The sequence below is a fragment of the Rhodococcus cerastii genome (genome assembly GCF_033042195.1).
In the GTDB taxonomy this organism is placed as follows: Bacteria; Actinomycetota; Actinomycetes; order Mycobacteriales; family Mycobacteriaceae; genus Rhodococcoides.
In genome coordinates this window covers 1-115,343 of the sequence record NZ_JAWLKF010000015.1, presented here as the reverse complement: position 1 = coordinate 115,343, position 115,343 = coordinate 1, and the positions used below count along the sequence as shown (strand labels likewise).

Annotated in this window: 100 protein-coding genes and 1 riboswitch (1 of these 101 running past the window's edge); of the genes, 46 read left to right on the top strand and 54 right to left on the bottom strand. The window is 64.6% G+C overall.

What is annotated here, in order from left to right; translation table 11 throughout:
• The 4 genes in view from R3P93_RS21250 to R3P93_RS21235 are tightly spaced (at most 25 nt apart) and all read right to left on the bottom strand, a layout consistent with a single transcriptional unit that may run on beyond the window.
• Window positions 1-5,408, bottom strand: partial view of a non-ribosomal peptide synthetase gene (locus R3P93_RS21250; protein WP_317534005.1) — the 5' portion only. It extends 1,396 nt beyond the left edge of the window; the window shows 5,408 of its 6,804 coding nt (coding positions 1-5,408); it begins with the start codon at window positions 5,406-5,408; the stop codon falls past the left edge of the window.
• 25 nt (window positions 5,409-5,433) lie between these two features.
• Complete coding sequence (locus R3P93_RS21245) at window positions 5,434-7,194, bottom strand: ABC transporter ATP-binding protein (RefSeq protein WP_317534004.1); 1,761 nt, start codon at window positions 7,192-7,194, stop codon at window positions 5,434-5,436.
• Window positions 7,191-8,903, bottom strand: a complete 1,713-nt coding sequence (locus R3P93_RS21240; protein WP_394855341.1) for an ABC transporter ATP-binding protein — start codon at window positions 8,901-8,903, stop codon at window positions 7,191-7,193. The genes R3P93_RS21245 and R3P93_RS21240 overlap by 4 nt, the downstream gene beginning before the upstream one ends.
• Window positions 8,900-9,844 (bottom strand): methionyl-tRNA formyltransferase, encoded by a 945-nt coding sequence (locus R3P93_RS21235; protein WP_269594028.1) that lies wholly within the window; start codon window positions 9,842-9,844, stop codon window positions 8,900-8,902. Before R3P93_RS21235 ends, R3P93_RS21240 begins: the two co-directional genes overlap by 4 nt.
• Before the next feature lie 274 nt (window positions 9,845-10,118).
• Here R3P93_RS21235 and R3P93_RS21230 point away from each other — a divergent pair, with 274 nt between their 5' ends.
• A complete protein-coding gene (locus R3P93_RS21230; RefSeq protein ID WP_068047344.1) occupies window positions 10,119-10,583 on the top strand; it encodes an SRPBCC family protein in 465 nt (154 codons plus the stop codon).
• 295 nt (window positions 10,584-10,878) lie between these two features.
• Here R3P93_RS21230 and R3P93_RS21225 read toward each other — a convergent pair whose 3' ends face one another.
• The 4 genes from R3P93_RS21225 to R3P93_RS21210 all read right to left on the bottom strand — a co-directional run bounded on the left by R3P93_RS21225 (window position 10,879) and on the right by R3P93_RS21210 (window position 13,729).
• Window positions 10,879-11,697, bottom strand: coding sequence for an Fpg/Nei family DNA glycosylase (locus R3P93_RS21225; RefSeq protein ID WP_317534002.1), 819 nt, complete (start codon window positions 11,695-11,697; stop codon window positions 10,879-10,881).
• Between the two features lie 49 nt (window positions 11,698-11,746).
• Window positions 11,747-12,193, bottom strand: a complete 447-nt coding sequence (locus R3P93_RS21220; protein ID WP_317534001.1) for a carboxymuconolactone decarboxylase family protein — start codon at window positions 12,191-12,193, stop codon at window positions 11,747-11,749.
• A gap of 79 nt (window positions 12,194-12,272) precedes the next feature.
• On the bottom strand, window positions 12,273-12,500 hold the full coding sequence (locus R3P93_RS21215) for a hypothetical protein (RefSeq protein WP_317534000.1): 228 nt from the start codon (window positions 12,498-12,500) through the stop codon (window positions 12,273-12,275).
• A gap of 401 nt (window positions 12,501-12,901) precedes the next feature.
• A complete protein-coding gene (locus R3P93_RS21210) occupies window positions 12,902-13,729 on the bottom strand; it encodes a helix-turn-helix domain-containing protein (RefSeq protein WP_317533999.1) in 828 nt (275 codons plus the stop codon).
• Between the two features lie 135 nt (window positions 13,730-13,864).
• Here R3P93_RS21210 and R3P93_RS21205 point away from each other — a divergent pair, with 135 nt between their 5' ends.
• Window positions 13,865-14,794 carry an SDR family NAD(P)-dependent oxidoreductase gene (locus R3P93_RS21205; protein WP_317533998.1) on the top strand — a complete coding sequence of 310 codons (930 nt, stop codon included), beginning with the start codon at window positions 13,865-13,867 and terminating at the stop codon, window positions 14,792-14,794.
• Between the two features lie 3 nt (window positions 14,795-14,797).
• Here R3P93_RS21205 and R3P93_RS21200 read toward each other — a convergent pair whose 3' ends face one another.
• The 5 genes from R3P93_RS21200 to R3P93_RS21180 all read right to left on the bottom strand — a co-directional run bounded on the left by R3P93_RS21200 (window position 14,798) and on the right by R3P93_RS21180 (window position 23,056).
• Window positions 14,798-16,861: an AMP-binding protein gene (locus R3P93_RS21200; RefSeq protein ID WP_317533997.1), complete on the bottom strand. Its 2,064-nt coding sequence runs from the start codon at window positions 16,859-16,861 to the stop codon at window positions 14,798-14,800.
• Between the two features lie 186 nt (window positions 16,862-17,047).
• Window positions 17,048-18,652, bottom strand: coding sequence for an SLC13 family permease (locus R3P93_RS21195; RefSeq protein ID WP_317533996.1), 1,605 nt, complete (start codon window positions 18,650-18,652; stop codon window positions 17,048-17,050).
• An 87-nt stretch (window positions 18,653-18,739) separates the two neighbouring features.
• Entirely contained in the window at window positions 18,740-20,206 is a 1,467-nt protein-coding gene (locus tag R3P93_RS21190; protein ID WP_094688591.1) for an alanine/glycine:cation symporter family protein, read from the bottom strand.
• Window positions 20,207-20,317: 111 nt separating this feature from the next.
• Window positions 20,318-21,652, bottom strand: a complete 1,335-nt coding sequence (locus R3P93_RS21185) for a flavin monoamine oxidase family protein (protein ID WP_317533995.1) — start codon at window positions 21,650-21,652, stop codon at window positions 20,318-20,320.
• 30 nt (window positions 21,653-21,682) lie between these two features.
• Window positions 21,683-23,056, bottom strand: coding sequence for a serine/threonine-protein kinase (locus R3P93_RS21180; RefSeq protein WP_317533994.1), 1,374 nt, complete (start codon window positions 23,054-23,056; stop codon window positions 21,683-21,685).
• A gap of 179 nt (window positions 23,057-23,235) precedes the next feature.
• On the opposite strand from R3P93_RS21180, the gene R3P93_RS21175 reads away from it, so the two are divergent.
• Entirely contained in the window at window positions 23,236-24,453 is a 1,218-nt protein-coding gene (locus tag R3P93_RS21175) for an EAL domain-containing protein (RefSeq protein ID WP_255183152.1), read from the top strand.
• 92 nt (window positions 24,454-24,545) lie between these two features.
• On the top strand, window positions 24,546-26,090 hold the full coding sequence (locus R3P93_RS21170; RefSeq protein WP_094668742.1) for an alanine/glycine:cation symporter family protein: 1,545 nt from the start codon (window positions 24,546-24,548) through the stop codon (window positions 26,088-26,090).
• A gap of 18 nt (window positions 26,091-26,108) precedes the next feature.
• Here R3P93_RS21170 and R3P93_RS21165 read toward each other — a convergent pair whose 3' ends face one another.
• On the bottom strand, window positions 26,109-27,617 hold the full coding sequence (locus R3P93_RS21165; RefSeq protein ID WP_317533993.1) for a PucR family transcriptional regulator: 1,509 nt from the start codon (window positions 27,615-27,617) through the stop codon (window positions 26,109-26,111).
• 128 nt (window positions 27,618-27,745) lie between these two features.
• On the opposite strand from R3P93_RS21165, the gene R3P93_RS21160 reads away from it, so the two are divergent.
• Genes R3P93_RS21160 through R3P93_RS21145 form a run of 4 tightly spaced genes read left to right on the top strand, consistent with a single transcriptional unit; the run spans window position 27,746 to window position 32,705 of the window.
• Window positions 27,746-29,203: a purine-cytosine permease family protein gene (locus tag R3P93_RS21160; protein ID WP_317533992.1), complete on the top strand. Its 1,458-nt coding sequence runs from the start codon at window positions 27,746-27,748 to the stop codon at window positions 29,201-29,203.
• A gap of 40 nt (window positions 29,204-29,243) precedes the next feature.
• A complete protein-coding gene (locus tag R3P93_RS21155) occupies window positions 29,244-30,764 on the top strand; it encodes an amidohydrolase family protein (protein WP_317533991.1) in 1,521 nt (506 codons plus the stop codon).
• Window positions 30,765-30,787: 23 nt separating this feature from the next.
• Complete coding sequence (locus R3P93_RS21150; RefSeq protein ID WP_094642342.1) at window positions 30,788-31,420, top strand: GyrI-like domain-containing protein; 633 nt, start codon at window positions 30,788-30,790, stop codon at window positions 31,418-31,420.
• Window positions 31,421-31,433: 13 nt separating this feature from the next.
• Window positions 31,434-32,705 (top strand): MFS transporter, encoded by a 1,272-nt coding sequence (locus tag R3P93_RS21145; protein ID WP_317533990.1) that lies wholly within the window; start codon window positions 31,434-31,436, stop codon window positions 32,703-32,705.
• Window positions 32,706-32,723: 18 nt separating this feature from the next.
• Here R3P93_RS21145 and R3P93_RS21140 read toward each other — a convergent pair whose 3' ends face one another.
• The 5 genes from R3P93_RS21140 to R3P93_RS21120 all read right to left on the bottom strand — a co-directional run bounded on the left by R3P93_RS21140 (window position 32,724) and on the right by R3P93_RS21120 (window position 35,469).
• Window positions 32,724-33,146 (bottom strand): VOC family protein, encoded by a 423-nt coding sequence (locus R3P93_RS21140; protein ID WP_317534010.1) that lies wholly within the window; start codon window positions 33,144-33,146, stop codon window positions 32,724-32,726.
• A 98-nt stretch (window positions 33,147-33,244) separates the two neighbouring features.
• On the bottom strand, window positions 33,245-33,541 hold the full coding sequence (locus R3P93_RS21135; protein ID WP_068282462.1) for a transcriptional regulator: 297 nt from the start codon (window positions 33,539-33,541) through the stop codon (window positions 33,245-33,247).
• A complete protein-coding gene (locus R3P93_RS21130; RefSeq protein ID WP_317533989.1) occupies window positions 33,538-33,957 on the bottom strand; it encodes a hypothetical protein in 420 nt (139 codons plus the stop codon). Before R3P93_RS21130 ends, R3P93_RS21135 begins: the two co-directional genes overlap by 4 nt.
• 50 nt (window positions 33,958-34,007) lie before the next feature.
• Window positions 34,008-34,298 carry a hypothetical protein gene (locus tag R3P93_RS21125; RefSeq protein WP_317533988.1) on the bottom strand — a complete coding sequence of 97 codons (291 nt, stop codon included), beginning with the start codon at window positions 34,296-34,298 and terminating at the stop codon, window positions 34,008-34,010.
• Between the two features lie 19 nt (window positions 34,299-34,317).
• Window positions 34,318-35,469 (bottom strand): NAD(P)/FAD-dependent oxidoreductase, encoded by a 1,152-nt coding sequence (locus R3P93_RS21120; RefSeq protein WP_317533987.1) that lies wholly within the window; start codon window positions 35,467-35,469, stop codon window positions 34,318-34,320.
• An 81-nt stretch (window positions 35,470-35,550) separates the two neighbouring features.
• On the opposite strand from R3P93_RS21120, the gene R3P93_RS21115 reads away from it, so the two are divergent.
• Window positions 35,551-36,114: a dihydrofolate reductase family protein gene (locus tag R3P93_RS21115; RefSeq protein ID WP_068047455.1), complete on the top strand. Its 564-nt coding sequence runs from the start codon at window positions 35,551-35,553 to the stop codon at window positions 36,112-36,114.
• Window positions 36,115-36,130: 16 nt separating this feature from the next.
• On the opposite strand, the gene R3P93_RS21110 is transcribed toward R3P93_RS21115, so the two are convergent.
• The gene (locus R3P93_RS21110) at window positions 36,131-36,427 is read right to left on the bottom strand and encodes a DUF503 domain-containing protein (protein ID WP_068047452.1); all 297 of its coding nucleotides are present in this window, start codon (window positions 36,425-36,427) and stop codon (window positions 36,131-36,133) included.
• Window positions 36,428-36,530: 103 nt separating this feature from the next.
• On the opposite strand from R3P93_RS21110, the gene R3P93_RS21105 reads away from it, so the two are divergent.
• The 4 genes from R3P93_RS21105 to R3P93_RS21090 are packed head-to-tail and all read left to right on the top strand — an operon-like array spanning window position 36,531 to window position 41,395.
• A complete protein-coding gene (locus R3P93_RS21105) occupies window positions 36,531-37,205 on the top strand; it encodes a GntR family transcriptional regulator (RefSeq protein WP_068047468.1) in 675 nt (224 codons plus the stop codon).
• 57 nt (window positions 37,206-37,262) lie between these two features.
• A complete protein-coding gene (atzF, locus tag R3P93_RS21100; protein WP_317533986.1) occupies window positions 37,263-39,095 on the top strand; it encodes an allophanate hydrolase in 1,833 nt (610 codons plus the stop codon).
• Window positions 39,092-39,805 (top strand): cysteine hydrolase family protein, encoded by a 714-nt coding sequence (locus R3P93_RS21095; RefSeq protein WP_317533985.1) that lies wholly within the window; start codon window positions 39,092-39,094, stop codon window positions 39,803-39,805. Before atzF ends, R3P93_RS21095 begins: the two co-directional genes overlap by 4 nt.
• Before the next feature lie 9 nt (window positions 39,806-39,814).
• Entirely contained in the window at window positions 39,815-41,395 is a 1,581-nt protein-coding gene (locus R3P93_RS21090; RefSeq protein WP_068047443.1) for a regulator, read from the top strand.
• 42 nt (window positions 41,396-41,437) lie between these two features.
• On the opposite strand, the gene car is transcribed toward R3P93_RS21090, so the two are convergent.
• Window positions 41,438-44,965: a carboxylic acid reductase gene (car, locus tag R3P93_RS21085; RefSeq protein WP_317533984.1), complete on the bottom strand. Its 3,528-nt coding sequence runs from the start codon at window positions 44,963-44,965 to the stop codon at window positions 41,438-41,440.
• A 313-nt stretch (window positions 44,966-45,278) separates the two neighbouring features.
• Here car and R3P93_RS21080 point away from each other — a divergent pair, with 313 nt between their 5' ends.
• Window positions 45,279-47,075: an acyl-CoA dehydrogenase gene (locus tag R3P93_RS21080; RefSeq protein WP_317533983.1), complete on the top strand. Its 1,797-nt coding sequence runs from the start codon at window positions 45,279-45,281 to the stop codon at window positions 47,073-47,075.
• A gap of 26 nt (window positions 47,076-47,101) precedes the next feature.
• On the top strand, window positions 47,102-47,863 hold the full coding sequence (locus R3P93_RS21075) for an SDR family NAD(P)-dependent oxidoreductase (RefSeq protein ID WP_068047438.1): 762 nt from the start codon (window positions 47,102-47,104) through the stop codon (window positions 47,861-47,863).
• A gap of 3 nt (window positions 47,864-47,866) precedes the next feature.
• On the opposite strand, the gene R3P93_RS21070 is transcribed toward R3P93_RS21075, so the two are convergent.
• The 3 genes from R3P93_RS21070 to R3P93_RS21060 all read right to left on the bottom strand — a co-directional run bounded on the left by R3P93_RS21070 (window position 47,867) and on the right by R3P93_RS21060 (window position 49,645).
• Window positions 47,867-49,129, bottom strand: coding sequence for a cupin domain-containing protein (locus tag R3P93_RS21070; RefSeq protein WP_317533982.1), 1,263 nt, complete (start codon window positions 49,127-49,129; stop codon window positions 47,867-47,869).
• Window positions 49,126-49,383, bottom strand: a complete 258-nt coding sequence (locus R3P93_RS21065; RefSeq protein ID WP_032398144.1) for a hypothetical protein — start codon at window positions 49,381-49,383, stop codon at window positions 49,126-49,128. The genes R3P93_RS21070 and R3P93_RS21065 overlap by 4 nt, the downstream gene beginning before the upstream one ends.
• Window positions 49,384-49,486: 103 nt before the next feature.
• Entirely contained in the window at window positions 49,487-49,645 is a 159-nt protein-coding gene (locus R3P93_RS21060; protein ID WP_176460520.1) for a hypothetical protein, read from the bottom strand.
• 44 nt (window positions 49,646-49,689) lie between these two features.
• Between R3P93_RS21060 and idi the strand changes: the two genes are divergently transcribed.
• The 12 genes from idi to gcvP all read left to right on the top strand — a co-directional run bounded on the left by idi (window position 49,690) and on the right by gcvP (window position 60,246).
• Complete coding sequence (idi, locus tag R3P93_RS21055) at window positions 49,690-50,298, top strand: isopentenyl-diphosphate Delta-isomerase (RefSeq protein ID WP_317533981.1); 609 nt, start codon at window positions 49,690-49,692, stop codon at window positions 50,296-50,298.
• 26 nt (window positions 50,299-50,324) lie between these two features.
• The gene (locus tag R3P93_RS21050) at window positions 50,325-50,960 is read left to right on the top strand and encodes an NUDIX hydrolase (protein WP_394855340.1); all 636 of its coding nucleotides are present in this window, start codon (window positions 50,325-50,327) and stop codon (window positions 50,958-50,960) included.
• Window positions 50,961-51,021: 61 nt separating this feature from the next.
• Entirely contained in the window at window positions 51,022-51,624 is a 603-nt protein-coding gene (locus tag R3P93_RS21045; protein ID WP_317533980.1) for a CDP-alcohol phosphatidyltransferase family protein, read from the top strand.
• Window positions 51,625-51,695: 71 nt separating this feature from the next.
• The gene (locus tag R3P93_RS21040) at window positions 51,696-52,493 is read left to right on the top strand and encodes a DUF881 domain-containing protein (RefSeq protein ID WP_230596205.1); all 798 of its coding nucleotides are present in this window, start codon (window positions 51,696-51,698) and stop codon (window positions 52,491-52,493) included.
• Window positions 52,490-52,918 (top strand): small basic family protein, encoded by a 429-nt coding sequence (locus R3P93_RS21035; protein ID WP_252342135.1) that lies wholly within the window; start codon window positions 52,490-52,492, stop codon window positions 52,916-52,918. The genes R3P93_RS21040 and R3P93_RS21035 overlap by 4 nt, the downstream gene beginning before the upstream one ends.
• 3 nt (window positions 52,919-52,921) lie before the next feature.
• Complete coding sequence (locus R3P93_RS21030) at window positions 52,922-53,671, top strand: DUF881 domain-containing protein (RefSeq protein WP_037189243.1); 750 nt, start codon at window positions 52,922-52,924, stop codon at window positions 53,669-53,671.
• Between the two features lie 41 nt (window positions 53,672-53,712).
• Window positions 53,713-54,117 carry a glycine cleavage system protein GcvH gene (gene gcvH, locus R3P93_RS21025; protein WP_094614226.1) on the top strand — a complete coding sequence of 135 codons (405 nt, stop codon included), beginning with the start codon at window positions 53,713-53,715 and terminating at the stop codon, window positions 54,115-54,117.
• Window positions 54,118-54,330: 213 nt separating this feature from the next.
• On the top strand, window positions 54,331-54,828 hold the full coding sequence (odhI, locus tag R3P93_RS21020; RefSeq protein WP_032377955.1) for an oxoglutarate dehydrogenase inhibitor Odhl: 498 nt from the start codon (window positions 54,331-54,333) through the stop codon (window positions 54,826-54,828).
• Window positions 54,825-55,562 (top strand): transcriptional regulator FtsR, encoded by a 738-nt coding sequence (ftsR, locus tag R3P93_RS21015; protein ID WP_037189245.1) that lies wholly within the window; start codon window positions 54,825-54,827, stop codon window positions 55,560-55,562. Before odhI ends, ftsR begins: the two co-directional genes overlap by 4 nt.
• Window positions 55,563-55,661: 99 nt before the next feature.
• The gene (locus tag R3P93_RS21010) at window positions 55,662-56,135 is read left to right on the top strand and encodes a bifunctional nuclease family protein (protein WP_037189246.1); all 474 of its coding nucleotides are present in this window, start codon (window positions 55,662-55,664) and stop codon (window positions 56,133-56,135) included.
• 398 nt (window positions 56,136-56,533) lie between these two features.
• Window positions 56,534-57,091: a MerR family transcriptional regulator gene (locus tag R3P93_RS21005; protein WP_052047548.1), complete on the top strand. Its 558-nt coding sequence runs from the start codon at window positions 56,534-56,536 to the stop codon at window positions 57,089-57,091.
• A gap of 11 nt (window positions 57,092-57,102) precedes the next feature.
• Window positions 57,103-57,200, top strand: a riboswitch (glycine riboswitch).
• A 193-nt stretch (window positions 57,201-57,393) separates the two neighbouring features.
• Entirely contained in the window at window positions 57,394-60,246 is a 2,853-nt protein-coding gene (gene gcvP / locus R3P93_RS21000) for an aminomethyl-transferring glycine dehydrogenase (protein ID WP_317533979.1), read from the top strand.
• A 60-nt stretch (window positions 60,247-60,306) separates the two neighbouring features.
• On the opposite strand, the gene R3P93_RS20995 is transcribed toward gcvP, so the two are convergent.
• The 9 genes from R3P93_RS20995 to R3P93_RS20955 form a co-directional block, all read right to left on the bottom strand.
• Complete coding sequence (locus R3P93_RS20995; protein ID WP_317533978.1) at window positions 60,307-61,446, bottom strand: metallophosphoesterase; 1,140 nt, start codon at window positions 61,444-61,446, stop codon at window positions 60,307-60,309.
• Between the two features lie 3 nt (window positions 61,447-61,449).
• Complete coding sequence (locus R3P93_RS20990) at window positions 61,450-63,108, bottom strand: substrate-binding and VWA domain-containing protein (RefSeq protein ID WP_255183150.1); 1,659 nt, start codon at window positions 63,106-63,108, stop codon at window positions 61,450-61,452.
• A 67-nt stretch (window positions 63,109-63,175) separates the two neighbouring features.
• Window positions 63,176-65,350: a malate synthase G gene (locus tag R3P93_RS20985; protein WP_317533977.1), complete on the bottom strand. Its 2,175-nt coding sequence runs from the start codon at window positions 65,348-65,350 to the stop codon at window positions 63,176-63,178.
• Between the two features lie 65 nt (window positions 65,351-65,415).
• The gene (locus tag R3P93_RS20980) at window positions 65,416-66,330 is read right to left on the bottom strand and encodes a 3-methyladenine DNA glycosylase (protein ID WP_068047392.1); all 915 of its coding nucleotides are present in this window, start codon (window positions 66,328-66,330) and stop codon (window positions 65,416-65,418) included.
• Entirely contained in the window at window positions 66,331-67,467 is a 1,137-nt protein-coding gene (locus R3P93_RS20975) for a hemolysin family protein (RefSeq protein ID WP_317533976.1), read from the bottom strand.
• Window positions 67,460-68,839, bottom strand: coding sequence for a hemolysin family protein (locus tag R3P93_RS20970; RefSeq protein ID WP_317533975.1), 1,380 nt, complete (start codon window positions 68,837-68,839; stop codon window positions 67,460-67,462). The genes R3P93_RS20975 and R3P93_RS20970 overlap by 8 nt, the downstream gene beginning before the upstream one ends.
• Before the next feature lie 347 nt (window positions 68,840-69,186).
• On the bottom strand, window positions 69,187-70,623 hold the full coding sequence (locus R3P93_RS20965) for a GuaB1 family IMP dehydrogenase-related protein (protein ID WP_068047388.1): 1,437 nt from the start codon (window positions 70,621-70,623) through the stop codon (window positions 69,187-69,189).
• Between the two features lie 11 nt (window positions 70,624-70,634).
• A complete protein-coding gene (locus tag R3P93_RS20960) occupies window positions 70,635-71,534 on the bottom strand; it encodes a DMT family transporter (protein WP_068047387.1) in 900 nt (299 codons plus the stop codon).
• On the bottom strand, window positions 71,531-72,835 hold the full coding sequence (locus R3P93_RS20955; RefSeq protein WP_317533974.1) for a DEAD/DEAH box helicase: 1,305 nt from the start codon (window positions 72,833-72,835) through the stop codon (window positions 71,531-71,533). Before R3P93_RS20955 ends, R3P93_RS20960 begins: the two co-directional genes overlap by 4 nt.
• Window positions 72,836-72,980: 145 nt before the next feature.
• Here R3P93_RS20955 and R3P93_RS20950 point away from each other — a divergent pair, with 145 nt between their 5' ends.
• A complete protein-coding gene (locus tag R3P93_RS20950) occupies window positions 72,981-73,451 on the top strand; it encodes a DUF4262 domain-containing protein (protein WP_317533973.1) in 471 nt (156 codons plus the stop codon).
• 64 nt (window positions 73,452-73,515) lie between these two features.
• Here R3P93_RS20950 and gndA read toward each other — a convergent pair whose 3' ends face one another.
• From gndA to R3P93_RS20930, 4 genes are all read right to left on the bottom strand, one after another.
• Complete coding sequence (gndA, locus tag R3P93_RS20945) at window positions 73,516-74,967, bottom strand: NADP-dependent phosphogluconate dehydrogenase (RefSeq protein WP_094615060.1); 1,452 nt, start codon at window positions 74,965-74,967, stop codon at window positions 73,516-73,518.
• A gap of 169 nt (window positions 74,968-75,136) precedes the next feature.
• Window positions 75,137-76,864, bottom strand: a complete 1,728-nt coding sequence (locus R3P93_RS20940) for a DEAD/DEAH box helicase (protein WP_394855339.1) — start codon at window positions 76,862-76,864, stop codon at window positions 75,137-75,139.
• Between the two features lie 276 nt (window positions 76,865-77,140).
• Window positions 77,141-78,097, bottom strand: coding sequence for a M56 family metallopeptidase (locus R3P93_RS20935; RefSeq protein WP_094641731.1), 957 nt, complete (start codon window positions 78,095-78,097; stop codon window positions 77,141-77,143).
• 23 nt (window positions 78,098-78,120) lie between these two features.
• Window positions 78,121-78,537, bottom strand: coding sequence for a BlaI/MecI/CopY family transcriptional regulator (locus tag R3P93_RS20930; RefSeq protein WP_094641733.1), 417 nt, complete (start codon window positions 78,535-78,537; stop codon window positions 78,121-78,123).
• Window positions 78,538-78,736: 199 nt separating this feature from the next.
• Here R3P93_RS20930 and R3P93_RS20925 point away from each other — a divergent pair, with 199 nt between their 5' ends.
• A complete protein-coding gene (locus tag R3P93_RS20925; protein WP_317533972.1) occupies window positions 78,737-80,038 on the top strand; it encodes an alpha/beta hydrolase in 1,302 nt (433 codons plus the stop codon).
• Between the two features lie 68 nt (window positions 80,039-80,106).
• Window positions 80,107-82,674 (top strand): bifunctional lysylphosphatidylglycerol flippase/synthetase MprF, encoded by a 2,568-nt coding sequence (locus R3P93_RS20920; RefSeq protein WP_394855342.1) that lies wholly within the window; start codon window positions 80,107-80,109, stop codon window positions 82,672-82,674.
• Between the two features lie 9 nt (window positions 82,675-82,683).
• On the opposite strand, the gene R3P93_RS20915 is transcribed toward R3P93_RS20920, so the two are convergent.
• From R3P93_RS20915 to R3P93_RS20905, 3 genes are all read right to left on the bottom strand, one after another.
• On the bottom strand, window positions 82,684-83,553 hold the full coding sequence (locus R3P93_RS20915) for an ABC transporter ATP-binding protein (RefSeq protein ID WP_269594070.1): 870 nt from the start codon (window positions 83,551-83,553) through the stop codon (window positions 82,684-82,686).
• Complete coding sequence (locus tag R3P93_RS20910; protein WP_231893713.1) at window positions 83,550-84,563, bottom strand: FecCD family ABC transporter permease; 1,014 nt, start codon at window positions 84,561-84,563, stop codon at window positions 83,550-83,552. The genes R3P93_RS20915 and R3P93_RS20910 overlap by 4 nt, the downstream gene beginning before the upstream one ends.
• Before the next feature lie 83 nt (window positions 84,564-84,646).
• The gene (locus R3P93_RS20905) at window positions 84,647-86,122 is read right to left on the bottom strand and encodes a FecCD family ABC transporter permease (protein ID WP_317533971.1); all 1,476 of its coding nucleotides are present in this window, start codon (window positions 86,120-86,122) and stop codon (window positions 84,647-84,649) included.
• Between the two features lie 181 nt (window positions 86,123-86,303).
• Here R3P93_RS20905 and R3P93_RS20900 point away from each other — a divergent pair, with 181 nt between their 5' ends.
• From R3P93_RS20900 to R3P93_RS20865, 8 genes are all read left to right on the top strand, one after another.
• The gene (locus tag R3P93_RS20900; RefSeq protein ID WP_317533970.1) at window positions 86,304-87,065 is read left to right on the top strand and encodes a hypothetical protein; all 762 of its coding nucleotides are present in this window, start codon (window positions 86,304-86,306) and stop codon (window positions 87,063-87,065) included.
• A 267-nt stretch (window positions 87,066-87,332) separates the two neighbouring features.
• Complete coding sequence (locus R3P93_RS20895) at window positions 87,333-87,749, top strand: PaaI family thioesterase (RefSeq protein ID WP_255183164.1); 417 nt, start codon at window positions 87,333-87,335, stop codon at window positions 87,747-87,749.
• A 5-nt stretch (window positions 87,750-87,754) separates the two neighbouring features.
• Window positions 87,755-89,035 carry a DUF6986 family protein gene (locus R3P93_RS20890; RefSeq protein ID WP_317533969.1) on the top strand — a complete coding sequence of 427 codons (1,281 nt, stop codon included), beginning with the start codon at window positions 87,755-87,757 and terminating at the stop codon, window positions 89,033-89,035.
• Window positions 89,036-89,120: 85 nt separating this feature from the next.
• Window positions 89,121-89,753, top strand: coding sequence for an urease subunit gamma (locus R3P93_RS20885; RefSeq protein ID WP_149405738.1), 633 nt, complete (start codon window positions 89,121-89,123; stop codon window positions 89,751-89,753).
• A complete protein-coding gene (locus R3P93_RS20880; RefSeq protein WP_317533968.1) occupies window positions 89,753-91,474 on the top strand; it encodes an urease subunit alpha in 1,722 nt (573 codons plus the stop codon). Before R3P93_RS20885 ends, R3P93_RS20880 begins: the two co-directional genes overlap by 1 nt.
• A complete protein-coding gene (locus R3P93_RS20875; protein WP_317533967.1) occupies window positions 91,474-92,130 on the top strand; it encodes an urease accessory protein UreF in 657 nt (218 codons plus the stop codon). Before R3P93_RS20880 ends, R3P93_RS20875 begins: the two co-directional genes overlap by 1 nt.
• 39 nt (window positions 92,131-92,169) lie before the next feature.
• Window positions 92,170-92,874 (top strand): urease accessory protein UreG, encoded by a 705-nt coding sequence (gene ureG / locus R3P93_RS20870; RefSeq protein WP_317533966.1) that lies wholly within the window; start codon window positions 92,170-92,172, stop codon window positions 92,872-92,874.
• Window positions 92,875-92,880: 6 nt separating this feature from the next.
• Complete coding sequence (locus R3P93_RS20865) at window positions 92,881-93,549, top strand: urease accessory protein UreD (RefSeq protein ID WP_317533965.1); 669 nt, start codon at window positions 92,881-92,883, stop codon at window positions 93,547-93,549.
• Window positions 93,550-93,637: 88 nt separating this feature from the next.
• Here the strand turns inward: R3P93_RS20865 and R3P93_RS20860 are convergent, their stop codons facing one another.
• The 5 genes from R3P93_RS20860 to dapA form a co-directional block, all read right to left on the bottom strand.
• The gene (locus R3P93_RS20860) at window positions 93,638-95,041 is read right to left on the bottom strand and encodes an NAD(P)/FAD-dependent oxidoreductase (RefSeq protein WP_269594078.1); all 1,404 of its coding nucleotides are present in this window, start codon (window positions 95,039-95,041) and stop codon (window positions 93,638-93,640) included.
• Window positions 95,042-95,138: 97 nt separating this feature from the next.
• Entirely contained in the window at window positions 95,139-95,939 is an 801-nt protein-coding gene (locus R3P93_RS20855; protein WP_269594079.1) for a HugZ family pyridoxamine 5'-phosphate oxidase, read from the bottom strand.
• A 23-nt stretch (window positions 95,940-95,962) separates the two neighbouring features.
• Window positions 95,963-96,640: a GAP family protein gene (locus tag R3P93_RS20850; RefSeq protein WP_094641753.1), complete on the bottom strand. Its 678-nt coding sequence runs from the start codon at window positions 96,638-96,640 to the stop codon at window positions 95,963-95,965.
• 83 nt (window positions 96,641-96,723) lie between these two features.
• Entirely contained in the window at window positions 96,724-99,108 is a 2,385-nt protein-coding gene (locus tag R3P93_RS20845) for an excinuclease ABC subunit UvrA (RefSeq protein WP_317533964.1), read from the bottom strand.
• A 6-nt stretch (window positions 99,109-99,114) separates the two neighbouring features.
• The gene (dapA, locus tag R3P93_RS20840) at window positions 99,115-100,059 is read right to left on the bottom strand and encodes a 4-hydroxy-tetrahydrodipicolinate synthase (RefSeq protein ID WP_317533963.1); all 945 of its coding nucleotides are present in this window, start codon (window positions 100,057-100,059) and stop codon (window positions 99,115-99,117) included.
• 72 nt (window positions 100,060-100,131) lie between these two features.
• Here dapA and R3P93_RS20835 point away from each other — a divergent pair, with 72 nt between their 5' ends.
• Window positions 100,132-101,031 carry a LysR family transcriptional regulator gene (locus R3P93_RS20835; RefSeq protein ID WP_317533962.1) on the top strand — a complete coding sequence of 300 codons (900 nt, stop codon included), beginning with the start codon at window positions 100,132-100,134 and terminating at the stop codon, window positions 101,029-101,031.
• Here R3P93_RS20835 and helR read toward each other — a convergent pair.
• Together helR and R3P93_RS20825 are read right to left on the bottom strand one after the other, a co-directional pair.
• Window positions 100,992-103,169 carry an RNA polymerase recycling motor ATPase HelR gene (helR, locus tag R3P93_RS20830; RefSeq protein ID WP_317533961.1) on the bottom strand — a complete coding sequence of 726 codons (2,178 nt, stop codon included), beginning with the start codon at window positions 103,167-103,169 and terminating at the stop codon, window positions 100,992-100,994. The two genes, R3P93_RS20835 and helR, sit on opposite strands and share 40 nt — an antisense overlap.
• Before the next feature lie 231 nt (window positions 103,170-103,400).
• Window positions 103,401-105,596, bottom strand: a complete 2,196-nt coding sequence (locus R3P93_RS20825; protein ID WP_317533960.1) for a sensor domain-containing protein — start codon at window positions 105,594-105,596, stop codon at window positions 103,401-103,403.
• A 126-nt stretch (window positions 105,597-105,722) separates the two neighbouring features.
• Here R3P93_RS20825 and R3P93_RS20820 point away from each other — a divergent pair, with 126 nt between their 5' ends.
• Window positions 105,723-106,067, top strand: coding sequence for a hypothetical protein (locus R3P93_RS20820; protein ID WP_317533959.1), 345 nt, complete (start codon window positions 105,723-105,725; stop codon window positions 106,065-106,067).
• 133 nt (window positions 106,068-106,200) lie between these two features.
• Here R3P93_RS20820 and R3P93_RS20815 read toward each other — a convergent pair whose 3' ends face one another.
• Both R3P93_RS20815 and R3P93_RS20810 read right to left on the bottom strand, forming a co-directional pair.
• Window positions 106,201-106,590 carry a transcriptional regulator gene (locus R3P93_RS20815; protein ID WP_317533958.1) on the bottom strand — a complete coding sequence of 130 codons (390 nt, stop codon included), beginning with the start codon at window positions 106,588-106,590 and terminating at the stop codon, window positions 106,201-106,203.
• A 2-nt stretch (window positions 106,591-106,592) separates the two neighbouring features.
• Entirely contained in the window at window positions 106,593-107,081 is a 489-nt protein-coding gene (locus R3P93_RS20810; protein WP_317533957.1) for a hypothetical protein, read from the bottom strand.
• Window positions 107,082-107,161: 80 nt separating this feature from the next.
• Here R3P93_RS20810 and R3P93_RS20805 point away from each other — a divergent pair, with 80 nt between their 5' ends.
• From R3P93_RS20805 to R3P93_RS20785, 5 genes are all read left to right on the top strand, one after another.
• A complete protein-coding gene (locus R3P93_RS20805) occupies window positions 107,162-107,635 on the top strand; it encodes a hypothetical protein (protein WP_068047269.1) in 474 nt (157 codons plus the stop codon).
• A gap of 185 nt (window positions 107,636-107,820) precedes the next feature.
• Window positions 107,821-108,405 (top strand): hypothetical protein, encoded by a 585-nt coding sequence (locus R3P93_RS20800; RefSeq protein ID WP_317533956.1) that lies wholly within the window; start codon window positions 107,821-107,823, stop codon window positions 108,403-108,405.
• A 47-nt stretch (window positions 108,406-108,452) separates the two neighbouring features.
• A complete protein-coding gene (locus R3P93_RS20795; RefSeq protein ID WP_317533955.1) occupies window positions 108,453-109,604 on the top strand; it encodes a GNAT family N-acetyltransferase in 1,152 nt (383 codons plus the stop codon).
• A 75-nt stretch (window positions 109,605-109,679) separates the two neighbouring features.
• Complete coding sequence (locus tag R3P93_RS20790) at window positions 109,680-110,024, top strand: nuclear transport factor 2 family protein (RefSeq protein ID WP_317533954.1); 345 nt, start codon at window positions 109,680-109,682, stop codon at window positions 110,022-110,024.
• Window positions 110,021-110,860: an SDR family NAD(P)-dependent oxidoreductase gene (locus tag R3P93_RS20785; RefSeq protein WP_317533953.1), complete on the top strand. Its 840-nt coding sequence runs from the start codon at window positions 110,021-110,023 to the stop codon at window positions 110,858-110,860. Before R3P93_RS20790 ends, R3P93_RS20785 begins: the two co-directional genes overlap by 4 nt.
• Before the next feature lie 1,160 nt (window positions 110,861-112,020).
• On the opposite strand, the gene R3P93_RS20780 is transcribed toward R3P93_RS20785, so the two are convergent.
• From R3P93_RS20780 to R3P93_RS20770, 3 genes are all read right to left on the bottom strand, one after another.
• Window positions 112,021-112,551: a Clp protease N-terminal domain-containing protein gene (locus tag R3P93_RS20780; RefSeq protein ID WP_317533952.1), complete on the bottom strand. Its 531-nt coding sequence runs from the start codon at window positions 112,549-112,551 to the stop codon at window positions 112,021-112,023.
• The gene (locus tag R3P93_RS20775) at window positions 112,552-112,767 is read right to left on the bottom strand and encodes a hypothetical protein (RefSeq protein WP_068051821.1); all 216 of its coding nucleotides are present in this window, start codon (window positions 112,765-112,767) and stop codon (window positions 112,552-112,554) included.
• A gap of 254 nt (window positions 112,768-113,021) precedes the next feature.
• Entirely contained in the window at window positions 113,022-113,786 is a 765-nt protein-coding gene (locus R3P93_RS20770) for a hypothetical protein (protein ID WP_156516282.1), read from the bottom strand.
• Window positions 113,787-113,804: 18 nt separating this feature from the next.
• On the opposite strand from R3P93_RS20770, the gene R3P93_RS20765 reads away from it, so the two are divergent.
• A complete protein-coding gene (locus R3P93_RS20765; RefSeq protein ID WP_156516283.1) occupies window positions 113,805-113,999 on the top strand; it encodes a hypothetical protein in 195 nt (64 codons plus the stop codon).
• Window positions 114,000-114,495: 496 nt separating this feature from the next.
• Here the strand turns inward: R3P93_RS20765 and R3P93_RS20760 are convergent, their stop codons facing one another.
• Window positions 114,496-114,795 (bottom strand): helix-turn-helix domain-containing protein, encoded by a 300-nt coding sequence (locus R3P93_RS20760; protein ID WP_374222424.1) that lies wholly within the window; start codon window positions 114,793-114,795, stop codon window positions 114,496-114,498.
• A gap of 31 nt (window positions 114,796-114,826) precedes the next feature.
• Window positions 114,827-115,343, bottom strand: a 517-nt coding sequence (locus tag R3P93_RS20755; RefSeq protein ID WP_317533951.1) for a tyrosine-type recombinase/integrase, incomplete at its 5' end; no start/stop codon positions are given.

The window sequence follows — 115,343 nt, the reverse complement described above, 5'->3', positions numbered from 1 at the left end:
CCGTAGAGGTTCAGCAGGGTCGCTCGCGGGAAGACCGTGGCCACCGACTGGGCGTGCTGGGATGTCAACGGCTCGCCGCTGCAGACGATCAGCCGCAGCGCACTGGCGTCGAGGACAGGGCTCGCAGGTTCGGACGTCGCCGTGGTGAGGAATTCGCCGAGCATCGAGGGAACGAAGTGGACGATGCTCACTCCGTGCGTCGCGATGAGGTCGGCCAGCCGGCGTGGATCGCGGTGGCCGCCTTCTTCCACCACGACGACCGACGTTCCGGTGACGAACGGCAGAAAGATCTCCCAGCCCGAGACGTCGAACGACGCGGGGGTCTTCTGCAGGAACACGTCCGTATCGGTGATCTCGTGATGTTCTGCGGCCCAGAGGACGCGGTTCACGATGGCCGAATGGGACACCGCGACGCCCTTCGGTCGTCCGGTCGAACCCGAGGTGTAGAGAACGTACGCCGGATGATCACCGCGCAGCGGGCGTCGGCGTTCGTTGTCGACGACCGGATGCGTGGGAAGTTCGGCCAGACGAGTGGCCACCGCTGGGTCGGCGAGATCGATCAGGGGCACATCCGAATCGGAAAAACGTGCCGCGATATCGGCGGTGGTGACGATCGTGGCGGCACCGGAGTCTTCGAGCAGGTAGCGAAGCCGTGCTTGGGGCAGTGCTGGATCGAGTGGCACGTAGGCGGCTCCCGAGAAGGTCACGGCGAGGATCGTGACGATCAGCTCGGGTGACCGATCGAGTGCGACCGCCACGACGTCCTCGGGTCCATGACCGGAGTCGATGATCAACCGTGCCAAGGCGGACGCCTCGCCGAGAACGGATTTCAGGTCTCGACGACGATTTTCGAATATCAGCGCCGCGCCGTCCACCGGGGATGCGCGAGTGATGATTCGGTCGAGCGTCAGGCCGGGTTCGATGTCTCGTCGAGCGCCGGAGAGTCGCGACAGCGTGGCGCGGTCCTGAGCGTCGAGCAGATCCACCGCGTCGACCTGCAGGTCCAGCGACGCAGGCATACGCTGCAACACCGTTTCGAGTCGCCGCAGCAGTGCGTCGGCGGCGTCGGTGTCGACGACGTCGGTTGCGTACTCGACAGCAAGACCGACGGCCGAATCGTTCTCGTACAGAGTGACACTCACGTCGTACTTGGCCGTACCGGTGTCGACGGGCAGCCGTTCGGTGACCAGATCGCCGAGAGGGAGAGTGCCCCCGCCGTCCCGGTGTGGTTGGTGGACCACCATCACGCGCACCGGAGGCTGCTCGCGCAGCGCCGGCACCGCAGCCACGACCTCCTCGTACGGCGCCCTCGAATGCGCGAGCGCGTGCAGCGTCTGGTCCCGGGTACGCGCGAACACTTCTCGTACCGTGGGGTTTCCGCGTAGATCTGCTCGCAGCAGCACGGTGTTCAGGTGGAAACCCACTTCGTCGCTCGCGTCGTCGTGGCCTGTTTCCGGGGACCTGATCGACATCGGCGACGCCGTGAGGAACTGCTCACCCGATCCGCACGCGCGCAATGCGATCGCCGTCGCAACCTGAGTGGCCATGTACATGCTCGCCCCGCGCGCGCGCGCCGTGGACCGCACAGCCGCTGCGACGTCGTCGGCAACGACGCGTCTGATCGTCCGCCCGGTCCGTGCACCGGTATGGCGGGCAGCGCGCCAGCCCGGTACGTCCAGGACCGGCGGTAGTGGAGTCAGATGTGCTCGCCACGAGGCGATCTCGGACTCGTGATCCTCCTCGAACACCGCCGTCGGGGGCGGTGCTGTGCCCAGGTCGCGTGGTGTTCGGCCGGCACCGCGCGCAGCGTAGGCGCGCGAGAGGGTACGCAGCAAAGCCGGCTCCGACCATTCGTCCGTTGCGATGTGATGCACGGCGAGAACGAGTGTCGCGCAGTCCTGCTCGTCGTCGTGAACGAACACGCCGGCGCGCAGCGCAATCGACTCCGAGGGATCGAATCGTTCCTGCAGGAACTGCTCGATCGCCTGCGCCACCGTCGAAGACTGCAAGGCGTGACGTCGCAGGGCAGGGGCCGAACGTTCGTCACTCGGGTCGAGGATCTCGACCGTCAGTGCTCCGTCGTTCTCGACGTACAACGACCGCAGAGAGCGATGACGTGCGGTGACGTCGGCGAGTGCCTGTTCGAGAGCGGAGAGGTCGAGGGGACCGGCGACCCTGAACACCAGCGGTACCGTGTAGGTTCCGCCGTGTCCACTGAGTCTGTCCGCCAACCACATTCGTCGCTCTCCGGCGTTCATCGGCCGGGTGCGCGTGTCGATGTTGACCGTCTCGTCGATATTCGTTTCACTGTTGGCGCACGGCGGCTGTTCCGCTGCGTCGATGTAGTCAGACAGATTCGCGACCGTCGGGTGATCGAACACCGCTCGCACCGATATCCGTAGGTTCAGATCCCGATTGACCCGGGTCACCAGACGCATCGCGGCCAGCGAATCTCCGCCGAGGGCGAAGAAGTCGCTGTCGGGTCCGATGGAATCCAAGAGCGCCTGCGAGCCGGCTTCGCGACCGAGCAAGGCCGCGATGTGTTCGGCCAATCGCCGTTGACCGTCGGTCAGCGGGCCCGCCGGCGCACCTCCGACATCCGGGACGGGCAGGGCGCGGCGGTCGACCTTGCCGTTGACGGTCGTGGGAAACGCCTCGAGCACCATCAGATGTGCGGGAATCATGTGCTGGGGCAGCAGCGTCGTCAGATGGGCGAGAACACTGCGAGAAAGGTTGTCCGAGTTCGGGTTCGCGTCGTCCGTGGGGATCACATAGCCGAACAGAACGGGTGTTGCCGTTGCGTGAACGAGCACGACGGCAGCGCGAACCTGGGGATGAGTGGCTGCGGCGGCTTCGATCTCTTCGAGTTCGACCCGCATGCCGCGGATCTTGACCTGGTTGTCCGCTCGGCCGAGGAAGTCGAGTGTTCCGCCTTCCGTCCAGCGAGCGCGGTCACCCGTTCGATAGGCGCGGGCGCCGACCTCGAGGGCGAAGGGGTCTGCGACGAATCTCGCGGCAGTCATGTCCGATGCGCCGACGTAGCCGCGTCCGAGCAGGTCACCCGCCGCGTAGAGCTCGCCGCCCATGCCCACGGGGAGTGGTCGCAGGCGGTCGTCGAGCACATACAACCGGCAACCCGGATTCGGTTGTCCGATCGAGGTGGAGATTCGGTCCGATGCGGTCCCGTCGTACACCACGTGCGAGACTCCGATCGTCGCCTCGGCCGGCCCGTACCCGTGGTACAGGGTCCCGGTCATGCGAGATCGGAACCGCGAGAACAACTCCGGCATGAGAACTTCGCCGCCGCACCAGACGTGACGAACCCCAGCCATCGCGTCGGTCCCGGCGCTGGTCTCGAGGAGCACGTCGAGCATGGAGGCGACGAGATACACGAAGGTCACGCGCTCACGGGATATCAACTCCAGCAATCGCTGCGGGTCCCGATCCTCGCCGGGTCCCGCTACGACGACGGTTCCTCCCGAGCACAGCGGGAGCAGTAGCTCGTTGATCGAAATATCGAATGCGAGTGGTGCTTTGAAGAGGCTGGCATCGCCCGGGCCCACCTTCAGGATGTGCTCGATCTGCCATTTCATCCGGCTGGCTATGGCCTCGTGCCGGATCATGGCACCTTTCGGCCGACCCGTCGAGCCCGAGGTGAAGATGACGTACGCCAGGCCGGCTCCGTGACGGACCACTCCCGACGGCGGGGTGACCGGTCGGCTCTCGTGCTCCCATCGGTCGAGGGCCACCGCTATCGACAGCACCTCCGTGTGCTCGTTCGACTCCGAGCTTCCTGGGCCGCGCAATGCCACGCCGATGTTCGCGTCACGGACCACCGCAGCCCTGCGGGCCTGGGGCCATTGCGGGTCGAACGGGACGAACGCTGCTCCTGCCGCGAGAACGGCCATGACGGAGACGACCATCTCGGCGGACCGAGTCATGTCGATGGCCACACGTGCTTCCGGTCCGACTCCCGCCACCACCAACGAGTGCGCGAGTTGGCTCGAGCGGTGGCTCAACTCGGCGTAGGTCAGACGGGTTGGGCCGGCAACGACGGCGGTCGCGTCACCTGTCCGCGCCGCCCACTCCTCGAACATCTGCACGACGTCCTGCTCGGCGAGGCAGTGACCGGTCTCGTTGACGTCGGTGACGAGCGTCTGCAGCTGCTGCGAGGATGCGAGGGGCAACGAGTCGATCGGAGCATCGGGTGCGGTGGTCGCGGCATCGATAAAGACCGCCAGCGCGTGCGCATGGGCTCGGATCTCCGTCTCTGCGCCGGCACCTCGTAGTTCCATTGCCAGCCACGAACTTCGAGGGTTCGCACGGTCGATGGTGCCCTCGACCACGAACTCGAGGTCCGTCACAGGCCCGAGCCAGTTCTGACGCAGTCGCGCGCGCTCGCCTCCGAACATCGAGTCACGTTCGGCCACCAGAACATTGATTCCCGGAGCGATCAGCGCAGAGTCTCCTCGCCGCAGCCGGAGCAGCTCGGTCACCACATCGGGTGCGACCGCGGTGTGAGGTCGCATCCGCGTCAAGGTGGAATCGACGTTCGCCAGCACGTCGACGACGGTCCTGCCCTCGTGTTCGAGCACGAACGGCACGACGGTCGAGGTCATCGCGATCGGAGATTCCGCCGGGGCATGGCCGGCGATTGCCAAGCGGATGGGTTGCCGCCCTGCGGGTCTCGTCGTTGCGGCGTATGCGCCGAGGAGACCGACGAGCGTGCGGCGCGGCGACGTGCGCGAGCGATCGGCCAACGCGAGCACGCGGTCGACGACGTTCTCCGGTAACTCGACTGCGATGTGCGACACCGTCAGTCCTGTGTGCTCGAGCAGACCCTGATCTTCGGGCAGGCTCGCGACCACCGCATCCCAGTAGTCGCGGTCGTCGTTCGGTGAGGCGGTGTCGGTGCGAGGACGCGTGGATCGGTCCCTCCGAACATCGTTGTAGACGTCGGCGACCCGTTCTGTGAGTGCGGTGACCGAAAGGCCGTCGATCACGATGTGGTGGTAAGCCTGGATCCACCACAGCCGCCCGTCTTCTGCGGCGGCGACGATGTGGTGATGCATCGGGCCGGTGTCCGACGACCCGATCCTGGACCGAGCCTCGGTGACGAGGGAATCGATGTGCGTGTCCGATCCGGACGTTGCACGTGTCTCGATGCGTCCGGGTGCCGCGTCGACGATGTCGAGGTCACCGTCCGGGGACGGCGCTAATGCGCGATCGAGATGCGGCAACCCGGCGAGCGTGGCTGACACCGCACTGTGAAGACGCACGGGGTCGGTGGTCGTGGGAAGCTCGAGTCGCCACGCCAGCGAGTACGTGCCCTCGCCGGCGTCGATCTGCGCGGCGGTCCAGACGGCTCTCTGTGCGGGGGTGATTCGAGGTGCGTCGAGCATGGTCATCCGGGTCTCCTCGTCGTGGGTGCGTCTACTCGACATCTGTTCTGCCCGACCATGCCGACCAGAGACGCGCATATCGGCCGTCTGCTGTCACGAGATCGGAGTGGGTGCCGGATTCAACGACACGGCCGTGCTCGAGCACCACGACCGTGTCTGCTGCCACGGCCTGCGTCAGCCGGTGCGCCACGATCACCGTGGTCCGGCCCTCGGTCGCTGCCGATGCGGCGTCTTCGAGCAGGCGGGCTCCGCTACTGCCGGCCTCCGCGGTCGCTTCGTCGAGTATTGCGACCGGGGGATCGGACAGGATCAGTCTCGCCAGTGCGAGCTGCTGCCCTTGGGATGCACTGAGCGGATGCCCGTTCTCCCCGATGCGTGTGTCGAGGCCCTCCGGAAGAGCCCGGACCCAGTCGGCAGCTCGGACCCGAGTGAGGGCGTCCCACAGAGCGGAGTCGTCGGCATCCGCGTCCGCGAGCCTCAGATCGTCGGCGAGAGGGCCGGCACTGACGTGGACGTCCTGCGAAAGGATCGCGATGTGCCGCCTGAGTCGGTCGGTACCGAGATCACGTAACGGGATGCCGCCCAAAGTGATCGAGCCGCGGTCGGGCTCGAGGGACCCTGCTGCGAGAAGCGCGGCAGTCGTCTTTCCGGCACCGGTCGAGCCGACCACTGCCACCGTACTTCCGGCGGGAACGCTGAGCGAAATGCCGTGCAGAACGTCGCCCCCGGTGGAGTAGGCGTACGTGACGTCGGATAGTTCCAACGTCGCGTCGACAGGTTCGGCGTCGATCCCTGTCGTTCGTGTCGATGCCATGTCGACCACGCCGACGAGACGATCGAGGCTGGCACCGGCGGATTGGATATCGTCGAACAGGAACAGCACGGTACCGAGCGGGTTGAACAGTCGATGGAACATCAACGTTGCAGCGGTGACTGCGCCCAGAGTCACGAGATCGCCTCTGAACAAAAAGAACCCGGTACTCAGGATGATGGTGAGACCCACCAGTTCCGCGCGGTTCTCCTTGCCGACGAAGCGAGTCAGCAGTGTGAACGTCGCGATGGAAAAGTCCCTGGCCCGTTCGGATTCCGTCTCCACGGACGCGACAGCAGTGTCTTCGCGGCGGTACGCGCGCACCGTGCGCGCGCCTTGGATGTTGCTGATGAGCGCCTGCGAACGGTCGCCCATCGCGGCCCGTTCGGCTGCGTAGAGAGGCCCGCTGCGCGGCAGATACCACCGAAGAGCGGTGACGTACAACGGTAGTGCCAAACTGCCGGCCAGCCCGAGACGCCAGTCGATGCCGTACATCGTCACGACGGACACCCCGATCAACAACACCGCGTTCACCACGGCGGGGAGTACGCCGTTGACGGCGCGGGTCACCTGGGACACGTCATCGCTGATGCGCGAGAGCACATCTCCGCGTCCCGCTCGTTCCACCGTGCGAGTGGGGAGCGCGAGAACTCGGGTCACCACCTGCTCGCGCAGCTGTGCCACCACGCCTTCGCCCAGTTTCGCCACGAGGTAAGCCATCAGCCCGGCGAACACCCCGTTGACGCCTGCGGCGATCATGACCAGAACCACCACCATCACGATCCGGCCCGGCGGCGCGCCCGCGACGACCTCGTCGACGAGCCGACCGAGAATCAGGATCGGTGCCAGAGCCGATACGGCGGAGACGACGCCGACGAACGGAGTGAGTGCAACGAGCCCTGGTCTGGCCGCGAGTTGTCCGCGTAGCCACGACCACGATCGTCCGGCGGTTGCGATGGGCAGACGGGTGTCGTCGGTCATCGCAGCACCGCCTCCGCATAGCCCTCGGCCCGTTCGAGAAGAACGGAATGGGGTGCGTCCGCCGCGATTCGCCCGTCACGTATCACCACCACCCGGTGAGCCACGGACAGCAATGCAGGACTGCTGGTCACGATGATCGTCGTTTTCGGGGTCCGTACGTTGGGCCCGTGACGAAGAGTCGCGATACCCCGAGCGATGGTGTGTTCGGTGACCGAGTCGACTGCGGTGGTCGGTTCGTGCAACACCAGTACGGGAGGCTCGGCGAACAGGGCCCGTGCCAGCGCGATGCGTTGTCGTTGTCCCCCGGACAGATTGGCGCCCCTCTCGGTCAGCCGCTGTTCGAGACCGTCGGTGTGACTGTCGACGATCTGGTCTGCGCCCGAGGCGCGAAGCGCTCCGTCGAGCTGTCGGTCGGTGTATCCGCGTCCGGCGGTGATGTTGTTCTTCACCGTGTCGGCGAACAGGTCGGAGACGTGTGGTTCGACCACGATTGCCGCTCGGACCTGCGCGAGTTCGATGTCGCGGGTGGGCGTGCCTGCGAGCAGAACCTCGCCGCTGACGTCGGCAGCCGAAACCTGCCCGGACAGAACGGCCACGATCGACTCGGCGTCCTCGGACCCGTACGCCAGGATTCCGACTGTCTCCCCAGCCGCGATGTCGAGGTCGATCTTCTGCAAGGACCGGTGCGTGACGCCGCGGAGGCCGAGATCGAGCCGCTTGCCGGTGATGTGCCGGTTGCCGTGGTGCAGAATTCGATCCGCTCCCAGTACCAGGGCGACGCGATCGGCGGACGCCCGCGCCCGCGCGATGATCGCCGGGGTGGAGGACAACACACCCAGTGGTTCGATGAGGAATTGCGCCAGACCGACGACGGCAATCAATTCTCCGACGGTGATGCGTCCGATGAGAGCGAAGTAGCCGGCAAGCCCCGCGACGGATGCAGCAACCACCGCGCTCACGCCGGTGGTGAGCCCCGATTGCGTCGCCAGCGATCTCGCCGTGAGCAGTGCTGCGCCGAGGGCTTTCGCGCTCGCTTGTCGATAGCGCGTCGCCGCTACGGTTTCCGCGCCGATACCTTCGATCGACCGATGCCCGCTGACGAGGTCGGTGGCCAGCGCAGTCGCCTCGGCGACCGTTCGCTGCTGCTCGGCCGCCCGCCTGGTCACCCGCGGTGCGACGAGCTGAAGCACGGCGACGAAGATCGGGGTGCCGATGAAGATGGCGAGTCCCAACGGCACGTCGATGACCATCAACGCAATGGCCGTGGCGACGACGGCGGTGGCAGCGGCCGCGATGCGCGGGAACAGATCCAGGAACCATGCCGACTGTTCGGCGTCGGTACTGGAAATGGTCAGTAGCTCACCACCCCGCAGAGTTGTGTCCAGGCCGCGCGGATCGAGAATTCGACCGGTGACCTCCATTCGTATGCGGTGCGCCTCGTGCTGCAGAGCGACGTTGAGGAACCGCATACCGAACTGGTAAGCCGTTGTCAGACAGAGAAACAACGCTGCAAGTCCGACGATCGAGAGGACGAACCAGGGGACGTCGCCCGAGGAGATCGCCGAGTCGATGATCCACCCCAACGCGATCGGAACTGCAGTCTCGGCAAGCTGGTGGATGCAGATGAGCAGTGTTCCGATGCTCACTCTGCGCTTGTTGCGCGTCAGTGTTCGACGGATGATTTGCCCGCCTGTCACGTCGTCCTTCATGCCGTGGGCGTGAGGTAGCCGCCGCCGGTCACGAAATAGTCGAGCGCATCGACATCGTCCCCATTTTCCGTGCGCACGCGATCTATGACGAGTCCGTGGTTGGTGCCGCGGTGGGCGTCGGGGCCGGACACGATCACCATTCCCGCGCCCTCCCTGATGAATATCCGACCGGGTGTTCCGCCGTAGATACCGTCCGAGACGTGAGCGGTGATGATTCGAAGCTTTCGGCCTTTGTGGAAGGTGTAGGCGTTGGGATAAGGATCGGACATCGCACGAACCAATCTGTCCAGGTCCTCGGCGGGCCAAGTCCAGTCGATGCAGCTGTCCGACTCGTGTCGTTTGTGGAAGAACGTTCGTTTCGTCAGATCCTGCGGAGTCCATGTGGCCGTGCCGTTCTCGATACTCTCGAGTGCGTCCAGCAGTACCTCGGGGATCAAGTCGATCGTCGCCTCGACGAGATCGGTGGAGGTGTCCCTCGGTCCGATCGGAACCGCCCGTTGGGTGATGACATCGCCGGTGTCGAGTTCGCCGTCCATTCGGTGCGCCGTCAGTCCGGTCTCGGCGGCACCACTGATCAGCGCCCAGATCACCGGAGAAAATCCGGTGAAGGCGGGAAGCAGTGAGTCGTGCAGGTTGACCGTGCCGTGCGGAGGCATCGCGAAGATCTCGGGAGGCAACCAGGTCCGCCAGTTGTTCGCAACGATGATGTCCGGTGCCCACAGCTGCAGACGTTCCTCCAGCGCTTTGTCGGGACGCTTCGCCAAGTACACCTCGATGCCGTGATTGCGTGCGAGATCTTCGACGGAATCGGACCAAATGCTCTCGTACGCTTGCTCGCTGACCGGATGCGTCACTACCGCGACGACGTCGTGGCGTGAATCCACGAGCGTCTGCAACGTCTTGTGACCCCAAGTCTGGAAACCGAACAGCACTACCCGCATTGGCTCATCTCCATGTTTCTGCTCCGACGAAGTGGCACAGTGCCTCGCCTTGTACGTGGCCACCGGGGATTCACGTCGTACGCGATCGATCACCCCGGGCCGAGAGTTAGGCTAGCCTACCATCAACTACAGGTTCGGGTGGGTTGGCGAAGTGGCCCCGAGCTGCAGAGACGTCGACGAAAAAGCCCAGTTGGGACGCGGTGTGACGACGGTTCGATCGAATCTTCCGGCGGTGCCGCGATTGAACGTGTCGAACTCTGGGCACAGAGGAAGAATGACAGACAACACGAAAGTCACAGTCGAACGAACCATAGAAGCTCCCGTCGACGCTGTATTCGACGTGCTGACCAACCCCGAGCGGCATCAGGCGCTCGATGGATCAGGCTTCGTACGAAGTGTCGACCACGCCGACCGGATTCAGAAGGTCGGCGAGAAGTTCACGATGAACATGCAGGGCGATCACATGGGCGGCGAGTACCAGACCGACAACCATGTGACGGGCTACATCAAGGACAAGCTGGTCGCATGGACGACGGCACCCGCAGGCAACGAGCCTCCCGGCTGGGAGTGGCTGTGGGAACTGGAGTCTCAGGGCCCGAACGAGACGTTGGTCCGTCATACCTACGACTGGTCCAAGGTCACGGACAAGAAGTTGCTCGAGCAGATCAAGTTCCCTCTGGTCACCGAGGATCAGCTGAACGACACACTGGGTCGCCTCGCGGTCGAAGCGACGTCCTGACCCAACGACTCTTCTGGGACGCACAGCCTCAGCTCAGCCGTAGAACGCTGTGGCGTCGGCACTCTCTATCGGCATCCAACGCCGCGGAGAGTTCGTCGACGTGGAAGTGGCCGTGCGGTCGACTCCACGGCGAAGCTCGCGGGAACCGGCGGCAGCTTGTTCGCCACGAGTTCGGTGCGCGCCTCGTCGGGGAGGTCGGCGTCCGGTGAGTCTTCGCTGCATGCGATCTCGTGTGACAATTCCGAAAAATGCTGTCCTACAGCATTATCGAGCTCGTCCCGCGCGATGGATCGGATCAGGATTGTTCACGAGAACACCACCAGGTTGTGCGGCCGCCCACCGTTCCGCGTGCCATCGGGGCACCACATCGCGGGCATGACGCATCGGTTTTTCGGAACGGAATGATCTCCCCGGTGTGCACTCCACCTTTCTTCGTGGCTGATCGAACAGCGCGACGCAGAACAACACGAAGCTCGTCGAGCTCCTCCGTCGTGAGTGTTTTGGCCCGCCTGGACGGGGATTGCTCGCTCTGCCACAGCACCTCGTCGGCCAGTAGATTGCCGACCCCCGCTATCGCCGCTTGATCGAGCAGTCGTGCCTTGAGAGGTGCACCGCTGGAACCGATTCGGTGGCGGAAATCGTCGCGCGTGATCTCCGCGGCATCCGGACCGAGAGCGTCGATGTCGGGTTCGAGTCGAACCCGGCCGAGGCGGCGCTTGTCGAAGAGCCGGAGCTGTCCACCATCGTCGAACGTCATGGAGAACCGAGTCCACTCCGGCTTGTCGGTCGGGCGCTCGCCGACATGGGGATCGCCGCCTCCGTACTGCGACGTCCGCTCGCCGTCGGGAGCGGTGACGATGACGCGTCCGCCCATGCCCAGGTGTATGCCGAGGGTCGGCCCGCTCGAGCCGTCGGCCGTGACGGTCTCGCACCACATCGCCTTACCGCGTCGACGAGCCTCGGTGAGTTTCCCGCCGATCAGTGCGCCGGCAATATCGCCCGGCATATGAGGTCGGCACTCGAACGTGTCGGTGTCATCGATGTCGACGATGACGCGTCCGAGAGCTTTCTCGACGACCTGTCGGGCGTTTTCGACTTCGGGTAATTCCGGCATGCATCCGGTGTACCCACTTCGTCGACACTATGCGCGGGTGCTCCATCGGTCATTCGGCTCGTTCGTCGTCCCTCGCGGCGAGCACCAGCGGACCCAGTTCGGCATCGAGCACCTTCTGCACGACGCGCATCGCAGCCAGCGCCGCAGGCGCACCGCAGTACCCCGCCGTGTGGACGACAGTTTCGGTGATTTCAGTTCGGGTGAGGCCGTTGCGGAGAGCTCCGCGTACGTGTCCTGCGAGTTCCTCGTGGGCGCGTAGCGCGATGAGGATGCCGAGGTTGAGCAGGCTCCGACTGCGGTTGTCGAGGCCGGGCCGCGTCCACACGCCGCCCCACACAGTGTCGGTGACGAAGTCCTGCAGGGCAGCGGAGTCGGTGTCGGCGGCACTGGCAAACGCCTTCTCGACGTACTCGTGGCCCATCACGTTTCGACGGACCTCGAGCCCGTCCTCGAAGCGCGGCCCCCTGTTTCGACTCGTGGCCTCGTCGTCGATCATGGTGGTTTCTCTCCTTCGTCTGCGTGTCGACAGATCATGGCAGGGGTTCCAGCGGAACCTCAGGCCGAAGCGAAGTCGGTTACGGCTCGCTCTGTTCGGCGTTCGTTCGTGGATCAAAGTGATCAGGTGGAGTGATGCCACGCTCGCGCGGCGCGCCCATGAAGGCCGATCCTCCGACAGCGCTTTCGATTCCGTGAAAACGGCCGCGCCGCATGCGCGAGCGAAGTAGGCGTGCGATCAATACGAAGGCACCCAGAACGACTGCGAAGCCTGCGACCACGGCAAAGACTGCCAGCGATGTGTCCATGATGTCTCCGATCCTCATCTCCGAAACCCGACCGGCCTCTGTCGATTATGAGACCTGGGACCTGCTCGGGTGGTGGAACCGGGACGTAGGTGACTTTCGCTCCGCTCAGCGCGGAGACACTGTCCCTCCGTCACGGTCGTCGCGCGCAGGTTGTGTGTCGTCGGAGACTTGTTCTGTACGAGTTGCTTCGAGGAACAGCTGAAGAAAGGAAGAATGCTCGCCCCGTTCCTGCGAGGGCCTTCCCACTCGGGGGCCTTCCGATGCCTTCGACATATCGATTCGCGTTCCTCCCGTGTCGGCGATCAACAATCTCAGATTCTGAATAGTCAAGCAACTGAGATAGTAGATACAAAGCGCGGTACTGAGTGAACGATCGGCGAAATGCGGCGACCGAGCGACTCCTAACGGCGTGCGTGGGCGGCGAGGGTGCCCAAGAGCTGCAATGCATCGGCCGAGGGGCTGTTCGGTTCGGCGTGATAGGCAACCAGGGTCTGGCCATCGGTACCCGCAACGGTCAGTTTCTCGTGCCGAAGGTCGAGGGGTCCGACCTCGGGGTGATCGAGAAGGCTGGTGCCGCCCGTTCTCAGATGTACGTCATGGCGCGCCCACAGCTGCCTGAACACCGCGCTCGCGATCGACAGTTCGCCGACCAGTGCGGTGAGGACCTCGTCGTCGAGATGCGTCGCCGAGACAGCCCGAATTCCAGCCACGGCGTCGGTGGTGACGCGGCTCCAGTCGCGGTGCAACTCTCGCTCGTCGGCATCGAGAAATACCGCACGGAGCAGGTTGATCCCAGGGGAGTTGTTGGGAGACAACGCCGTTGCCATTCGATTCGCGGCCAACACCGTGAAGCGGCGATCGTGAATCAACGCCGGCATCGGCAACGCGTCGAGAAACCGAAGAGTTCCGGCCGACACTCGCTCCCTCCTCCTCGCTGGACGGCGAGCCGATGTAGGGGGAGTGGCCAGAGCGTGCAGGTATGCAATGCTGTCGGCGTCGAGACGCAACACCGCGGCCAGGGCGTCGAGCACCTGCGTCGACGGAGTCTGGTTGCGGCCTTGCTCGAGCCGAACGTAGTAATCGGTGCTGATTCCCGCGAGCATCGCGACCTCCTCACGGCGCAGACCGCGAACGCGACGCCTCCCACCACTGATGAGGCCCACATCCTCGGGTTCGAGCTGCTCGCGGCGCGCTCGAAGGTACCCACCGAGCGCCTCGTGGTTGTCCATCGCTCCACCGTAGGTCCGTAACCCGGGTGATGAGTAGCCCGCAGAAACCCAGGATGCCGCGGGCTCGTGATGGTCCCCGGGAGTACCTCACTCTGAGAGTGCCGCGCACAGCGGCTTCACGAGAAGGAGTTCGATATGACGAGAATCGTCACACCGTTCGGTGCCGACGCCACCGCCGACGAGGTCAGCGAAGGCATCGATCTGTCAGGCAATCGCGCCATCGTCACCGGGGGCGCGTCGGGCATCGGGATCGAGACCGCTCGGACGCTCGCTCGCCGCGGAGCACGGGTCACCCTCGCTGTCCGCGACGCCGTCGCCGCCAGGAGAGTTGCCGCGGAGATCGTCACAGACACCGAAAATTCCGAGATGGACGTACGCGAGCTCGACCTCACCGACACCGCATCGGTGAGAGCATTCGTCGACGCGTGGGACGAGCCCCTGGATCTGCTCGTCAACAACGCGGGTGTCATGGCCATCCAAGAGTTGACCCTGGTCGAGAACACGTGGGAAAGGCAGTTCGCGACCAATTTCCTCGGCCACTTCGCCCTCACGACAGGCCTTCACGACGCCCTGCGGCTCGCCGACGGCGCGCGCGTGGTGTCGGTGTCTTCCTCGGCTCACCTGTTCTCGCCGGTAGTGTTCGACGACATCGACTTTCGCTTCCGGCCCTACGACCCGCTGCAGGCCTACGGTCAGTCCAAGACTGCCGTCGTTCTGTTCGGAGTGGCCGCGACCTCACGGTGGGCGGACGACGGAATCACGGTCAACTCCGTGAACCCGGGAGCAATCGCGACCTCTCTGCAACGCCATGTCGGTGGCACGCTCGCCACTCCCATCGAACTGCAGAAGACCCCGGCGCAAGGCGCGTCGACATCCGTGATGGTCGCTACCAGTGGACAACTGGATGGCATCGGTGGCCGCTACTTCAACGACAATCGGGAAGCGATCGCCGTCGATCACAGACCTACCGACATCACCGAACTGGCGAACTCCGTGGCCTCGTACGCCCTCGATCTCGATGTCGCCGAACGGCTCTGGGCCATTGCTGCCCGTGCCGTCGAATGACGATTACATCCCAGCGGCGGTAGGCGGCTCGATCAGCATCCTCTTCATCACTTTGCCGGTCGCGGTTCGGGGCAGTTCGTCGAGGAATGTGATGTCACGGGGAACGCAGAAGCGGCTCAAACGGTTTCGGATGTAGGCGCGCACCATGTCCGCATCGAGGCCCGCTGATCCGCGGCCGACGACGAATGCGGCCAAACGCTGCCCGTATTCGCTGTCGGGCACACCGACGACCGCGACCTCGCCGACCTGAGGAAGATTGGCGATGGCATCCTCGACGGGGCCGGGAAAGACGTTCTCGCCTCCGGAAATGATCATCTCGTCGTCCCTGCCGCAGACGAACAGCCGCCCGTTGCAGTCGATGTACCCCAGGTCGCCGGTATCCATCAGCGCAGCTCCGCGGGCGGACGCCGTCGACGGCGGTTGGGCGTTGGTGTACCCGTCGAAGAGCATGTCGTTGCCGACGAATATTCGACCGAGGGTTCCCACCGGAACGGCAGTACCGTCCGCGTCGAGTACCGCGACCGTCGTACCCAGCGGAGGGCGCCCGGCAGTGGCGGGGGCGGCGCGCAAATCTTCGGGGGTGGCGATCGTTGCCCACGAGACCTCGGTGGAACCGTAGAAGTTGTAGAGGACGTCACCGAAGACGTCCATGAAGCGGCTCACGGTCGATCCGGTCAATGCCGACCCACTGCATGCGACGACGCGCAGGCTCGAAGTGTCGTAGCGTGATCGGACCTCGTCGGGCAGGTCGAGTATCCGCTGCAGCATGATCGGAACTGCGATCAGCGAGGTGCAACGGTGCGCCTCGATAGCCCGCAAGCAGTCCTCCGGATCGAATCGATCCTGAAGAACCACCGTGGCGCGCAGCGGCGTACTGATCTGCAGTGCCGCCAACCCCCAGCTGTGGAACATCGGTGCCGCGATCAACATCGTCTCGTTCATCCGGAGGGGCATGCGAGAGAGCATGGCTGCAACAGTTCCGAAGCCCTTCGGTGTGGGACGAACCGCACCCTTCGGTGACCCGCTGGTTCCCGAGGTCAACACGACCACCGAACCGGGTCTGTCCGGCCTCGTGAACGTCGCGGACGGTGCTGCGACGAAGTGTTCGAGGGTGCGTCGACGCGGAACGGCGGTATGAGACGACAGGCTCACACGAGTGACGTCGTCGGGCAGGTAGCGAACCATCGAGTCGAACTCGTCGTCGACGAACAGCACTCGGAGCTGGTGTCGGGCGGAAATGGTCTCGATCTGGCGGGCAGCGAGACCGGTGTTGAGAAGGACCACCTCGACCCCGAGCATGCCGCACGCGACGGTGCACTCGATCATCCCGGAGTGGTTTCGAGCCAGAATGCCGACGGTGCTACCAGGACTGATTCCGGCCGCATCGAGACCTGCGGCGATGCGGTGCGATCGCTGGTGGATCTCTGCGAAGGTGCGAGTCCCTCGGTCGTCGATCAAGGCAATCGCGTTCGGCGACTTCGCTGCTGCGGCCGCGAAGCCTCCGCCCAGAGTGAAGCCCCATTTCGCCAGTGAGTTCAGCTGCTTGTACGCGCGGTCGGGACGTGCAGCACGAATGACGCCGGTTCCCACCATCGTCTTCATGATTGCCAACGGGAGTGACCGAGAATCCCCGGTATTGGACACGATCGACGTCGAGGTGCCGGAGAGGCAGTTGTCCAGTCGGCGTAGACCACCCATCACCCAGTCGACCACCGCGCGGTTGTGCTCGGGTTGGGGCGAGTACGACCCGCCGAGGCCCGCTCTGAACACGGTGACATCGATCTTCGTCTCGCCTGGCGAGCGCGCAGTGAGGGTGAATCTGATGAATCCGCCGGACTCGACGTGCTCGATGGTGATGATCGGCCGGTTTCGTCTGTTCACCACCAGGTCGAGGGCGTGCTCGACACCGCCGACTCCGCACCGGTAGCCGGCCGTTGATTCACGGAGCACGCAGTAGTCGAGCCCGGGGAAGTAGCGTGGGAACAGCTCGACCGCGCTCAAGACCCCGCAGACCTGCTCGATGTCGTGTGCGAAGACCGTGCTGCAGTCGATGACGTCCGAGACCATGCCCCACCCCCCGTACCTTGCCGAGCCGGCAGGGACGCCGACTCAACACCGACCAGGGGATGGCGGCGCGCACCTGGAACGGGTCATCCGCCTGGATGAAGTCGTCATCGTAAACCCGAAGCATGCTTGTCTGGGCGAAATCAGCCGAAGTCGGTCTTCGATCGTGGATTTTTCCTGTCCAGCGCGTCAGAACTGGATGCCCAGCGACCACGCGAACACCGTGTACGCGGCGATGGTGATCAACGAGATGGCGATCAGATTGAGCCAGAAACCACCACGCATCATCTGGCCGATCGTGATGTATCCACTGGCATAGGACACCGCATTCGGTGGAGTCGCGACCGGCAGCATGAACGCACAGGTCGCTGCCAGCGCTACGGGGACGGTCAGGACCAGAATGTCGATGTTCATGCCCATCGCGACGCCCCCTGCTACCGGGAGGAAAGTCGCCGCCGTCGCGGTATTGCTGGTGATCTCGGTCAGGAAGATGATCGCGGCCGTGGCGACGACGACCAACATGACCACTGGAATCGTGTCGAGACCGCCTGCGACGCTACCTATCCACTCCGTCAGGCCGCTGGACTCGAACTGTGCCGACAGGGCGAGCCCGCCGCCGAACAGCAACAGCACGCCCCACGGGAGTTTGACGGCGGTCTCCCAATCGATCAGACGCACACCCTTCTTGCTGCCGCTGGGAAGCAGGAACAGCAGGAGAGCTGCGGTCATGGCGATTCCGGTGTCGGATATCGGCGGGCTGTCGAAGAGCAGCGGAACCCCCACCCAGGAAGCGGCCGCCAGGCAGAAGATGATCGCGACCCGAATCTCTCCCTGCGACATCCTGCCCAGGGCGTCCAGTTCACCTCTGATCAGCTGTTTGCCGCCGGGTATGTCGTCGATCTCCGGCTTGAACATCACGTGGGTCAGCAGGAACCAGGCGATTACGAGCAGGATCACGGCGAGCGGAACGCCGGCGATCATCCACTGGAGGAATCCGATGGTGATTCCCTGACCCTCCAGGTACCCGATCAGCAAGGTGTTGGGCGGGGTGCCGATGATCGTTCCGAGTGAGCCGATCGATGCCGCATAGGCGATACCGAGCATCAGAGCGGTGCCGAAGTTGCTCTTGATGACGGCCTGCGTGATGGTCTCGGCGTCCGGGCTCGTTTCACCGTCGGAGCCGGGTACAGCTCCGGCCTTCCTGCCGATGTCGAGAACCAGAACGAGGACCGAGACACCGATCGGAATCATCATCACAGCGGTGGCCGTGTTGGAAACCCACATCGACAGAAAGCCGGTCGCGATCATGAACCCGGCGATCACCATGGTCGGTTTGGTGCCCATGGCGTTGACCGTCAGCAGCGCGATGCGGCGATGCAGATTCCACCGTTGCATGGCCAGCGCCAGGAGGAAGCCGCCCATGAACAGAAAGATGATGTTGTTGCCGTACGAGGCACCGACGTCGTTGACGACGACGCCGGAATCGAATACCGGAAAGATGACGAGGGGTAGCAGTGCGGTCGCCGGGATGGGCACCGCCTCGGTCATCCACCAGATGCCCATCAATACCGCGGTGGCTGCGGTCAGCCGTGCCGGGTGCGCCACGTCCTCCGGGAGGACCAGATAGACGACAAGTGCCAACAGAACGCCTGCGCCGAGTCCGACCCATTGCCGCTTGCGGCGACCGGGCTGCACTTCGTCTTCGCGTTCTCCGGCCGATGTCCGATCCACTTCGTCGAAGTCGTGGCCTTCGGATGCGCGCCCGGCCTTCTCTTCGTCGCCGACCTGTGTCATGGAACCTCCTCGGTGTGGACGTTTCATCACCCTAACGTGTGAATTGTCCGGAAGGTCCGAATCGAACAGCGGCGACGGCCGCCTCGCTTACCGCGCGACGTCGGGCTTGTTCGCCGCCGGATCGTTGTCGAGTACCGGATCCCACACGTCGCCGGGTAGGTCGCCCGGCAGATGACTGTTTCCGCGTCCGACGAATTTGTCGTCGCGACCTTCGCGCCGCATCGCCTCGAAGTCCGCCAGCGCACCGAAGGCCCATTTGCCCAGCAGCGCAATGGCTACCAGGTTCACGGTTGCCATTGCCGCCATGGCGACGTCCGCGAGTGCCCATACCGTCGTCAGCGCGGACAGGGAGCCGAAGCCGATGGCTGCAAGGACGATGGTGCGCAACAGGTTCAGCAGTTTGCCCTCGACTCCGAGGAAATTGAGGTTGATCTCGGCGTACGAATAGTTGCCCAGGATCGAGGAGAACGCGAACGTGAAGATCAACAGTGTCATCGGAATCGTGGTCCACGTGCCCAGCTGAGCTGAGATCGAGTCCTGAGTCAGAACCGCGCCCGCCACTCCGCTCGGGTTGCTGATGTCGTACACGCCCGAGACCAGGATGATGAACGCTGTCGCACTGCAGATGACGATGGTGTCGAAGAAGACTCCGAGCGACTGGATCAGACCCTGCTTCACCGGATGGGACACCGTCGCGGTCGCTGCGGCGTTGGGCGCGCTGCCCATGCCTGCCTCGTTGGAGAACAGTCCGCGCTTGACGCCGTTGAGCATGGCGGCCAGGATTCCACCCGTCGTGCCGCCGATCGCCTCGTTCAAACCGAATGCGCTGGAGACGATCTGACCGAAGACCGTCGGGATCTCGCCGATGTTCATCGCCACGATCACCAGTGCGAGCAAGACGTACACCAGAGCCATGACGGGGAGCAGGTACTCGGCCACCCGCGCGATTCGCCGGACACCACCGAAGAGAATCGGCGCAGACAGCACCACCAGGAACACCGCGATCCACCCGGCATCGATGTTCATCGTGGACGAGAACGATTCGGTGATGGTGTTCGCCTGAACCATGTTGAACGCGAAGCCGAAAGCGAAGATCAGCAGGCACGCGAAGACGATTCCCCATCGACGCGAACCCAGACCCAATTGGATGTAGTAGGCGGGACCGCCTCGGAAGCTCCCGTCGGGATTGCGCACCTTGTACATCTGCGCCAGAGTCGCCTCGATGAACGCCGTCGCCATGCCGACCACCGCGACCAGCCACATCCAGAAGATTGCACCCGGTCCGCCGAGAGTGATCGCGATGGCAACACCTGCGATGTTTCCCGTACCCACCCGGGACGCCAGGCCGACACAGAAGGCCTGGAACGCCGAGATGCCGCCCTCGGCATTCGACCGAGATCCGCCGATTGCCTTGAACATCGACGGAAGAAGTCGAATCTGAACGAATTTGGTGCGAACGGTGAAGTACAGTCCGACGCCGATCAACAAGTAGATCAGGAAGACGCTGTAGAGACGATCTGCCAAGAAGTCGATTATCGAACTGACGGTATCCACGGTGCCATCCTGGAGTGCTCGGTGTGTGGGTGCGTCGACAGCACATTACTCGCAGATGGTCGAAAGTTTGCACCGAACACAGACGCGCGTGGTGGGGTTCGGCGCGTGCTGTCAGCGCTTCGTAGGACTCCAGATGTCGCCGAACGGTATCGAACGCCCCAGAATACGTTCTGCTGCACGGTGTCCCGACTTCAACGCCGCTGTGACCGTTGCCGGATCTTCGGTCCATGTCGCCTCACCGACGAGGTGAAGCACGTTTGCGATCGGAGTGGCGAGGTCGTCGTGATCGCGCGTACGTGAACCCACCGTCATGTACGAGTACGAACCGTACGAGAACGGATCGTCCTGCCAGCGAGTGACATACACGCGGTCCGGTGCAACGACCCGGTCGCCGTACAGGCCACGCAGCGCCTCGAGAACCGAGTCCGCGATGCGCGCGTCCGACCAGTGCCGAGTCTGCTGCGCACAGGTACCCGCTGCGAACGTCAGAAGCGTCGGACGTCCCTGGGGCATGGTCACGTCGTACCAGGAGTGCCACCAGCGCCCGGCTTCGCCCTGCTGCCGAACGGCATAGACGTTCTCGTCCCAGAACTTGGTGGGGAACCGCAGGAACACTTTCTCGAAGGCATTCATCTCGAGTCGTTCGAGTGCACCCGAAACAGGTTCCGGTAGAGGCGGTTCCACGGTGAACGTCGGCGACTTCAGTACTCCGATCGGCACCGTCACCACAGCGCGCTCGGCCGAGAACGTCCCGGATCCGGTGTCGACCCCAACTCCGTCTCGACCCCAACGGACCTGCCTCACCACGTGTTCGAGCCGGACGTCGAGCCCCACGGCCAATCGAACCGCCAGCTCGTCGTAACCGTCGGGGAACACGACTTCGTCGCCCTCGATGGCGTCGTCGTCCAAACCGTGCGCGTCGAGGAGGTCTTTTCCTACTCCCAACTGTTCCTCGGCTCGATGTCCGAGGAACTCGCGAACTCGTTCGAGTCGGTCGATGTTCCAATCCAGTTGCGTCAGAGTTGCTTCCACTGCGTCTCCGAACGACGTTCCCGGGGACGACGTCGCAACCGTTGCGGCGAACAGTTCGTCGAAGTGGTGAACGTCGGCGCCGAACTGCGCGGCGGACTCGTCGCTCAACCTGGTCCCGGTGGGGGAGTAGTACGCGATGGGCCTGCCGTCGGGTTGGTAGCTACCGACGGTGAACTCGACGGTCCGCATTCCGAAGGCGTGTACGGCATCGGCGAGAGGGTTGTTGTCCGTTCCGTGAATCCAGGACGCGCCGACGTCGAGGATGCCGTCGGCGGTGCGCATCGTCCAGACCCGACCGCCCACGCGGTCTCTGGCCTCGAGAACGACGACTCGCTGACCGGCACGATGGAGGAGTCTCGCAACGACCAAGCCGGAAATACCTGCCCCGACCACGAGGGTATCGACGTGTGTCACCGTCACTCCTGTCCGCCGACGGCCGTGGGGTCAGTTCCCTCGGCCGGAATTGCCGTTTCCGTTCCCGCTGTTGCCATTTCCTGAATTGCCGTTCCCGCTGGTGCCGTTGCCGCTTCCCGAATTGCCGTTCCCTGGATTTCCGTTGCCGTTTCCCGGCGGTAGCGGCGCAGGCGCGGCCGGTTCGATCGGATCCGGATTCGACGTGGGGACGGGTGCAGGCTCGGGAGGGTTCGAGAAAACCGGGATCGAGGTCGCAGGTGCGGGCTCAGGTGCAGGTGTTGTGGCCGCAACGGTCGGCGACTCCACGAGTGTCGGAGCCGGTGTCGCAGGTGACATGGGCTCCGGCTCATCACCCGTGCCCACTGCGACCCAGACGATCGCCGCGCCCAGCGAAACGAACAGAGCCGCTGCCGCCGGGATCATCCATCGTCGGCGGTGAGATTCGGCCGTAGCCGACGCTGGAAATGTTGTGGGCACGACTGTGTCGATGGGTTGGACGGGCATCACGGCAGTGCGGGGCAGGCTGGTGTCGAGGCGGGGTGTCGTGCTGCGCGAGAGCCCGCGCAGTCGGTGGGCAACGGCAGCTGCGTCCGGTCGATCCTCCGGGCGTCTGGCTGTCATCTCCGTCAACAGCGCGTGCCAGTCCGGTCCGAGCCCCTCGGGGACGTCGGGATCGCGGTGCAGGCGCGCCACCGCTGCTGCCACGGCGCTTCCCTCGAATACCATTGTGCCGCTCAGGCATTCGATGAGAACGAGACCCAGCGTATAGATGTCCGTCGGCGGGCCGGCAGACGTACCCGTTGCCTGCTCCGGGCTGAGGTAGTGCGCAGTACCGACTGTGGTGCCGTGCTCGGTGAGTCGTTCGGCGTCGACGATACGGGCGATGCCGAAATCGGCAAGTTTGGCGCATTGCCCCACGCCCACGTCCGGTGCCTGCGCGACGAGAATGTTGGCCGGCTTGATGTCCCGATGGACCACACCCCGGTCGTGAATATAGGCGAGAGCTTCCGCCAACTCGTAACCGATCCGCGCGACGTGTGCGGCGTTCATCGATCGGCTCCGGCGATACGCACTCAGAGTCGGACCGTCGATCAGCTCCATCACCAGGTACGGAACCGGCATCCCGCTGTCGTCGAGTGCAGTGCCCGCGTCGTACAGCGTCACCAGACCCGGGTGCGACAGCGACGCGAGAGTACGAATTTCTGCATCGATGCGCTGTGCAGAGTCCGGCGGCTCACCGTGGCGAAATATCTTCACCGCTACGGACCGGCCGAGAACGTCGTCGTCGGCGTGCACGACGTCGGCCATTGCGCCGCGTCCCAACACGGTGCCCAGTCGGTATCGATCCGCGAAGAGGCGGTCGTGAGGGGCACGAGGGCGAGAGTCCGCTCCCACTGTCGTCACCGCCGTTCGTCGAGTCCTTCGAGCACCTTATAACCAGTCGATCGACGTGCAGACCGCAGTCGGCTGTGGACATCACGGTGCAGTCGGGCAAGATGATGACCCGGGTGGGGACCGATCGATCAGTATCGAGGGAGGGTCCACCCATGTGTCGAGGCTCGACGAGTGCCGCAATTTCGCCGGTGTCGATCGACATCACGTCGGTCTATCAGCCGATCGTCTTGCTCGACGGGCGCGCCGTCGTAGGGTACGAAGCGTTGGTGCGGACCTGCGGAGAAGGTCCGCCGATCCCGCCACCGGAACTGTTGGGGGTGGCACGCGCGCAGGGCGTCACCGCCGATTTCGATTGGCGGTGCAGACTCAGCGCGCTCCGCGGTGCCGTCGAGTCCGGCTATCCCGATCAGCTCGCGCTGTTCGTCAATGCCGAACCTGTTGCCCTCGATGCACCTCCTCCTCGGGACTACCTACCGATGCTCGCCGACGCGTCGCGGCTGTCGATCATCGTCGAGATCACCGAGCGTGATCTGATGGGTGATCCGGCGGGTCTGCTGAGGGCGGCCGAGCACGCCAGAAACCTGGGGTGGCGAGTCGCCATCGACGATGTCGGGGCAGATTCCTCCAGCCTGGCGCTGATCCCGCTGCTGCGTCCCGACGTGATCAAGCTCGACATGGCTCTGGTGCAGGGGCGTTCGAGCAACGAGACCGCCGCCATCGTCGCTGCCGTTGCCGCCGAGGCCGAACGTACCGGTGCCCTGGTCCTGGCCGAGGGGATCGAAACCGAGCGGCACGAGAGCTATGCGCGCGCGATGGGGGCCGTTCTGGGGCAAGGATACCTCTACGGCACACCGGCCCCTCTCCCGGATTTCGGTGAGGTACCCGAACCCGTCCGTTCGCTCGACCTGGATGGAACGGTCACCGTGCGCGCCCCGGTGGCGGTCACGCCGTACGGGCTCACCCATTCGCTCGGCGCCCGCAGGCACGCGGATTCCACACTGCTCGACGCCATCGAGAACAGTTTGCTGCACAGTGCATACGGCACCGGTTCCTCGACCGTCGTACTGGCGACGGTGAGCGCGTCCACCGGCCTGACGCCTGCACGCGAGGCGATGTTCGAGGACCTCGCCACCCGGACCGCGCTGACGGCTGTCTTCGACTCGCATGCCGCGCCGCCTGCGCCCAGCTTCCGTGCTGTGGTGGTGGGCGCGGACGAACCGTTGGCGCTGGAGCGTTCGATCGTGATTCTTGCTCCGATGTCGAGTGTGGCGCTCATTGCGGTGGAGCGAGGCACGGCCGAGGACGGCACCCCCATGTACGACTACCGCCTGACCTACGACCGTCATGTCGTACTGGATGCTGCAACAGTGCTTTTGAGACGAATACCGGCCAGATCTGCGGTCTGAGCCCGCGGGCGTCTCGTCAAGATCGCGTAAATTATTGCTCGAAATTCGGTAAATGGCGTCTTCTGCGGTCAACGTGCTGTTCACTCGAAGCCATGAGCTCTCACCCCCTCGCAACCGATGTACTGGCCGCGGACGGAGGCACGATCAGCTCCATCGAGACGGCGATCAACAATGCCTTCGATCCGATCTCCGCTGCCGTGTCGAATCTCGTCTTCTTCACCGTGAACATCGGCGGAGCCGCTGTTCCACTGATCGTCCTCTGGCTCATCGTCGGTGCCGTCGTCTTCACAGTGGCGTTCAAGTTCATCCAGGTCCGCGGAATCAAGCGTGCGTTGATTCTCGTCAGCGGCAAGGAGGACGAGGCGGACGCGCCCGGCGAAGTCAGCCACTTCAGAGCTCTCACCGCCGCGGTGTCCGGAACAGTCGGTCTCGGCAACATCGCCGGTGTCGCGGTCGCCGTGACACTCGGTGGACCCGGTGCCACCCTTTGGATGATCCTCGCCGGCTTGCTGGGCATGGCATCGAAGTTCGTCGAGTGCACGCTCGGCGTGAAGTACCGAGACATCAACGAGGACGGCACCGTCTCCGGCGGACCCATGAAATACCTGACCAAGGGTCTCGCAGAGCGAGGACTGGCCAAGGTCGGCAAGGTCATGGCCGTCTTCTACGCCATCGTCATCACGTTCTTCGCCATCAGCGGCGGCAACATGTTCCAGGCCAACCAGACGTACGCGCAGGTCCGCTCCGTCACCGGCGGTGACGATGGATTCCTCGCTTCCGACGGAGCCAAAGCAGTGTTCGGCATAGTCGTCGCGCTGATCATCGGACTGGTCATCATCGGCGGCATGAAGTCGATCTCGGCGGTGACCGCCAAGCTCGTGCCGACGATGGCGCTGATCTACATCGTCGCGTGCGGCGTCGTCATCGCCGTCAACTTCCGTTCCGTCCCCACGGCGTTCACGGCGATCTTCGAAGGTGCGTTCTCGCCCGAGGGTGTGGCCGGCGGCGTACTCGGCGTCATGATCATCGGATTCCAGCGCGCCGCGTTCTCGAACGAGGCAGGACTGGGTTCGGCGGCCATCGCGCACTCGGCCGTCAAGACCAGGCATCCGGTCACCGAGGGCTTCGTGGCCATGCTCGAGCCCTTCATCGACACGGTTGTCATCTGTACCGCGACCGCACTGACCATCGTGATCGCCAACACCGTCACCTGGCAGGATCAGCGCGCGATCGTCGCCGAAACCGGTGAGCTTCCCGCCGGCGGTGTCACCCTCACCTCCGACGCCTTCGAGACCGTGCTCCCGTGGTTCCCGTACGTGTTGACTCTCGCGGTAGCTCTGTTCGCGCTCTCGACCGCAATCACCTGGGCCTACTACGGACTGCAGGCGTGGACGTCGTTGTTCGGACGCAGCCGCTTCTCGCGGACCTTCTTCAACGTGATGTTCTGCATGTTCACCGTCATCGGAACCGTACTGTCCCTCGGCTCGGTGCTCGATTTCGCCGACGCCACCTTGTTCCTGCTGGCATTGGTGAACATCACCGGCCTGTACCTGCTGTTGCCCGTGGTCAAACGCGAACTCTCCGAGTACCTGGCGATGCGTCGAGGCGAGCCGGACAAGGTCGACGCCGAGGTGTGAGAAGGATCGGTCGACGGGTCAGCCGCCGGGGACGGTACAGCCCTGGCGGCGGGCCTGTTCGAGAAACACCGCAGTGGCGATCCCCGGGAATCGGGGGGAGCCTGCCGGTAGTGGACCGAGAACGTCGAACAGCCTGTCGAGCCGTTGATAGAGCGTCTGCCTTTGTATCCGAAGGCTTTTCGCGGTCTCGGTCTTGCTACCCCAATGGGTGATGTAGGCCAGCAGGGTCACGTACAACTCTCCGTGCCGCTCCCGATCGTGGGCGAGCAACGGTCCGATCTGATCGTGGACGAACTTCTCGACCGTGGATTTCCCCGACATCGACTCCACCAGTAGGGCAAGTGCGAAATTGCGGGCATCGCGGATGCGGTCGTGAGGGCCGAGGTCCAGCGCGAGCACTGCTGTGGCGGTGTCGAAACACCGGCGCAGACCGTGGCGATCGGAGGCTCCCGGACCGACACCGGCTCGCCTGATACGCAACTGCGTCGTCTGCAACATCGACAGCAGAACCGGCCGTCGTGCATCGAGCATCTCCTGACCGGCGAAACCGAGAACAGCGACGTGTCGGTCGCCGATCTTCCCGCACCAGTTGTGCGGCGATACCGACCCCACTGTGCGTTGCCACGTGCCGGCAGCCGGGTCGTGGTCGAATTCGACCGACACCGTCAGGTAGGCGTCGTGTTCGGGCATACCCATGCGCTCGGCGACGCCGTCGAGGTGGTCGGTGACATCGGAGGCGGGGTAATTCGTCGCCGACAACAGTGAGAAGAAGCGGGTACGCAGTCGGTCTTCCACCCTGGCCGGGCGTGAACTGAGCAACGCGATCGACAGGATTTCCGGAGCTCTCTCCAGTCCGGCGTTTATCGAATAGATGTCGGCATCGGGTCCAGGAGCCACGGTCAACACCGCGACGTCCCGACCACCACTGGTGACGGGCACCTCGAACGAGGTGAAATCGGATGGCTCGGTGACGAGTCCGGATTGCCCGATCAGATCTCCCGACGCCGAATGCAGCGTCACCGACGACCGAGTCTCGGCACCGAGCACATCGAGAACGGCGTCCACCGCCCCGTCCGTTTCGATCGAGGCCGACAGCAACCGAGACATACGGTTTGCCATCTGCAGCCGACGCAGAGCGGAGTCGGCAAGTTGACTGTTGATGCTCTCGCATACCTGTACGAACGGCACACGGCGTCGGAGATGCACCACCGGAAAGCCGATCCGTTCGGCATGCTCGACCAGAAGCGGCGGAACGACGTCGAGAATTCCCCCCGTCTCCACCGCGATGCCGACGACTCCCGCGGCATTCATCGACTCGAGGTACGTCACCAGATCGGCGTCGGAACACCCGCCGAAGTACACACCCTCCATCAGAATCAGCTCCCCACCGCGCAAGAGCGGTGCGATGTCGAGTTGCTCGCTGGCATGAACCCACCGCAGAGACCGCGACGCAGAACGCCTTCCCGCGACGAGCTCGGGTCGCGCCGCGGAAAGATAGACGTCATCGAAGGCGTCGAGCACATTCATAGGTGACATTCTGTCCACCCGCCGTTACGAGTGGCTTACATTGCGTAAGGGTTCGGGAAACACACGGGCAGCAGGCTTCTCACGAGGCCGACCGAACCGCCGGTCGACCGCATACCGAGGAGTTCACGGTGACCACACATTCCCACGACGTCGAGGATTCGCTCCAGCCGATTCCCGAGAGCCAGAGAACCACCGCGCTGTCCGGTCAGTTCTGGATATGGGCGGGTGCGAACATCGCGCCGATCAACTGGGTGCTCGGCGCGCTCGGCATCAGCATGGGCCTCGGCCTGGCTGATACCCTGACGGTGCTCGTCCTCGGAAACGTCATCGGAATGGCGATCTTCGGATTCTTCGTTCTACTCGGACAACGAACGGGAACGACCGGAATGCTGTTGGGCCGTTCGGTCTTCGGTCGTCGAGGCAACTACGTTCCCTCCGCCGTCCAGGCCGTGGTGGTCGTCGGCTGGTGCGCGGTGAACACCTGGATCGTCCTCGACCTGGTGATGGCCCTGTTCGGCGAACTCGGCTGGGTCGACCCGGACGCCGCGAACGTCGGATGGAAGGTCGCGGTGGCCTCAGTCATCATGGCGATTCAGGTCGGTATCTCCATGGCCGGATACCGGGCGATCGCGGCATTCGAGCGCTGGACCGTTCCGCCGACCGTCGTGGTGCTGGTTCTGATGTCGATCGTGGCCTGGTTCCACCTGGACATCGACTGGAGTTACTCCGGTCCGGACGGAGTTGCGCTGGCCGGCACCGAGCGCATCGTCGCCATGTCCGCTGTGATGACGGCCATCGGAATCGGCTGGGGACTGACGTGGTTGACCTACGCCGCCGACTACTCCCGCTTCGTGAGTACGCGTGTTCCGCGACGCAAGCTGTACCTGGTCAGTGCACTGGGACAGTTGATCCCCGTCGTGTGGCTCGGTGTGCTCGGCGCGACGTTGGCCACCACCAACGGTTCCGTCGATCCGGGCAAGCTGATCGTGGAGAACTTCGGTGCGCTCGCCATCCCGGTGCTGCTGTTGGTTCTGCACGGCCCCATCGCCACGAACGTCCTCAACGTCTACAGCTTCGGTGTGACGGCGCAGGCCCTCGATATCAAGTTGAGTCGGCGCACTTTGAACCTTGTCGTCGGCGTTCTCGCACTGGCCGCGAGCGTGTTCTTCGTCTTCCAGGAAGATGCGGCGCAGACCCTCGACGCCTGGCTCGTGGGTGTGGTGGGCTGGGTGGCGACGTGGGGCGCGATCATGCTGGTGCACTACTACATCTTCGAGCGCGCCAGCACCCGCTACGGCCATCTGTTCGACGACGTGGGCTCGACGAGGATGCAGGATGTCAACTGGCGTGCGCTCGCGGCGTTCGCGGTGGGAATCTTCGGCACCTGGATGTTTCTCAACGGCATGGTCCCGGCATTGCAGGGGTTCGGTTCGCGGGCACTCGGAGGTCTCGACATCTCGTGGCTCGTCGGCGGTAGTGCTGCAGGATCGACGTACTACCTTCTCGCCCGAAAATCTCATCGGCAGTGGATGATTCGTCAGCAACATCCCGAGGGGCAGGCACCGGTTCCGCAGCGGGTCGAATAGTTCCACACAGATGTCCGACCACGCAGTAGAGGAGGGAAACATGGGAATCTTCATCAGGAACGCACACGTCATCACCATGGACGCATCCACCGGATCCGAACCGATCGTTCGCAGCATCCGGATCGAGAACGACGTCGTCACAGCAGTTGCCGCCGATCTCGAACCCGGCGACGGCGATACGATCATCGACGGCCGCGACAGGCTGGTGACACCGGGATTCGTGAACGCACATACCCATTCCTGGGAGACGTTCTACAAGGGCAGATACGACAACATGCCCCTCGAGATGTGGATGGCCATGGCGTATCCGATCCTCGGCGACAGTCGCGTCGAACCCGACCTGGTTCGTCTGCGCAGCACGTTGTTCGCAATCGAGTCCCTCGAAGCGGGCGTGACGACGATCGTCGACGACGTTCTCGAGAACCCGACTCAGGATTGGGCGCAACTGTCGGCGGTGTTCGACGCCTACGAAGAGATCGGCATCCGAGCGAACATTTCCGGACACGTGATCAGCAAACCGTTCGTCGATACCGTGCCGTTCATCGCCGATCATCTGTCGCCGGAGGTCACGGCCGAGATTCGGTCGCATCCGGTTCCCACCACGCAGGAGTACCTCGCATTCAGCAGGAAAGCATTCGAGCAGTATCACGGTCGAGGCAACGGGCGTCTGCGATACATGGTCGCGCCGTCCGCACCGCAACGGTGCGGTGCGGAGCTTCTGGTCGGTGCCACGCAGTTGGCGGCCGAATTCGACGCCGAATGCCATATTCACGTCCTCGAGACCAAGACTCAGTTGGTCACGGGAACGGAGATGTACGGCGGCTCCCTTGTGGGATACATGGATCGGATCGGCGCACTGTCGCCCAATACCACCCTGGCGCATGGCATTTGGCTGACCGAAGACGACATGTCGATGATCGCCACGGCGGGTACGTCGATTTCGCACAATCCGATCTCGAATCTCAAGCTCGGATCGGGAATCGCCCCGTGGCGTGCCCTGCGTACCGCAGGCGTGAACCTCGGGTTGGGAACCGACGGATGCTCGAGCAGTGATTCTCCCCGCATGCTCGACGTCGTGAAAGCTGCTGCGCTGCTGCACAAGGTGACCAACCCGGACTTCACCACCTGGCCCACGGTGGACGCGGTACTACACGCAGGCACCGTCGGCGGGGCCCGCAGTGCGCTCCTCCAGGACACCGTGGGCACCGTGGAGGTGGGGATGCAGGCCGACCTGGTGATCTTCGACCTCGACACCATGGCTTTCACGCCTCGGCAGAAGCTCGACCGGCAACTGGTGTACTCCGAGAACGGCTCCTCGATCGATGTCGTGATCGTGGCGGGCCGGATCGTCGTCCAGGGCGGACGCGTCACCACGGTCGACCGGTCGGCGGTGCTGGCCGAACTCGCCGAGCGCCTCGACGAGATCGTGGCACGCCAGAATGCACTCGATTCGCTGAACAAGCCCCTACTGGATGCGCTGGCGGCCATGTACGACAGAGCGGTTGCGACCCGCGGCACCGTCAACCGATTCAGCGACGACGAACGCGCGTGGCTCGTCTGAACGGCGGTGCCGGAGCGGGTGTCATGAAGGTCGATTTCAAGAAGACGCTCGACGCATATTCGGCACGGCACAACATCTTTCGTACCCTTGTCGTTCCGCCGCTGACCTACCTGATGCTCGACGGACACGGCGATCCGAACACCGCGCCGGAGTATGCCGAAGCAATCGGGGCGCTCTACCCCGTGGCCTATGCAGTCAAGTTCGCGAGCAAGAACGATCTCGAACGGGACTACGTCGTCCCGCCGCTCGAGGCTCTGTGGTGGGCCGAGAACATGACGTCGTTCACCACCGAGAGGGACAAGAGCGAGTGGAACTGGACCGCCATGATCATGGTGCCGGACTGGATCGACCGTCCGATGTTCGAGGCGGCAGTGGCGACCGCCGCCTCGAAGAGCAACTCGGATGCGTCGAGCAGGGTTCGGTTGGAGACTCTCGACGAGGGACTGTGCGTACAGACGCTGCACATCGGGTCCTACGACGACGAGACACCGGTACTCGACGAGCTCCATCATCGATACATCCCCAGTTCTGGATTGACGATGACGGGCAGACATCACGAGATCTACCTGAGCGATCCGCGCCGGGTCGAACCTGCGAAGCTGCGCACCATCCTTCGCCAGCCGGTAGCGCATTCAGCGGAGTCGGCGTCGCTCTGACACGATGGCCGTCATGACCAACGCGGTGCGCCCGGCGTCGTTCACCGCCGGGACCCTCACTCTCCTGGGTGCGCTCTACTTCGCGCAGGGAGTGCCGTTCGGATTCTTCACCCAGGCCTTGCCGGTGGTGCTCCGAGAGTCGGGGTTCTCCTTGGTGAAGATCAGCGCAACCGGTGTGTTGTTCCTGCCGTGGGCGCTCAAGTTCCTCTGGGCACCGTACGTCGATCGGTATGGATCCAGGAGGCGGTGGCTGCTCTCGCTGCAGTGTTCGGCCGCAGCGGTGGCACTGGCGTTGTCGTTCCTCGATCTGTCCTCGACGTTGCGCTGGTTGTTCGTCGGTATCTTCGTCATGAATGCTCTGTCGGCGACGCAGGACATCGCGACCGACGGCATCGCGGTGCGCACGCTCACCGCGGCGCAGCGCGGGTTGGGCAACGGACTCCAGGTCGGTGCCTACCGCATCGGCATGGTGTGCGGTGGCGGACTTCTGTTGTGGCTGTTCACCTTCGCCGGATGGCGGGCGCTGTTCGTTGCGATGGCACTGCTGATCGTGCTGACGACGCTCCCCGTGTGGTGGATGCGCAGACAACTCGACGCGGCCGACGCGGACTCCGATCCTCACGCCGAGCGACCGAGGCCGGGGCGGCTGGCCGGTGCCTGGTGGTCGCGGCTTCGCAGACCCGGAATGGTGGCATTCGTTCTGCTGATCATCGGGTTCAAGTTCGGCAACTCGATGGGATCGGCCCTCGTGGGTCCGTTCCTGTCGGACAGCGGTCTGTCGCTGCCCCAGATAGCGCTGGTCGAGGGCGGTCTGTCTTCGGTGGCTGCGGTCGGAGGAGCCGCACTCGGGGCATGGCTGGCGTTTCGGTACGGACGTCGTCGGGCACTGCTGGTGGGCGGAGTGAGCCAAACGCTGAGCCTTGCCCTGTATGTCGTCGCGTCCCTCGGTGTAGGCGGCTTTCCGCTTCTGGTCACCGCCAACATCACCGAACATGTGCTCGGTGGTGCGGCCACCGTGGCGGTGTTCGCGCTGATGATGGACGCGTCCGAGAAGCGCTTCGCGGGAAGCGATTACACGCTGATGGCGTGCGCGATCGTCTTCGCGCAGGGTGCCGCCGGGATCGCCGCCGGTGTGGTCGGAGACCTGTTCGGCTACACGGCGATGTTCGGTTCCGCGCTCGTCCTGTCCGGTATCGGCTGTGCACTGTTGCTGCTGGCCCTCGATCGGGGCTGGGGGCCCGAAGGTCTCCGACAGGTGATCCCGCCGAAGACCGTCGTCGTGTAGGAGCGGCCGCGTCGGCGCTCAGCTCCCAGTGTTGGATCCTGCGATGTTGACCATCCATTGGACACCGAACTTGTCGGTCAACATTCCGAACGTGTCGCCCCACGGAGCTTTCTCGAGACCCATGGTGAACTGCGCGTCGACGGCCAACTTGTTCCAGTAGCCCGTCAGTTCGTCCTCCTCGTCGCCGCTGAGCGAGACACTCATGGTGTTGCCGGGGGTGTGCTTCATCGACGACGGCGTGTCGGCTCCCATCAGAGTGAAGCCGTTCGAGGTGGTCAGCTGGCCGTGCATGACCTTGTCCTGGTCGGCGGGATCCTCGCTGGCATTGGCCTCGCCGAGCGTGGTGACGGTCAGCTCGCCACCGAAGACCGACCGATAGAACTCCATTGCCTCGCGGGCATTGTCTCGGAACGACAGGTAGGGATTGAGAATGGACATGATCGAAGTCTCCTTCTTCGCTGAACGAGCGGGCTGAACTACGTCGACGGCATCCGTCGAAACAGTAGACACGCACCACGACGGAAAGTCACCGCAGAAGATCAGATGGAGGCGTCGGTATCGGCCAGAATGGTGCGGAGTGCAGCCACATGGTGCCGATACGCCGTTCTACCGTCCTTCGTCAACGACAACCACAGTCGACGCGAGTCCGTGCGTGATCGCTGCTGCTCGACGTATCCCGCATCGACCAGCGCGGCGACCTGCTTGCTCAGCGCCGATGCGCTCAACCCGCTGTGTTCCTTGACGATCGAGAGTTCCACCGTCGTGGCCGCGGCCAGAAGGGCACAGATTCGGAGCCGGTGTGCGGGATGAATGATGGGATCGAGATCGCTCGTCATCGATGTGTGCTGCGGTAGTGCAAGATCGATCCGATCGAGTAGATCGACGCAGCTGCGATGGCGAGCAGAAGCACAGGCCAGGCCGGTCCGCCGGGATTCCCGACAGCCTGCGCCAGTGCGACGCAGAGCGCCGAGAGCGCCACGCAGGTGAGGAAGCCTCTGTTGGTGGGTAGGGCCCACGGCGTCCCCATCCGATATCCGGTGATGACGTTGACCGCGATGATCACCGCGGCGACCCCCAGGGGCGCGGCCTGGCTGTCGAGAAGGGCGGTCAGTGCGAAAACGGCAAGCAGCACCGCGTTGACCGGGTACAGCCATATCGGCCACGGAGTGTCTCGTACCGCGCGCTGAACTCGGTCGATGTCGTCGAGGGCTGTCCGCGCTTCGGCAGGTGTGGGTCTTCCGATGCTTTCCATGGTGGAAACTGTATTGGATAGTTTCCATCATGGCAACCATCTGGCGAGGGTCAGGTGTCGGCAGGCCGCGATACTTCCGATTCCCAGCGGGCTCGTCGTTCGTCGTCGGACTGTTCCCACCACGGCGTTCCACGCTCGCCGAGGGCGACTTTGGTGGCGTGCACCCCTGCCCGAGATTCCGGTGCGCCCGACGTCCGTTTGGCCTCCCTGCGCCACGCCATCAGGATCGACCGCAGTTCGGCATTGCGATCCTCGGGGATGTCAGGATCCGTTGCGCGCCAACGTCGACCCTTGATGACGATGTAGCGACCGTCCTCGGTGCGTTCCGGTTCTTCGGCCATGGGTCCACACTGCCATGCGTCAGCTGCTCAGATACTGCGGCACTGCAATCCCGTCGAGCCCGAGCGCAACGGCGGCACGAGCGGTGACCGGGCCGACCAGATTCCCTGTCCCGTTGTAGCCGCCGAATGCGACCACGGTGTCGTCGACGACTGTGCACAGCGGGCGCCCGTCCGCGGTGAATCCCACGGATGCAGCCCAACGCGCAACAACCGAAACAGATTCTCCTGCAAACGATGTCGCGACAGATTCGATGTAGTCCTGCACCTGGGCGGTCGGTTCGTCGGACGGTGTCCACTCGTCGTCTACGAAGAGGTCACGACCGCCCCCGACATACAGCCGTCCCGACGCGTCCTGCTGCGCGTAGTCGTATCCCCATCGTCCGTACACGGGGCAGGGCAGTCGTCTCGGCGTCACGGGCGAGGTGGCGAGCATCTGCAGACGCGCGGTCCGAACCCGGCCGTCGAGCTGGGGGAGTACCTGTTCGAGCCGACCGTCGACGGCAACGAGAACCAGGCCGCACCGAATCACCCCACTCGGCGTCGTGACTGCTCCTGGCCCGATAGCGGTTGCGGGCGTGTGCTCGTACAACCGGGCGCGGCCCGCGAGGATCGACGCCAACCCCAGCGCGCGACGCGCAGGATTCATCACCGCGTCGTCCGGTAGGAAGATCCCGCGCCCCAACTCGCCGGAATACTGCTCGACGGCAATGTCGTTCTCGCGCAGGCACTGTGCCAGCGCATCGCAATCCTCCGAATCGGCGAGCTCGACCGGCGCGCCGGGCACTCCCGCGAGCCTGATGGATCCGGTACGGCGGACGACGTCGGATCCGAGAATCTCTTCCAGAGAGTCGATCTCGGCCAGAGTCGCTCGATACAGATCCACCGCACACGGGCCCCAGGTTGCGAGCGCAGCGTGCAGAAAAGTCGCCGGACCACCGAGCAGGAATCCGCCGTTGCGGCCCGCGGCACCGGCAGCGATCCGTCCTGCGTCGATACCGACCACATCGAGACCACGGTCCACGAGGTCGGTTACAGCGGCCAGACCCGAGCCTCCCAGGCCGACGACGCAGACGTCCGCGGTGCCGTCACGCTCCAGTGCGGGCAGGCCCGGCCAGCCGGACACGGCCGGGTCGTCGTCCCACGCCGGGCGGGACATGTCGCTGGCAATCATCGGTCGATGGTATCGACGGATTCGGCGGGCGGATGGTTTACGATTCCGGCACCCGCATCCCAGCACCGGTAAGGACCGTCCATGCGCACTGTGATCGTGACCGCGTTCGTTTCGCTCGACGGCGTCATGGAGGGACCGGGCGGCGAGGTGGGTTATCGCAACTCGGGGTGGACGTTTCAGGGCATCGAGTTCGACCCGGCCGCGTACGAGATCAAAGGACGTGAGCAGGAAGAGGCCACGGCGCTGCTGTTGGGCCGCACCTCGTACGAGGCATTTGCGCCGATCTGGCCCACCATGGACGATTTCGCCGGGTACAACGCGATGCCGAGGTACGTGGTGTCGACAACGCTCGAACAGGACGACTCACGCTGGCCGGCAACCATTCTGCGCGGTATCGACGACGTTGCCGAGCTCAGGGACTCCGATGGTGGGCCGATCTCGATCCACGGCAGCGCCACTCTGGGGCGAAGTCTCGCCGACGCCGGACTCGTCGATCGGTACCACCTGCTCGTCTTTCCACTCCTGCTCGGGGCGGGAAAACGATTGTTCAGTGAGGCCGACAAGGACACCACGCATCTCGAACTGGTCGAACACGAGGTCTACGGCAACGGAATTCAGAAGCAGGTGTTCGACGTACGACGATGACCGGGCGGGGCAGGCCTCAGATGTCGTCGCTTCGGATGGTGCGCCGCCGCACGGAGACGAGTTGCAGCTCGGGACGTGAGGCCGCCACGCGCTCGATTCGGTCGAGAACTTCGGTGACGTGGTCGCGATCGCCTGCTACGACTGACGCGCCGACACCTGCTCGTCTGTGCAACTCTCGATGATCGGTCTCCGCGGCCGACACCGCGAACTTACGTTGCAATTCGGAGATCACCGGCCGGATCACGGAGCGCTTCTCTTTGAGTGAGTGAACATCTCCGAGAAGGAAGTCGAATTCTATCCATCCAATCCACATATACCGACCATCCTAACGCTGGGGGATACCCGAGCACTCGGGATTCGACTCCGCGATGCTTCGGATGCGCACCATTCGCCGAACATGTTCGTACACTGGCGGCATGGCTGCACCGGCGGAACACGGCTCCTTGCCGCCCAGCCTTGTCGAAATGGCGACTCGCCAGGTCCGATCCGAGGTGCTCAGCGGTGCGCTCGAGCCCGGATCCCGAGTGGTCGAGGAAACCCTGTGCGCGCGCCTCGGGATCAGCCGAGCACCGGTACGTGAGGCGTTGCGCCTTTTGGCTCAGCAGGGTCTCGTCGAACATCTTCCACGTCGCGGGTTTCGAGTGACGGTGTGGTCGGCAGTGGACATTCTCGAACTCTTCGAGCTGCGTCAGGTTCTCGAACGGCATGCGCTCGAGCGCGCGCTCCCGCTCGGTTCGTCTCGCGACGGTGCGTTCGCGCCGGTACGAACGGCGCTCGACGAGATGCGTGACGCCGATGCGCGGGGCGACACCCTCGGCAAGGACGACGCCCACCGGCGTTTCCACGAAGCCATCGTGGCGTTGGCAGGCAGTCGCCAACTCGATGTGGCGTATGCCCCGATCCTGCTGAAGTTGCAGCTACCGATGGCCCGCAATCTCAGGGAAGAAGCCCGAGTAGCCAATCCGGTCGACGGGATCCGGCGTCACGAATGGTTGCTCGACGCCATCGAATCGAACGATCTGTCGGTGGCGCTCGCTGCGTTGAAGCAGCACGGCGAGCTGACCTATCTGCATCTCGAGAGTACTTCCTAACAGACTCGAAACACGGCAACAACCTGCAGTAACAGAAAACTGTCGACAATCGACGGTATGAATTCAGACCTTGGACCGGTACTCGGCCCGACCGTTGCCGAGATGCTCGCGGCGTACCGAACCGGTGCCTCGACTCCCACGGCAACGGTGGAGGCCTTCTCGACCGTCGTGGCTGCGCGCGGCGACGACGGAACGTGGATCACCGTCGTGGCCCGTGCGGAACTGCTCGCGGCCGCCGCGGCTCTGGAAGCGCGACCCGATGCGGTGTCGCTACCCCTGTACGGAATTCCCTTCGGCGTCAAGGACAGCATCGACGTGGCCGGATACCCGACCACTCTCGCCTGTCCCGACTACGCGTACACGCCGGATTCGACGGCCCCGGCAGTGCAGGCGTTGGTCGACGCCGGAGCCATCTTCGTCGGCAAGACCAGCCTCGACCAGTTCGCGACCGGGCTGAACGGAACGCGCACGCCGCACCCGATTCCGCGGAGCGTCTACGGCAACGACATGATCTCGGGCGGGTCCAGCTCCGGTTCGGCACTGGCCGTCGCCCTCGGGCAGGTGCCGTTCTGCGTGGCCACCGACACCGCAGGATCGGGGCGAGTGCCCGCAGCGCTCAACGGCATCGTCGGGTACAAACCGTCACGCGGGCTGATCAGCACCGTCGGACTCGTCCCCGCGTGCAAGTCGCTGGACTGCATCACCCTGATGGCGACGACGGTCGAGGATCTCGATCTCGTCTTCGACGTCATGTGCGCCGAGGATCCAGCGGACGGCTGGTCGCGTCGCCGCGGAGAGAAGTTCGACGGGCACGAGGTCACTGTGGGTCTACCGGACCTGCAGCAGTTGGATTTTTTCGGCGACGCAGCCATGTTCGATGCACATTCGGTCGCGCGCCGGTCGCTTCCCCAGCATGGATTACGGACCACCGCAGTCGATCTCACTCCGTTCCTCGATGCCGGATCGCTGCTGTATCAGGGACCGTGGGTTGCCGAGCGGCTGGTCGAGTTCGACGAATTCCTCAGCGAACAACCCGATTCCATCGTTCCGGTCGTCCGCGAGATATTCCTGGGAGGGCGCCGGTACAGCGCCGTCGATGCCTTCCGTGCCCTGCAGACGCTGCAAGACCTCCGCGCCCGGGTCGCGCAGCTCTGGACATCGATGGACGTGATGATCGTGCCGACCATCGGCACCACCTTCACCGTTCCGGAGGTACTCGCAGACCCCATCGCGTGCAACACGAAGCTCGGCCACTACACCCACTTCGGGAACCTTCTCGACCTGACCGCCGTAGCGGTTCCCTCCGGGCTCACCGAGGACGGTCGACCGGTCAGCCTCATGGTGATCGGGCCTGCGCTGGCCGACGATACGATTCTCGCAGTCGCGGCCCGGTTGCTCGGAGAGGGGCGCACCGTCTCACCGCCTCTCGCTGGCGGAGAGCCGGCGGTCGGGACCATCGACATCGTCGTTGCCGGGCACCATCTGTCAGGAGAGCGCGCCAACCCGCAGCTCGTCGAGCTGGGCGGGTCCCTGGTCGAGGCCACGTGCACCGCGCCGACGTACACACTGCTTCGGATCGGAACCGCCGATCCGACACCCGGTCTGTTGCGAGTTCCATTCGGCGGCAGCGCAATCGACGTGGAGAGGTGGCGTCTGCCCGCCACTTCTCTTGCGGTACTCGCGGGCAGAATGCCGGCGGTACTCGCTCTGGGACGAGTGCTGCTGGCCGACGGTTCCGACGTTCTCGGCTACGTCTGCGATGCCACCGTGCAGACCGGCGCGGAGGGACACATCGTCGACGACATCAGCGAGTTCGGTGGCTGGCGGGCATATTCCCGGGCGATCAATTCTGCTCACGATACTTCCATTGCAGCACAGGAGATCTCATGACCTCAGCACATACACCGACAGTTTCGATACCGTCGGCGTCGCCATCGGAGTTCACCCTCGACGCGTCGACGACGGCACTGCTCGTCATCGACATGCAGAGGGACTTTCTGCTCCCCGGGGGGTTCGGTGAGAGCCTCGGCAACGATGTAGGCCAGCTCCGAACCGTGATCGAACCACTCGTGGGTCTCATCGCGGTGGCCAGGGAGGCCGGGATACCGGTGATCCACACCAGGGAGGGGCATCTGCCGGACCTGTCGGACTGCCCGCCGGCCAAGTTGCGCCGCGGCGCGCCCTCTCGGCGCATCGGAGATCAGGGAGCGTTCGGCCGCATACTCGTTCGCGGTGAGTACGGCCACGACATCGTCGACGAATTGGCACCACTCGAAGGCGAGACCGTCATCGACAAGCCCGGCAAAGGGGCGTTCTACGCCACCGAGCTCTCCGAGGTTCTCACGAGCGCCGGAATCACCACCCTGCTCGTCACCGGAGTGACGACGGACGTGTGTGTGCACACCACGGTGCGGGAGGCCAACGATCGAGGATACGAATGCCTCGTGGTGACGGACTGTGTCGGTTCGTATTTCCCGGAGTTCCAGCGAGTGGGCCTCGAGATGATCTCGGCTCAAGGCGGGATTTTCGGGTGGACCGCGCCGTCGGAGGACGTCGTTGCCGCGTTGGTCGCGTTCGTTCCCACTTCTGCGAGCCGATAGGACCAGAACATGACCATGGACGTCAAAGACTCACCCGCTGCAGGCTCGTCGCCCTCGTTCACCCTCTCGTGGTGGACGAAAGGCGACACCAACGCATTCTTCGGACTCGGCTTCAACATCCTCGTCAACGTTCTCACTCTGACCACCTTGAGCATCGCAGTGGTCGGTATTCCAGGAAGCGACGTCCTCGGGACGCTGCTGCCTGCTCTCGGAATCGCACTGATCCTGGGAAACTTGTACTACATGGTTCTCGCTCGTCGACTTGCCAAGCGCGAGAACCGAACCGACGTGACTGCGCTACCCTACGGTCCGAGCGTGCCGCACATGTTCATCGTCGTGTTCGTGGTCATGCTCCCGGTCTACCTGGCGACGGGCGACGCGGTTCAGGCGTGGGCGGCGGGACTCGCCTGGGCCTTCATGATCGGCATCATCGTCATGATCGGAGCGTTCGTCGGGCCCTACATTCGCAGGATCACCCCGCGCGCGGCAATGCTCGGTACGTTGGCCGGCATCTCCATCACGTTCATCGCGATGCGCCCGGCCGCGCAGATGTGGGAGGCCGCCTGGATCGGGTTGCCCGTTCTCGCAATCATTCTCATCGGCTTCTTCACAGACGTGAAGTTGCCCGGCAACATTCCGGTGGGTCTCGCGGCGCTTCTGGTGGGCACGGCGATCGGCTGGATCGGCGGATACATGTCCGTGCCGGACGTGACCGAGGCGGCGAGCAATATCGCGCTCGGCCTTCCGGATCTGCGCCTCGATCTCCTGCTCGACGGTCTCGGTAACCTGGCACCCCTGCTCGCCACCGCAATCCCGTTGGGGGTCTACAACTTCACCGAGGCGATGAGCAACGTCGAAAGCGCGTCCGCTGCCGGAGACAACTACAACCTGCGCAGTGTGCTGCTCGCGGACGGCTTCGGTGCGGTCGTCGGCTCGGCGTTCGGATCGCCGTTCCCGCCCGCGGTCTACATCGGCCATCCCGGCTGGAAGGACGCAGGTGGCCGGACCGGATACTCGGTCGCATCGGGCGTCGCGATCGGGTTGATGTGTTTTCTCGGGTTGTTCGGATTGCTGGCGACGTTGCTGCCGATTCCCGCGATCGTTCCGATTCTGCTGTACATCGGACTGCTGATCGGTGCCCAGGCATTCCAGTCGGTGCCGAAGCTGCACGCTATCGCGGTGGTGGTGGCGCTGCTTCCCAACCTCGCGGAGTGGGCGGTGGGTCTGATCGACAACGCACTCAGCGCGGCAGGTACATCGGCTACCGAAGTGGGCAGTGAGGCACTGGGTCAGGCGGGTGTCGTCTACGACGGGCTGAAGACGTTCGGATCGGGAGCGGTACTCGCCGGACTGATGTTGGGCACCATCGTCACGTTCGTTCTCGACAAACGGTTTCTCGCCGCCGCAGCAGCGGGTGGGGTGGCCGCGGCACTGTCGTGGGTCGGTCTGATCCACTCACACGAGGTGGGGTGGGCAGCCAACCCGCAAGTGGCCCTGGGTTATCTGTTCTTCGGGCTCGTGTGTCTGGCGTACTCGCGGCTGATTCCCGCCCCGAAGCAGACGGGCGAACCACAACCGGTCGGGGAGTAGGGCTTCCCGATGCGGGCCGCGTGGCCCGCATCGGGAACTGCTCTAGCGCGTGCTCACGAGCTCGAGCGCCACGAGATCGGAGAGATACTTCTCGATCAACTCGCGCCCGAGGTGCGGAATGTCCCCGACGGCCGAGGCGAACTCGTCGGCGGGCAGCATCGCCCCGGACGACGGGTGTTGCGGGTGTGCGTACGAGTCGATCAGGGGGAGCAGCGAGTGCGAACGCTGCTTCTCCGGCAATGCCTCGACTGCGGCACCGAACCGTTCGAACCACTCGTCGTAGTTCTCGACGATCTCGATGTCGCGACCTGCGTCACGGATCCAATCGACGAACGTGTCCAGCGAGATGTCGTCGTCGTGTGGGTTGAGGATGTCGAACGTTCGGTAGCCAGAGGTATCCCCGCCCGCGATCGACGTGATGGCCGAAGCACTGAAATCGGCAGGCAGACCGTCGTAGTGGGCCAGCGGTCGCCCTTTCTCGTCGGTCGGTGCCCCGGCGTCGGTGGCGTAGAACGTGTGAGGAGCCAGGCCGGTTGCGACGACCGAGAGGATCAGACGCGTGAACACGTCCGGCACGTTGAGCTGACCGGTCCATCTGCTGTGCGCCAGGATCATGTCCGAGCGAAAGACCGACACCGGCAGGCCGAACTCGTCGAACGCGTTGCGCAACAGCACTTCACCGGCCCACTTGGAGTTTCCGTAGCCGTTGGCGTAGGAATCGTCCACAGCTCGCGACGGGCTGTCCACACGGATGTCGCCGTTCTCCCGGAAATTCTCGACGCCCGCTGCGACGGCCACCGTCGACAGGTAGGTCACCGGCTTGACGTGGTCGGTGAGTGCCAGCCGAATCACCTCGGCGGTGCCGGCGACGTTGGGGCCGAAGAGGTGCTCGTACGGCAGTGCGTGGTTGACCAGCGCTGCAGGGTGCACGATGCGATCCACCCGTTGGGCCAGCGCCTCGAACACGTCAGGGTCCACGCCGAACCGAGGTGTCCCCAGATCGCCCGCCACGACCTCGAGCGCAGCATCGGCCAAGGTTCGATAGCGCTCCGACAGGTCTGCGTCGCCGCTGTCGAAGGCCGCATCGAGTCGAGCTCGCGCGTCGGTATCGGAGCGTCCGCGCACCAGGCAGATCACCTTTCCGCCGACCTCGGCCATGCGCTCCAACCATTCCAGGCAGAGGAAGCGACCGAGGTATCCGTTGGCCCCGGTCAGCAGCACTGTGCTGGTCTGGTCCCGCGGGCCCGGAATGTGGTGCGCTGCGTCGAGGAGGGTGTCGTCCAGAAATGCCGACAGTCGCAGGTCGGACGCCTCGGCGATGGTTGCGCCGCGGCCGTGGATCGATTCGAAAGTGGCCGTGTCGGAATCGGCGTCGCGGGCCGAGGTGATGTACTCGGCCAGCGCTGCCAGGTCCATGGCGGGCCCAGTGATCACACCGACCGGAACATCGACGTCGTAGATCTCACGGAGCAGCGTCGAGAACGTCAACGCCGACAACGAATCTCCGCCCAGGTCGCTGAAGTGGGCATCGGGGCGAACATCGGACCCGGCGCATCCCAGCAGGGCTTGGGCGGCATCGCCGACCGTGGCCAGGACCGGGGCATCGGCACCACTGCGCCTGAGCTCGCGCAGCCGGTCGTTCTGACCCGATTCGAGTTCTGCGTAGCGACGCTCGAGTTCGTCTCGGTAACGTTCGGCGAGTTTGGGACGCAGTTGCTTGCCCGCACCGGACAGCAGTCCGTTCTCCTGTGTGAACGGCTCGTGTTCGATGATGACCTCACGCGGAATCTCGTACGAGTTCAGCGCTTCCGTGCGTGCGATCCGTTGCAGCGATTCGATGACCGAACCCGCGGTGGTATCCGGTTGGGCCGGAACGACGACCGCCAACAGATACGCCCGTTGGCCGTTGCCGTAGAGAAATATCTGATCGACCAGCTCACTGGTACCGAACAGGGATTCGAGGCGCGCCAGTGCGACGAACTCGCCCTGAGCCAGTTTCAGAACGTTCTTGCGTCGGTCGACGTAGGCGAGTCGGTCCGGCTCGATCTCGGCGACGACGTCACCGGTGCGATAGAAGCCCCCGGAGTCGAAGACGTCGGCCGTGACGTCCGGACGCTTGTAATAACCGGGAATGATGGACGCCGTCTTGAGCAGGAGCTCACCGCGCGGATGCGGTGTGTCGGTGGAGAAGTAACCGAGTTCGGGCACATCGTCGAGCTTGTATTCGATCACCGGTGGACGTTGCACGACGCCGTCGTGCAACACCATCCCGGCTTCGGTGGAGCCGTAGTTGTCGCGGACCTCGATATCGAGCAGCTCCGTGACGAAGTCCTTGACCTCGGGAGCAATCGGTGCGGTGCCGACCATCGCTGCCAGGACACGTCCACCGAATTGCTCGATCCTGTTGCGCTCCAAAATCTCTCGACGCGTCCTGTCGGCATCGCCACCTGCAGAGCGTTCGACCTCTCGGTCGATCTCGGCGAGGACGTTGTGCCGAATCATCTCGCACACCCGCGGGATCAACAGGGCCATCGTGGGCCGAGCGAGCGCGAAATCCTCGAACAGGGTGGACAGGTCGCTCGCCGCTGCGAAGTGGACGGTGCCGCCGGCCGCCAGCGTCGAGAAGACAAGACCACGCCCGGCCAGGTGACTCATCGGGAGATAGTCGACAGTGATGACAGGGAAAGCCGGCTGGTCCGTGGATTCGGAGGAAGCTCCGGTGTGGTGCCAGGCACCGGTCCAGGCTCCGCACACGATTCGTTCGGTGTGCATCGCTCCCTTGGGCGTTCCGGTGCTGCCGGAGGTGTAGATCAGCGTCGCGAGTCGGTCGGGATCCTCGTCGTCGGGGAGCGGGATTTCCGGCAGTTGCGCGCCGTCGCGAACCAGGTCGGTGAGCGGCCGGACGAAGACTCCCACCTGCTCGGCATCGACCAGCGCGGACTTCATGGTCCGTGCGTGCGCGTCTATCGCAGCGTCGTAGTCGAGGACGACGATTCGCCGAATGGACCGACAATGCGTGGCAACCTGGACCGCAACGGACAAGTTGTCGACATCTGCTGCGAGAACGACGGGTTCGACCTCGTCGGCGATGGCCGAGAGCTGGCCTGCAGTGGCACCGGCTTGCAACGGAACGGCAATCGCACCGAGTCGGATCGTGGCCAGTTCCGCGACGACATAGTCGGCGCTCGCGAATCCCAGGGTTGCGAAGAAGTCTCCTCGCGCGATACCGAATGCGTCGTGCGTCAGCGCCGAGGCCAGTGCGCAGGCATCGCTCCAGGCTCGGCCGTAGGTGATGGTGTCGAACCGGGGGAGAAGGTGAAACGTGTCGACGTCGTCGATCTTCATGATCTCTCGAGCTCGGCGGCCGAGGGCCGGCCGATCGGAGTAACGCGTCATGATCTCGGCAACCACTCGGGCCAGGTTGGGCGACAACTCCTGGGCGGCATCGGCCACGGCGCTGTCCGGTTCCGCGGCTCGAAACTCCCGGTCGGTCTCGTGCAGCTCCTGGAACCGACTGCGTTGCCTGCTCTGTCGATCCTGTCGGCTGTCGACGTCCAGTGTATGCGTCATGCTCGACTCCCTCCGACGAAGCCCGCCGATCGTTCGGGGACCTCGCGATTGTCGCTCAATATCGTTATCAAAGGTAAGTATATGCCGTCGGGCATCTCGCCAATCGTGACGCTCCTCATAGTCCGATAAGTCGTAAAAGTCTGGCTCACTGCACTTTTGGGGCCCGGATCGCGGACTCTCATGGGGGGTGGCAGCTCCCGTGGGTACTCGGTGAAAGCGGGAGATCGAGACTTGTATGGTGAAACCACAGTCATGTGCGTCACAGTGCTCGTCACCGTCGCGCACCTGTCACCCCTCGCGATCGGAGAAGTGAATGTCGGACGTCCTCTCGCGACGCGACCTGGATTTTCTGCTGTACGAATGGCTGGACGTGGCGGCACTGACAGCTCGACCGCGCTTCGCGGAGCACTCGAAGGAGACCTTCGACGCGGTCCTCGACCTCAGTGCGGACATCGCCCGCAAGCACTTCGCGCCGCACAACAAGAAAGCGGACGCGCAGGAGCCGACGATGAATGCGGACGGTTCGGTCGAGCTGATACCCGAAGTCAAGGAAGCGCTCGATGTCTATGCGTCCGCGGGTCTGATCGCCGGGCAGTTCGACGAGTCGATAGGCGGGATGCAACTGCCTGCGACCGTCTCTCGGGCAGCGATGGCGTTCTTCCAGGCCGCCAACGCCGGGACCTCCTCGTACCCGTTCCTCACCATGGCCAACGCCAACCTGATCGCGACGTACGGCACGCCGGATCAAGTCCGTGATTACGTCCGGCCGATGCTGGACGGGCGCTGGTTCGGAACCATGTGTCTGTCGGAACCGCAGGCCGGATCGTCACTGGCGGACATCACGACGAAGGCAGTGCCGCAGGACGACGATAGCTTCCGCATCACCGGTACCAAGATGTGGATTTCGGGTGGAGATCACGAACTCACCGAGAACATCGTCCACCTGGTGCTCGCCAAGACCCCGGGAGGACCGCCAGGAGTCAAGGGAATCTCCCTGTTCATCGTTCCCAAATTCCTCCCGAACGGCGACGGCGGTACGGGCGAACGCAACGACATCGTGTTGACCGGACTCAATCACAAGATGGGCAACCGCGGTACCACCAATACCCTGCTGGCGTTCGGCGACGGAACCCACTCTCCCGGTGGGCAATCCGGAGCTGTCGGCTACCTCGTCGCCGAGGAGAACCGTGGTTTGTCGTACATGTTCCACATGATGAACGAGGCCCGTATCGGTGTCGGATTCCTGGCCATCGCGCTCGGGTACGTCGGTTACCTGAAGTCGGTCGAGTACGCGAAGACGCGTACTCAGGGACGACCGCTCGGTGCGAAAGATCCGGCAGCACCTCCTGTCGCGCTCATCGAACACGCCGACGTTCGTCGAATGTTGTTGGCGCAGAAGTCGTACGTCGAAGGCGCGCTGGCCCTCGGACTCTATTGTTCGCGTCTGGTCGACCATCAGGATTCGGCATCCGACGATGCCGAAGCAGCACGATCGACACTGTTGCTCGACGTACTGACGCCCATCGCCAAGAGCTGGCCGTCTCAGTGGTGCCTCGAAGCCAACAGCCTGGCCATTCAGGTGCACGGCGGCTACGGATACACCCGCGACTACGACGTCGAGCAGCATTACCGCGACAATCGCCTCAACCCGATTCACGAAGGCACACACGGTATTCAGGGATTGGATCTGCTCGGGCGCAAGGTGATCATGCAGGGCGGCGCGGGATTGGCTCTGCTGGCCGAACACGTCGCCGAGACAATGGAGCGGGCCCACGCAGCAGGCGGTGACGCTGCTCGGTACGCCGCCGAACTGCACGCACGCTTGGACAGAATCGTCGAGGTCACCGCGGCAGTGTGGGGTACCGGCGACGCCGCCGTGGCGCTGGCGAACTCCACGGCCTACCTCGAAGCGATGGGGCACACTGTCATCGCCTGGATGTGGCTCGAGCAGTTGCTGGCGGTCGGCACGAAGTCCGGAGACTTCTACGACGGAAAGCGTTCTGCAGCGAAATACTTCTACGTCTACGAATTGCCGAAGGTGGACGTGCAGCTCGATCTGTTGGCGAGACTGGACCGCACCACCCTCGATATGTCACCCGCTTGGTTCTGAGTCGAAAACAAGGAGATTCATCGAACATGTCGATCTTGGACAAATTTCGCCTGGACGGACGCGTCGTCATCGTCACCGGTGCCTCCTCCGGACTGGGCGTGGCATTCGCCAAGGCAGCCGCCGAGGCAGGAGCGGACGTGGTGCTCGCCGCACGACGAGTGGACAAGTTGGCGCAGACCGCAGAGTTGATCGACAGCGTCGGAGGGCGTTCGATCACGGTCGCCACCGACGTGGTCGACCCGGACCAGTGCACCGCGATGGTCGAGGCCGCGGTGAAGGAGTTCGGAAAGGTCGACATTCTCATCAACAATGCCGGGGTAGGCACGGCCTACCCCGCAACCCGTGAGACACCCGAGCAGTTCCGCTCGGTGATCGACATCAACTTGAACGGGTCGTACTGGGCAGCGCAGGCCTGCGGACGGGTGATGGCGCCCGGCAGTTCGATCGTGAACATCTCCAGCATTCTGGGGCTGACCACCGCAGGCCTTCCGCAGGCGGCCTACAGCGCGAGCAAGGCAGCGATCATCGGCCTCACCCGCGATCTGGCGCAGCAGTGGGGCGCGCGAAAAGGCATCAGAGTCAACGCTATTGCGCCAGGTTTCTTCCAGAGCGAGATGACGGACTCGTACCAGCCGGGATACCTCGACTCGATGGCTCCGCGAATGATTCTCGGACGCAAGGGCGATGCCGAAGAACTGGCTGCAACCGCGATCTGGCTCGCCTCGGACGCCGGGGGATACGTGACGGGTCAGACCATCGCGGTCGACGGTGGAATCACGATCACCTGACGGCTATCGTTCGGCCGGCACGGCGATGCCCTCGCGGATCAGTCTGCGCGCAACCACCAACGCGTCGTCGGTGTCGAGTCCGGGCAGGGCATCGAGGCGGCACGGTGCGCCCTGGTTCAGCAGGTCGAGAGCGTCTGCGCACTGGGGCGGCATCGTCACGGTCTTGGCGCGCACGACCACGGACACTGCGTGGGCCGATCGCACGACACGCGCGAACACGCCGGGCCGTAGTCGGATCGAATCCTCGCCCCGCAACGCTCCCATTGCAGCGACGCTTGCCAGTGGGCGCACCGGTTCCGGTCGGACGAGCTCGTCGTGACGATCAGCGACGCGTTCGGCCAGTCGACGTATCGCGTCGGGGTCTCGGTCGATCTCGTCGAGCGCGGCGCGCATGGCGTCCACGACTCGGTGTACATGCGCAGCGATGGACTCCGGGTCGGAGTGGTCGAGGCCGGCGGGAAGGGGAGCGCGCAGACTCTCGACGTCGCCCATCGACTTCAGCACGTGGTGGGCGAGGTCGTAGTCGTTGTACGACGCCACGCCGATGGTCAGGTGCACGGTTGTGTCACCGAGCGCTTGCGCCGAGTGGATCCACCCGCGCGGCAGGTAGAGCACATCGCCGGGCTCGAGGACAACGTCCAGTTCGGGAGTGTTCGATGCGTGGTCTTCGACGGCCGACCGTCGGTCCGACCACGGTTGATTGTTCAGCGGATGCACGTGCACCGGGGAGTGAATGCTCCACCGCTTGGTGCCCGCGATCTGCACGACGAACACATCGTGTACGTCGTAGTGCGGTGAAAATCCTTGCGATGCAGCCGGTGTCACATACGAGTTCACCTGCACGGGGTGGCCCAGCTCGCGAACGAGATCACCGACGAAATGAATCAGCGGCGGCCACAGTCGATGCAGGCCCTGAAGTACCAGCGTGTTTCCGGCCGCGAAGGCTGCCAGCACCGCTGCGGAGTCGACCTGGTCCGTTATCTCGGCACCGAACCCGCCGGACGACGTGAACTGCGACTTGTCCAGCAACCGACCGTCTTTGGCCATCCGCACGAAGGGAGTGCGTACTCCGCGTTCCGAGATCAGCTCGTCGACCGCGTCGAGTGTCATCAGATCGTCGAACGAGTCCGACAGCTCGGCGGATCGGGTCAGTTTGGGAGCTGTACCCCAGAACCGGTCCGCGAACGTCCTGAAGTCGGTACCGGTGAGACGACGAAGCGCGGACCGATGATCCGATCCGCGCTCGCCGCTCGACTCAGTGCTCAAGCGGTACCGTCCGCACCGCCGTCGTGTCCGTTGGGGTTCGATCCACCGTCGGCCGGGCCCTCGCCCGCTCCGGCGGGGCCGTCTGCTCCGCCGTCGTGACCGTCGGGGTTGGATCCGCCGTCGGCGGGTCCTTCACCGGCTCCGGCGGGGCCGTCTGCTCCGCCGTCATGGCCACCGGGGTTCGATCCGCCGTCGGCGGGTCCTTCGCCTGCGGCTCCGCCCGTGGTGGTGATGTCGTCGTCGTTGATGCTCATCGAGGTCCTTCCGGTCGTGGAGGTTCGTGTGCCCGCGCAGCGCGAGAACATCGGAGGTATTGACGCAAACTCTGTTTCTCAAACAGCGGTGGTGTGACGAATCTCAGGCAGAGTCGTCGGCGATCTCGGGCGCGTTCTCCCGCGTCGCCATTCCGCCTCCGCCGCCGCCGTCCACGGGTCCTGGTCGGCCGCCCTTCGGCGTGTCCGATGCCTTCTCGGCGTCTGTCGGGTTCTCGTTGTCGGTGTTCTCGTCACGTCCCATGGTTCGACAGTAGACCGCCGCGAAGGCCGTGGGACCATGGAACGATGGATCGATCCCGAGCGCAGCACGTGGTGCTGCTCGACGACGAAGGCCGTGCCGTCGGCACACACGACAAGACCACCGTTCACACGTTGGACACGCCACTTCACCTGGCATTTTCCAGCTACGTGGTCAGAGCGGACGGCGCTGTTCTTCTCACGCGTAGGGCGTCGAGCAAGACAACGTGGCCCGGGGTGCTGACCAACACGTGTTGTGGCCACCCGGCTCCGGGAGAGAAGCTCGACGATGCCGTACTGCGCCGGATCGGTGAAGAACTCGGCCTTCGTGCGGAATTCGCCGAGTTGGTACTGCCGCACTTCCGGTACCGGGCCGTCATGGACAACGGAATAGTCGAGAACGAGATATGTCCGGTGTACCGAGTGCAAGTCGACGAGCACGCGACACTCGATCCCGATCCGGCCGAGGTGGAGGAGACTCGATGGGTGTCGTGGCCCGAGTTCTCCGCGGGAGTGCTGGACGGCACCATCGACGTATCACCCTGGTGCCGAACGCAGGTGGAGCAGTTGACCGCTCTGGCCGACGAGCCACTCGGTTGGCCGGCGTCGCCGGACGATCTGCTTCCCCCCGCCGCCCGTCTTGCCGGTACTCACTGAGCTCCCCGGGCCTCTAGGGTCGTGCTGTGACTGTCGACGATTCCGGTAGGCCGAAAGAGGACCTGCTCGACCGGGCGTCCGTCGCGCGCGAACTCGCCCGTTTCGCCCATCGCACCGCCGAAGCCGACGGATTGCGCGCCGCTGCCGTCGCCGTTGCGATCGGTGGGCCGCCGGGGGACAGGCGGATGCTTCTGACGAGGAGGCCGGATCGGCTGCGCGCGCATCCGGGCCAGTACGCGTTGCCCGGCGGCGGTGTGGACCCGGGCGAATCCAGGATGCAGGCCTGTCTGCGGGAATTGGCCGAGGAGTTGGGGATTCGAGCCGATGAGACCGACGTGCTCGGCAGGTTGGACGACTACGTCACTCGATCCGGGTATGTCATCACGCCGTTCGTGGTGTGGGTCGGCAACTACTCGTCCTCGTTACAGCCCAGCGAGGACGAGGTGGCCGAAGTGTTCGAGGTGACGGTCCACGAACTCGACGTCGACGCCCAATTCGTGTCGATTCCCGAATCGACGCGTCCGGTCATTCGATGGCCGTACCGATCCGGGGCCATCCACGCTCCGACCGGCGCGATCGTCCACCAGTTCCGTGAAGTGACACTGCACGGTCGACACACCCGAGTCGCGGACTTCGAACAGCCGGTGTTCGCGTGGCGCTAACGTGGCCGCAGGCCCGGGTGGGCAGACCACGACGAGCAGGACGAGAAGGAGGTGATCGCCGATGACGAACGATCGTGAGCTCGAGGTGTCGGATCGCATCGCGACCATCCCCAACCTGCTCAGCGCAGTCCGGCTGTTGGGCGTTCCTCTGTTCCTCTACCTCATGCTGGGCCCCGAGGCCGACGGGTGGGCGCTGGTGATCCTGCTCGTCAGCGGTGGAACCGATTGGCTCGACGGCAAACTGGCTCGCATGCTCGGTCAGGCATCGAAGCTGGGTGCCATCCTCGATCCGCTGGTCGATCGGCTCTACGTCGTCAGCACCCTGGTGGCGTTCGTTGTGCGCGGCATCATTCCCTGGTGGGTTGCAGCGATACTCATCGGGCGCGATGCCGTACTCGGATTGACGATGTTCGTCTATCGCCGCAGATCGCTCCCGCCTCCGGACGTCATCTACCTCGGTAAGGCCGCCACCTTCGTGGTGATGATCGCGCTGCCGGTCCTGCTGATCTCCGCCGGCAGCAATTCGGTGGCCGACGCTGCAGGACCACTCGGATACGCGTTGCTGATCTGGGGCACGGCGCTGTACGTCTGGACCGGTCTGCTGTACCTCGGTAAAGCGATCGCTGTCGCGAGGGCAGTCGAGCCGACTGTGGCCGGCACCTGACGGTGGAGCCTGCGGAACGACCGGAAAAACAGGTCAGGAGGAATCCCGTCCCGTCGCTGCTGACGTCATTGTTGACCGACCATCTGGACCCGGGATACGGCGCAGCGGCCGCCGAACGTACGGCACAGCACACCCGCAAGCCGCGGGTACCTGCGGCGCTCTGGTTGTTGGGCGGTGCCGTCGTGGTCGGGGTGATCTTCGGTATCGCGTTCTCGCAATTGGCTTCCGGCGCCGATGTGGACCGTGCAGGTTCCGATGCGTCGGCTGCTGTCCGCGCCGCGCAGGATCGCAGTGCCGAATTGGAGGCGACGCAACAGGCTCTGGCCGAGCAGGTGTCCTCGGAGCGTGACAGAGCCCTGCAGTCCGATGTCTCGGGCAGTGCGTTGCTGGACCGGTTGAGCGCTGTCGAATCCGCTGCGGGCATCGATTCGGTGTCCGGTCCCGGGCTCTCGGTCGTTGTCACCGAACCGGTGGCCGAGGACGGCGCGTCGGATCGGTCGGTTCGCCGGGGTTCGGGCGCGGCCGTGCTCGATCGAGACATCGCAGCGATCGTCAATTCGTTGTGGGTGAGCGGTGCCGAGGCGGTGTCGGTGGACGGTATTCGCGTCGGACCGAACGTGACCATCCGGCAGGCAGGCGGGGCAATGCTGTTGGACAATCGCCCTATCGACTCGCCTTACGAGATCGACGCGATCGGGCCGCCGCAGCGCATTCAGGTCCAGTTCGTCGTCAGTGACGCCTATCTGCGGATGAGCACGGTGGCGCAGTTGTACGGCGTCGGATTCACGGTGCGCCCGGCAACCGATCTCGAGTTCGGTCCCGCCGCTGTGAGAGAGTCGTTCCAGGCAGAGGAGGCAGGCCCACGATGACGGAGCACGATCCACCGAATGCCCTACCGGCCGAGTCCGACGTGCCGGTGTCGGCGGACGCCCCGATCACCCCCACCCACGGCGTCTACGCCCTCGCCGCAATTGCCGCACTGATCGTCGGGGTCGTCATCGGCACGGTCGCGGGTCCTCAGGTTCCGGCCGTGGTTGCGCCCTACCTGCCGATCGCCGTAGTCGCGGCGATCGACGCGGTGTTCGGCGGTGTTCGGGCTTTCCTCGACGGAATCTTCGACGCGAAGGTGTTCGTGATCTCGTTCGTCTTCAACGTCCTGGTCGCGGCCCTGATCGTGTGGCTCGGCGACCAGCTCGGGGTAGGAACTCAGCTGTCGACGGCCATTGTCGTCGTCCTCGGAATTCGTATCTTCGGCAACGCGGCCGCTCTGCGCAGACGTCTGTTCGGTGCCTAGATCATGACGGCAGGCGGCGGTAGGCACGGATGGCGCGCGCGACGTCCCGATGCAGAGGGGAGAAGGCGCGGAGCGGCATTCGGCGTTCTCGCACTCGCTCTGCTGTGCGTCCTGGGAATCGGCCTTGCCACGCAGGTACGAGAGGCGAGCACCACCGATGGCCTGGAGAACTCGAGGCCCGAGGACCTACTGGTCGTGCTGGACACCCTGACCCGTCGCGAGGCGTCCATCCGGGACGAGATCAGCACCTTGCAGGCCACTCTGGCAACGCTGCGCGAGTCCGGTTCGGGATCGGAGGCCGCAGTGGCGGAAGCCCAGGAACGATTGTCCGCGTTGTCGATTCAAGTAGGCACCGTCGCAGCCCAGGGGCCAGGCGTGACGCTGGTGATCGAGGACCCGAGCTCGGGTGTGGGATCCGAGGTGCTGCTGGACGCCATGCAGGAACTGCGCGCCGCCGGTGCCGAAGCACTCCAGCTCGAGGGCGGCGCAGATGCCGTCCGCATCGGCGTCGATTCGTGGATCGCCGGTTCCGCTGGTCGGGTGGTGGTCGACGGTCGAGAACTGCGAGCTCCGTACACCTTCACTGCAATCGGAGACCCGCCGACGCTCGCGTCGGCCCTGAACATTCCCGGCGGGGTCGTGGACACGGTGACTCGCAACGGTGCGACGTCGAACATCGCGCAGTCGGACCAGGTCACGGTGTCCGCCTTGCGGGACCCGCGCCCGCGTCAATACGCTCAGCCCGGTAACTGACCGCCCGCTCGCCCCGGGCCACGATCGAAGGGAATGCCGCGTTGAGCGACATCGACACACCAGCTGATCTGTACTACACCCCCGAGCACGAGTGGGTGCAGCGCACGGGGCCTGCAACGGTGCGCATCGGTATCACCGACTTCGCGCAAGCGCAGTTGGGCGACGTGGTGTTCGTTCAGCTTCCCTCGATCGGCGACACCGTCACTGCGGGCGAGTCTCTCGGCGAGGTCGAATCCACCAAGAGCGTGTCCGACGTGTTCAGCCCTCTGACCGCGAAAGTGGTTGCCGTGAACCAGGATCTGGACGGTGAACCGGAGAAGGTGAACTCGGGACCCTACACCGGAGGCTGGCTGATCGACCTCGAGGTTTCGACACCGGAGGAGTTGGACGCGGCACTGGCGCAGATGCTCGATGCCGCCGGATATGCTCTCATCACGGCCGAGTGATCGGCCGGCTGTCGACACCAGCCAACAGGCCACACGGCCCCCGCTGCGCAGGGTACGGTCGACACCGAGCGAATACCCTGTCGGGGCGAAGGTCCAGCAAGCTGTACGACGCTACGCAACACCGAACGCCAAGCAACACCTGATGTGAAGACCATGTACTGCGTTACCCGCGGCGTTCTCTGCCCCGGGTGAACGGACTGAGAAGGAGTAACGGTGAGCCAGAACGACAACGACAGCAACTACGGGGAGTCACCGGCAGAGACCACCTCGGTCTTCCGTGCAGATTTCCTGCAGGAGCTGGACAACTCCGCGGCCGCCCAGAGCACCGAAGCTCCGGTATCGGGTGTCGAGGGGTTGCCTGTCGGTGCCGCACTGCTCGTCGTCAAGCGAGGACCGAACGCCGGATCGCGGTTCCTGCTCGACCAGCCGACCACCTCGGCCGGTCGGCATCCCGACAGTGACATCTTCCTCGACGATGTCACCGTCAGCCGTCGGCACGCAGAGTTCCGGCAGGACGAGGACGACTTCCAGGTCGTCGACGTCGGCAGCCTGAACGGCACTTACGTCAACCGCGAGCCGGTCGACTCCGCTGTGCTGGCCAACGGCGACGAGGTCCAGATCGGCAAGTTCCGCCTGGTGTTCCTCACCGGACCGCGGGGCGGCAACGGATCTCAGGTCGGCGACGCGTCTGCGGGTGCAGGAAGCCAGTGACCGCCGTCGGGCAGCAGTCCAACGGGGGGATGTCGATTGGCTCCGTCCTCGATCGACTTCGGCCCGACTTTCCTGATGTCACCATCTCGAAGATCAGATTCCTCGAAGCCGAGGGGCTGATCTCGCCGGAGCGCACACCGTCGGGGTACCGGCGGTTCTCCATCGCGGATTGCGAGCGTCTGCGTTTCGTGCTGACCGCGCAGCGCGATCAGTACCTGCCGCTCAAGGTGATCAAGGAACAACTCGAAGCCATCGACCACGGGGTCGCCACCGTGGAGCGGGCCGATGCGTCGGTCAAGCGTCCGCGGTCGCTCACGGTTGCCGCGGGTGAGGTGTCCCCAGAGGAGTTCCTGCCCGATCGTGAGGTTCGTATCGCCAAAGCGGATCTACTCGCTCAGGCGGGGATCGACGATGCGTTTCTCACCGAGCTGCTGCGAGCCGGTCTGATCACCCCCGGGCAGGCCGGTTTCTACGACGACGGAGCCGTGACGCTCGCCCGAACGGCGCACGCGATGTTGCAGTTCGGTCTCGAAGTGCGCCACCTCCGCGCCTTCAAGCTCGCGGCGGACCGCGAAGCCGGCCTGGTCGCGCAGATCGCCGGACCCGTTGCCAAGGGACGAGACGCCGGTGCGCGCGATCGCGCAGAAGAAATGATTCGCGAGTTGGCCGCACTGTCCTTGACCTTGCACACCTGCCTGGTCAAAGCGGCGGTGCGCGGTGCACTCGATCGGTGACGCTCGCTCGCGTCGTTTCGAATTCCAATAGACTCGGCAGCGACGAGCTGAGCCAGTTGTCAGTGCAGCCCGGATTTCTCGAGGTGAGAGGCAGACACGATGAGTGAGATGCGTGTGGTCGGTATTCGTGTCGAACAGCCGCAGAACCAGCCCGTGTTGCTGTTGCGCGAGGCCGACGGCGACCGGTACCTCCCGATCTGGATCGGTCAAACCGAGGCTGCTGCAATTGCTTTGGAGCAGCAGGGTGTGCAACCCGCTCGGCCACTCACCCACGATCTCGTCAAGAATCTGATCTCGGCACTGGGGCACCAGCTCAAGGAGGTGCGCATCGTCGATCTGCAGGAGGGCACCTTCTACGCCGATCTCGTGTTCGACAAGGACATCAGAGTCTCCGCTCGGCCGTCGGATTCCGTTGCCATCGCTCTTCGGGCCGGGGTGCCGATCTTCGCCGAGGAGCCTGTGCTCGCCGAAGCCGGGTTGATCATGCCCGACGAGCGCGAGGACGAGGTCGAGAAGTTCAAGGAGTTCCTCGAATCGGTCTCTCCGGACGACTTCAAAGCCACCGACGGGTAACAGAAGAGTCTCAACCTCAACTTTAGGTTCAGGTTTACGGCGCGTTGCGTTGAATCTGCACGATCGTCCCCATAACGTTCGTGCCAGTGAAGTTCATCGCCGCCGCTGGACCGATCCGGTGCAGTTCACGCCTCTTCGACACCTGTCGAGGCGTACTCTGGCCTGGTACACGGTATGACTTCACGCGAGTACACCGAGACATTTTCCAGTGTCTCGGACGGATCGCAGTACTGACTCGATCCGAACGCAGTGAGACATCCGAGAGGGAGCAGTCAGTGGGAGATCAGCCGCAGCAGCATCACGGCAGTCGAGGTTCCGAAGCCGCAGGCCGGACCGAGGACACGCCGGTCGGTGCCGATGCTCGGGTCGACACCCCCGAACAGGCGTCGAGCGCCCGAATCGAAGCGCCCCAGGACATTCAGCCGGGATTGTTCCCGGACGACTCCGTGCCCGACGAACTCGTGGGCTACCGCGTGCCGAGTGCCTGCCAGATCGCCGGCATCACCTACCGTCAGCTCGATTACTGGGCCCGCACCGGGCTCGTCGTCCCGTCGATCCGCGGCGCAGCGGGTTCGGGAAGCCAGCGGCTGTACTCGTTCAAGGACATGCTGGTCCTCAAGATCGTCAAGCGGCTGCTCGATACCGGTATCTCGCTGCAGAACATCCGAGTCGCAGTCGATCACCTGCGCCAGCGTGGCGTGGGCGATCTCGCCAACATCACGCTGTTCTCCGACGGCACCACCGTCTACGAGTGCACCTCGGCAGAAGAAGTTGTCGACCTGCTCCAAGGCGGGCAGGGCGTGTTCGGCATCGCCGTGAACGGTGCAATGCGCGAGCTCACCGGCACCATCGCCGACTTCCCGGCCGAACGTGCCGACGGCGGTGAAAGCCAGCCGAGCCCCGAGGACGAGTTGGCCTCGCGACGCAAGAATCGCGCGAGCCGCAAGACCGGCTAGACTTTCCCCGTCGCGCCCGCGCGGGAGAGTTCCGAGGCATCCAGTCTCGGACGCCGAAGGAGCAATACCTCCCCGTCAATCTCTCAGGCACACGGACCGTGTGGGCTTCGACAACTCTGGAAAGTGGTGGGAGCACCCACCCGCCCAAGGGGAAAGGTGCCGGCGCGCCGAAGTGGCGCGCCGTGTCCGACCGAATCTCTCAGGCGCACGCGTCAGCGGGCACACGACAGAGGGGGAGGAGCGGCCGGAGCGTATGCCTCGGTCGTCCGACGCCTCGTCTTTCCGGCACCTGGGAGCACATCGTGACCGACCGAACCGCTTCGCCCGCACACACTTTCGTGGACCGTCACATCGGCCCGGACCTGACCGAGTTGGTTCGCATCCTCGACACGATCGGCGTCGCCTCGCTCGACGAGCTGGCCCGCAAGGCCGTTCCGTCCTCGATCCTCGACACCGTGGTCGACGGCGTTCCCGACGGCTTGGCGATGCTTCCGCCTGCGCTGAGCGAGCACGAGGTGCTTGCCGCACTGGCCGACCTCGCCGGGCAGAACACCGTGGCGACGTCGATGATCGGCCTCGGCTACTACGACACGCTGACCCCGCCGGTGCTGACCCGGGGCATTCTGGAGAACCCGGCCTGGTACACCGCGTACACGCCGTATCAGCCCGAAATCAGCCAGGGGCGACTCGAAGCGCTGCTGAACTTCCAGACCATGGTTGCCGACCTCACCGGCATGGACGTGGCGAATGCATCGATGCTCGACGAGTCGACGGCGGCCGCCGAATCCATGACCTTGATGCGTCGCGCGAACAGGGCATCGAAGTCGCCTCGACTACTGGTCGATTCCGACATCTTCCCGCAGACCGTGGCCGTATTGGCCACTCGCGCCGAGCCGTTGGGGATCGAACTGGTCTACGCCGATCTGACCGACGGCCTCCCCGACGGAGAATTCTTCGGTGTCCTGGCCCAGCTGCCCGGAGCGTCGGGCCGTCTGGTCGATCACACGGCGATCATCGAGGCCGCGCACGAGCGCGGCGCGCTGGTTGCCGTGGGAGTGGACCTGCTCGCTGCCACCGTGGTGACTCCGCCCGGTGAGATCGGTGCGGACGTCTGCTTCGGAACCACCCAGCGATTCGGCGTTCCGATGGGATACGGCGGACCGCACGCCGGCTACCTCGCAGTGCGATCCGGTCATTCCCGTCAGCTACCCGGCCGTCTGGTCGGGGTCTCGCTCGATGCGGACGGTCACAGCGCCTACCGACTGGCGCTGCAGACCCGCGAGCAGCACATCCGCCGCGAGAAGGCCACCTCCAACATCTGTACCGCTCAGGTCCTGCTGGCCATCGTCGCTGCGATGTACGCCAGCTACCACGGCGCAGACGGACTGCGGGCCATAGCAACTCGGGTGAATACGCATGCTCGAACCGTGGCGGCAGGTCTGCGGGCAGCGGGTATCGACGTGGTGCACACGGAATTCTTCGACACCGTCCTCGCTGCCATCCCGGGTGGCGCTCAGGCCGTCGTCGACGGTGCCAAGCAGCGTGGCATCAATCTGCGGCTGGTCGACGCCGACCACGTGGCCGTCGCGTGCGACGAGGCGACGACGCCCGAGCACATCGCGAACGCGCTCGCCGCGTTCGGTGCAGAACCCGCCGGTTCCGGGGCCGTGTCGTTGCCCGCGAACACGACTCGCACCTCGGAGTACCTCACGCACCCGGCCTTCACCCGGTACCGCACCGAGACCGCCATGCTGCGCTATCTGCGTGCGTTGTCCGACAAGGACATTGCGCTCGATCGCAGCATGATTCCGCTGGGCTCGTGCACGATGAAGCTGAACGCGACCGCGGAGATGGAGTCCATCACCTGGCCGCAGTTCGCCCGTCAGCACCCCTTCGCCCCGTCCTCGGACGTGCCCGGACTGCTGCGGGTGATCGCCGACCTGGAACGGTGGCTGGTGGACATCACCGGCTACGACGCGGTCAGCCTGCAGCCCAACGCGGGAAGTCAAGGCGAGTACGCGGGTCTGCTCGCCATTCGTCGCTACCACCTCGGCAACGGTGATGCCGAGCGCACCGTGTGCCTGATCCCGTCGAGCGCCCACGGAACCAACGCAGCCTCGGCGGTGATGGTGGGCATGCGCGTGGTGGTCGTGGCCTGCCGGCCCAACGGCGACGTCGACGTCGACGACCTGCGCGCCAAGATCGCCGAGCACTCCGACACCCTGGCCGCGATCATGATCACCTATCCGTCAACCCACGGCGTGTACGAGCACGAGATCTCCGAGATCTGTGCAGCGGTCCACGACGCGGGCGGTCAGGTGTACGTCGACGGTGCCAACCTCAACGCTCTCGTCGGGCTGGCACGCCCCGGCCGATTCGGCGGCGACGTCAGCCACCTGAACCTGCACAAGACATTCTGCATCCCGCACGGAGGTGGCGGGCCCGGGGTCGGACCCATCGGTGTGCGGTCGCACCTGCAGCCGTACCTGCCGGGTCACCCACTGGCCCCGCAGCTCGGTTCGGGACCGACGGTGTCCGGTGCCCCCTACGGCAGTGCCTCGATTCTCACGATCACGTGGGCCTACATCGCGATGATGGGTGCGACGGGGCTGCGGCAGGCGACGTTGACGGCGATCGCGTCTGCCAACTACATCGCCCGTCGCCTCGACGAGTACTTCCCGGTGCTGTACACCGGCGACAACGGCATGGTTGCCCACGAGTGCATCCTCGATCTGCGAGGCCTGACCAAGGACACCGGAGTCACCGTCGACGACGTTGCGAAAAGGTTGGCGGACTACGGCTTCCACGCGCCCACGATGAGCTTCCCGGTGCCGGGAACGCTGATGGTCGAGCCGACCGAGAGCGAGAATCTCGAGGAGATCGACGCGTTCTGCGATGCGATGATCGCCATCAGGGGAGAGATCGATCGCGTCGGATCGGGCGAATGGACGGTCGAGGACAATCCTCTTCGAGGTGCACCGCACACCGCTCGGAGTCTGGTTGCCGAGTGGGATCACCCGTACTCACGGGAACTCGCTGCCTACCCGGCGGGCTACGACCGTCCCAAGGTGTGGCCCGCGGTGCGTCGCATCGACGGTGCCCACGGTGATCGCAATCTGGTGTGCTCGTGCCCACCGACCGAGGCGTTCGCCTGAGCCGAGAACAGAGCCCGCCACGTCGACGTGGCGGGCTCTGTCGTCTTCGCGTCGGAGGCTTCAGCCCCGGGTGAGCTCGAGCATCGCGATCTCGGGCGGAGCGGCGACGCGGACCGGTGGACCCCACGCACCCGCGCCGCGGGTGGTGTACAGCGTGGTGTTGCCGATCGTGTCCAGCCCTTCGACACTGGGCTGCTGTAGCGGCACCAGATAACGGATCGGCCAGATCTGACCCCCGTGCGTGTGCCCGGACACCTGCATGTCGACTCCGAAGTCCGATGCCTCCACTGCCTGCAACGGCTGGTGTGCCATCAGTAGTACGAATCGATCGGGATCGATCCCGTCCAATGCCGCGGCGAGATCGGGTTCGTACGGGGCCGGTGCGGTGGCGTCGTTGATGCCGGCGATATCGATTGCAGCGTCGCCACGAGTGATCGTCGCGCGTTCGTTGCGCAGAACGTCGATGCCGAGCGTCGACCAGAAGTCGAGCCATTCGCCGCCGTCGCCCGCGTAGAACTCGTGGTTGCCGCTGACGGCGAACACGCCGAGCGGGGCGTCGAGGTCGCGGAGCGGCTCGAGATCTGCTCCCACCAGAGCAACCGTGCCGTCGATGAGATCGCCGTCGAGCAGCACGACATCTGGATTCTGGGCGTTGATCGAATCGACGACCTCACGAACGAAATCCGCGCCGCGGGAGGGACCGGCGTGCAGATCCGACACCAACGCCACTCGGACTCCGTCGAATTCGGTCGGTAGCCGGTCGAGTGCTACGTCGGTGTTCGTCGCACGCGGAGTTGCCGCCTCGACGAGTCCATACCCCACTGCAACCACGCTGACGAGTGCCACCGCCGCCGATCCGATCCGCGACACCCGCAGTCGAACAGCGGACGAATCGCGTTTACGAGCCGCGAACACCACTCTCACGACGGTGCAGACCACGGCCACCAGAATCGTTCCCAGGAACAGGTACAGCACCACGGCGAGCCAACTGAGGCCGACGAAGGCGGGTCCTCGTGCCCAGGACGGATCGAACTCCACGCCGCTGCCGAAACCGATCACCGCACCCAGCCACAGCAGTGCCAGTGCAGCATCGACAGCTCGTTTGGGACGTGTCGGCATCCTGGTCAAGGAGAGAAACCGCCAGTGCAGGAACAGGGTGATGAGGAGTAGAAAAACGCAGACAAAAATTACACGAGACATGTTCTAGTACAGCAACTTTCCGAGTAGATCGATGAATTCCGGTGAATCGGACGTCGGTACGGTCGTGGCAGTGCCGCCGGTACGGGCCGCGATGTCGGTGAACGCAGTCGCGTCGGGGTTGTCGCCGATCATCACCACGTTCACTGCGACCGGACGCGCGGCATCGGACACCGAGTTCAGGTCGGTGAGCAGTTCCTCGGGGGACATGGGCGAATCGTCCGGTCCATCGGTGACGAGGACCACCGAATTCACCCGGCCCGGAACGTATCCGGCCACAGCATCGGCGTACGCGACCAGCACGGATGCGAACGTGAACGACGCACCCGCGGGCGTCGACGCGGCCGCGCTGGATTCCAGAGCAGCCCGCCTGGACGTCGGCCCGATCGCAGCCGACATCGGCCCGGTCGGAACGTCGACCCGGAAGGGGAGTGAATTGTCCAGATCCTCGCCGAAGCTCCACAGCCCCAGCTCGGTGGCGTCGGGCACTCGCTGGAACTGCTCGCCGAGAGCGCGAACCGTGTTCTGCAGCCGAGTCGCGCTGCCTTCGGACGTGCCCATCGACTCGGATACGTCGAGCAGCACCGTGGCGCGGCGCGGCAGGACCGGGCTTCGCAGCACGGCCAGCAGTGCGTCGGCCACCGATCCGGAAGGAGCAGCGAGGGCATCGGCGTCCTGGGTCTCGCCGACGCCGAAGCCCGCATCCGTGAGCAATTGCGCACCGTCCGGCTGCCGGACGAAATCGACGAACGCGGCGGCCGCCCGAGTCGATGTCTCGTCGCCGGAGAGTACGGCCGCGGGATGATCGGCAACGGGAGTGGGGCCCTGAGGTTCGACGGCGGTCAACGTCGACGAATCGGTCGATGCCAGTTGCTGCTCGGTGACCGGGACCGCGTGGACGGGGGCATCGGAGCCGGGCGCGTTCTCCAGTGCCGCGAGCGCGTCGTAGGTGGTGGATTCGGACGTCGCGGAGGCTCCGGTGTCGGTGACGGCCAGCTCCGACACGGCCGAGACCACTTCTCTGGACGAGGCCTGTTCCAGGGTCAATTCGCTGGTCGGATCTTCGCGTATCCCGGCAGCGATTGCGGCGAGCGCCAGTGTGGTTGCGCCGGAATCGGATCCGGTCGGTAGTGCGAGACGGAGTGCGCCCCACTCGCCGAGGCCGAATGCCTGCGGATCACGTTGCAGGCGGACCAGGTCGGCCCAACTTGCCGTGGCCAGAGCGTCGGCCACGGCAGACGGCACTGCGAGCACTACCGGACTCGACGCCAGTGGCCGCGGGGTGCCGTCGACTGCCCCGCGGTCGGTCACGGCCTCCACGTCACCCGACGATCGAGGTATCCACAGGCCCGGCCGAGCACCGAGTGCGCCGACGTCCCAGTTGTCGATACCGGCGTTCAATGCCGTCCGCACAGCATCGGAGGCGGTAGCTCGAACCCGCACCGTCACACAGTGATCTCGCACCACCGGTGCGGTGTCGTTGAACCGGGAAGCCAGTTGTTCGACGGGTCCGGAGATGTCGGGATCGGCGGCGACAGTGAGCACCGCCGATCCCTCCACACATGTGTCGGCAGCTTCGACCCCTTGGTCGAATATACGATCCCGCAGTTGAAACCATCCGAAGACGGCCGCGACCAGCACCGCGATCGTGATCACGACGATCACGGGTCCGGCGGCTATCGAACGCCCGCGCCCTGTGTTCCGATGTTCACCCACGTGATCGACAAGTCCGTCAGGCGTTGACGGCCTTGTACTCCCGTCGGCGACGATGCAGGATCGGCTCGGTGTAGCCGTTGGGCTGGCTGGTGCCCTGGAAGATCAGGTCACTGGCAGCCTGGAAGGCGATGTTGGTGTCGAAGTCGGGAGCCAACGGCTTGTACGTCGGATCGGCTTCGTTCTGGCGGTCCACCACCGGTGCCATCCGCTTCAGCGACTCGCGCACCTGGTCTTCGGTGACGATGCCGTGGCGCAGCCAGTTCGCGATGAACTGACTCGAAATACGCAGCGTTGCACGGTCTTCCATGAGTGCGATGTCGTTGATGTCGGGCACCTTCGAGCAGCCGACGCCGTGGTCGATCCACCGCACCACGTAGCCCAGGATCGATTGCGAGTTGTTGTCGAGCTCGTTCTGCTTCTCCTCGTCGGTCCAGTCCGTGGACGGCGCGAGAGGAATTTCGAGAATGTCGTCGACGCTGGCCCGCTTGGCCTGTGCGATCTCGTGCTGGCGGGCGAAAACATCGACCTTGTGATAGTGCAGGGCATGCAAGGTCGCAGCGGTAGGTGAGGGAACCCACGCGGTGTTGGCTCCGGCCTTGGGGTGGCCGATCTTCTGCTCGAGCATGTCGTGCATCAGATCGGGCATGGCCCACATGCCCTTACCGATCTGCGCCTTGCCTTCGAGGCCTGCAGCCAGACCGGTGTCGACGTTGAAGTCCTCGTAGGCCGCGATCCACTTCTCGCCCTTCATCGCGCCCTTGCGTACGACGGGACCCGCCTCCATCGAGGTGTGGATCTCGTCGCCGGTGCGGTCGAGGAAGCCGGTGTTGATGAACACGACCCGCTCGGATGCGGCCTGGATGCACGATTTGAGGTTGACCGTCGTGCGGCGTTCCTCGTCCATGATGCCGACCTTGAGTGTGTTGGTCGGAAGGCCGAGGACCTGCTCGACACGGCCGAACAGCTCCGCGGTGAACGCGACCTCGTCCGGTCCGTGCATCTTGGGCTTGACGATGTACAGCGAACCGGTGCGTGAGTTGGACAGCACGTTGTCCGAGGTCAGCGAGTGCATACCGGCCAGCGAGGTGAACAGCGCGTCGAGAATTCCCTCGGGCACCTCGTTGCCGTCGGCATCGAGGATCGCATCCGAAGTCATCAGGTGACCGACGTTGCGGACGAACAGCAGCGAGCGACCGTGCAGTGTCAGTTCCGAACCGTCGACCGAGGTGTAGGTGCGGTCCTTGTTCATCGCACGAGTGAAGCTCTTGCCACCCTTGGAGACTTCCTCGGTCAAGTCGCCCTTCATCAGACCGAGCCAGTTGCGGTAGCCGAGGACCTTGTCGTCCGCATCGACTGCAGCGACGGAGTCCTCGAAGTCCATGATGGTGGTGACAGCGGACTCGAGCAGAACGTCCTTGACTCCCGCGCCGTCGGTCTTGCCGATCGGGCTCTCGGGGTCGATCTGGATCTCGAAGTGCAAGCCGTTGTGGACGAACAGGATCGCCGACGGCGCATCCGGGGTGCCCTGGTAGCCGAGCAGCTGTGACGGATCCTTCAGCCCGACGGTGCTTCCGTCGGCGAGAGTCACCGTCAGAGACGCTGCGTCGACGACGTATCCGGTGGTACCGACGTGCGAACCGGAACTCAGGGGCAACGCTTCGTCGAGGAAGTCCCGCGCGAAGGCGATGACCTTGTCGCCGCGGACCCTGTTGTAGCTGGTGCCCTTCTCGGCACCGTCGGTCTCGGGAATGGCATCGGTTCCGTAGAGAGCGTCGTACAGCGAGCCCCACCGTGCGTTGGACGCGTTGATCGCGAACCGGGCATTGAGCACCGGCACGACGAGCTGCGGTCCGGCCGTGGTGGTGATCTCGGTGTCGACACCGGAGGTGCTGATCTGGAAGTCGGCCGGCTCGTCGAGCAGGTAGCCGATCTCCTTCAGGAATGCCTTGTACGCGGCGCGGTCGTAGTTCGGCCCCGCGTGCTCACCGTGCCAGGCGTCGACCTTGCCCTGGATCTCGTCGCGGACAGCGAGCAACGACTTGTTCTTGGGAGCGAGATCGGCGATCAGCGACGCGGCACCGGTCCAGAAGGCATCCGAATCCACTTCGGTACCCGGCAGCGCCTCCTTCTCGACGAAATCGAATAGGACCTTGGCGACCTGAAGTCCACCAGCCTGCACACGATCGGTCATGAATTCCTCACTCTTTCCGGTCATGGACACCGGTGACCGGTGTCCCCACGACAACGCTGTCGATGTTACTCGGCGGTAGGTCCGACGCCGAACTCGCCGCCGATCAGTAAATTCTGGCATCGAGCGATCAACGCCGAGCGCAGAGGTGCCGCTTCGCTCGACAACTCTCCCTGCGCGCGCACATATTCCGCTCGTCCGGCCGCGGTCTCTATTCGAATGGGTTCGAGATCGTAGTCACTCAGGTCGTACGGGCTCGCGCGCATGTCGATCGTTCGCGCGTGCAGAGCCAGCTCGAAGCAGTCGGTGAGAAACTCGGAATCGATCAGCGGTCCCAGCTTGTAGCACCACTTGTACAGATCCATCGAGGCGTGAATGCACCCGGGTTGCTCGGATGTCAGACGCGACTCCGCCGACAGCGTAAGAGCATTGCGCGGCGCAGCATCGGGAGTGAAGAAGCGGAAGGCGTCGTAGTGAGTGCACCGCAACGTCATCGAATCGACCACGGCATCGGTTCCGTCGTGTCCCAGACGCAGTGGCACCTGCTCGTGACGCTGCGCCGACGTTCCCCCGCGGTAAACCATCGCCCACTCGTGCAGTCCGAAACATCCGAGCACCGGCGGCCTGTCTCGGGTGGCGGAGAGCAGGCCGAGGGTGAATTCGATGCTCGATCGTCGACGCTCGACCAGATCCGACCGCACCCGAAAACCCGGGCCGTCGGCGGTGTCCACCTGCTCGTAGGACGCGAACTCCGCGTAGTCACGCGCACGATCGCCGGTGAGTACGACGCCGTGACCTGGATTCCATCGGCGTAGCTGACCCGGGCGGTGACTGTAGTAGGTGAACAGAAAATCGAGCACCGGATGGACGCCGCCGTGGCCCCGGTCGGTCAGATAATCACCGACGAGGTTCTCCACCCGCGCCGTATGCGCAGCACGACGAGCGGTCCACTGCCCTTCGCTCACCAACGTCGAATTGGGCATTCACGCGTTCCGTGGGGGAGTGGTCGCAGGCTTGAAGTTGGACGACGATTGACCCGGACGGGGACCGGCCACCCGGTGTGTGCCGTCCCGAACCGTACCGACGAACTCCTCGACCAGGTCCTCGAGCGCGACGATACCGACCGTGGCACCGGTCGCGTCGTGCACGGCACCGAGGTGGCTGCTGGCCCGACGCAACTTGGTCAACGCGTCGTCGAGCACCGTGTCGATGGAGACCACCGGCAGTGCTCGCACTTCAGTGCGGGGAATGACCGTGTCCGGTCCTGCCGACTCGTCGGCCATGTCGTCGAGTACGTCCTTGAGGTGCAGGTAGCCCACAAGTGCACCCGAGGCGTCGCGAACCGGATAGCGCGAGAATCCCGTTTCGATGACGGCTCGTTCGACCGAGCCCAGGGTGGGTCCGAGGGTGTGATCGGGACCGGACAACTCGATACTGCGAACCTGGTGCGAGGGAATCAGAACCTCACCCACCGTTCGGCCGGACGTCTCGAGCGCCTGCCGCAATCGTCGATGCTCCTCGGCGTCGATCAATCCCTCGGATCGTGATTCGCCGATCATCTGCGACAACTCGACCGCCGACACCGACGAACTCAGCTCGTCCTTGGGTTCGATCCGCAGCAGTCGAAGGGTGAGGTTGGCGCACATGTTGTAGAACGAGATCAGCGGCAGCGCCACCTTGATGAACAGCAGATGGATGGGCACCAGAATCATGGCGGTGCTCTCCGGGCCCGCGATGGCGATGTTCTTGGGCACCATCTCGCCGACGAGAATGTGCAGCACGACCACGAGCGTCAGCGCGATGGCGAAGGCGATCGGATGCAGGAAGGACTCGGGAATGCCGACTGCCTCGAGCGGAACCTCGATCAGGTGTGCCACCGCGGGCTCCGCCACGCGACCGAGAAGGATCGAGCAGATCGTGATGCCGAGCTGTGCGGCGGCGAGCATCTGCGACAGGTTCTGACCGGCCTCGATCACGCTCTGGGCGCGCTTCTTGCCTTGCGCGAGCAGAGCTTCGAGGCGATCCCGCCGAGCCGAGATCAGTGCGAACTCGGCGCCGACGAAGAATGCGTTGCCGGCGAGCAGCAGAACAGCGAGACCGACTCCGAGGAAATTACCCACCGATCTCACCGTCCGATCTCATCCGAGCCACCGCTGCCGCGTCGACGGGCAGGAGCACCACCCGGTCGATGCGGCGGCCGTCCATACGAATCACCCGTGCCACCCAACCGCCGTCTCGTTCGAGCGGATCCTCGTTGGCCGGGGGAGGCAACAGAACTGCGTCCCCCTCGGTCGGAATGCGACCCAACTCGGTCAGTACCAGACCGCCGATGGTTTCGTACTCGCCCTCCGGCGCGGAATACCCCGTGGCCGACGCGACCTCGTCGATACGCAGCAGGCCTGCGCAATCCCATCCGTCGCCCGACCTGGAGACGTCAAGCTCCGGCTCGTCGTGTTCGTCGCGCACGTCACCGACGATCTCCTCGATCAGATCCTCCATCGTGACCATGCCCGCGGTGCCGCCGTACTCGTCGACGACGAGCGCGACCTGCATACCGTCGGCGCGTACCCGTTCCATCACCGCGTCGCCGTCGAGGCTGGACGGTACGACAGGAACGTCGCGTGCCAGGGACTCGACCGTCGTCGAGCGACGGTGCGCTCCGGCGACGGTGAACGCATGCTTGATGTGAACGACGCCGATGGTGTCGTCCAGATCGCCGTCGACCACCGGAAAGCGCGAGAAGCCGGTCCGCGCCGCCGTTTCGATCAAATCGGCCACCGTGGCGTCGGTGGCGAGCGTTTCGATCTTGACTCGTGGCGTCATCAGTTCCTCGGCCGTGCGATCACCGAACTGCAACGATCGATCGACCAGTCGGGCGGTGTTCTCGTCGATCGATCCCTGCCGCGCCGACGTGCGGACCAGCGAACCCAGTTCCTGCGGCGATCGCGCGGATCTCAGTTCTTCCGCCGGTTCGATCCCGAGCCGGCGTACCAGCCAGTTCGCCGAGCCGTTGAGCCCGTTGATGGCCCATTTGAAGACCAGTGAGAACCCGGCCATTGCACCGGCGGTGACACGAGCGGTCGACATCGGTTTCGCAATGGCGATGTTCTTGGGAACCAGCTCACCGAAGATCATCGAGAACGACGTGGCCAGGATCAGCGCCACCGCGAGCGAGATGCCTGCGGAGAGGGTCTCGGATGCGCCCAGCGCGTCGGCCAGCGGCCGAATGAAGCCGGCCAGCACGGGTTCGGCCAGGTAACCGGTGATCAGTGTCGTGATGGTGATGCCGAGTTGGGCACCGGACAGCTGAAACGACAGTGTCTTGTGAGCGTGCAATACCTGGCGTGAGCGCAGGTCGCCGTTGTCGGCCTGTGACTCGACCGCACTGCGTTCGAGAGCGGTCAGAGAGAACTCGGCCGCAACGAACAGTGCGGTCCCGGCCGTCAGAGCGACGAAACCGAGCAGGCTGACGATGGTCAGAAGAAGTGCCACGCGTCAGCTCCGCCTGAGCCGGGACCGTCGAAGCTGGGACAGGAGCATCGCGCCGCCGGAATGCACGTGGTTGCCGGAATCTGAGTCGCCGGGTCTCTCTCCCGGCTCGATAGAGGATCCCTCCGAAGTGGAACCGTCGTCGTGTTGTTCCGCAGTTGCCGCTACGGCAACCGAGATAGTGGGTGCCTCGGGCACCTGATTCCCTTCTGTCCGGTTCGCGATGTGGTCCCACCCCGTGAGGAGCCGACCGTTCCGCCACACGTCGGGAATCGAATGCTCGAATGTCCGACGAGTGACGAGCGCGAACAACTGTGTTTGCTGTGGGTGAGTCTAACCGTGCCCGACCGTCACCACCCGGAGGGCAGGGGCCGTCCTTCGGCGAATCCGGCAGCGGACTGGACTCCCAGAACTGCTCGTTCGGCCAACTCCGGCAGCGAACGGGCACCCGCATACGTGCAGGTACTGCGAACTCCGGCACAGATGTGATCGATCAGGTCCTCGACACCGGGCCGATCGGGATCGAGGCGCATCCGCGAACTGGAAATGCCCTCCTCGAACAAGGCCTTGCGAGCCCGGTCGAACGCCCCATCGGTGGCGGTACGAGCGGCAACGGCTCGCTTGGACGCCATACCGAAGCTCTCCTTGTACCGATTGCCGGATGCGTCCACCCGCAGGTCGCCCGGCGACTCGTACGTGCCGGCGAACCACGAGCCGATCATGACGTTCGCAGCGCCGGCAGCCAGTGCGAGAGCAACGTCACGTGGGTGGCGTACACCGCCGTCGGCCCACACCGAAGCCCCGAGTTCGGCTGCCGCAGCCGAACAATCGGCGACAGCCGAGAACTGGGGGCGTCCGACGCCGGTCATCATGCGTGTCGTGCACATCGCTCCCGGCCCGACACCGACCTTGACGATGTCCGCGCCCGCCTCCACCAGATCGCGCGTCCCCTGCGCGGACACCACATTGCCGGCCGCCAGGGGAACGCCGAGATCGAGGGAGCGCACGGCAGCGAGGGCTTCGAGCATCTTCTGCTGATGCCCGTGAGCGGTGTCCATCACGAGCACATCGGCCCCGGCCTCGACCAGTGCGGTCGCCTTCTCGGCCACGTTGCCGTTGATGCCGACCGCAGCAGCGATACGGAGGCGACCCGACGCGTCGACTGCAGGCGCGTAGATTCCGGTTCTGATCGCGCCGGTCCTGGTGACCACACCTGCCAGGGAGCCGTCGTTCTCGACGACGACGGCGAGGTGGGCGTGTGCCGCCTCCATCAGCTCGAAAACTTCCTTGGGCGACGCGTGGCGAGGGGCTCGCACGAAATCGGCCGACGCCACGGAACTGAGCCGCGCGAATCGGTCGACGTCGGCGCAGGCACCCTCGGACACGACTCCGATCGGCTTGCCGTGTTCGACGATCACGACCGACCCGTGTGCACGCTTGTGCATCAGCGCCAAGGCATCGGACACGGATGCGTTGGGGCCGAGGACGACCGGTGTGTCCGCGATCAGGTCGCGACTCTTGACGAATGCGACGGTTTCGGCGACGGCTTCGGTGGGGAGATCCTGCGGGATCACTGCGATCGCTCCGCGACGTGCGACGGTTTCGGCCATACGCCGACCCGACACCGCCGTCATGTTCGACACGACGATCGGAATGGTCGTTCCCGAGCCGTCGACCGTACTGAGGTCGACATCGAATCGCGACGTGACGTCGGTTCGGTTGGGGACGAGGAAGACATCGTCGTAGGTGAGATCGTAGGGCGGCTGATGACCATCGAGGAACTGCACGTTGATCGAGACTACCGGTCGGGCTGGATCGGCGGGGTCGACGCCCCGTCCACCGTCTCCCTTTCGATGCGAGTCGACGCCTGGGTCTGAGACAGTCGAATCGTCGCGGCGATCATGACGGACACCGCTACGGCGATGACGGCGAGGGAAGCCCCGTCGGTTCTGATTCGCTCGTCCAGGACCGTGATGCCGATGAACGCAGCGCCGAGGGGCTCGCCGATCGTGACGGCAGGCATGGACGCGGACAGCGGACCGACTTGAAACGCGCGTTGTTGGAGGTAGAAGCCGAGAACTCCCGATCCGACGAGGGCGTAGGTCTGCCAGGCCGTCAACGCGCCGAACCTCTCGTTCTCCACGAGGTCGGTGACCAACTTCGTCAGAGCCGCGGCCAGACCGAACAGCAACCCTCCAGCGGCTCCGAGCAACAGGGCCCGCACACCGGGGGCGGTCAGGAGCAGACCTCCCACTGCTGCGCCGCCGATCACGACCGCGGCGACGATCAGAGGAACGATCCAGTCGGACAGAGGGGCGTCGGTGTCACCTTCGCTGGGGTCGCCGACCACGATGAACACCGCGAGGGCGGCGGCAAGCAGGAATGCGAGCACCCACGTCGAAGCAGGGAGAACCCGGCCCGCCAATTTCGCCGACATCGGGAGTGCGAACAGCAGGGCGGTGACGAGCAACGGCTGCACGACCAGGACCGAACCGACCCACAGTGCAGCGATCTGAACGGCGTAGCCGCCCCCGTCGCCGAGTACGCCCACCCACCATCTGGGGCTTCGGATCAGAGCCGAGAGCAGTGACGTTCCCTCGGGGACCGACGCCGCGGCGCTCTGCTGTGCCACCGACGCACAGGCGAACAGGAATGCCGAAACCAGGGCGAGCGCGATCGACAACCACGAGGCGGTCACCCGCGTCGTCCTCTGTTGCCGCCCCGCCTGCCCCCGGTCCGCTCGCCTCGCTCGTGTCGGACGGGCGCAGCACCGCGCCGCGATCCACGTTGTGCCGGTGCTTCGACCGCTTCGGCCGGGAGCGGCCTGCCGATGGGTGTACGCGCCCCGGTCAATCGACGCCACGAGGTGGGATCGCTCTCGGTGTCGACCACCGTTGCCGAGACACCGGCATCGCCCGCCATCGCGCACACGTGATCCACCTGTTCGGCCGTAGCCAACGTCACGACGGTTCCGCTGGATCCGGCGCGGGCGGTGCGACCTGCGCGATGCACGTAGTCCTTGGAATCCAGTGGTGGGTCCACGTGGACCACGAGGCTGACGTCGTCGACGTGAACCCCACGTGCCGCGACATCGGTCGCGATCAGCGCAGTCGATGCGCCGTCGCCGAAGGCGGCCAGCGAACGTGTGCGGTGCGCCTGAGTCTTGTTGCCGTGCAACGACGATACCGATACACCCAGCCGGCGACAGTCGTCGGTGAGCCGGTCGACCGCGTGAGTGGTGCGGACGAACAGCAACGTGCGACCGTCCCTGTTGGCAAGTGCCGCAGCTACTTCTGTCTTGCGGGCAGCATCGACTCGAAACACGTAATGTGCGATGTCGGGTTCGCTCACCGACTCCGCGGTGGAATGTTCGGCCGGATCGCTGAGGAACTTCTCGACCAGGCGGTCGACGTCTCCGTCCAGGGTCGCCGAGAACAGCAACCGCTGGCCGCCGGTCGGTGTCGCAGCGAGAAGTGAATCGACCTGGGGCAGAAAGCCCATGTCCACCATGCGATCTGCCTCGTCTATCACGGTGACCTCCACCCGATTCAACGTGATCGAACGACGCTCGAGGAGATCGTTGAGGCGACCGGGTGTGGCCACCACGATGTCGATTCCGCGCTGTATCTCTCGGACATTGCGCTCGAGCGGAACGCCGCCGACCACGCCGACGCTGCGCAGGCCGAACGTCGCACCATGGATGTCGAGCACTTCCTGGATCTGGAGCGCGAGTTCGCGAGTGGGAGCCAGCACGAGTCCACGCGGTGCACCGGGCTCGCTGCGTCGGCCGGCAAGCCGCACGAGCAGCGGAAGCCCGAACGCGAGAGTCTTGCCGGATCCGGTCGGAGCACGGCCCAGCACATCGCGGCCCGCGAGCGCATCGGGCAGGGCGGCGGACTGGATCGGAAACGGCTCGGAGACACCCGCTTTCCTGAGCGAGTGCACGAGAACCACGGGCAGTCCCAGTTCTGCGAACGATCGAACGGATTGACCCGGCATGGCTGTGACCATACCGCTGCGTCGGCCGTGCGTCGGAATCCTCTTGTCGGTGCCCCGCGCAATACTCGGGGCAGAACGCATGTTCGATCGGCGTTCGACACCGTGATTGCCGAGGGGGCGATCGCACGCAGAGTGTGGGGGAGCTATGTGCAAGATGTGTCAGGGCTACAGCGTCGACGAGTACATCGAGGGCGTGATACGCACCATCGACAGGTGTGGCTGGGCCCTGCAGTACGTCGAATCGGAAGTCGATCCCGACGGTATCCATCCGGCGTTCTGCTACACGGTCGGTCTCACGAATTTCGGTAGCCCGGAGATCGTCCTGACGGGGCGCGGGCCGCACGAGTCCTCGAGAATTCTCAATTCGCTCGGCGCATCGGTGGTCTCGGGAATGCTGGAGGTCGAATCCGGAATCGGTTGCACTGCAGCAGGATTCGAGCTGTTCACCATCGAAGTACCGGACTGTGCGGATATTCTGTACACCGCATCCGACGTGTACGGCCAAGGGTGCTTCAGTGCGGTGCAGGCGGTGTGGAAGGACCTGGAAGGTGCCCTGCCGTGGGAGGGCATCCCGTCGACGGTGGTCCAACCGATACTCGGGCCGGTGCCCGTCTGACCGGGGTACCCAGCACCGGTGGCGCTGCGTGATGCACGCAGCGCCGCCGGCGGGCGGTCGTCGGTCAGGCTTCTATTTCGGAACGATCGCCGCTCCACAGAGTGTGGAACTTTCCTTCCGAGTCGGTTCGCTCGTAGGTGTGCGCCCCGAAGAAATCTCGCTGTCCCTGTGTCAGAGCGGCAGGTAGACGCTCTGCCCGCAACGCGTCGTAGTAGGAGAGCGAGGACGCGAACGCGGGGACCGGAATGCCCAACGAAGCCGCGGTGATGACGACCCGACGCCAGCTGTCGATGGCGTTCTCGATGGCATCACGGAAGTACGGGGCCAGGATCAAGCTCGGCAGTTCGGCGTTGTCGTCGTACGCGTCCTTGATGCGATCGAGGAACCGCGCGCGAATGATGCAGCCACCGCGCCAGATCGTGGCGAGGTCGCCGGGATGCAGATTCCAGTCGTATTCGGCACTGCCCGCGGCGATCTGGTCGAAGCCCTGTGCGTAGGCGACGATCTTCGACGCGTACAGAGCCCGACTGATGTCGTGTGTGAACTGCTCCGCGTCGGTCGGCTTGTCGGCCAGTGTTCCCGAGGCGAGTCCTACGGCTGCCTTGCGCTGAGCGCGTGACCCCGACAGAGCCCGAGCGAACACCGCCTCGGCGATACCGGTGACGGGAACCCCGAGGTCCAGGGCCGCCTTGACCGTCCAGCGACCGGTGCCCTTCTGTTCGGCAGCATCGACGATCACGTCGACGAGAGGCTGACCGGTCTTGGCGTCGACCTGCCGAAGAACCTCGGCGGTGATCTCGACGAGGTAGCTCTCCAGATCACCGTTGTTCCATTCGGTGAACACGTCCGCTACCTGAGCCGGCGTGTAGCCGAGAGCGTCGCGGAACAGGTTGTACGCCTCACCGATGAGTTGCATATCGGCGTATTCGATGCCGTTGTGGACCATCTTGACGAAGTGTCCGGAGCCGTCGGGGCCGATATGGGTGCAGCACGGCGTGCCGTCGACCTGAGCTGCGATCGATTCCAATAGCGGACCCAGTGCCTTGTAGGACTCGGCCGGACCACCCGGCATGATCGACGGTCCGTTGAGCGCGCCTTCTTCGCCGCCGGAGATGCCGGCACCGACGAAGAGCAGTCCGCGCTCCTTCATGGCCGCCTCGCGACGAATGGTGTCGGTGTAGAGGGCATTACCACCGTCGATGATGATGTCGCCCTCCTCCATCGCGCCTGCGAGCTCCTCGATCACCGCGTCGGTCGGGTCGCCTGCCTTGACCATGATGAGCACTCGGCGCGGCTTCGCGAGAGCGGCGACGAACTCCTCGATGGTTTCGGTGCGAACGAAGTTGCCCTCGGTGCCGTGCTCGGCGATCAGGGCATCGGTCTTGGCGACACTGCGGTTGTGCAATGCGACGGTGTGGCCGTGATGGGCGAAGTTGCGGGCGATGTTGGAGCCCATGACGGCGAGTCCGGTGACTCCGATCTGAGCCAGTTCTGTCGGTTCTGCTGCTGAGGTCATACAGACAGCTTTCCCTGCCGAGAGATTTCGCGCGAGCCAACCCCCCCGGCCGGTGCCGAACCCGACCACCGGCAACGACAACGGGTGCCGCATTCGCGAAGAATGCGGCACCCGTTGTGTTCGAGTGGTGCTGTGCCGGTCGGGTCACGACCTCACGGTGACGAACCGATCAGTGGCTGCGAGCCGGACCGTCGAAACCGTCGTACGAACGGCGTTCCGTGCGGCTGCGGAAGCCTCCGGAGCGGTGCTCGTCCTGGCGGGGGCCGGACGCGGGACGACGGTTGTCGGATCCACGACCCTCGTAGCCGCGGCCCTCGGAGCGACGCGGGCGGTCGCCCTGGTAGCCCTCGCTGCTGCGGGGGTTGGAGCCCTGGTAGCCCTCGCTGCTGCGGGGGTTGGAGCCCTGGTATCCGCCGCTGCTGCGCGGGTTCGAGCCCTGGTATCCGGTGCGGGGGCGGTCACCCTGGTAGCCCTCACTGCTGCGCGGGTTCGAGCCCTGGTATCCGCCGCCACTGCGGGGGTTGGAGCCCTGGTATCCGCCGCCACTGCGGGGGTTGGAGCCCTGGTATCCGCCGCTACGGGGGTTGGAGCCCTGGTAGCCGGGACGGCTGTTCCGGTCACGAGGAGCGGACTCGGCGCGCAGAGGCTCACCGGTCGGCTTCTTCGCCCCGGTGATGCTGTTCAGCTCGGCCGAACCGGGCGAGACGTTGACGGCAGTGGCCTTGACGCCGGCCATACCGGTCAGACGCAGAACCTGACGACGCTGGTTGGGGAGCACGATCGCGACGACGGTGCCCTTCTCGCCTGCGCGTGCCGTGCGTCCTGCGCGGTGCAGGTAGTCCTTGTGGTCTGCGGGCGGATCGACGTGGACGACCAGGTCGATACCGTCGACGTGGATTCCGCGAGCAGCAACGTCGGTAGCGACGAGGACGGGGGTGCGGCCGTTCTTGAAACGCTCGAGAACGCGGGTGCGCTGGTTCTGAGCCTTGCCGCCGTGCAGCGACTCCGCGGCGATACCGAGCGCACGGAGGCGATCGGTGATCCCGTCGCAGCCCAGCTTGGTACGCGCGAACATGATGGTGCGACCGCCTTCGCGAGCACCGATCTCGGAGAGAACGAGATCCTTCTGACCCCGGTCGACCATGAGGACGTAGTGATCCATGGTCCGGACGCTGGCTTTGCCGTCCTGGGTGGAGTGCTCGACGTGATCGGGCAGGAACTGGCGTACCAGTGACTGAACCTCACGGTCGAGAGTGGCCGAGAACAGCATGCGCTGTCCGTCTGCCGGGGTATCGGCAAGCACTGCACGCACCTCGGGCAGGAAGCCCATGTCGGCCATCTGATCGGCCTCGTCGAGCGCGGTGATCTCGATGGAGTCCAGGATGCAGGTGCCCTGGCGGAGGTGATCGGCGAGGCGGCCGGGAGTGGCGACGAGGACGTCGACTCCGCGGCGGAGCTGCTCGACCTGCTTGTTGAACGGGGTACCGCCGACGGCGGGCATGACTCGCAGGCCCTGAGCGTTGGCGTAGGGAGCGAGGGATTCGACGACCTGGAAGGCGAGCTCGCGGGTGGGGACCAGCACGAGCGAACGCGGGCGCTTGGCGGCCGGGCGATCGGTGTGCAGCGACAGGCGCTGCAGGATCGGCAGGCCGAAGGCCAGGGTCTTACCCGAGCCGGTCTGCGCACGACCGAGGACATTCTTACCGGCGATCGCGTCGGGAAGCGCCTTCTCCTGGATGGGGGAGGGCACGGTGATCGAGTTGCGCGCCAATGCGGCGACGACAGCCTCGGGCAGTCCGAGATCGGCAAAGGTGAAGGCCGGTGCCGCTACGGGCGTCGGGACTGCCGTGGTGTCGGAAGTGGTGGAAACGGGTGTGTTGGAAACAGCGTGGGTCACGCAGTAAGGCCTCTCCGGATTACGGGCACGCCAATAAGCCCGAAGCTGAGAGCACCCGAAGAACCGGGAAACACGAAAACAGCCAGAACACATTGATACGAGCCAGGGCACTGTCACCTGGCCATCAGAATGCAGATGAGAACTGCATAAAGTGGGGCTGTTTGTGCCATTTCGATTGCTAGGTCGCGATGGCGACCGGTCTCTACTGTACGGGACGTACCGCCAATTGTTCGACTCGAGTCGATGTGACCTGTGCGACCCCGACCGCGTGCGAGCTCACCCGATGAGCTTGCTCAGTTCCTCCAGCCACGGCATGGCGACGTAGATCGTAGGAAGAACCAGGATCACCACGGCCGCCGCGTAGGCCGCCGCCGCGATGCGCACATCGCTACCCGGGCCGCTCAAGCGCTGCACACGGATGAGGGTGTGCGGCCCTCCGGCGGCCATTGCACCACGCGGGGCGGTGGACCCCGCGCACGTGACCAATGCCCTGGCCAACGGAGTGGGACCGGTGACCTTGACCGCCGAGTCGTCTGCGAGCAGCTCGACCAGCAGCTGCACGCTGCCGAGCGCCGACTTGCTACGGACGATCCGCGGGAAGGCTTCGTTGACGGCGGTGAACGCTTCGAGAACCAGATCGTGGCGGGCGCGCAGATGTGACCGCTCGTGGCTGAGGATCGCAGTGACCTCGGCCTCGGACAGGCTGGCCAACGTACCTCGACTCAGGACCACCCGCTGACGCAGACCGGGTAGGCAGTACGCGATCGGTTCGGCCGCGTCGAGTACCCGGATGTCTGCGTCGCGAAGGCCGCGAAAAGGGTTCTCTCCCAAGTCTGTTCGATCCAGCAGATCGACGAGCACGCGATGCCTCGAACGCCGGCGACGGGTTCTGACCGCTACCCGAACGACAGAGAACATGAGCTTGGCGCCGATGCCGAGCGTGATGGCGAGGACGACGACGTACAGAGTCCACAGGGGTAAACCGAGCGCGTCGATCTCGTCGGTCGGTGCCGTCGTGGGACGACCGTCAGGTCCGGGGACGAGCAGCAGTCCGCCGATCGCGAGGCCGGAGCTGAAAGCCGAGAGCACCGCGGCGAGAGCAATTGCCTGCCACAGCACCAGGGCGGCGCGCGGTGACCGGTACGGCCAACTCGCGCGCGCGAGCACTGCCGGAACCGGCCCAGCCAGGATCAGCGCGAGTACTGCGAATACCAGCGCAGTCGTCGAGTTCATGTCCTCACCTACTGCCGCGAGCGTCAGTCCGTCGGACGGCGATCTCCAGCCGAAGGGGACTTCGATGTCGATTGTGCCACTTCCAACGCGGCAAGCGCCTCACGGAGGGCGTCGGCTTCGTCGGCCCCCACCTGACCGACGAAGTGCACGAGTGCCGCTGCGCGTCCACCCGACGCCGGTGCCTGCGACAGCGCGTCGACCATGAGGCTCGCGACCAGCTCGTCGCGGCCGTGCAACGGTGCGTAGCGGTGCGCTCTGTCGTCGCGTTGCTGGACGACCAACTTCTTCTTCGCCAGCCGCTGCAGCACCGTCATCACCGTCGTGTACGCGAGTTCGCGATGCGTCGCGAGTGCCTCGTGGACCTGTCGAACGGTCTGGGGATCCGACGACTCCCACAGATGGTCCATCACTGCGCGCTCTAGTTCACCAAGACCAGCCATTCGTCCGAGTCTACGGCTAGTCCGACGCGGATGCGTACTACTCGTGGTAGTACCGAGCGCCGAGGCGGTGTGCGTTCGGTCATAGTCGCTGGTGCCCGATTTCGGCGGGTCATCATCGGCGCGGTGTCGCGGACGAATATTCTGACGGTAGTTCGTGCCGCATCTCGGTCCGAATCCGTCAGACGAGCGGAGCTCTCACGTGGATTGGTTCGATTCTCTTTCTTTGATCGACGGACCGTTGCCTGTCATCGTTGTGGTCGCCGGAGTGCTCGGCGGTGTTTGGCTGCTCGTCTCCCGCTCGCGGCGATACATGACGCGTGGGCTACCGATTGCGGCAACGGCGGCCGTCGTGGTCACGGTGATCGGTTACCTGATCGTCGAAAAGGTGTGGCGACCGCTCCCGGATCCGATCGAGACGTCCATCTATGTCTGGATCGGTGTCGGCATCGCGTCCCTGTTCGCGGTGATCCCACGCTCGGTGGCGGCGCATGGGGTCGTGGGTACGCTCGCGTCGGTGGTTGCGGCCGTGCTCGTCGTCGCAGTCTCGGCGCTGAACATCAACCTGAAGTTCGAGGCGTATCCGACCGTGGGTACTGCGCTGGGAGTCGAGCCCGCGAGCCGCATTCAGTTCTCCGACGTGCCGGGAGCGGTCTCTCGGACCGTTACCGGAACGCCGCTCGATTCTGTGTGGACCTCACCGGCAGGAATGCCGTCCGCGGGGCGGATCACCTCGGCTGCCATCCCTGCCACGGCATCGAATTTCTCTGCTCGAGATGCGCAGATATACCTTCCCCCTGCCTATTTCTCCGATCCACGTCCGCTGCTGCCGGTACTCGTACTCCTGGCCGGGCAACCGGGTGACCCGGAGGACTGGCTCAACGGCGGCAAGCTCGCCGAAACAATGGACAACTTCGCCCGAGACCACGCCGGCCTGGCGCCGGTCGTGGTGGTGGCCGACGGCACCGGTTCGCCGATCGACAACCCGCTGTGCGTCGACTCTCCGCTGGGCAACGTCGACACGTACCTGTCGCGCGACGTTCCCGACTGGATCGACTCGGCGCTGCAGGTGGACCGCAATCGCGCACACTGGGCGATCGGCGGATTGTCCTACGGCGGTACGTGCTCGATTCAGATGGCGACCAATCACCCCGATGTCTATCCCACGTTCCTCGACCTCTCCGGCCAGCGCGAGCCGACTCTCGGCGATCGAGACCGCACGGTGCAGCAGGCCTTCGGAGGAAACTCCGCGGCGTTCACCGCCATCAACCCACTCGACCTGCTGAAATCACGTCAGTACCCCGACTCCGCCGGTATTTTCGTCGTGGGGTCCGACGACAACGACTACAAACCGGGCCAACAGGAGATGTACGACGTGGCGAAGGCCGCCGGAATGGATGTGCAGTACGTGGAAGTACCGGGCGGACACAGCTTCGCGGTGTGGTCGGAAGGCCTCCGGCGCGAGCTGCCATGGTTGGCAACGAGAACAGGGTTGATTTCGTGAACGTGACCGATCCGGAACGACCGTCCGCGGCGGACTCCGAAGTATCGACACCCGCCGAACCGTCGTGGATGTCCGCGCGCACCGAATCCCTGAGGTCCGGTGCGTCTGCAGTGATGCGCCAGCTTCGGCGGGTGTGGGCGCTCATCGTGTTCGGTGCCGTGGGAGCACCGGTCAGTTTCACTTTGCTCGCCGTCGTCTGGGTGATGGGCATCGTCGCCGCGGTCGTGGACAACCGCGGCGAGATGGACAAGTACTTCGCCGTGGGCATCATGCCGTTCGAGCACTGGCACCTGTGGACCCCGCTCACCTCGGGTCTGGCGGCACCCAACATCGCCGGTTGTGTGGTGGCCACGGTCGGGGTGCTGCTGGCCGCCGCACCGATCGAGCGCCGTATCGGATCCCGTCGCTTCGCCGTCGCGGCGTTCGTGACGCAGGTGGCCGGTTCGTTGTTCGGCCTCGGTCTCGCGGTTCTGGCCAAGACCTTCGACGCGGACTGGGGATTCCGGTTGCACGTCGGAACAGCTGTGGGCCCGACGACCTGGATCTTCGGTGTGGTCCTGGTCGCGACCTCGCGAATGGATACGTTGTGGCGCAGGCGAATCCGCGTCGGCGTGCTGGCCTTGCTGGTGACGTTGGCATTGTTCGGCGGACACCTGCAGGACGTCGTTCGGCTCGCCGCGGCGGTGATCGGCCTGGTCGTGGGCCCGTGGATCGTCGGTCGATCGGCACGTGGCCCTCGATTGGCGGGTACCCGACGCGAAGGCCGGGTGCTGGTTGCGCTGATCGTCGCTGCGAGCGCCCTCGGCCCGGTACTGGCGGCCCTGAGCCCCAACGCTGTCGGGCCGTTCGCGGTACTTCGTGATGTGGTGCGGGGGGTTCCGTACACGGCGGCGGAGGTGCGCGAAATCTGCGCCGACGCGACCACCGACCCGGTCGAATGCCGTCGTGGTCTGCTCGATCTCAGACTCGGGGGGGTCGGTCCGACGATCCTGAGCATCATGCCGTCGTTGTTCCTGCTGGTGGTCAGTGACGGCCTGCGTCGAGGCAGGCGTTTCGCGTGGGCCATGGCGGTGGTCTCGCAGGGAATTCTGCTCGCACTGTCGGTGGCCAACTTCGCGATTCGATTCCTCGAGTCCGGTGACGACCAGTCCCTGTTCTACGGCTTGGAATCGCCGACGGCGTACCGCACTGCGGTGCCGTTCCTGCTGCCCCTGATCGTGTTGCTCGTTCTGATCGTCACGCGCAAGTTCTTCGACGTGTCGGCGCCTTCGGGTACCTACCGTCGATGGGCGGCCTCGGTGGTCGGGGTGGCGGCAGGACTCGCCCTGATCTACTCGCTCGGTGGGTATCTGGCCCGCGGTGGCTTCGCCGATTCGCCGTCCTTCGGCGGACTGCTGGTGGACTTCCCGCAACGATTGGTTCCCCCGGTCTACCTGCAATGGCTCGAACCTGCCCTGCTCCCGCAGAGCACGCCGACGACCCTGCTCTTCGAGTGGACCGGGGTGGTGTTCTGGGTGGTGGTCTGCGTGCTCGCTGCGAGTACTTTCCTCACCCCGGTGTACGGCACCGAGACCGACGCCGCCGAACGGGCGCGCGGATTGCTGATGTCGAGCAGCGGGTCCGCTCTGTCGTGGATGACGACCTGGCGCGGCAACAAGTACTGGTTCGGTTCCGACGGTCGCAGCTACGTCGCCTACCGGGTCATCTCCGGCGTGGCACTGACCACCGGGGATCCCGTCGGTCCGCGGGAGTCCCTGCGGGACAACGTCGTCGAGTTCGCCGAGTTCGCGTCCGAGAACGGGTGGATCCCGTGCTTCTACTCCGTCACTCCCGACGTCCGCCGCATCACCGACTCCCTCGGTTGGGGAGGAATCCAGGTCGGTGAGGAAACGGTTCTGGACCTCGACGGCATTGCGTTCACCGGCAAGCGGTTCCAGGACGTGCGGACTGCGCTGAACAGAGCGAAGAAAGCCGGCGTCGTCGCCGAGTGGATCCGCTTTCCTTCTGCCCCGCTGGCGATCACGGACCAGATCACTGCGATCTCGGAGGAATGGGTCGCGGACAAGGGTATGCCCGAGATGGGCTTCACTCTCGGCGGTCTCGAGGAGGTCGACGACGAGAACGTGCGGTGCCTGATCGCCGTCGACGTGAACCGGACCGTGCACGGCGTGACCTCGTGGATGCCGGTGTACGAGGACGGCGTCATCGTCGGATGGACGCTCGACTTCATGAGACGCCGGTCCGAGGGCTTTCGGCCCACGATGGAATTCCTCATCGCATCGGCGGCCCTGCTGCTCGAACAGGAAGGTGCCCGATTCCTCAGCCTCTCGGGCGCACCCCTGGCCAAGGTCGACGAGAAGCAACCCGAACACGTCTCCAGTGCCGAGCAGTCCACGCTGTCTGGGCTGCTCGAGCGATTGCTCGACGTCCTCGGACGCACCCTCGAACCCGTCTACGGATTCCGTTCCCTACTGGCGTTCAAGTCGAAGTTCCAGCCTCGCTACGAACCGATGCACATGACCTTCGCGGATCCGGCCGCGCTGCCCAGCATCGGAAATGCTATCGGCCGGGCATATCTGCCCGACGTGTCGATCGGCCAGGGCGTCAAGCTGGTACGCACGATGATCGAGCGGTGAGACCCCGCGCTACCGCTCGGTGGAAGCACCTGCGGCGGCGTGACTCTCGGACCGGACGGGTCCACCGACCGACCCGTACACGTGGCGGGTGCCGATCGGAACGATGAGCGGACGGTCGGACATCGGATCGTCTATCACGGCGGCTTCGAGGCCGAACACGTCGAGCAGCAGCTGCTCGGAGATGACGTCCTGTGGCCTGCCCGAGGTGACGATCCGGCCCTGCTTCATCACGATCAACCGGTCGCTGTACCTGATTGCCAGGTTCAGATCGTGCAGGACCATGACGATGGTGCGGCCGAGTTCGTCGTGCAGGCGGTCGACGAGATCCAGGACCTCGATGGAGTGCGCCAGATCGAGATAGGTGGTCGGCTCGTCGAGCAGCAGGATATCGGTGCCCTGGGCCAGTGCCATCGAGATCCAGGCGCGTTGCCGTTGGCCACCGGACAATTCGTCGACGGGTCTGTCGGCGAGGTCGCTGATTCCGGTCAGTTCGAGTGCGTTCGCGACCTCTGCCTCGTCGTCCGAGCTCCACTGCCGGATCCACGATTGGTGGGGGTGACGACCGCGTGACACGAGATCTGCGACGGTCAGTCCTTCGGGAGCAGTGGGCGCCTGAGGCAGCATCCCGAGGGTGCGGGCCACCTCTTTGGTCTTCATCGACGAGATCGCCCGACCGTCGAGCATCACGCTGCCGGCCTTGGGCTTGAGTAGGCGGCCGAGCGAACGCAGCAGCGTCGACTTTCCGCAGCCGTTGGGTCCGATGACCGTGGTGATGACACCGGTGTGAATCTCGAGATCGAGGTGTTCGACGATGGTGCGGTCGCCGTACCCGAGGCTCAGATCGTTCGCGATCAGACGCGAGGTGTGGCTGGTGGTCATACGGAGGCCTTTCGGTTACTGCGAACGAGTAGGTAGAGCAGGAACGGTCCACCGAGGGCCGAGGTGACGATGCCGACCGGGAGTTCCACCGGCAGAATCGTGCGCGCGATCAGATCGCTTGCCACGACCAGCAATCCACCGAGAAGTGCCGACGCGATGATCGGCGGGCCGGGCGTTCGCAGCACCCTCAGCGCTATTTGGGGAGCGGCGAGCGCCACGAATCCGATGGGTCCCGCGGCGGCGGTGGCGATCGCGGCGAGTGCGACGGCCGCGAGCAGCATCATGGCCTGACTGTGTTGCAGACGGACCCCGAGCGATCGTGCGTTGTCGTCGCCGAGTCGCAGGGCACCCAGAGTGAACGTCGCGACGACTGTGCCGCCACCGACGAGGACGACCGCGATGGCGACCGGCCAGACCGCGGACCAGTCCGCTCCGTTGAGTGACCCGTTGAGCCAGACCTGAGCGCGGGAGACGTCGTTGATGTCGGCGCTGATCAGCAGCCAGCCGATCACCGCGGTGAGCATGGCGTTGACGGCGATGCCGACCAGAATGAGCCGGAATCCGTCGACGCCCTTGCGCCAGGCGAGGGTATAGATCGCGATGGCGGTGAGCAGGCCGCCGATCAAGGCCGCCAGAGGAAGGCCGAGGGTGGCGAGCAGCCCGCTGAAGCTGCTGCCACCGCCGAGCACGATCAACGCGACGGCCGCGGCACTGGAACCGGCCGTGATGCCCAGTATGTCGGGGCTGGCGAGGGCGTTGCGGGAGATCGACTGCGTGATCGCGCCGGATATACCGAGGGCGGCCCCGACCAGGAGCCCGGTCAGTGATCGGGGCAGCCGCAGGTCCATCACGATGAATCGTTCGATCCTCGAACCGCCGCCGAGCAGCACGTCGAGGACCTGCACGATCGACAGCGGGAAGTCGCCTCGGCCGATGTTCACACACATGACCAGCACCAGCGCCGCAGCCAGTAGGACGGTCGTCAGTACCATCAGTGGCCGTCGGACCATCGAGATCGGACCGAGGCGGAACGCCGGCCGGGTGCGAACGCCGCCGTGGCCGGGCGTCGGTGTGGGGGACTGCAGGTCGGCGGTCACAGGCCGACCAACTTCCGGCGTCGGACGAGAGCGATGAAGAACGGCGCTCCGATCAGTGCCAGAACGATGCCCACCTGAAGCTCGCCCGGGCGCACCACGACTCGGCCGATGACGTCGGCGATCATGAGCATCACTCCGCCCATGAGGCCTGCATACGGGACGAGCCAGCGGTAGTCGGGTCCGGTCACCGCGCGGGCGATGTGCGGGACGACGAGGCCGACGAACGCGATGGGCCCGCATGCTGCGGTCGCTGCACCGGTGAGCAGCGTGATGGCGAGGATGCCGACGGTTCGGGTGATCGCGATGTTGGTCCCGAGGGATCGTGCGACGTCCTCGCCGAGGCTCATGACGTTCAGGCCGGGGGTGCTCGCCAGTGCGATGAGGACGCCGATCACCAGGAACGGCAGGACCTGCCACAGTACGTCGAGGCCGCGTCCGGCAACGGATCCGACCACCCAGAAGCGGTAGCCGTCCAAGCTGGTCTGATCGAGCAACACAACGGCGTTGGTCATCGCCGAGAGAAAGAATGCGACGCCTGCTCCGGCCAGGGCGAGATTGACCGGACTCGATCTGCCCGACCCGATCGACGACAGTCCGAAGACGACGATGCTCGCCACCGCCGAACCGGCGAACGCGAACCACAGGTACTGACTCGGCGAGGTGAACCGAAACAGATAGATGGCCATGACGACGAAGAACGCCGCCCCGGAATTGAGGCCGAGCAGGCTGGCGTCTGCCAACGGGTTACGGGTGTGCCCCTGGATGAGAGCGCCTGCGATGCCGAGTGCGATGCCGACGACCAGTGCGAGCACCGTGCGTGGGATCCGCAACGTGCGCACGATGATGTCGGTGTCGGTGCCCGTCGAATTCAGCAGCGCATGGGCGATTTCGGCGAACGTCAGTGGCCGCGCGCCGATGGCGATGCTGGCGAGGATGCCCGCCACGAGCGCGACGACCAGGACTGCCAGGCCGAGCAACCTGCGCTTTCGGATCGCCGCGACCGAGCCGTCCTTGGGAATGGGCTCGAATCCTTCTGCTGCCGCGGTCTTGTCGCGGACCACTTCCGACGACGACGTGTCGATCCGGAACTGACGACGCAGAGCCCGGCGTGCGCCGAGGGGGCCATGGGTCGAGGTGTCTCGCAGCGTGAGCCCCAGCCAGCGCTTGCCGGTGCTCTGGCCTTCGTTGCCGTCGCGGTATCCGCGGTTCCAGACGAACAGAGCCGCCGTGACGCACACCGCGATGGTGCCGAACACGAATCGGTCCGCTTGGCCGCCACCGTTGTCGTCACGAAGCGCGTCGACGATCGACCAGCCGACGAACAGGGGGATCAGCACGATCAGTGCGTCGATCGCGGCTGCAGCGAGGCGAGAGCTACGCGGCGGCGGCCCGGTGGGCACGTCCTCGGTCCCGTACGGCTCGTCGGAAGACCGGCGTGCGCCGTGGGGGCCGAGTAGCGGAGCTGTTGTCACAGTGCTCGTGACTCCTCGCTGTTTCGAAGGGACACGGTTTAGGTTACGGAACCCTTCCTCGGCGCGTGAGGTGAGGTAAGGGTAGCGGTGCCTGACCGCTTTATGATCTGGTTAGGCTAACCTACATTGAGTGGGTAGGGGTGCGACGCGTGCACCCGCCGGGAAACTGAGGAGCGATCAGATGTCAGTTGCAGCAGCGTCGTATACGGGTTGGGCCGATGTGCATCGACTCTCGAGTCGATCCGGCGGGGCGGCGCTGTTGGCCGACTCGTGTGCGACCCTGCGTGCACTCAACCCCGATTACCCGCGGATGTACGCGGTGGCAGCGATGGCGAACGAGGGCAAGCGCCGTTGGTGGCAGTTGGCGGTGGGTCTCGACGACGGTCGCGTCGAGCAGATGTACCGGCGATCGCTCGAGGATCTCGACGTTCCCGAAGCTGCGGCAGTGCAGGTCGCTACGGCTCTGATCCATGCCGTCGTCGGGCGCGTGGCCGCGCTGCTGGTGTTGGAGGCACGAGCTTGGGATCCGGGCATCGACAATCTGTGGATCCACATGGACAGTGACGGCGGGATCGATTGGGCAGGAGTGACATCGCCGATCCTGCGCGTGCTACCCGAGGATCCCGCCGCGGGTGAGCCCGGCACGGTCACACTTCCGTGCGAACAGGCTCTGTTGGTCTGGACTGCACATCGATGCACGACGTCGCTCGGCGCGGTGTTCCGCGCGATCGCCGACCGCGCACCGCTGGATGCGCGTGTCTTCTGGGCTCTGGTCGGCGACGCCATCCTGGGGGCCTCGACGTATGTACCGATTCTGGCTGGGGCGAGCGCATCGGCAGGTGCGCGCCGGGGTCAGATGCTGCTCGACGCCATGGTCGCGGCCGGGGCACCCGTGCGGTCACGCGTCGGGGTTCCTGGCCGCGCGAGACTGCGGGCATCGTGAAGGCCTTGCGTCATAAATAAGGTTTGCCTATGCTGACTTCGTACCAACGGACCGCGCCGGAGTCCTGAGGGCTGCAGTGACTCCCGGTCCTTGCCACGGTGGGCCTCTCGTTCTTCGCGAACGAGAGGCCCACCGATTTTTGTGGGTCCATCGTCGTGTATCTCTGAACGGGAGCCGACTGCCGAGTCGGCCACCCTCTCGACGCAACCGGAAGGCACAGCAATGACGGACTCGAACGGCACCACGGGGGAGACCTCCTTCGACACCATGACGCCGGAACAGCTCACCGAATTGTGTGCACGGGGATTCGACGGGGTCGTGGGCCTGCGGTACCTCGAGGTGTCCGGCGACGAGGTGCGCGCGGAATGGACCGTCACTCCGCAGCTCCATCAGCCGGCCGGAATCATGCACGGTGGGGTTTTGTGCTCGGTGGTCGAGTCGGTGGCGAGTATCGGCGGATCGGCCTGGTTCGGCTCCCGGGGGCACGTGGTCGGAACCAACAACAACACCGACTTCCTGCGCGCGACTCGATCGGGAACCTTGGCCGCGCACGGACATCCGATTCATCGGGGCCGCACCCAGCAGCTCTGGCAGGTCGACATGACGGACGAGAGTGGACGCCTGGTTGCTCAGGGCAAGGTCCGGCTGGCGAATATCGAAAACACGGCGCATCTGGGACAGTGATGCCCATGACGGGACACAGCGACAGCGCCGACTCTTCCATCCGGCCGGGCGCAACTTCACTGACTGCCGACGCCTTCGATCGCCTCGAATCACTGTTCGGTCCCATCGACGACGAACTCGCGCAGCATTATCCGGGTGACCGAGTCGGTGGCCAGCCCTCTCACACCGTCTACGTATCGGCCTCGGATGCGTCGGCGGCTGTGCCCGCCGAATGGGGTGCCGCCGCCCTGGCAATCCTGGACGCCCACCCCGAGGCGTTCGCCGGACTCGACACCCAGAACGCCTTACCCCTCGTGCGCGACCGGCTCGGAAGTGCGCCCATCCAGGACCTCAGATTCGATTTCGAGGACGGTTACGGATGGCGATCAGACGCCGTTGAGGACCGCCACGCGACCGCAGTCGGGGCAGCACTGTCCACTTTGGCCGAATATCCGGCCGGACCGACGTGGCTCGGGATCCGTGCCAAAGGGCTTGCCGCACATGAGCGTCGGCGTGGGATTCGCACCCTGGAGCTGGTCCTGGACGGAGCCGGGGGAGTACCCGACGGCTTCGTGTTCACCGTACCCAAGCTCCGTGCCGCCTCGCAGGTAGCCGCTGTGGTCGCCTTGTGCGAGGAACTCGAACGTGCGCATGGCCTCCCCGATCGCGCCCTTCGCTTCGAGCTGCAGATCGAGAGCCCGCAGGCGGTGATCGGGGCCGACGGAACGGCGACCCTCGCGAGGGCGATCACCAGGGCGGACGGCCGCTGCACCGCCCTGCACTACGGTACCTACGACTACAGCGCCGCCTGCGGAATCACCTCTGCACAGCAGTCACTGGCCCATCCGGTGGCGGACCATGCGAAGAACGTCATGCTGGCGGCAGCGGCGCAAACCGGGGTATGGGTGTGCGACGGTTCGACTCAGGTGGTGCCGACGGGCGATTCCGCGCAGGTGGCCGCGTCCGCGCGTCGACATTTCGAGCTGGTGACCAGATCCCTCGAGCGTGGTTTTTATCAGGGTTGGGACATGCATCCCGGCCACCTGGTGACGCGGTGGGCGGCGACATTCGGCTTCTTCCGTCAGGCCATGCCGGTCGCTGCTGCTCGGCTGGGCAGCTACCTCGATCGCCAGGGTGGTGAGGTGATGGACGAGCCGGCGACAGCGCAGGCGTTGGCAGGCGTTCTGGTGCGGGGCCTGGATTCGGGTGCGTTCGGCATCGCCGAGTTGCAGAACGTGGCTGCCGGCATCGACCGAAACGTGCTGCGGGGACTGCTCGATCGATCGGTGACCGTGCCGCTCGGATGAGGTGTGTCGGCGCGCTCCGCTGCCGGCGGGTCGTAAGCGTGTCAGAATTGCCGGGCACCATCACCGATCGGGACGGAGAACTCCAATGCGGTTGTCTCCGCACGAGCAGGACCGACTGCTCGTCAGCTACGCGGCCGAGCTCGCTCGGCGTCGCCAGGCACGCGGCCTCAAACTCAATCACCCCGAGGCGATCGCGGTCATCACCGATCATCTCCTCGAGGGTGCCCGCGACGGCCGGTCGGTCGCAGACCTGATGTCCTCGGGTCGTGAGATTCTCGGGGCCGACGACGTCATCGACGGTGTGCCCGAGTTGCTCCCCGAGGTGATGGTCGAAGCGACCTTCCCGGACGGCACGAAACTGATCACGGTGCACGAGCCGATCTCGCCGAAGCGGGGTGACGGTCACCTGATTCCGGGCGAGATCATCACCGTCGCAGGCGACATCGAGATCAACGAAGGAGCCGAGGTGATCTCGATGGCCGTCGTCAACGCGGGAGATCGACCGGTACAGGTGGGTAGCCACGTGCATTTCCCGCAGTCGAACGCAGCTCTGCAGTTCGACCGCGAGCGGGCGCACGGGTGTCGCCTCGACATCCCCGCGGGCACGGCGGTGCGTTTCGAGCCCGGCATCGAACAGACGATTCGGCTCGTGCCCCTCGGTGGCACGCGCGAGGTACACGGATTGAGCATGACACCTCCCGGAAAGTTGGACAGCTGATGGCGCGTATGAGTCGCAGTCGATACGCCCAGTTGTTCGGTCCCACCACGGGTGATCGAATTCGCTTGGCAGACACCGATCTTCTGATCGAGGTCACCGAGGACCGCAGTGGTGGCCCCGGCAACGCCGGTGAGGAGGCCGTGTTCGGCGGTGGCAAGGTGATCCGTGAATCGATGGGTCAGTCCAGGGCAACCCGCGCCGATGGCGCTCCCGATACTGTCATCACCGGGGTTGTCGTCGTCGACTACTGGGGAATCATCAAGGCCGATCTCGGTATTCGCGACGGACGCATCGTGGCGCTGGGCAAGGCGGGCAATCCCGACACCATGACCGGGGTGCATCCCGATCTCGTCATCGGCCCGTCCACCGAGATCGTCGCGGGCAACGGGAAGATCGTCACCGCAGGCGGTATCGACTGCCACGTCCATCTGATCTGCCCGCAGATCAAGGAGGAGGCTCTCGGTGGTGGCATCACCACGGTGATCGCAGGCGGTACCGGTCCCGCCGAAGGGAGCAAGGCCACCACCGTCACCCCGGGCGCATGGCACCTGTCTCGGATGCTCGAGTCGCTGGACGACTGGCCGATGAACATCGTGCTCCTCGGCAAGGGCAACACGGTCAATCCGGACTCGATGTGGGAGCAATTGCGCGCAGGCGCATCGGGTTTCAAACTGCACGAGGACTGGGGATCGACCCCGGCCGCGATCGACGCGTGCCTGCGAGTGTGCGAGGACGCAGGCGTTCAGGCAGCACTGCACTCGGACACTCTCAACGAGGCCGGATTCGTCGAGACCACCCTCGATGCGATCAGGGGACGCGGAATTCACGCTTATCACACCGAGGGTGCGGGCGGCGGGCACGCACCCGACATCATCACCGTGGCGGCGCAGCCATACGTCCTCCCCAGCTCGACCAACCCGACGCGGCCCCACACCGTCAACACCCTGGACGAACATCTCGACATGCTGATGGTGTGCCACCACCTCAGTCCATCGATTCCGGAGGATCTGGCCTTCGCCGAGAGTCGAATCCGGCCGTCGACGATCGCAGCCGAGGACCTGTTGCACGACATGGGTGCGATCTCGATGATCGGCAGCGACGCTCAGGCGATGGGCCGCATAGGTGAGGTGGTTCTGCGCACCTGGCAGACGGCCCACGTGATGAAGTCTCGTCGCGGCTTCCTGGCCGGCGACAACGGAGCCGACAACAACCGAGTGATGCGCTACGTCGCGAAATACACCATCTGCCCGGCTGTCGCACATGGCCTCGACGACGAGATCGGTTCGATCGAGCCGGGCAAACTCGCCGACCTGGTGCTGTGGGATCCGGCGTTCTTCGGCGTCCGTCCCCACATGGTCATCAAGGGCGGAATGATCGCCTGGGCTGCCATGGGCGATGCCAACGCGTCCATCCCGACCCCGCAACCCGAACTACCGCGTCCGATGTTCGGGGCATCGCCGAAGGCTGCTGCTGCGACGTCGCTGCATTTCGTTGCCCCGCAGGCGATCGAGGACGGACTTGCCGGACGTCTGAACTGTGATCGTCGGTTGGTTCCGGTCAAGAACGTGCGCGGTGTCAGAAAGTCCGACATGGCACTCAACGATGCGCTGCCCGATATTCGGGTGGATCCCGACACGTTCACCGTTCGTATCGACGGGGACGTGTGGACGGAGCAGCCGGCAACCGAACTGCCGATGGCCCAGCGATACTTCCTCTTCTGATGCCCGATGCCCGACTGCAGGTGACCACGCTTCTCTCGCTTGCGGATTCACGGCTGCCCACCGGTGGCCACGTGCATTCCGGCGGCGTGGAGGAAGCGATCGCCTTGGGCTTCGTCCGAGACATCGGGACGCTCGAGGCGTTTCTGCGACGCCGCATCCGAACCTCCGGGGCCACAACGGCGTCCATTGCCGCATCGCTGGTGTACGGTTCGTCGAGCACGGACGAGGCAGATGCCGAATCCGACGCACGAACACCGTCCCCGGCCGCGAGGTCCGCTTCCCGTGCTCAGGGCCGCGGACTGCTTCGGCTGGCCAAATCTGCTTGGCCGCATCATGATTGGGCGGCCATCGGCCGCAAGCCGCATCTGGCCGTTGCCGCCGGACACGTCGGACTCGCGGCGGGCCTGTCGGTTACCGACACGGCCGCCGTGCAGGTGTACATCACCATGACCGGGTCGGCGATTGCCGCCCAGCGTCTGCTCGCGCTCGATCCGGCCGAGGTCGCGGCGTGCACCATCCGGTTGGGCGACTTCTGCGACGACGTGACCGCGGCGGTGTGCGAGTGCCTGCCCGAGCTGATGGAGTTGTCGGATCCGTTGCTGGACATGTTCGCCGAAGCCCACGCCGTCCGCGATCGGCCGTTGTTCGTATCCTGAGTACGGATCCATTTTTTCTCTAGCGACAAGGAGTTCGACATGCCCCCGCACCTGATCGACGGTGAGCCCCACGACCACGGTTTGGATCGGCCCAAGCGCGCACGGGTGGCAGGTGACGCGCTGCGCGTCGGCATCGGTGGACCCGTCGGTTCCGGGAAGACGGCGTTGGTTGCTGCACTGTGCCGCGAACTGCGCGACGAACTTTCGCTCGCTGTACTCACCAACGACATCTACACCACCGAGGATGCGGACTTCCTGCGTCGGCACGCCGTGTTACCCGACGAGCGCATCACGGCGGTCCAGACCGGTGGATGCCCACACACCGCGATCCGAGACGACATCACGGCCAATCTCGACGCCATCGACGATCTGATCGACAACAACCCGCCCCTGGATCTGATTCTCGTGGAATCCGGTGGCGACAATCTGACGGCGACGTTCTCGTCCGGTCTGATCGACGTGCAGATATTCGTCGTCGACGTTGCCGGGGGAGACAAGGTGCCGCGTAAGGGCGGTCCCGGTGTGACTTTCTCCGACCTGTTGGTCGTCAACAAGACCGACCTCGCTCCGTACGTCGGAGCTGATCTCGGTGTCATGGAACGGGACGCGGCTCAGGTACGCGAGGGGCGCCCGACTGCGCTGATCTCCCTCACCGACGATCCGGCGGCGACCATAGTGCTCGAGTGGGTGCGGGAGCAGCTGAAGGTGATCGCCGACGCCGACGCGCACGCCCACACACACTGAGCGTCGATGCACACAGAGCTCTGCATCGACGCGAGCCGCAGCCGCAGCCCACGCATCACCTCGGTGGGCGGACTCGCCGGCCGACAGACCGGACCGGACACGGTTCACCTGATCGGAACGGCGGCAACTCCTCTCGGCGGCGACACCATCGTGGTCAGAATCTCGGTGGCGGCCGGCGCGCACCTGGAGGTGCGTAGCGTCGCAGCCTCGTTGGCGATGCCCGGTGGGCTGCATCGTCACTCCTCCGCGCAGTGGCACTTCGAGGTCGGTGCAGGTGCGTCGCTGGTCTTCGACCCGCAACCGATGGTCGTCGTCTCCGACGCCTCGCACTCGGTGATCAACACCGTTGTGCTGGAACAGGATTCGACGTTGTGGTTGCGAGAGCGAACGCAGATCGGCCGCTTCGAGGAAGCGTCGGGACAGTGGAGCAGTGCGATGCGATGCGACGTCGGAGGCAGCCCGCTGCTGCGTCATCGAGTGGAACTGGGCGCGGGATCGGTTGCGTACGACGCATTGTCGGCACCGCTGTCGATGTCCAGCACGCTGAGGTATCCCGATACCCGGGCGTCCGAGGTCGATCTCGCCGACGGGAGCGTCCGGCTGTCGCTGGCCGGAGGCGGTTCGCTGAGTACGTCGGTGGGGCGTCGTCTACAGCCCGTCGATTCGCTCGGCTGAGACAGAGCCCCGACAAACGAACGACGCACGGGCCGACGGTATGTCGTCGGCCCGTGCGTCGTAGTCGTAGCGACGGGTCAGCTGCTGATCAGCCTGCGGCCTTCTCGCGTTCCTGTTCCTGATCGGCTGCGTCCGTCTTGACGGCACCCGCACGTTCGAGAGAGTTGAGTTGCTCGATGGCCAATCGCGCGAACACCTGCTGTTCGGTCGACGCCATCTGCGCGCGGCCCTTGCCGAGGAACGTCACGAACCACGAGATGACAGTCGTGATGCGGCTGCGGTAGCCCACGAGGTAGTACAGGTGCAGAGCGAGCCACATGAGCCAGGCGATGAATCCACCGAACTCGAGCTTGCCGACCTTGGCGACGGCGTTGAATCGCGACACCGTCGCCATCGAACCCTTGTCGAAGTACTTGAACGGGGCCCGCTGCGCGGGATCGTCCTGGCCCTTGACCGATGCCTTGATCAGCTTGGCAGCGTAGGTCGCTCCCTGAATGGCACCCTGCGCCATGCCCGGAACGTCCTTGACCGACATCAGGTCGCCGACCACGAACACGTTCGGGTGACCCTTGACGGTGAGGTCCGGTTCGACCAGCACGCGTCCGGCGCGATCGGTCTCGGATCCGGACTGGTCGGCGAGCTGCTTGCCGAGTGGGCTGCCCTGCACGCCTGCGGACCAGACCTTGCACTGCGCCTCGATGCGACGCGTCGTGCCGTCCTTCTCCTTGACGGTCAGGCCGTCGTTGTCGACGTCGGTGACCATCGCGTTGAGCTGGATTTCCACGCCGAGCTTCTCGAGCCGCTCGGCGGCCTTGCGGCCGAGCTTCTCACCCATCGGCGGCAGCACGGCCGGCGCGGCGTCGAGCAGGATGACGCGGGCGTCACGCGGATCGATGTTGCGGAAAGCTCCGTCGAGGGTGCGATCGGCGAGCTCGGCGATCTGCCCGGCGAGCTCGACACCGGTGGGACCCGCGCCGACGACCACGAAGGTCATGAGGCGGTCCTTCTCCTCTTGATCGTCGGAGAGTTCGGCCTGCTCGAACGCTCCGAGGATGCGTCCGCGCAGTTCGAGTGCATCGTCGATGGTCTTCATGCCGGGCGCGAACTCGGCGAAGTGATCGTTGCCGAAGTAGGACTGCTGTGCGCCTGCCGCGACGATGAGGCTGTCGAACGGAGTGACGGTGATGCGTTCGAGGAGCTTGGACGTCACCGTCTTGGCCTCGAGATCGATGTTCAGCACGTCTCCGAGCAGCACCTCGGCGTTCTTCTGCTTGCGCAGGATGACGCGGGTGGTGGGAGCGATCTCGCCGACGGACAGGATGCCTGTCGCGACCTGATAGAGGAGAGGCTGGAAAAGGTGGTGTGTCGTCTTGGCGACGAGGGTGATGTCGACGTCGGCTTTCTTGAGCGCCTTGACGCCGAACAGACCTCCGAACCCGGAACCGATGACGACGACGCGGTGACGCTTCGATTCGAGCGGTTGGATGCTCATTACCTGCTCCCTAACGATTGCGGTGTGAGGTCAACGGTAGTCGCCATCGATCGCGACGTCTCGACAAGGTCGTCGTGTCTGTGGTGGCAGCGCGCACCTATCGGCCGGCTGCTGCGCGCTTCGCCAGTTCCACGGTCGCGGCTCGCAGTTCGGCAGCCGAGCCGATCGGAGTCGCATAACCGACCCTGGTGTACGCGATTCCGCGCGGCGTGTGCACCTTCAGATCCAGTCCGTAGCGGTCCGCTGCCGTGCACTCCGCGGACGTCGCATCGGGAAAGCCGCCCAGTTCGCGGGCCATCGCAGTCAGCGACGTCGAGTGGTCGGCGTTGAGGTGCTCGACCGCGTACGCGGAGGTCGGCGACACCGGATCGGGCGCGGCCTGGGAATACGCTTCGGCAGTTGCCGAATCCATCCGGCCGTATCCGCCGACCCACCGGACCCGATGCACGCGCATGACCCAGAGCGTGAAGTCGCTGTAGTCGAGGTAGTACTTCGCCGCCGGTACGCCGTCGAGGTGCGCCGCGCGTGCTGCGGCCAGCTCGTCGCCCTCCGGCCGCTCGACCACACCTGCCAGCGTGATTCGGCCCGACGCCAGCGGATCGGTCTGCGATTGCGGTGCCACGATCGACAGGCTCATCCGTTGATCGCCGGTGAGGTTGCGTCCATGTTCGGCCATTCGCGAGACACACAGAACGGGAGCGCCGTCGAGCAATCCGTACGTGACGAACGAAGCCCAGGGATCGCCGTCCGCGGTCAGGCTCGCAAGAGTTGCGGTGTTGGTGGACGCAGCGATCGTGCGTGCTTCCTCGGCCGCGGACGGCCGGCGGTCCTCGACGACGGGGGCCAGGGGAGGGGGAACGGACGGGGCGTCACCGGGATCGCCATGATCGAGTGCCATGCGCAGAAGCTTACGGCGACGACCTACAGGAGGTCTCGGGCATGAACGAGCGCGTCGGCGACGAGTGCGACACCGAGTACGACGAAGATGACGCGCACCGTCGGCGGGCCGTACCGCGTCAGAGCCCGCACGGTCGCGGTGAACGCCCGCCTGGAACGTCGACTCTTTCTCGAAGCCAGTATCAGAACGAGGATGGGCGGTAGCAGCCCGATCAGGCAGTACACGACGACGATGGCCGGCCACCACGGCGGACGGGGATCGTAGGTCGAGAGCATCGTCAACCCGGCGAGATACGGCACTGCCGTCGGGCCCTGCACCAGACCGATCGTCAGTCCGGTCAGGGCAACGACGGGAATGCTCGAGCCGGCTCGGGCTGCCCACGCCGGCGGGCGACGTTCGGTGGTGCGCAGTGCACCGAGACCGATCAGCACCAGCCCCACAACCAGTTCCGTGCGATACCGGAGCGTGGCAGTGATGGTGATGTCGAACAGATCGGTGAAGAAGTCGATGCCGAGAACGGTGAGGATGCCGAACGTGGTCGTGGCCGTGAACACTCCGCCGACGAACGCCAGCCCGGCTCGGAAAGGAGACCGGCGGGTGGTTCTCGAATGCACAGCGATGGCAGCGGTCACGCCGATCAGCAGCACGTCGAGTGAATCGAGTAGTGCAAATCCGACAAGCGCAAGCAGCAAGGTCACCATGGAGGGTCCAGGATATCGGTCAGTCGAAGGTGACCTTCTCGGTGACGACGGCCTCGGCGGTCCGGCCGGGAATCGGTTGCACGTCAGCTCCCCACGTACGCGGCCAAGTGCTTGCCCGTCAGGGTCGAACCGTCCGCCACCAGATCGGACGGCGTGCCCTCGAACACGACCAGTCCGCCGTCGTGTCCGGCACCGGGACCGAGATCGATGATCCAATCGGCGTGGGCCATGACGGCCTGATGATGCTCGATGACGATCACGGACTTGCCGGAGTCGACCAGCCGGTCCAACAGCCCGAGGAGCTTGTCGACATCGGCGAGGTGCAGCCCGGTGGTGGGTTCGTCGAGAACGTAGATCCCGCCTTTGTCGGCCATGTGCGTCGCCAGCTTGAGGCGTTGGCGTTCTCCACCCGACAGCGTGGTCAACGGCTGGCCGATCTTCAGGTAGCCCAATCCGACGTCGTTCAAGCGTTGCAGAATCCTGTGTGCCGGGAGCAGTTTCGCCGGCCCGTCGGAGAAGAACTCCTCGGCCTCTGCGACCGACATCGACAACACCTCGTCGATGTTGCGCCCGCCGTAGTGGTACTCGAGTACCGATGCCTGGAATCGCTTGCCCTCGCACTCCTCGCACGTCGTGGCCACCCCGGCCATCATCGCGAGGTCGCTGTAGAGGACACCAGCGCCGTTGCACGTCGGGCACGCGCCTTCGGAGTTCGAGCTGAACAACGCGGGTTTGACGGCGTTCTCCTTGGCGAACGCCTTGCGGATCGGTTCGAGCAACCCGGTGTACGTCGCGGGGTTGCTTCGACGCGAGCCACGGATCGCCCCCTGATCGACCGACACCACATCGTCTGTCCCCGAGAGCGATCCGTGAATGAGCGAACTCTTGCCCGAGCCTGCGACGCCGGTGACGACGACCAGTACTCCGAGTGGAACGTCGACGTCCACGTCGCGCAGATTGTGGGAGTCCGCGCCGCGGATTTCGAGTACTTCGGAGAACTCGCGCACCGATTCCTTCAGTGATGCCCGATCGTCGAAATGCCGACCGGTGACGGTGTCGCTCTGCCGCAATCCGTCGACGGTGCCCTCGAAACAGACGTGCCCGCCCGCGCTTCCCGCACCGGGGCCCAGATCGACGACGTGGTCTGCGATGGAGATCGTCTCGGGCTTGTGCTCGACCACGAGTACGGTGTTTCCCTTGTCGCGCAACTGAAGCAGCAGGTTGTTCATCCGCTCGATGTCGTGGGGATGCAGACCGGTGGTCGGCTCGTCGAACACGTACGTCACGTCGGTCAACGAGGATCCGAGGTGGCGAATCATCTTGGTGCGCTGAGCCTCTCCACCGGACAACGTTCCCGACGGACGATCCAGGCTCAGGTAGCCGAGCCCGATCTCGACGAACGAGTCGAGAGTCTCGCCGAGTGTGGTCAGCAGTGGTGCCACCGACGGTTCCTTCAGGCCGCTCACCCACTTCGCCAGGTCGCTGATCTGCATCGAACATGCGTCGGCGATGTTGACGCCCTTGATCTTCGACGACCGAGCACCTTCGTTGAGCCTGGTTCCGAGGCAGTCCGGGCAGGTGGTGAAGGTGATCGCACGTTCGACGAAGGCGCGGATGTGGGGCTGCATGGCGTCGACGTCCTTGGACAGGAACGACTTCTGAATCTGCGGCACGAGCCCCGAGTAGGTCAGATTGATGCCGTCGACCTTGATCTTCGTCGGTTCGCGATAGAGCAGGTCGTCGAGTTCCTTCTTGGTGTACTTCGCGATGGGCTTGTCTGGGTCGAAATACCCGCAGCCGCGGAATATTCGGCCGTACCAGCCCTCCATGCTGTAGCCGGGGATCGTGATCGCGCTCTCGTTGAGCGACTTGCTCGCGTCGTAGAGAGCAGTGAGATCGAAGTCGCTGACGGAGCCTCTGCCCTCACAGCGTGGGCACATGCCACCGGTCACGGTGAAGGACTTCTTCTCTGTGGTCTGCCTGCCGCCCTTGTCCACCTTGTACGCACCTGCACCGGACACCGACGCGACGTTGAACGAAAAGGCTTGTGCGGAGCCGATGTACGGCTTTCCGATTCGGCTGAACAGAATCCGCAGCATGGCGTTGGCATCGGTTGCGGTGCCGACGGTGGAGTGAGGATTGGTGCCCATGCGCTGTTGATCGACAATGATGGCCGTTGTGAGTCCGTCCATGACGTCGACATCCGGGCGGCCGAGCGTGGGCATGAATCCTTGTACGAAGGCACTGTAGGTCTCGTTGATCATGCGTTGTGATTCGGCCGCAATCGTACTGAAGACCAGCGAGCTCTTTCCTGACCCGGAGACCCCGGTGAACACGGTCAGTCGCCGCTTGGGTAGCTCCACATCGATGTCCTGGAGATTGTTCTGCCGCGCCCCCTGAACACGAATCGAATCGTGACTGTCGGCAGCATGCCGTGCCGAGCCCTCCGAGACCTTCTTCGTCGCCATGAGCAGTCACGCTAGTCGTACCGAAACGTGCTCGCTTCTCGATTCCTGATCGAATCCGGTGGCCGACAGGGCCGCGTCGAGTCGGCTCAGGTCGGCCGCCGAGGATGCGAGAAGTGGGCGTCGCACGGTCGCGTCGGAGATGACGCCGATCCTGGCGAGCGCGGCCTTGGCCATGATGGCCCCCTGCGTCGTGCGCATGACGGCGTCGGTCAACGGCAGGAGCGATCGCTGTACTGCGTTCGCTCGGTCCAGGTCGCCGACGCGGATTGCCGCGATCAGCTCGGCGTAGCGGTCTGCCACGACGTTTCCGGTGACGCTGACCAATCCTGTTGCACCGGAGGCGAGGTAGGGCAGTGCGAGTTCGTCGATTCCGCAGTAGTAGGCGAGATCCGTCGAGGACATGACGGTCATGGCCTCGTACAGATCACCCTTGGCGTCCTTGACGGCAGCGATGAGGGAGTGGTGAGAGAGCTCGACGAGCGTCGACGCCTCGATCGCCACACCTGTGCGCGCCGGGACGTCATACACCATGACCGGTAGCCCACCTGCCTCGGCGATGGCGACGATGTGTTCCGCAATGCCGGCCTGGGTGGGGCGCGAATAGTAGGGAGCGGTGATCAGCAGGGCGTCGGCACCGGCTGCCGCTGCGGACCGAGCCATCTCCATCCCCGTGGAGGTGTCGTTGGTGCCTATTCCAGCGATCACGCGAAGAGCGTGATCGCGATGCCTGCAGGCGCGAGCGATCAGCTGCGAGATCTCGTGGCCCGTCAAGGTCGGTGCTTCACCGGTTGTTCCGGCGATCACGACGCCATCGCATCGCCTGGCCGACAGGTGCGTGAGAAGGGCATCGACGCCGGCTCGGTCGAGTGAACCATCGGGGTGCATAGGGGTCGCCATGGCGACGAGGTTCGTACCGAAGATCGTCGAGGCCGGCGACCGATTGGTGTTCATGGTCCGAGTGTGAACCGCCCGATACCTGAGGTCCAGCGATGCATTTTCGGCATTACTGCGTACTGTTCCTTCATGATCGATACCAGCGCCCTGCACGCACTGCGCGCTGTGGCTGCACTCGGCACTCTTGCGCGGGCCGCCGACGAGCTCGGATACACCTCCTCGGCGATCTCCCAGCAGATCAAACGACTCGAACGGCAGATCGGCACCCCGGTACTGGCGCCGGCCGGCAGAGGTGTGGTGCTCACCCCCGCAGGTCGGGCGGTGGTCGAGTCAGCGGGGGAGGTGTTCGACGCTCTGGAACGTTGCGTCGAGGCCGCTCGATCCGCCGACGGGGGCGTCGCTCGTGGGGTCGTTCGGTTGGTCGGCTTCTCGACCGCGGTGCGTGGATTGGTGGCTCCCGCGCTGATCGTGCTGGATCGACGGTATCCCGATCTGACGGTGCACATCAGCGAGGAGGATCCGGATCGTGCACTGCACAGCGTCCATGCCGGGACCGCAGATTTGGCGCTGGTGCACGATGCAGACGGGGTATCGGCACCCGCTCCTCCCTCGGTCGTTCGCCAACCGATTCACCTGGACTTCGGCGACGTGATCATGAAGCGAACCCACCCTCTCGCCCGACGCGAGACCGCGTTGACCCATGCCGAACTCGCTCGGTACCCGTGGGTGACGAGCCCGGCCGGGACGGTCTGTCACCAGTGGTTTCGGCGGCTGTTCGCCGAGTCATCCGCCGAGATCGATGTTCGCCATCTCGTCGACGATTTCTCCACGCAACTCGCGCTGGTCGAAGCGGACGACGTGCTCGCTCTCGTGCCTCGCCTCGCGCGTCCGGTGCTCGGTGCCGGTCTCGTCGCGGTTCCGCTCGAGCGCGCTCCCGCTCGTGAGGTGCAGGCCGCGTGGCGGCGCAGCGCCGATGCCAGCCCGGCGATTCATGCCGTGCTGGGCGTCCTCGGTGCGGCCTCGCGCTGAGCGGTCAGAACGACCAGCTGGCCGGTCGCTCGCGTCATGGCCAAGTACCTGTCGACGGCACCGGCGATTCCTGATCCGAACGAATCCGGGTCGATGAGCACGACCAGATCGAATTCGAGGCCCTTCGACGACTGCGGTGTCAGCGAGCGGATGCGCTCCGACGGGACAAACGTGGGATCGCCGATGACGCAGGCGATTCCGTCGATGTTCGATTGCAGCCAGCGATCGAGGATCGACGCCAGCTGTGCCGCGTCTCCGTACTCGACGGGCACTCCGGTACTGCGGATGGAGACCGGGACGTTCGCGTCCGGCAGCGCTGCACGGATCACCGGCTCGGCTTCGGCCATGACTTCCTGCGGGGTGCGGTAATTGACACCGAGGGTTGCGATCCTGACCCTGTCGAGACCGACCCGTCCAAGTCGTTCGCGCCAGGACTCGGCGAATCCCAGACGCGCTTGCGCGCGGTCTCCGACGATGGTGATGCTGCCCGACGGGCACCGGCGCAGGACCATGTGCCATTGCGCGTCGGTCAATTCTTGCGCCTCGTCGACGACGATGTGTGCGAACGGCCCCGCGAAGGGGTCCGACGGGATCTCCTCGAAGCCCGCCGAATCGACGAGCGCATCGCGAATCCCATCCTGCCGCAACTGCGCAGCCATCATCTCGTCGTCGTCGGCGGCCATGAGTTCATCGACGACGCGGTCCATTCGCGCGCGTTCGTGTACAGCTGCCAGATCCCGACGCCGAGTGCGCCGTGCATGTTCAGGATCTCCCAGCCGCATTCGTGCGGCGTCGAGCAGCGGGAGATCGGCCACCGTCCATCGCGTCGGATCGGGTCGTTGTAGTGCGTGGACGTCCTCGGGGGCGAGCCAGGGTGCGCACGAGCGAAGGTACGCCGACACGCTCCACAGGTCTGCGACGAGGTCGGGAGCATCGATGATCGTCCAGGATCTTTCCAGCTCCGCGCGTAGAGACTCGTTGTTCTGCAGTGACTTTCGTATGTCGGTCGGGGCCTCGTCGCCGTCGTAGCGGTCCATCAGAATCGTCAGCAGCAATTCCCAAACTTGTTCACGAGCCTCGTTGTGTGGAGTGCCGGGGTCGGGTGCCTCGAAGGCCTCGGCCCAATCGGCCGCAGTCAATGTCAGATCGGCCCATTCGGTCTCCACGATCATGGTCCGAGTCGGTGGCTGCTCGTAGAACGCAACGGCCGCGTCGATCGCCACGCTCATGCTCTCGGTCGCCTTCAATTGCGCCACAGAAGGATTCGTCTCGTCGATCGCGTTCGTTCCTTCGGCGACGAGATCTCGAAGAGTACAGGTCTGCACACCGTCCTCGCCCAGACTCGGTAGGACGTCGGAAACGTAGGCGAGGTACGGCTCGTGTGGGCCGATGAACAGCACGCCGCCGCGGCTGTGTCCGAGACGCGTCTCCGCATACAGCAGATACGCGGTGCGATGCAGTGCGACCACGGTTTTCCCGGTTCCAGGACCACCGTCGACGACCAGCGCGCCGCGGGCGTCCGCTCGAATGATCGCGTCTTGATCTGCCTGAACGGTGCTCAGCACGTCACGCATTCGCGGTGAACGTGCCGTACCCAGACTGGCGATGAAGGCGGACTGATCGTCCAGCGCAGCTTCGGTGATCGGTTCGGTCAGATCGAACACCTCGTCCCAGTAGTCGGTGATGGTGCCGTTCGTCCACCTGTATCGACGACGACTTCGCAGCCCCATGGGATTGGCGTGAGTGGCGCCGAAGAAGGGTTCGGCTGCGGGGGAGCGCCAGTCGACGAGGAGTTGCTCGCCTGCAGTTCCCAGCAGTCCGAGTCGTCCGATGTATACCGGCTCCTCCGCGTCGGTGGTCACGACGCGACCCAGGCACAGATCGACTCCGTACCGACGCAGTGAACGGAGACGGCCGCCCAAGCGGTGTATCTCGAAGTCGCGTTCCATCACTTCTCGGCCCATACGGCCCGACGACTTCTGCGCTGCCTCCAGCCGTGCCGACGTGTCGAGACGAGACTTCTCGATACTCGAGCGAATAGCTGAAAAGTGTTGCTCGTCTTGGCCGATCAATGCCGAGTCACGCTTGCGCGCGAGATTGTCGGGTAGGTCGAAAACACTCGGGTACGCATGTTTCACGGGACTCCGATCGATTGCTACGTGGCTGCAGCGTGCAATTCTGAGCCCTGTACGGGGTCTTGCCGCAAGCCCCTGGGTGCGCTATACATTGAAAGGGGAAAAGAAGTAACAGTCGCTCTCGATCCCGTCCCCAGACTCCAATGCCGACGAAACCGGCTGTGCATCAAATGATTCGAAGTCAGGATCAGGCCACAGGTGCGCGGCCGGCGAACTGCCCGTCGCGGTCGGGGTTCATCGATCGCCGAGAAGCAGATCGGCGATTGCTCCGGCACCGACCGGCCGACCCAAGAGGTATCCCTGCGCGAAGTCGCAGCCGGTGGCGGCCAGTGCGTCGAGTTGCTCCTCGGTTTCGACACCCTCGCCGACGACGGTGACGTCGAACGCGCGGGCGAGCGAGACGATTGCCGAGACGATCGCACGTGCCCGAGGGGCCGGCAGCCGGGCTATGTACGACTTGTCGATCTTGAAGCACTCGAACATGGGGTAGCGGTCGAGATACGACATGGAGCTGTGGCCTTTGCCCATGTCGTCGAGTAGGAGAGCCACCCCCATGGCGTGCAGTGCGGAGACGGTGTCGGCGACCCGTTCGGTGTCGGCGACCCACACGGTTTCGGTCACCTCGAGGCCGAGAGCGAAGGCGGGCAGTCCCGTCTCTTTCAGTACCGAGGCGACCTCGGTGGGAAAATCGGGATCGCGGAGTTGAAGCGCGCTGACGTTGACGCGGACCACGATGTCGGAGAACGTTCGCCACCGCGCCGCGGCCGTGCATGCGGTACGCAGCGCCCACGCGCCCAAAGGAGTTGCAAGACCAGTTCTTTCGGCGACTCCGACGAACTCGCTGGGGTCGATGGGCCCGAGTTCGCGGTGATCCCAGCGGGCGAGCGCCTCCACGGCAACGATCTTCCGTGTGGCGATGTCCACCAACGGTTGGTAGGCGAGAGTGAGTTCATCGGCGAGCAGGGCCGCTCGGAGATCGATCGACAGTGACCTGATGCGATCCGCGTCGTAGAGATCGGTGGGATCGAACACTGCATGCCCACCGGTACCACTGTCCTTTGCGCGGTACATGGCCAAGTCAGCGCGGTGGATCAGCTCGTGCCGACTCGAATTCGGTTCGGACACCGCGATACCGATGCTGGCGCTCAAGGGGATGGGCACGTCTTCGGCGGAGAAGGGAACGGCGATGGAACTCGAGATGTGTCGAGCGAGTTCCTCCGCGTGAGCAACGCTGTCGACGCCTTCGCAGACGATCAAGAATTCGTCTCCGCCCAGGCGCGCGATGGTGTCGGCGTCTCTGATGGCCGAGGCGAGCCGTTCGACGAACTTGACCAACGCTTTGTCCCCGGCGTCGTGTCCCAGGCTGTCGTTGATGATCTTGAAGTCGTCGATGTCGAGTAGAAGCAGTGCTACGGTGCCTGCCTGTTGTCTGGCGCGGTCCAATGCCGAATCTATGACCTCGTACGCGAGGGTGCGGTTCGGCAGGCCGGTCAGGGCGTCGTGCGTGCTACGTCGTCGCAGTTGGAGTTCGAGGTCGATGCGTCGTATCGCCGCGGATACGATGCCGGCCACCGAACTGAGAAACGACACTTCTTCGTCACGATAGAGGCGGGCCTCGGCGCTGTGGATGGAGAGAACTCCCCATGCTTTTCCGGCGGCGGTGAAGATGGGGACTCCGACGCCGCTGCGGAGGCCGAGAGAGATCATCGTGTCGGTACGGAAACGCTTCTCGGCGTGACTGTCGTTGCACACGACAGGCTCCGAGAGCGTCAGGACGAATCCCACCAACGAACCGTTCCCGGACGGAACGTTCTGACGCACTCCGAGTGCACCGCTGGCCGCGTCCATGGTCAAGTACGGATCGCTCGGGTGCTCGAGATGGGCGATGGCGGAGTTGCCCACGCCGATCAAGGTGGCGGCGGTGTCGGTTGCTGCGGTGAGCAACCTGGGTAGCTCGGCGATGACGGCGAATCGGCTCAGATCGGCGAGAGCCTTCTGCTCCAGCGCGTGACGACCGGCGATCACCGCGTCGGCCGCCATCCTGGCACTGCGTTGTTCCACCGTGTGTCGGTGCCTGATGGTGGATGCGACCACGTCGGGGCCACCGTCGTCACGACTGATCACGTAGGAAGACACCACGACCGGCATGCCGGTACCGGTCACGTGGTGGCGCAGCTCGCAGTAGCCCTCCCACTTGCCTTCGGCGAGTAGACCGGCGGCGATGTCGTTGGTGAGATCGAGTCCGTCGGAAGTCAGCAGATCCAAGGCCGACAGTTGGCCGATATCGGCCACGTCCGTGACCCCGATCAGCTCCGAACCCGCCGGATTGATGTACAGAATCTTCCCCGTGAAATCGGACAGCGCAACGAAATCAGGGGAGCGTTCCAGAAAGGATCGAAGACTCACCGGATCGCCCGGGAGATCGAACATCGGCCCTCCGATCCGTGTCGCCCGGGATACGTGCGGCTCCGGGTCCATGTTATTCGTCGTTCGTGGCCAGTGTGCCCGAACAGCCCGTGCCGGGTATCAGTCTGTCCATTGTCGTGCCTCGATGGGATGTCGAGCGGCGAAGAGCGCCATATTTCCCACCATCGTGACCTCTACCTGCTCGAATCTGTCGGCCAGGACTTCTCGTTAGCCAGGCAGGTCGTCGCGCCGTTCACCGCACGCCTTGTACGTCTGTTCGACGCCGATCGCTGGCGATCCGAACAACCCGGGCACCGCACGACCATCCGCTGTCCGGCACCAACGCTGTCCGGCACGAACGCGAGCGACGAATGGATGTGCGACGTCGTCCCCGAAGTGGTTGTCGCCGTTGATGATTACGGTCATCTGATGGACGTGAGCGCAGAGTGCAGGGGAGTGGGGTCGATTCGTCGTTGTGCGGCCGACCCCAGCTGATGGCTGTGTCGGTCGGACAACGGGCAGTCTGTTGTCGCCGATGGCGGTGATCGGATTCAGGCTCGGCGTCGCCGGTACAGCGGCGGTTCGTTCGGATGCTGGGTGGTGGAAATTGCGCCCGGTGACATGCAGTTCAGCCCAATTCGGGTGTGGCACCGAAGGTCGGACTCCACGTCATGAGGGGTGGTCGCGACGGCGATGGTTCCGGGTGGCCGTGGGCGATGACATTGAGTTCGGCGATATGGGAATCGAACGCTTCCCGTCCGGCACCTGTCAGCTTCACCCACGTCACTCTCCTCGAGTCCGAACGTGACAGCGATGCAGTCTTGTTCATCGAGACGTAGCCCGCGTCGGAGAGCGCTTTGAGATGTTTCGACAGCGACGCGTCGCTGATCTCGAGTGTGTCGCGTATGACCGCGAAGTCGATTTCGTCGATTCGCCGCAGAATTCCGCAGACACGCAGGCGGATTGGAGCATGTATGACGGAATCGAATTTCGGCCCGAAACCGGGATCTTCGGTCACGATCAGTTACTCCTGGACCGGCGGCCGGTGAGCTGCCGGACGCCTCCAGCGTGCAGATGGGTTCGGTACACGCCGTCGAACAGACGACCGCCGAACAGCACGACGACGAAGCACACGGCCTGCGGCACAAGTACCCACCACGCAGACAGCGACGCCACCACACCGTAGGACACGCTCAACAAGCCGAGCACGCTCACCAGGAGCCCGATGAGAACACCCCATCCCACCATGCCTACTGCCGCCGGTCGCACCCCGGATATCCGGGGGTAGAGCAGAGCCAATGTCGCGGCTGCCGCTACCGGGAGAGCGGCGAATGCGGCACCCACGTTGCTGTCCGACAATACCGGCGTTCCTACGTGCAGAGCGGTCACGGCGGCGAAGACCGGGTAGAACCAGGACGGTGCAGCGAGACGATCTGCGAGGGAGACGCGATCGGCGTGGAGCGCATCCAGAAGATCGCGCACGTCGTCCGGCGACTGATTGCTTTCCATGTTGGCAACTCTAACACTTTCCGTCTAGGCAAGTGTTACGTTGAATCCTGAAAGTACACCGCGCACATCCATGGAGGGTCATGAAGAAGCATCCGGTCGTCACTCGTTCACTCGTCCTCGCCAGCGCGCTCACAGCCGTGATCGGTACCAGCGCCGCGCAAGCCGGTGCCCAGGAGAGATACTTCTCGCCGCAACAACGGATTTACACGCTCGCCGAGGTTCCCCAATGTCTCGGCGGTACCGTCGATGTGAATGTCCAGAGCGGCTACGCGCCCAACGAGATTCGTGCGAATTTCACCACCCACCTGTACAGCCCGGCATGGGCCGGATCAGCCGACTACGAGTGTTATCTGAGCATCTATGCGGATTGGCGTAACCACGACACAGGACTCAGCGGAACCGCCGAGCAGCGGGTGGCGAGCTGGCGGTTCCAGGGCCCCAATGTGGCAAACCCTTACGTGGACATCGAGACAGGGGAGGGGCCGCTTACGGTCACCTTCAGAACGAGTGCCGCGCATACACCGAGCCCCACCTTCGAGGTGCCGGCCCGCTGAACAGCGCCGAACCGGCTTCCGGCGGGCGAGAGCCGTGACGTCTTCATGTCGACTCGAAAGAGAAAAGAGAAAACGTGACAATTGCTCGGAAGTCAGTTGTTCTGGTCGCGACTGTGTGCGGATTGGCCCTAGGTGGTTGTGCGAGTGGCGATTCGGACACCAGTGCCGCGCCGGACACGACACGTGTGCCCGCTGGGACGACGACGTCGCCCGCGGGGACGAGCACCGAGTCGTCGGTTGTGGCCGAGCCGCCGACTCGGCTCGAGGCCGAATCCCCACAGAAATCTGCAGTCGCTCCGTCGACGCGAACGCCGGAGGAAGCAGCGGACCTGGTGCCGGGTGGTGGTGGTGCGATCTTGCAGCCGTCGGGAGACGAAGCAGGCAACGTCGATCCCGTGACGTTCCGGACGGGGAGTGACAAATACAACTTCACGTCGCCGACGGGCAACATTCACTGCGGCATCTGGGACGCCGACGGGCCCGAGGGGCGAGTGGGATGTCAGGCCGTGGACGGCAGAAATCCTTTCGACGGACCGCAATGCTCGAACGCAGAGAACGACAAGGTCGCTGTTCGCGTAACCGCGGCGGGCTCGGAAAGCATGTGCACGACACAGGGCATCTACGTGGATGCGAACGCCCCAATACTCGAGTTCGGCCAGGTGCTGTCGGTCGAGGACGTGGTGTGCCGGTCCGGGCCCGACGACATAATCGGGTGTACCGCACCCACGGGCGGATTCACGTTCTCCCGAGGTATCAACTACACCTACTGATTCGAACGTTGCGGGGTGTGAGTCGACAGTCCACACTTGGACCCACCATGACGAACTACGATCTGCGCGCCAACCCCCGGAAATTGCGGCCGCGGCCAGCGGTCCCGCGCGAGGTGGCGGTCGAGCTGACGTCCAGCGGGGTGCCTGTTGCCGAGCGCGACTTCTTCGTCGAGGAGTTCCGAGGGGTCACGATCGTGATCGCCCTTCCCATAGTGAGCGTCGCGGCTCTGGAAGCAGTGGAACGGACGGTCGGTGAGTTCGGCACCGGCGACACGCGATTCATATTCGTGGTTCCGGCCGACCATGCTCCGGAAGTCACCGCTGCAGTCGGTGGTGTGGCCATGACCGGTGCGACTGTCTGGAACGACGAGTCCGTCGCCCGTCTGTGGCTCGCAATCGCGGACTCGGAATGCGTCGTGATCGGGGCGGAGGCGGCCGCTGTCGCGCGCACTGCCGGCACCGTGTCTGCGAGCGTGCGGGCATCGAAAATGGTCCTGACCGATCCGGGCGGGGGCTGGGGTAATCCTCCTCGTAGCTTCGCCGACATCGACCTGCACCGCGAGCGCCTGGTCGCCCACCTGGCCGAACGGGGGCTCGACGATTTCCCCCCAGCCGCCGAGGCAGCACTTGCCGGTGGTGCATACAGCGTAAACCTCTGTCGTGCTGAGGATCTCGAATTCGAGCTGTTCACATTCGACGGCCGAGGGACCGTCCTGACCCAAGGCCGCTACCTGCACTTGGCCTCGCTACAGGTGGACGACTTCCCGGCGATAGAGGCTTTGGTGGCACAGGGAGTGCGAGAAGGGGTTCTCAAGCAGCGCAGTCGGATCGAGATTGCCAGGATGGCTGTCGGTGGGCTCGGTGCTCGGGTACTGCGCACGGGGCACCTCGCCGGCATCGTCGGACTCGAGGTGGACCGTTACGCCGGAACCGGATTCGGCGAAGTGTCCGGCTTGATCACCGTTGCCGAGTTCTCCGGACTGGGAGCAGGCGGCTTGTTGATGGACGGATTGTTGGAGGTCTGCCGCACGAAAGGCATCTCGACCCTGTTCGCGGTCACCGTCAGCAGTGAGGCCGCGGAGTTCTTCGCCAAACGCAGTTTCGTCGAGGTCGGGCATCAGGATGTGCCTGCCGCGAAGTGGGAGGACTACGACGCCGATCGGCTCGAGTCTGCTCGCTGTTTTCTACGATCCGTCTGAATATTTGCGAGGAGTGTTTTACCCGGGTGGACCTGGTGTTGACACTCCCCTTGGGGGAGGCATCACCGTGGGGTCATGACCACACAATGGGATGGACTCCCGGACAACGTGAAGAAGTTCATTACCGCACTCGACTCCAAGCAAGGCGCTCGCGGGCTCTCCGTATTCACCGCGGATGCCGTGGTAACCGATGAGGGCCACGACCACTCGGGCCGAGACGAGATCGAGGCCTGGCTGATCGCCTCGGTCAGTGAGAGTGAGTACACCTACACGAGCAAGTTCACCGGAGCGACCACATCCGGCACGACTGTCGACGTCGAGCAGCACCTGGAAGGCAACTTCCCCGGGGGAGTCGTCGACCTGCACTACCGCTTCACGCTCGACGGTGCGCTGATCCAGGGGCTGGTGATCGAGCCATGAGCAAGCGATGGTTCATCACCGGTGGCACACCCGGCGGTTTCGGCATGGCGTACGCCGAGGTGGCGCTGGAGGCGGGGGACCGCGTGGTACTCACCGCCCGGCGTCCGGAGGAATTGGTGTCGTGGGCCGATCGTTACGGTGACCGCGTGCTCATCGTGCCCATGGATGTCACCGACGCGGCGCAGGTGCTCCGCGCGGTACACACGGCCGAGGAGCATTTCGGCGGTATCGACGTGCTGGTCAACAACGCCGGTCGCGGCTGGTACGGATCGATCGAGGGAATGGACGAGTCCTCGATACGGGCGATGTTCGAGCTGAACTTCTTCGCCGTGCTGTCCGTCACGCGCGCAGTGCTACCAGGTATGCGCACCCGCGGAAGCGGGTGGATCGTCAACGTGTCCTCGGTGGCCGGGCTTCTGGCGGCGGTCGGATTCGGCTACTACAGCGCCACGAAATACGCGATCGAGGCCGTCACCGACGCGCTGCGCCAGGAAGTCGCCGAGCACGGCATCTCCGTGTTGGCAGTCGAACCGGGCGCTTTCCGCACGAACGCTTACGCCGGATTCGCCGACGAGCCCATCGCGGAGGCCATTCCGGAATACCGCGAGATGCTGGAACAGGTGCGGGCCGACTTCGTCGACATGAACGGGGTGCAACCGGGAGACCCGCATCGCGGTGCCCGTGCAGTGGTCGCAGCGATGGCCCAGAACCCACCGCCACACCGGCTGATCCTGGGCAACAGCGGATACGACGCCGTGATCGACGCGCTGGAACAAAATCTGAGCGACATCCGGTCGAACGAAACACTGTCTCGCAGCGTGGATTTCCCCGCCTAGCCAGGCCCGCTGAATCAAAATTCGATAGCGACCCATCCGGAACATCGGACTACCGATGCCACGGTGGTGACGGCCAGGTCGTTCTCGACGACCCGGCCGTCACCACGGCACAACAGCAGCCTGCAAAGCTGTGCGAATGGCCTTCACCATTACACTGTCGACACCGATCGCCGCGGACCCAACAGCAGTCTTCGAACTGGAGTCGGATGCCCAGGTCCACGCGGAGTCTCAGGGTTCGTTCGGAGAAAGTGTTCGGTTCACATCCGATCGCAGTAGCCTCCGCCGGGGGGATGAGATCCAGATCCGCTCCAGACACCTCGGGTTCTGGTTCACCTTGACCAGCCGTATCACAGAGCACGAACGTCCTCGATATTTCGTGGACGAACAAGTCACCGGCCCTTTCTCTTCGATGCGTCACGAACACTTCTTTCTCGCAACACGTGATCACACCCAGATGGTCGACGTCATGTCAGTACAGTTTCGCGGAGGACGACTCGCCGCTCTGATTCTGGATATCCCAGGAAAGCTGTACCTTCGACGCATCCTGTGTATTCGGAACGAGTTCATCAGGCACGGCGCCGAAGCCGAGCAGGCAGCGAAGAGTCGGTAACTGGTCAGAGTGTCAGCGCCCTCTGGCATTGTTCCTACTTGGAGACGCTTGGACGGCGAGCGGTATTGCGCTGCAAAAGCAGTGGGTTCGATCACTGGGTAAGTCTCTTATCTGATCTCGAGGTATTCGCTGACCCTCCAATCCGACGACCGTTCCGATACTGAGCGTGGCGTGAAGTCGAGGAAGTATGGCGTTATTGCCGAGAAGATGTGCCACGCGAGCGCCCACGACATCCATGCTCACTTCCCAGATACCCATCCCCATTCCGATCAGATAGAGCGCGTCACCCGCGAAGACCGACCAACCTGATTCCGGCCCGACGGAGAGCGCACCCAGTCCCACTGCTGAGACGACGACGCCCGGAGCGATCACGCGTCTTGCCCCCGACGCGCTGGATGATCGTCCCGGCGAACGGCAGACCGGATACGGCCCCCGCCGACAAGAACAGCAGACGAATCCCCAATTGGGAAGGTCGACAATGCCAGGTCCGTGCCGATGGCGGGATACGACTGATAAACGCGGTGTTCATGGGCTCCGTTGACGAGAAACGCTAGGTAGTCAGTGGTGAGATCGCGCCGCGTGCACGAGCCACCGTCACGCCGGCCGGCAGGAGAGTGCGCACCGTGGAGTCATCCTGCGCAAGAACCCCGAGCAGAACGTGAGCTACACCGATATCGCGGTCTCGGAGTGCAACTGCTTCTTTCATCGACTGCCGGAGTGCCTTTTTGGCAGCTTTGTCGAAGGGTAAATGCCGCCGTGCCGGTTCGCGCTTGCGATCGAGGGCTCCGGCACCGAATGCGGCGTCGACCTGCGAGACAACGGCATCGAGATCGATTCCAATCGACTTCAGCGCGTGAGCATCTGCGGGCCCCAGCCCAGCGCTGACCTGTACCACCGAGCGAACTGCTTCGGAAGTGACTCCAAGCGTGGTCATTCGAGTCCTTAGCGACTCGTCGGCACCGTCGAGCGCAGCAATCATCAGGTGCTCGACGCCGATACGCGACGATTGCAGTTCGCGGGCGACATCCTGCGCACCGATCACGGTGAGTCGAGCTGCTGCGGTGAACTTCTCGAACATCATCTACCTCCCTTGTCCGCCGTGCTTCTTGTGCACGGCCTGTCTGCTGACTTCGAGCGAGTCCGCAATCAATTGCCAGGGCCAACCCTGGTTGCGGGCATTGCGAACTTGGACTGCTTCGAGACGCTCGAGCAGTCGACGCAGTGCTAGCACTGCGCGAAGCCCTTCGGCAGGATCAGGGCTGCTGGCGGCTGCGGCGAGTGTTGTGGCTTCGGTCATGGTGTCAATGTAAATTGACATCGGCCGCTTGTCAATTCCGGTTGACGGCGCGATCCGCTCCTGTGACCCCAGGTTGCTGCAGGAATGGCTCTGACAACGGCACGACGACGATCTCGCAGCCGAGTCCCGCCAATGCATCGTATGAAGTCTGCATAGGGCGTACGCAATCTCAGAGGTAGTGCGAATGCCGTGGATAGGCTTCGGGGCCGACTGCGTGGATAGAAGTCTTGAATGACCTCAAAAAGGGCGGGTAGTCACGTCGTGCGTGATCCAATCGCCGGATAGCTGCCCATCGGGACGCCCGAGCGAGCGGCGTGAATGTTCATCACCTTGTTGCTGTATCCGAGTAGGTCGGCGAGCGTTGCGGCGTCGAGTTCTTTGGTCAGGTCGTGCAGCGCTGCGTTGCGAATCGCGAGGATTTTGATGCCGAAGACCTGTCTGAGTGTATTCAGAAGGGTCTGCTCGGTGATGTGATGCCCGGCCCGTGTTCCTGGGAACAGCCACGGGGATTGATTGTTGGTGGTGCGCTGGTTGGCGCGTGAGGTCAAGTATTCATGGAAGAGGGGGAGTAGCGGTTCGGGCACTGGCGCAGGATGTTCACCGAGGTGGAGGCTGATTCCCGTTGGTGTGACTTCTACTTGCTCCGTGCGCATTTCGGCGATCCGGCGGACCGGCAGCGCATACAGAAGAAGCATCAGTGCAGCGATCCGGTTGTTGAGCACCACTGCCTCCGACTCGAGGACTGTTCGAATCAGTGTAAAGCGTTCGTGGGATGAGGCGAGTGGTGTTTGCCGAGCCTCGCGGTATTTCAGGTGGTAGCGCTTGCCGATCCCTGTTTTGGCTCGCCATTGGAGAAAGTTGCGTGCTGCCATTCGGGTGGTGGTCCCAGTGGAGAAGTACTCGTCGACGTGGGCCTGAGTCAGTGCGTCGACAGTGACGTGATGGTTCTCGCTCAGCCAGATCAGGAACTTCCCGGCTTCGGTGATCTCTTGCTTCGCGGTTCGAGTTGCGTTGTCCATGTTGCGGATTCGGTTTCCGTGGATGCGGCGAAGGTGATGCCATCGGGCAAATTGTTCGAGAGCGGTGCGAACATCTGGTCGGTCTGCGAGTGTGTCGAGCCGGTTCTCGAGCCACGTCTGGAACCGGGCGAGTCGAGGATTACCGCGGTCGGGCAGGATGTGAAGGTCCACCAGCATTTCTCGAAGGTGTTCGACGTGTCGGCCAGGGGGTAGCTCGTCGAAGGCACTGTGCGAGAGCATCAGCTCACGGTCACCGATCTTCTGCAGCAGCTCGGCAGCCGATTTGCCTCGCATCCAGGTAACGATGCTCTCCGGACGTGACACCTTCGCCAGTTCTGCGACGAGCCGTTTGAGTCGGAGGTCTGGGGGATCGTGCGGTCGTAGAGCCGCGGTGAGGTCTGCGGTGACGACGCATCGTGCGCAATGTCCACCACGTAGGCGCTCGGCCTCGCGGCCGCAGTTCGTGCAGTCGAGGGCAGTGGTGATGCCTGCGCATTCCCGGCAGATCGACTGCCGGGCGGGTGATAGCCCGGGTGTCATTCGTTCGATGCCGCACAGTGCGCAGCGGCCGTAGGTGCGCACTGCAGCGGTGAAGCACGCACCGCAGAGTGATTCGGTGGGCCATCGGACTCGGTGCCGGGAAACAGCGATAGTGCAGCGATCGCACACCTTCGATCCGCCGACCGTACGCGGTCGGCCTCTGGGACGGTCAGGCATCGTCGTCGGTGATTCGCGCCCTGACTGGTCTGTATGCGTCAAGGAGAGGAACGTCCGTTGGCGAGTTCACTGCACGCTTGTCTCGTCGACGGTTCGCGTCTGTCGCGGTGTAGGTCACGAGGTCGCCGGCTTCGATGCCGAAGATGTCGCAGAGGGCAACGAGAACACTGAACGCGATGCGTTCGGGTTCCTGTCCGACGATCCTGTAGATCTGTGATTCGGACAGGGTAATTCCTCTGTCCCGCAACGGTTCCACGAGGTCACGACTGTTCTTCATTCCAACGCGTGCCATGTGTTCACGCACACGCCAGCGATACTGTATTTCACGTTTCATCGTCTGCCTTTCCTCTCGCACCATCTCGTTCACCGACGCTGCGACGCAGCGTGTTCGACAACACTTGTTCCAGATGGCGTGCCCGGTAGTCGGGGGAGGCGATCGTATAGATGGAGGTCGTTGCTGCGTGTTCGTGGCCGAGCTGCATTTGCACGAAGCTCAAGTCGTATCCGTACTCGGTCTGTAGATGAGTTGCATACGCGCGTCGGAGCGAGTGCAGGTCCAAGCCCGGCGGGAAGCCGAGCTCGTCCACCAGGTTTCGCATCCGCTTCCACAGGTCTCTGCCGGCGACAACACCTCCGCGGTCGGTGGGGAACAGGTCGGCGAGCGGCTGTCCGTAACGGGGTAGGCCGTAGTTGACCCAGTGTTCGAGTGCCTCTGCAGCCCAGTCGAATACGGTCAGGACTGTGCGTTGTTTGGCGGGTGAACGATAGTGCCCCATGGGGTGGTGTAATTCGGATCGGTGAACCATCCGGTTCATGATCAACGAGTTGTGTTGTATGTTA

Bases quoted from the DNA above. Each gene is read 5' to 3' on its own strand.
- R3P93_RS21245 (WP_317534004.1), bottom strand. From the start codon at position 7,194: ATGACCGACGACACCCGTCTGCCCATCGCAACCGCCGGACGATCGTGG.
- R3P93_RS21240 (WP_394855341.1), bottom strand. From the start codon at position 8,903: ATGAAGGACGACGTGACAGGCGGGCAAATCATCCGTCGAACACTGACG.
- R3P93_RS21235 (WP_269594028.1), bottom strand. From the start codon at position 9,844: ATGCGGGTAGTGCTGTTCGGTTTCCAGACTTGGGGTCACAAGACGTTG.
- R3P93_RS21230 (WP_068047344.1), top strand. From the start codon at position 10,119: ATGACAGACAACACGAAAGTCACAGTCGAACGAACCATAGAAGCTCCC.
- R3P93_RS21225 (WP_317534002.1), bottom strand. From the start codon at position 11,697: ATGCCGGAATTACCCGAAGTCGAAAACGCCCGACAGGTCGTCGAGAAA.
- R3P93_RS21220 (WP_317534001.1), bottom strand. From the start codon at position 12,193: ATGATCGACGACGAGGCCACGAGTCGAAACAGGGGGCCGCGCTTCGAG.
- R3P93_RS21215 (WP_317534000.1), bottom strand. From the start codon at position 12,500: ATGGACACATCGCTGGCAGTCTTTGCCGTGGTCGCAGGCTTCGCAGTC.
- R3P93_RS21210 (WP_317533999.1), bottom strand. From the start codon at position 13,729: ATGGACAACCACGAGGCGCTCGGTGGGTACCTTCGAGCGCGCCGCGAG.
- R3P93_RS21205 (WP_317533998.1), top strand. From the start codon at position 13,865: ATGACGAGAATCGTCACACCGTTCGGTGCCGACGCCACCGCCGACGAG.
- R3P93_RS21200 (WP_317533997.1), bottom strand. From the start codon at position 16,861: ATGGTCTCGGACGTCATCGACTGCAGCACGGTCTTCGCACACGACATC.
- R3P93_RS21195 (WP_317533996.1), bottom strand. From the start codon at position 18,652: ATGACACAGGTCGGCGACGAAGAGAAGGCCGGGCGCGCATCCGAAGGC.
- R3P93_RS21170 (WP_094668742.1), top strand. From the start codon at position 24,546: ATGAGCTCTCACCCCCTCGCAACCGATGTACTGGCCGCGGACGGAGGC.
- R3P93_RS21165 (WP_317533993.1), bottom strand. From the start codon at position 27,617: ATGAATGTGCTCGACGCCTTCGATGACGTCTATCTTTCCGCGGCGCGA.
- R3P93_RS21155 (WP_317533991.1), top strand. From the start codon at position 29,244: ATGGGAATCTTCATCAGGAACGCACACGTCATCACCATGGACGCATCC.
- R3P93_RS21150 (WP_094642342.1), top strand. From the start codon at position 30,788: ATGAAGGTCGATTTCAAGAAGACGCTCGACGCATATTCGGCACGGCAC.
- R3P93_RS21145 (WP_317533990.1), top strand. From the start codon at position 31,434: ATGACCAACGCGGTGCGCCCGGCGTCGTTCACCGCCGGGACCCTCACT.
- R3P93_RS21135 (WP_068282462.1), bottom strand. From the start codon at position 33,541: ATGACGAGCGATCTCGATCCCATCATTCATCCCGCACACCGGCTCCGA.
- R3P93_RS21130 (WP_317533989.1), bottom strand. From the start codon at position 33,957: ATGGAAAGCATCGGAAGACCCACACCTGCCGAAGCGCGGACAGCCCTC.
- R3P93_RS21125 (WP_317533988.1), bottom strand. From the start codon at position 34,298: ATGGCCGAAGAACCGGAACGCACCGAGGACGGTCGCTACATCGTCATC.
- R3P93_RS21120 (WP_317533987.1), bottom strand. From the start codon at position 35,469: ATGATTGCCAGCGACATGTCCCGCCCGGCGTGGGACGACGACCCGGCC.
- R3P93_RS21115 (WP_068047455.1), top strand. From the start codon at position 35,551: ATGCGCACTGTGATCGTGACCGCGTTCGTTTCGCTCGACGGCGTCATG.
- R3P93_RS21110 (WP_068047452.1), bottom strand. From the start codon at position 36,427: ATGTGGATTGGATGGATAGAATTCGACTTCCTTCTCGGAGATGTTCAC.
- R3P93_RS21105 (WP_068047468.1), top strand. From the start codon at position 36,531: ATGGCTGCACCGGCGGAACACGGCTCCTTGCCGCCCAGCCTTGTCGAA.
- atzF (WP_317533986.1), top strand. From the start codon at position 37,263: ATGAATTCAGACCTTGGACCGGTACTCGGCCCGACCGTTGCCGAGATG.
- R3P93_RS21095 (WP_317533985.1), top strand. From the start codon at position 39,092: ATGACCTCAGCACATACACCGACAGTTTCGATACCGTCGGCGTCGCCA.
- R3P93_RS21090 (WP_068047443.1), top strand. From the start codon at position 39,815: ATGACCATGGACGTCAAAGACTCACCCGCTGCAGGCTCGTCGCCCTCG.
- car (WP_317533984.1), bottom strand. From the start codon at position 44,965: ATGACGCATACACTGGACGTCGACAGCCGACAGGATCGACAGAGCAGG.
- R3P93_RS21080 (WP_317533983.1), top strand. From the start codon at position 45,279: ATGTCGGACGTCCTCTCGCGACGCGACCTGGATTTTCTGCTGTACGAA.
- R3P93_RS21075 (WP_068047438.1), top strand. From the start codon at position 47,102: ATGTCGATCTTGGACAAATTTCGCCTGGACGGACGCGTCGTCATCGTC.
- R3P93_RS21065 (WP_032398144.1), bottom strand. From the start codon at position 49,383: ATGAGCATCAACGACGACGACATCACCACCACGGGCGGAGCCGCAGGC.
- R3P93_RS21060 (WP_176460520.1), bottom strand. From the start codon at position 49,645: ATGGGACGTGACGAGAACACCGACAACGAGAACCCGACAGACGCCGAG.
- idi (WP_317533981.1), top strand. From the start codon at position 49,690: ATGGATCGATCCCGAGCGCAGCACGTGGTGCTGCTCGACGACGAAGGC.
- R3P93_RS21045 (WP_317533980.1), top strand. From the start codon at position 51,022: ATGACGAACGATCGTGAGCTCGAGGTGTCGGATCGCATCGCGACCATC.
- R3P93_RS21035 (WP_252342135.1), top strand. From the start codon at position 52,490: ATGACGGAGCACGATCCACCGAATGCCCTACCGGCCGAGTCCGACGTG.
- R3P93_RS21030 (WP_037189243.1), top strand. From the start codon at position 52,922: ATGACGGCAGGCGGCGGTAGGCACGGATGGCGCGCGCGACGTCCCGAT.
- R3P93_RS21010 (WP_037189246.1), top strand. From the start codon at position 55,662: ATGAGTGAGATGCGTGTGGTCGGTATTCGTGTCGAACAGCCGCAGAAC.
- R3P93_RS20995 (WP_317533978.1), bottom strand. From the start codon at position 61,446: ATGTCTCGTGTAATTTTTGTCTGCGTTTTTCTACTCCTCATCACCCTG.
- R3P93_RS20985 (WP_317533977.1), bottom strand. From the start codon at position 65,350: ATGACCGATCGTGTGCAGGCTGGTGGACTTCAGGTCGCCAAGGTCCTA.
- R3P93_RS20980 (WP_068047392.1), bottom strand. From the start codon at position 66,330: ATGCCCAATTCGACGTTGGTGAGCGAAGGGCAGTGGACCGCTCGTCGT.
- R3P93_RS20955 (WP_317533974.1), bottom strand. From the start codon at position 72,835: ATGCCGGGTCAATCCGTTCGATCGTTCGCAGAACTGGGACTGCCCGTG.
- R3P93_RS20950 (WP_317533973.1), top strand. From the start codon at position 72,981: ATGTGCAAGATGTGTCAGGGCTACAGCGTCGACGAGTACATCGAGGGC.
- gndA (WP_094615060.1), bottom strand. From the start codon at position 74,967: ATGACCTCAGCAGCAGAACCGACAGAACTGGCTCAGATCGGAGTCACC.
- R3P93_RS20935 (WP_094641731.1), bottom strand. From the start codon at position 78,097: ATGAACTCGACGACTGCGCTGGTATTCGCAGTACTCGCGCTGATCCTG.
- R3P93_RS20930 (WP_094641733.1), bottom strand. From the start codon at position 78,537: ATGGCTGGTCTTGGTGAACTAGAGCGCGCAGTGATGGACCATCTGTGG.
- R3P93_RS20920 (WP_394855342.1), top strand. From the start codon at position 80,107: ATGTCCGCGCGCACCGAATCCCTGAGGTCCGGTGCGTCTGCAGTGATG.
- R3P93_RS20915 (WP_269594070.1), bottom strand. From the start codon at position 83,553: ATGACCACCAGCCACACCTCGCGTCTGATCGCGAACGATCTGAGCCTC.
- R3P93_RS20910 (WP_231893713.1), bottom strand. From the start codon at position 84,563: ATGGTCCGACGGCCACTGATGGTACTGACGACCGTCCTACTGGCTGCG.
- R3P93_RS20900 (WP_317533970.1), top strand. From the start codon at position 86,304: ATGTCAGTTGCAGCAGCGTCGTATACGGGTTGGGCCGATGTGCATCGA.
- R3P93_RS20895 (WP_255183164.1), top strand. From the start codon at position 87,333: ATGACGCCGGAACAGCTCACCGAATTGTGTGCACGGGGATTCGACGGG.
- R3P93_RS20890 (WP_317533969.1), top strand. From the start codon at position 87,755: ATGACGGGACACAGCGACAGCGCCGACTCTTCCATCCGGCCGGGCGCA.
- R3P93_RS20885 (WP_149405738.1), top strand. From the start codon at position 89,121: ATGCGGTTGTCTCCGCACGAGCAGGACCGACTGCTCGTCAGCTACGCG.
- R3P93_RS20880 (WP_317533968.1), top strand. From the start codon at position 89,753: ATGGCGCGTATGAGTCGCAGTCGATACGCCCAGTTGTTCGGTCCCACC.
- R3P93_RS20875 (WP_317533967.1), top strand. From the start codon at position 91,474: ATGCCCGATGCCCGACTGCAGGTGACCACGCTTCTCTCGCTTGCGGAT.
- ureG (WP_317533966.1), top strand. From the start codon at position 92,170: ATGCCCCCGCACCTGATCGACGGTGAGCCCCACGACCACGGTTTGGAT.
- R3P93_RS20865 (WP_317533965.1), top strand. From the start codon at position 92,881: ATGCACACAGAGCTCTGCATCGACGCGAGCCGCAGCCGCAGCCCACGC.
- R3P93_RS20860 (WP_269594078.1), bottom strand. From the start codon at position 95,041: ATGAGCATCCAACCGCTCGAATCGAAGCGTCACCGCGTCGTCGTCATC.
- R3P93_RS20855 (WP_269594079.1), bottom strand. From the start codon at position 95,939: ATGGCACTCGATCATGGCGATCCCGGTGACGCCCCGTCCGTTCCCCCT.
- R3P93_RS20850 (WP_094641753.1), bottom strand. From the start codon at position 96,640: ATGGTGACCTTGCTGCTTGCGCTTGTCGGATTTGCACTACTCGATTCA.
- R3P93_RS20845 (WP_317533964.1), bottom strand. From the start codon at position 99,108: ATGGCGACGAAGAAGGTCTCGGAGGGCTCGGCACGGCATGCTGCCGAC.
- dapA (WP_317533963.1), bottom strand. From the start codon at position 100,059: ATGAACACCAATCGGTCGCCGGCCTCGACGATCTTCGGTACGAACCTC.
- R3P93_RS20835 (WP_317533962.1), top strand. From the start codon at position 100,132: ATGATCGATACCAGCGCCCTGCACGCACTGCGCGCTGTGGCTGCACTC.
- R3P93_RS20825 (WP_317533960.1), bottom strand. From the start codon at position 105,596: ATGTTCGATCTCCCGGGCGATCCGGTGAGTCTTCGATCCTTTCTGGAA.
- R3P93_RS20820 (WP_317533959.1), top strand. From the start codon at position 105,723: ATGTCGAGCGGCGAAGAGCGCCATATTTCCCACCATCGTGACCTCTAC.
- R3P93_RS20810 (WP_317533957.1), bottom strand. From the start codon at position 107,081: ATGGAAAGCAATCAGTCGCCGGACGACGTGCGCGATCTTCTGGATGCG.
- R3P93_RS20805 (WP_068047269.1), top strand. From the start codon at position 107,162: ATGAAGAAGCATCCGGTCGTCACTCGTTCACTCGTCCTCGCCAGCGCG.
- R3P93_RS20795 (WP_317533955.1), top strand. From the start codon at position 108,453: ATGACGAACTACGATCTGCGCGCCAACCCCCGGAAATTGCGGCCGCGG.
- R3P93_RS20790 (WP_317533954.1), top strand. From the start codon at position 109,680: ATGACCACACAATGGGATGGACTCCCGGACAACGTGAAGAAGTTCATT.
- R3P93_RS20785 (WP_317533953.1), top strand. From the start codon at position 110,021: ATGAGCAAGCGATGGTTCATCACCGGTGGCACACCCGGCGGTTTCGGC.
- R3P93_RS20780 (WP_317533952.1), bottom strand. From the start codon at position 112,551: ATGATGTTCGAGAAGTTCACCGCAGCAGCTCGACTCACCGTGATCGGT.
- R3P93_RS20775 (WP_068051821.1), bottom strand. From the start codon at position 112,767: ATGACCGAAGCCACAACACTCGCCGCAGCCGCCAGCAGCCCTGATCCT.
- R3P93_RS20770 (WP_156516282.1), bottom strand. From the start codon at position 113,786: ATGGACAACGCAACTCGAACCGCGAAGCAAGAGATCACCGAAGCCGGG.
- R3P93_RS20760 (WP_374222424.1), bottom strand. From the start codon at position 114,795: ATGGCACGCGTTGGAATGAAGAACAGTCGTGACCTCGTGGAACCGTTG.